Consider the following 85,615-nt stretch of genomic DNA (forward strand, 5'->3'; position numbering starts at 1 on the left):
GCACGGGAGCCCGCGCCGACGAGCGCGGCCGTGACCTCCGCGGCGGAGTCCTTGACCTTGGCGGAGTCGATCTTCGGGGTCTGCACCATGCGACCACTGTGCCACTCGTCGCGCCGGGTCGCACCGCTACACGCCCGGTGGCGTCCATCCGGGTCGCCGGTGAGAGGATGGGGCCATGTTCGCAACTCTCCACACCTCTGCCGGTGACATCCGCCTCGAGCTGTTCCCGAACCACGCGCCGAAGACGGTCGCGAACTTCGTCGGGCTGGCCCAGGGCACCAAGACCTGGACAGACCCGCGCACGGGCGCCGAGCGCAACGACCCGCTCTACGACGGCGTCATCTTCCACCGGGTGATCGACAACTTCATGATCCAGGGCGGCGACCCGCTGGGCACCGGCACCGGCGGCCCCGGCTACACGTTCGACGACGAGATCCACCCGGAGCTCGCGTTCGACGAGAAGTACCTCCTCGCCATGGCGAACGCCGGCAAGCGGCGCAACCCCGTGACCGGTGAGGCCGAGGGCACCAACGGCTCGCAGTTCTTCATCACCACGACGGCCACGTCCTGGCTGAACGGCAAGCACACGATCTTCGGCAAGGTCGCCGACGACGAGTCGCGCGCCGTCGTCGACGCCATCGGTTCGACCAAGGTGCGCCCCGGAGACCGCCCGGTCGAGGACATCGTCCTCGAGCGCGTCACGATCGAGGACTGAGGAGCCCCGCCATCAGCACCCCGCAGCAGCCGCCCGCGGGCCGGCCGGGCGAGGCTCCGCCGGTCTGCCCGCGGCACCCCGACCGGGTCGCGTACGTGCGCTGCCAGCGCTGCGGGCGACCGACGTGCCCGGAGTGCCAGCGCCCCGCGCCCGTCGGTGTGCAGTGCGTCGACTGCGTGGCGCAGGCGGCGAAGGCCTCCCGCAGCGCCCGGACCGTCTTCGGGGGGACGGTCCGCGGCGGGCGCCCGGTCGTCACGCTGACGATCATCGGCCTGTGCGTGGTGAGCTGGGTCCTCCAGCTCGCGACGGGGGGCGCCTGGACGCAGCAGTGGGCGTTCGCGCCCGTGGTCGGCGACGAGGAGCCGTGGCGCTTCCTCACGGCGGCGTTCCTGCACTCCACCAGCCCGCTGCACATCCTGTTCAACATGTACGCGCTGTGGCTGGTGGGACCGTTCCTCGAGCAGGCGTTCGGGCGAGGCCGGTTCATCGCTCTCTACCTGCTCGCAGCCGTCGGCGGGTCGGTCGGCGTGCTGCTGCTGGCCGACCCGCTGAGCATGAGCTGGCTCACCCCGGTGGTGGGCGCCTCGGGTGCCGTGTTCGGCCTCTTCGGCGCCATCATCCCCGTGCTGCGCCGTATGGGACGCAACGCCGGGCAGATCGTGGTGCTGATCGCCATCAACATGGCGCTGCCGTTCTTCATGGCCAACATCGCCTGGGAGGCGCACGTCGGCGGCCTCGTCGTCGGGCTCGTCATCGGCGCCGGCTACGCCGCCGCACCGCGGGAGCGTCAGAAGCTCGTGGGCTGGGCGCTGCCCACCGCCGTCGGCGTCGTCCTCGTCGCCCTCACGGTGTGGAAGTACTCGACCGCGGTGTCCCTGCCGATGCTCTGACGGCGGACGCCGTACGAGTTATCCCCAGAGATATGCACAGGTGTGGAATCACACCGGTGGGACTTGTACAGCCCAGGTCACTTCCAGCGTGTGGTCAGGGAGAACCCGGCGATGATGAGGACGAACCCGACCAGGAGGTTCCAGTTGCCGAGCTGCGGGACGGGCAGCCCGAGGTTCTGGCTCGTCAGGTAGTAGATGACGATCCACGCGAGCCCGGCGAGCATCAGTCCGAGCATCGTGGGCACGAGCCAGCGGGGGTTGGCCGACGACTTCGGGACCGCGGGGTCGGACTTCTTCTTCTCGGGCTTCGACTCGGCCACGGGGCTGACTCCTGTGAGGGTGTTTTGCGACGTTCGAGAGGGATTCTCGACCGCCGACGACGGGTTTTTCGTCTAGCGTAGTGGCCAGCCGCACCAGCACCAGAACCGGCACCATGAGAGAGGAGGCCCGCGATGTCACCACGGATCCGCTCCGCGATCTCCGTCGCGGGCGTGCTCGCCCTCTCCGGCGTGCTCTTCACCGCCAGCGCCCAGCTCGCCGGCGACCAGGACACCCGGCACCGCGACGACCTGGCCTCCGTGATCGCCGCGGAATCCGCGCGCGTCGAGGAGCTGAGCGAGCAGGCGAACCTCCTGGACGACGAGGTCGACCAGCTCGGCGACGCCGTCGACGTCGACGTCCCGCGGCGTGACCCCGCGCTGCGCGCCCAGGAGGCGGTCGTCTCCGGCGCCTGGCCGGTGGCGGGCGGCGGGCTGAGCGTCGCGCTCGAGGACGCGCCGATCTCCGCGCTCGACAACCCGCAGGTGCGGCCCGACGACCTGGTGGTGCACCAGCAGGACGTGCAGCACGTCATCAACGCCCTCTGGGCCGGGGGCGCCGAGGCGATGACGCTGCAGGGCGAGCGTGTCACGTCCACGAGCGCGTTCCGGTGCTCGGGCAACATCCTGCTGCTGCACGGCAAGGTCTTCTCCCCGCCGTACGTCATCGAGGCGATCGGCGACCCCGACCAGCTGCAGGCGGCGCTCGACGCATCCCCCGGGATCGGGGTGTACAAGCAGTACGTGGACTGGATCGGGCTCGGCTACGACGTCCAGCAGCACGACGGCCTGGAGATGCCCGCGTACACCGGGGGTGAGGGGCTGCAGCACGCCACGGTGCCCGAGGGCACGGACGTGTTCTCGTGAGGCATGCGCGGGGGCACCGGGGCGGTGCGCTCAGCGCGGCGGTCGGCGTCGTCGGTGAGCTGCTCATCACCGCCGGGGTGTTCCTCGGGCTGTTCGTGGTGTGGCAGCTGTGGTGGACGGACGTCCAGGCCGAACGGGTCCACACCCAGGTGCTCGCCGACCTCGACTGGCCCGAGCCTCCCCCGCTCGAGGTCGACGACGGACCGGCGATCGCGAGCGAGCACCGCGGCGAGCCGCCCGTCCTGGACGAGCCCGCGGACGAGACCGTGTTCGCCGAGCTCTACGTGCCCCGCTGGGGCGACGACTACGTGACCCCGGTCGCCCAGGGTGTGGACAAGGCGCGGGTGCTCGACCGGCTCGGTGCCGGCCACTACCCGGGGACGGCGATGCCCGGCGACCTCGGCAACTTCGCCACGGCCGGCCACCGCACCACCTACGGCAAGCCGTACCACCAGGTCGCGGACCTCCAGGAGGGCGACCCGCTCGTGTTCCGCACCGAGGACACCTGGTACGTGTACCGGAAGACGACGCACGAGATCGTGTGGCCGCACGAGGTGGACGTCATCGCGCCCGTGCCCGGCCTGCAGGCGGGCGACCCGGTGCCCGAGCTGACCGAGCGCTTGCTGACGCTGACCGCGTGCCACCCCATGTACTCCGCCGCCCAGCGGTACATCGTCCACGGCGAGCTGGACTACTGGGCCCCCGTCGAGGAGGGCACACCCATCGAGCTCATCGAGGCCGGCGTGCAGGTGCGCGGCGTCGAGGACGGGGAGGCGTGATGTACGGAGCGTTGTGGCGTATCCTCCCTGGACCCGCATGGTTCCGGGTGCTGGTGCTGCTCGTGGCGTTCGTGGCCCTCGTCTGGGTCTGCTTCGAGTGGGTCTTCCCCTGGCTCTCCACCTACGTCCCCATCAACGACAACACCGTCGAGGCACACCCATGACCTCCATCCTCGTCGTCGACAACTACGACTCCTTCGTCTACACGATCGTCGGCTACCTCGACCAGCTCGGGGCCCGCACCACCGTCGTGCGCAACGACGCCGTGCCGGAGCCCGATGCGGACGGTCGCTTCTGGCACGACGACGGCACGCCCTTCGACGGCGTCCTCGTCTCGCCGGGACCGGGCACGCCCAAGCACGCGGGCTCGTCGGAGGACGTCATCCGTGCCTGCGCCCGGTCGGAGACGCCGATGCTGGGCGTCTGCCTGGGGCACCAGGCCCTGGCCGAGGTGTACGGGGCGACGGTGTCGCACGCCGCCGAGCTCATGCACGGCAAGACGAGCGAGGTGGAGCACCAGGGCGTCGGCGTGCTGGACGGGCTGGGTTCACCCTTCACGGCGACGCGCTACCACTCCCTCGCCGTGGAGCCGCACACCGTGCCCGCCGAGCTCGAGGTCACCTGCACCACGGCCGGTGGCGTCATCATGGGCGTGCAGCACCGCGACCTGCCGCTGCACGGCGTGCAGTTCCACCCGGAGTCGGTGCTGACCGAGGGCGGTCACCGCCTGCTGGCCAACTGGCTCGCGGTGTGCGGCGACCCGGCGGCCGTGGAACGGTCCGCCGGGATGGCGCCGCTCGTCCACCAGGGCTGAGCGGCGCCGTCCGCGGCGTGCGGCAGGGCGTCAGCCCTCGTCGCCGGGCGTCTCCCCGTCGCCGCCCAGGCCGAGGCCGGGGCCGTCGTCCTCCGGCGGTGCCGGGGTCGCCTCACCGGCGCTGCAGTCCTGGCCCTCGGCACCCGTCGAGACGATGATCGTCACGTCGGACCCGATCTCCAGCTCGGTCCCGGCCGGCGGGTCCTGCCGCGCCACGAAGCCCGGGCAGTACTCCTCCGACGACTCGGTCCGCTGGACCGCGGTGAGGTTGGCCTGCCCGCCCAGCGCGGACTCGGCGTCCTCGGCGCTCATCCCCTCGACGTTCGGCACCTGCACCATCTCGGCCTCGGGCTCCTCGCCGATCGTGAGCTCGACGGTGGTGTCCTGGTCCACGGTGCCGCCCTCGGGCGACTGGTTGACGACCTTGCCGACGTCGTTGGTGTCCTGCACGGGCTCGCTGCTGATGCGGACGTTGAGGCCCAGGTCCTCGAGCGCGGCCTCGGCGTCCTCCTGGTCCTGCCCGATGAGGTCGGGCAGCTCGACCTGGCCGTTGGACCAGACGATGTCCACGGTGTCGCCCGGGTTGACGGCATTGCCGGGTGCGGGGTCGGTCGAGATGACGTCCCCCTCGTCCACGCTCGAGCTGGCCTGCTCCTCACGTTCGCCGACCTCCAGGCCGGCGTCCGTGATCTGCTGCTCGGCCTCCTCGAGGCTCCGGCCGGTGACATCGGGCATCGAGAAGGTCTCCGGCCCGCCGGAGAAGTAGACGAGCACGGTCGAGCCCTCCGCGACCTGCTCGCCGCTGGCCGGGTCGGAGCGGGTCAGGGTGTTCTCGGGCTCGTCGGACTCGTCGTCGACGCGCTCGGAGTACACGAGCCCTGCCCCCTCCACGAGCCGCTGCGCCTCCGTCGGGCTCATGTTGGCCGTCAGCTCGGGCACCGCGACGAGGTCCGGTTCGTCCTCACCGCTGGTGAGCCAGAAGAACAGGATCGCGGCGAGAGCCAGCACGCCGACGCCGATCAGCGTCCACATGAGCCACTTGCGGTTGCCCTCGTCCTCCTCCTCGCCGGGCGGGACGGCTGTGCCGACGGCGGTCTGGTCGGCCGGCAGGCCGGTCTGGCCCCAGGGCGACGGGTCGCCGGCGGGCGACATCACCTGCGTGCCCTGCGGGTCCCCGAGCACCTGGGTGGCACCGTAGGCGGCGGCCGCACCGGCCGCTGCGGCGCCGAGCGCCGGGGCCATGATGTTGCCGCCGCGCACGGCCGACTCGAGGTCGGAGCGGAACTCGCCGGCCGACGAGTAGCGGTCGTTGCGGTCCTTGGCCAGGGAGCTGAGGACGATGCGGTCCAGCACCTCGGGCACGTCGTTGGCGATCTCGCTGGGGCGCTGGGGCTGCTGGCCCACGTGCTGGTAGGCGAGCGCCACGGGCGAGTCCCCCACGAACGGCGGGCGCCCGGTGAGCAGCTCGAACAGGACGCACCCGGTGGAGTAGAGGTCGCTGCGGGCGTCGACCTGCTCGCCGCGCGCCTGCTCGGGCGACAGGTACTGGGCGGTGCCGATGACGGCCTGGCCCTGCGTCATGGTCGCGGCGGAGTCGGCCATCGCCCGCGCGATGCCGAAGTCCATCACCTTGACGGCACCCGTCGGCGTGATCATCACGTTGGCGGGCTTGATGTCGCGGTGCACGATCCCGGCGTGGTGCGAGTACTCGAGCGCGCTGAGGATCCCCACCGTGATCTCGACGGCCTCCTCGATGGGCACCGCGGCGCCGTCGGCGAGGATGTCGCGGACCGTGTGGCCCTCCACGTACTCCATGACGATGAACGGGATGTGGACCTGCTGCCCCGAGGCGTCGGTGGAGGTGTCCTCGCCCGTGTCGTACACCGCGACGATCGCCGGGTGGTTGAGCGCGGCGGCCGACTGCGCCTCACGGCGGAACCGGGCGAGGAACGAGGGGTCGCGTGCGAGGTCGGACCGCAGCACCTTGATCGCGACGGTGCGACCGAGGCGAGTGTCATGGCCGATGTGCACCTCGGCCATGCCACCGCGGCCGATGAGCTCACCGACCTCGTACCGGCCCGCGAGTACTCGGGGCGTGTTGTCCACCACTCAGACGTCCTTCTGGGTCGTTGTCGCACCGGCGGGGTGCGACGGGTCCGGGAGCATCATCCCAGAACCGGGATCGGTCATCGCCCGCAGACTCGCGGGTCGTGTCGCCAGCACGACGCCGGCGAGGAGCGGCAGGGCAGCAGCGTCGCCGTCGTCCCCGCCGAAGAGTCCGCTCATGAGCGTGGCCAGGAGCAGCACGCCGAGCAGCCCCAGCAGGGCCAGCAGCGGCCAGGAGAGCCGGCCCAGCGGCCCACCCAGCCGTTGGCCCGTGGTGGTCGAGCTGCGTTCCGGGCGCGCCGAGGACCGGTTCGAGGCCCGGGACGCCGGCGTGCGCGTCGGGTCGCTGCGCGTCGCGGCACGGCTGGGCGGCCCGCCACGCGGCGGCGTCGGGCGTGCAGGTGCGCTGGAGCGCAGGTCGCGGCGCGCCGGGTAGCTGCGGGGCACCACGGGTTCGGGCAGGTCCGGCGTGGACGACGACGGCGCGGCGGCGGGGCGCTCGGCGTGCGCCGCGGGGTCGAGCGGCCGGGCCGGCGGGGCGTCGTCGGGCCGCGCGTGGCGGACGGGTGCGGGCCGGCCGGTCCGGGCGGCACGGCGTGCGGCGCGGGAGCGTGCGCCGAGAGGGTCCTCGGCGATCTCCCGGGCGAGGACGTCGAGCTCGTCGGCCAGCGCGGCGCCAGAGGCGGGCCGCTTGTTCGGGTCCTTGGCGAGCATGCGCATGATGACGTCGTCGAGGCCCGGGTGGACGCTGGACGGCAAGGGCGGCACGGCGCTGTTGACGTGGGCGACGGCGATGTCGACCGGGGTGGACCCGGTGAAGGGCCGCTTGCCGGCGGTGGCCTCGTACGCCACGATGCCTAGCGCGTAGAGGTCGGAGGCCGCCGTCGCGGGCTGACCGACGGCCTGCTCGGGCGAGAGGTACTGGGCCGTGCCCATGACCATGCCCGTCGCGGTCATCGTCGCCTGGTTGGCGGCCAGCGAGACGCCGAAGTCGGTGATCTTGACGTTGCGGCTGTCGTGCTCGAGCAGGATGTTGCCCGGCTTGACGTCCCGGTGGACCACCTTGGCCCGGTGGGCGTGGTGCAGCCCCCGGGCGGTCGCCGCGAGGATGGGCAGGAGCTTGCGGGGTGCGACGACGGGTTCGCGCTCGAGCAGGTCGGCGAGCGGTTCGCCGAGCACGAGCTCCATGACGAGATAGCCGGCGCCGTCCTGCTCGCCGTAGTCGTACATCTGCGCGATGTTCGGGTGCGAGAGCGCCGCGCTGTTGCGCGCCTCGGTGCGCAGGCGCCGGAGGAAGTCCTCGTTGCCGGTGAACTCCTCGCGCAGCACCTTCACGGCGACGTCGCGGCCGAGGTAGCCGTCGTCGGCGACCCAGACCTCGCCCATGCCGCCGACGGCGATCTGTCGGGTCAGGTGGTAGCGCTCCCCGAGGGAGAGCCCGATGGAGGGCCTCATCCGTTCAGCACCGCCTCGATGACGGCCTTGGCGATGGGGGCGGCCACGCGCCCGCCGGTCGCCTCGCCCCCGAGTGCCCCGCCCTCGTCGACGATCACCGCGACCGCGACCTGCGGGTCGTCCGCGGGCGCGAACCCGGTGAACCACACGTGCGGGGGTGCGCTGTTGTCGCCGTGCTGGGCGGTGCCGGTCTTGCCGGCCACGGGCACGCCGGAGATCTGCGCGGAGGTCCCCGAGCCGCTCTCGACGACGCTGACCATCATGTCGGTGAGCGCGGAGGCCGTCTCGGTGGAGACGGCGCGCCCGAGGCTGTTGGTGCGCGTCTCCTCGACCACCTCCAGCTCGGCGTCGCGGACCCGGTCCACCGAGTACGGCTCCATGAGCTCGCCGCCGTTCGCGATGGCGGCGGACACCATGGCGACCTGCAGCGGGTGGGCGAGCACGCTGCCCTGACCGATGCCGGAGAGCTCGACCTGGTCGGTGGACATGGCGTCCACGTCCGGGTCGTACTGGCTGGCCGACGTCGTGAACGGGATGTCGTGGGTGCTGCCGAAGCCGAACTTCTCGGCCTGCTCGTTCATGGCCTCGGCGCCGAGCTCGCCCGCGAGCCCGAGGTAGGCGGTGTTGCAGGAGATCCGCAGCGCCTCGGCCAGGGTCATCTCGCCGGCCGACGCGCAGGACGTGCCGGCGAAGTTGCCGACGTCGGTGCTCGTACCGGTGAGCGTGTAGGTCGACGGCGCGTCGATGACGGAGTCCGCCGTGTACTCGCCGCTCTCCAGGGCGGCCGCCGTGGTGACGAGCTTGAAGGTCGACCCCGGCGGCTCCAGGGTGTTGCTCGCCCGGCTGAGGAGCGGGTCGTCCTCGTCGTTGAGCAGGTCGAGGTAGGCCTGGTTGGCCTCGGCCGTGTCGTGGCTCGCGAGGTCGTTGGGGTCGAACGTCGGCTTGGACACCAGCGCCAGGATCCGGCCGGTGGACGGTTCGAGGGCGACGACGGCGCCGCGCTGGTCGCCCAGGGCGTCCCAGGCCGCCTGCTGGGCCTCCGGGTCGATGGTCAGCTCCACGGAGGACCCCTGCGGGTCGGAGCCCGTGAGGATGTTCTGGACGCGCTCCACCCAGAGGGCGTCGGCCGACCCGGCGAGGAAGTCGTTCTCCGCCCGTTCGATGCCGGAGGTGCCGCTGACCAGCGAGTAGTAGCCCGTCAGCGGGGCGTAGAGGCGGCCCTGGGCGTACTCGCGCTGGTAGTTCCACTCGTCGTCCACCGGGACGGAGTCGACGATGGCCTCACCGCCCACCACGATCGGCCCGCGGTCGGTGCCGAACTGCGCGTAGAGGGCGCGGGCGTTGCGCGGGTCGTTGTTCAGCCGGTCCGCCGCGAAGAACTGGATCCACGTCGTGGAGACGAGGAGCGCGAGGAACATGACCATGACGATCCCGGCCAGACGGCGCGTGGTCGTGTTCACCTGCTCTCACCTCCTCGGTGCTCGGGCGGGACGTCGGTCCCGATGTGCTCGGTGGGGGCGGCGTCCCCCGGGGCGCCGTGCGGATCGCGGTCGACGACCCGGCGGCGCGGCAGGTTGCTGCCGGCCGCGGGTGTCCCGTCGGCCGGTGTGCCGCCGTCGGCCCCCGACGGGCCGACGAGGATCGGTTCCGGCTCGGGTGCCGGGGCGCCCGCCGAGACCTGCCCGCGGACCGGCAGGTCGGAGGGACGCCGGGCGCTGTCCGATATCCGCAGCAGCAGGGCGATGACGATCCAGTTCGCGAGCAGGGAGGAACCGCCCTGCGCCATGAAGGGCAGCGTCAGGCCCGTCAGCGGGATGATGCGGGTGATGCCCCCGATCACCACGAAGACCTGCAGCGCCATCGCGAAGGCGAGACCGCCCGCGAGCAGCTTGCCGAAGCCGTCGCGCACGCTGAGGGCCGACTTCAGGCCGCGCTGCACGATGAGCAGGTAGGTCAGCACGACGGCCGCCAGGCCGGTGAGACCGAGCTCCTCGCCCAGCGCCGCGTAGATGAAGTCGGAGAACGCGTACGGGATCTGGAAGGGGCGCCCCTCCCCCCAGCCCGTGCCGAACAGGCCGCCGTTCGCCATGGAGAACTGGCCCTGGACCAGCTGGTACGAGCCGCCGACCTCGCGGTCGTAGTACTCGGCGTCGAACGGGTGCAGCCAGACGTCGATGCGGGCTCCGACGTGCGGGAACAGCCGCGCCGCGGCGAGCGCGCCCGCCGCGAACAGCGTCAGGCCCAGGACGATCCAGCTCGAACGGGCCGTCGCCTGGTAGAGCATCGCGACGAAGAGGCCGAAGAACAGCAGCGACGTGCCGAGGTCACGCTGCAGGATCAGCACCGCGAGCGAGGCCGCCCAGATCAGCAGGATCGGGCCCAGGTCGCGCAGGCGAGGGAGCTGCAGGCCGAAGATCTTGGGCCCGGCGAGCGCGAGGGTGTCCCGGTTGGTCACCAGGTAGCCGGCGAAGAACACCGCGAAGGCGATCTTGGCGAACTCGGCGGGCTGCAGCGAGAAGCCGCCGACGCTGATCCAGATCCTCGCCCCGTTGATCTCCTGTCCCAGGCCGGGGATCAGGGGCAACGCGATGAGCACCAGACCGACGACCATCGCGGTGTACGTGTAGCGCCGCAGCCACCGGTGGTCCTTGAGGACCCACAGCAGGGCGAACGCGACGATGGCGCCGAGCAGCGTGGCCTGCATGTTGCCGGCCGCGTCCGCGGGGGCCATGCCCGTGGCGTCGGAGATCTCCAGACGCCAGATCATGGACAGGCCGATGCCGTTGAGCAGCACCACCGCGGGCAGGATCACCTGGTCGGCCCACGGGGCGCGCAGACGAAGGACGATGTGCGCGACCAGCGCCGTCGCCGCGAGCAGCATGCTGCGGAACCAGAACTGGTCGGGCAGCTCGCCGCGGATCGACAGCCCGACCATGGCGAAGCCACCGATGCCCCCGCCGAGGGCCAGGATCAGGAGGAAGACCTCGGCGATGCGCAGCGGCCGGCGCTGCCGGGGTTCAACGGTGGAGCTCGGGGACGTCACGCCTCGGCCCCCTCGTCCTGCGCCGCGGGGTCGGACCCGGACGCGGGGCTCGCCGACGGCGAGGGGCTCACGCTCGGCTCGGGGGTGGGGCTCGGGGTGGGGGTGGGCAGCGCCTCGTCGATGAGGCGCTCGGCGCGCTCGAGGGCCTCGGCCTCCGACGTCGCGCGGATCGTGCCGTCGAGGCGCTCGCTCCAGTAGGCCGGGAGCTCGTCGACGGGCGTGCCCGTCAGCCGCACCGGCTGGGAGAGGGTGAGCGGGCCTGCGTCCTGGGGGATGCCCTGGTAGACGGCGACCTGACCGTCGGCCACGCCGACGTAGAACTGCTCCTGGGTCCAGCCGTACGCCCACCAGGCGCCGTAGCCGAGACCGCCCAGGACCACGAGCACGACGAGGACGCCGATCCAGGGACGCCGCTTCGGCGCCGGCCGCGCGTCGTCGTCCTCGTCGTCCTCCTCCTCGTCGTCGTCACGACGGCGGGAGCCGTCCTCAGGCGCGTCCGGCGCGGGACGGGCGAGCTCGGGTGCCATCTCCGACGCCGCGGCGCCGACCACCTGGGTCGAGGTGGAGACCGGCGAGGCCTCGTCCGCGTCCGGGTCGACGACGTCGGCCACGACCACGGTGATGTTGTCGGTGCTGCCCGCGGTCATCGCGAGCGTGACGAGGAGGTCGGCGGCCTCGTCGGGCGACTCGCACTCCGCGAGCACCTGCGTGATCTGCTCGATGGGCACGAAACCGGACAGCCCGTCCGAGCAGAGCAGCCAGCGGTCGCCCGGCCGCGCCTCGCGCACCGACATGTCGGGCGTGAGGTCGACGTCGAAGTCGCCCAGGACCCGCATGACGACGTTGCGCTGGGGGTGGGTCTCCGCCTCGTCCGGGGAGATGCGCCCCGTGTCCACCAGGTGCTGGACGAACGTGTGGTCCACCGTCACCTGGTTGAGCGCGCCGTCGCGCAGCAGGTAGGCCCGCGAGTCGCCCAGGTGGGCCATCGCCAGCGTGTTGCCGGAGCGCAGGAGCGCGGTCACCGTGGTGCCCATGCCGGCGAGGTCCGGGTCGACCTCCGAGGCGTGCACCAGGTCCTGACGCGCCTGCTCGACCGTCCGCTCCAGGTCGGCCAGCGCCTCCTGAGGGCCGTGCTCCGACTCGTCGAGCGGCGCGAGGGCGGCGATCGCGAGGCTGGACGCGATGTCGCCGCCGGCGTGACCGCCCATGCCGTCGGCCACCACCAGCAGGTTCGGGCCCGCGTAGGCGGAGTCCTGGTTGTTCTGCCGCACGAGGCCGACGTCGGAGCGCGCTGCATACCTCAGGGCGAGGGTCACGAAGGCGTCACCCCTGCAGCTCGACGACGGAGCGGCCGATCTGCACGCCGACGCCGGGGGCGAGCGGGATCGGCGAGGTGACCTGCTGGTCGCCGATGAACGTGCCGTTCGTGGAGCCGAGGTCCTCGACGTACCACTGGTCCCCCTGCGGGAAGATGCGGGCGTGACGCGACGAAGAGTAGTCGTCGTCGAGCACCAGCGTGCAGCTCGGGGCGCGGCCGATGAGGATCGACGACGTCGACAGCGGCAGGGTGGTCCCGGTCAGCGGACCCGCGGTCACCACCAGCTTGTGGGGTCCGGAGCTACGCGCCGGGGCGGGGCTGCTCGCGGCCGGGGCCGGTGCAGCGACCGGTGCGCCGCCGTCGTCGGCCCGCTTGCGGGAGCGCGGGGAGCGCAGAGCGAGGTCGCGGCGCAGCACCGCGACGGCCGAGAGCACGAACACCCAGAGCAGCACCAGGTATCCCAGCCGCAGCAGGGTGAACGTCAGCTCGCTCATCCTCGGTCGATCACCAGTCCTCGTTCGATCGGCCGGCCGACGTACCCGTCCAGAACATGATCCTGGTCCGGCCGATGGTCATGGTGTTGCCGTCCAGCAGCGTGGCCGCCGGGACCTGGTGGCCCTCGACGAAGAGGCCGTTGGTGGACCCGAGGTCCGTCGCGACCACGCCCTCGGGCGCGACGCGGATCTCGAGGTGGCGGCGGGAGACGCCCGGGTCGTCGACGACGATGTCCGCCTCCGCGTCGCGGCCGATCACCGTCACGGGACCGGTCAGGAGGTAGCGCTGCCCGTCGATGTCGATGAGGGGGTGGCGGGTGCTCGGTGCCGGGTTGGTCGCCGGCGCGACGTTGCCGCGCACCGTGGCCGAGCGGAGCTGGAACCGACCGCCCGTCAGCTCCTCGTGGTTCTCGAAGGAGACGCTCACCGGACCGACGAACGCATAGTGCTGCGACGCCGCGTACTCGGTCAGGTTCGTCGCGAGCTCGTCGGCCAGGGTCTCCGCGCCCCACGACTGCACCTGCGCGAAGTCGTTGGGGCTCAGCTCGATGGTGAACTCGTTCGGCGCGACCGTGCGGTCGCGGCCGACGACGGCGGCACGGTCGTCGATCTCGCGCCGCAGCCGGCTTGCCAGCTCGACCGCCTTGACCTCACCGCCACGCCCGACCTTGGCGAACGCGTTGTTCATCAGCCGCTCGACGCTCTTCTCGAAGCGGTCCAGCGCTCCCATGCCACCTCCTCTCGTCCACCCGTGCTTGTCGCGGGCAGACTATCCAGATCGTAGGCAGGGGTGCACCACCCGCGCCCGTAAACCTGTGGATTTCGTGCGAATCCCTCGGGTAGACCCGTGCGCCGAGGTCACGAGCGTGTCACGACGTGCAGGTGGGGGCGCGTCGGGCCGGATCCGGGGGCTGACGGCGCGACGGCGGTGTGACGCAGGTCCCTCCCCCGCGGGCCGGAACGGGTTGGGATCCGAGGGCCGGCGCGTGCTAATCTCCTACGGCACGCGCGAGTGGCGGAATAGGCAGACGCGCACGGTTCAGGTCCGTGTGCCCGAAAGGGCGTGGGGGTTCAACTCCCCCCTCGCGCACGTGAGGAGGGTTTCGGCTTCAGAGCTGGAACACCTTCGGAAAGTCCCGGTCAGGTTCTCCTGGCCGGGACTTTTTGCGTTCCGAGGTCAGTGCGGAGTCCGTGGCCTCGCGCAGGCGATGCTGTCACGATGTCTTCCGTGACGAAGAAGTCGAGCGCCCGCCGACCCTGGACCCTGCTCATGATCTTCGGCGGGTGCCTGCTCGCCGCTGCGGCGGCTGCTGCGATCATCGAGGGGTACGCGTCAGACGCGCAGGAGCGCAGCGGCAACCCGGTCCTCGCGGTCACCCTCGCCGTCGTGGCTGTGCTCGTCACGACGATCGGGGCCAGGGGATATGTCCGGTGGACTCACTGAACTCCAGTGAGCATCACTGAGCTGCACTGACGACTGCCCGGTCCTCGCTCAGCTCTTCCGCGCACCCAGGACGCAGAACTCGTTGCCCTCCGGGTCGAGGAGGGTGACCCAGGTCTGCTCGTCCTGGACGGCGTCGGCGCGCCGGGCGCCGAGGGAGAGCAGCCGGGCGACCTCGGCCTCCTGGTCGTCGGGGCGGAAGTCGGGGTGGAGCCGGTTCTTCGACGTCTTGTCGTCCGGTACGGGGACGAAGAGCAGCCCCGGGATCTGGTCCGGCTGGGGCCGGATCTCGATGATCTCCTCGGTCTCGTCGACCACCACCCAGCCGAGAGCCTCGGCCCACCAGCGCCCGAGGGCGACGGGGTCGGACGAGTCGACGATGATCTGTTCCCACTCCAGTGCCATGGGCGTGAGCATAGGCGGGCCGGCTGGGCGCGAGGATCGGGTGCAGGCGGAGCCTCTGCCCGATCAGGCGTGGAGGGCTGTGGCCCTGCTCGGGCCGGTGGGGGCCTCCGCCGCCTCGGCGCCGTCGTACGGCGCCCAGGCCGGCTCGCGCAGGGCCGGGCAGTGCTCGGGGGTCGGGTGGTTCGCCATGTCGACCACGCGGTCGAGGGCGTCGCGTGCCGCCGCGAGGTCCTCCATGGCCGCGGTGATGCGGCGGCGCTCGGCCGCGAGCAGCTCGAAGATCTCGGGTGACCCGTGCCCGGTATCGACGCAGGGCAGGATCCGCAGGATGGTCCGGCTCGGCAGGCCCGCGGTGAAGAACTGCTGGATCATCCGCACTCGCTCGACGGCGGACTCGGGGTAGGTGCGCTGGCCGCTGGGGGAGCGCTCCGAGGTGAGCAGGCCCTGTTCCTCGTAGTACCGGAGAGCTCTGGTGCTGACTCCCGCGCGGCGCGCGACCTCGCCGATCCGCATCTGCGTCCTCCCTGTGATCTGTGCCTCGTGGCGTCCCCCTTGCCCTTGACGCCAACGTCAGGTTTTAGCGTAACCGATGCCGGGCCGGATGCGGCGCGGAAGACCTCATCGAAGACCTACGCAGGAAGCAAGGGACCCATGAACGTCACCGATCAGATCGCCCTCGTCACCGGAGCAAACCGCGGTATCGGCCGTCAGTTCGTGCTCGAGCTGCTCGAGCGTGGCGCGAGCAAGGTGTACGCGGCGGCACGCCGTCCCGAGAGCCTCGACTTCGACGACGCCCGGGTGGTGCCGCTGCGGATGGACCTGCTCGACCACGGGTCCGTCGTCGCGGCGGCGGCGACCGCGCGCGACGTGACCCTTCTCGTCAACAATGCCGGGATCTCGACCGGTGCCGCCCTCGTCACGGGCGACCTCGCCGAGGTGCGCCGCGAGATGGACACCCACTTCTGGGGCACGCTCGACGTCACCCGGGAGTTCGCCCCCGTGCTCTCGGCCAACGGAGGGGGCGCGATCGTGAACATCCTCTCGGCGCTCTCGTGGTTCGTCGCCCCGGGCACAGGCTCGTACTCGGCGGCCAAGGCCGCGGAGTGGAACATGACGAACGGTGTGCGCACGGAGCTCGCGGCGCAGGGCACCCTCGTCCAGGGAGTCCTCCTCGGCGCCGCCGACACGGACATCGCCGCCGGGTACGACGGGCCCAAGATCGACGCCCGCGAGGTGCCGCGCCGCTCGCTCGACGGCCTGGCGGTGGGCTCGATCGAGGTGATCGTCGACGACTGGACCGCGATGGTGAAGGCGTCGCTCGCCGGCGACCCGGCCGCCTTCTACGCCCAGATGAACGAGCTGCTGGGCGCGAGCTGAACGAACCGGCCGGAGCACGGTCGAGCCGGGCAGGTCCCGACCCGCGGCGATGTCGGGGTCCGTCAGGCGGCCCGGGCGAACCAGTCGGTCGCGAGGTCCGCGACCGCTGTCGGGGCGTCGTCCGTGATGAAGTGTGCCGCGTCGTCGACGTAGGCGAACTCGACACGGTCGGCGTAGCGCTCGGGTTCCGGGCAGATGCGGGCCATCAGCTCCTCGGTGGTCGGGTGGTCCCGCCGGCCGAACACGACGAGCGTCGGCACGGCGAGCCTCCGACGGCGGTACGCGCCTCGCATCATGCGCAGGGCCTCGGGCAGGATCATGCGTCGGCAGAGCGGACGGACCGCGCCGTCGATCTCGGGACGGGACAGGGGGGCCAGGTGTGCCTCGACGGTCGTCTCCGCCATCGGGCGAGCGACGTACCGCTCGGAGAACGTGCCGCGCAGCGACGACCCGGGCCGGTGCCAGATCAACCCGGGCAGGTGCTGGAAGGCCGGCGCCAGCCGCGGGCTGAACGTCAGGAACCCCGGCCACACGGAGAGCTGCACCGCCGTGCGGACACGCTCGGGGTGGTCGTAGGTGAGCTGCATGGCGGTGATCGCTCCCATGTCGTGGGAGACGAGGTGCACCCGCTCGACGTCGAGCTCGTCGAGCAGGGCGAGCAGATCGTGCAGCCGCGTCTCCCGTGAGATGCGCGGGTCGTCGGCCGTCGTCCAGCCGGCCCCGCGCAGGTCGGGGCAGAGGACGCGATAGCCCTGCGCGGCGATGATCGGCGCGACCGTGCGCCACTGCCACCAGTGCTGTGGAAAACCGTGCAGCAGCAGCGCCGCCTCACCGTCGCCGGTCTCGGCGAGGTGGGTGTGCAGGCCCGGTGTCTCGACGACTCGATGATCGAATCCGGGGGCCTCCGGTAACGGCGGGGACCAGGCCAGGGCGGGGTGGGACATGGCGACCTCCTCGGTGCGCCTCGTCTTACTATGTTCATAGTAGACCTGCCCTGAGGAGGTGTCGATGCCCCCCGCGACCCGTGACCGTGGACTTGAGGCAGCCGTGGAGCTGCTCGGCGCGGAGGGTGTCCGCGCGCTGACCCATGCGCGCGTCGACGAACGCGCCGGCCTCCCACCGGGATCGACCTCGAACTGGTTCCGGACCCGCCGGGCGCTGCTCGGTGGAGTGGTCGACTGGATCGCCGAGCGCGAGCGTGCCGACTTCGCCCCGGCGGCGCTCGCGGTCTCGGACGTCGCCGAGCTGGCCGAGGGCCTGTGCGCGATGACCGAGCAGCAGGCCGGGCCGTTCGCCGTGCGCACCCGTGCCCGCTACGCGCTCTTCCTCGAGCTCGCCGACGACCCCGAGCTCGGCGCCCCGTTGCGGCAGCAGCGGCGACAGTTCGAGCGGTGGACGGAGGAGATGGTGAGAGCGGTCGGCATCGCCGACCCGCAGCCCGCGACGAGGGCGCTCATGGCGCTCTGCGACGGCCTGCTCCTGCACCGACTGACCGTGGACCCGGAGCTCGACGTGCGTCCCGCCGTCGAACGCGCTGTGCGCGCCCTCGCGGAGTCCTGACGCCGTGGATCAGGCGTTGCGGTCACCGACGGGGGCCAGTACCCCCGAGATCAGCAGCTGCACCAGCTCGTCGGCGTCGTAGCGCGGGTCGGCCGCTGCGCCGATGCACAGGTTCCCGACGCCCTTGAGCACCGTGTACGCGTCGGCCGGCGAAGCGCTGGCGCCCAGCTCCGCACGGGCCGCGTCCAGGAGCGAGCCGCAGACCGGGACGAGGCGATCGACGAAGTACCGGTGCAACGCGTCCGGTCCGGCGTCGTCGGCGTGCAGGGCACCGGCGAGGCCGTGCTTGGTGACCAGGAAATCGACGAACAGGGCCACCCACGCGCGCAGCGCGACCTCGGGTGTCGGGCTCTCCGCGAGCAGCCGCGGCCCTGCCTCGGCGCAGGCCTCGACCTGGTGCCGGTAGACCGCGACGACGAGCTCCGCGCGGGTCGGGAAGTGTCGGTAGAGGGTTCCCACCCCGACGCCGGCCTTCGCTGCGATCTCCCGCACCGGGGCGTCGACACCGGAGGTGACGAAGACCGCGGCCGCCGCCTGGAGCAGGTCCTCCTGGCTGCGGCGGGGGCGTCCCGCCGGCCTGGCCCGCGCGGCAGGCTGCTGCTCGGGACCGGGGTGAGACATGGGCCCTCCTGGGGTCGACGACGCAGGCTTGCTTTTCGGAACAGCGTTCCGTATCGTGGTGGAACAGCGTTCCGATAACCAGTATCGCAGAGCGCCGCACCCTCAGGGAGGAACCTGCCATGACCACCTCGATCGTCGACACCCTGGACGGCATCGTCGGCACCGGCACCCCGGTCGTCTCCGTCGCTCCCCTCGAGCTGTCAGCCCCGCACCGACCCGTCCCGCTGGAGGTGCGCGTGTCCGCGCCGGCGTCGGGCACGAACCTCCCCGTCGTCCTCCTGTCCCACGGCAACGGGTGGAACCTCGACGGCTACGCGCCGCTCGCGGCGTTCTGGGCGTCCCGCGGCTTCGTCGTGGTCCAGCCCACGCACCTGGACTCGCGCCGCCACGGGTTCGGGTTCGACCACCCCGTGTTCCCGACCATCTGGACGGAGCGGATCGCGGACCTCACCCGCATCCTCGACCAGCTCGACACCCTCGAGGCCGCGGTCCCGGGCCTCGCCGGCCGGGTCGACCGCGACCGGGTCGCCGCCACCGGTCACTCCTGGGGCGGGCAGACCGCCCAGACGCTCCTCGGTGCACGGATCCTCGACGGGTCGGGTCGGGTCGGCGAGGACCGGTCCGACAGCCGCGTCACGGCGGGCGTCCTGCTGGCGGCGACAGGGCTGGGCGGCGACGAGCTGCACCCCTTCGCGCAGGAGAACTTCCCGTTCATGCGCCCCTCGTTCCAGGAGCTGACCACCCCGACGCTGGTCGTCGCCGGCGACCGGGACCAGTCCAAGATGTCGAGCCGTGGACCCGACTGGTTCACCGACGTCTACACGCACAGCCCCGGCGCCACCGACCTCCTCACCCTCCACGGTGCCGAGCACGGGCTCGGCGGGATCGCCGGGTACGAGGTGGCCGAGACCACCGACGAGAGCCCGGAGCGGGTCGCCGTCCTGCAGCGTCTGACCACCGCCTACCTCCGGACCGCGCTCGGCGTGGACGAGGGCGCCTGGCCCGCCGCGCGGGCCGCGTTCAGCGGCGCTCCCGAACCGATCGGTCGCGTCGACAGCAAGTGAGGCAGGAGGGCGCCGGCCTACGCCGCGTCCGCGACGAAGCGCTCCAGGGACCGCGCCGGGTGGCCGGTCAGCCGGGACACCGTGTCGGTGACGAGGGCGAAGTGCCCGGCGCGCACCCGCTCGTAGGTCAGCGCGGTGAGGTCCCGCTCGAAACCGCTCAGGCCCTCCAGCGACCCCTCGATCCCCGGGTCGGTGTAGCGGACGGTCCGGCCCAGGGCCGCCGAGAGGAGCGCCGCCGTCCGGGCCGGCGGCACGGCCTCGGGGCCGGACAGCTCGTAGGCCTGCCCGACGTGCCGCTCGTCCGTCAGCGCCAGCTCGGCCACCTCGGCGATGTCACGCGTGTCGATCCACGCCATGCGGGCGTCCGGGTGCGGGAACGCGAACCGGCCCTCGGCGATCTGCTCGCCGAAGAACCGGGGGTCCGTGAGGACCTGCATGAACCATCCGGGCCGCACCATGGTCCACGACCGCCCGCTCTCACGGACGGCGCGCTCCACCCTCGCCGACCAGCCCTCCGAGCCCGAATGCTCCGGGTCGCGCTCGGAGAGCAGCACGACGTGCGTGGACGCCGGGGTGGTGGCCAGGAAGGACGCGACGAGATCGGGTGCGTCCTCGCGGAGCGGGACGACGGCGAACACGGCGTCGACCCCGTCGGTCGCGCGAGCCCAGCCTTCCGGCCGGTCCCACGAGAGCTCGACCGGGACCACCCGGTCGTGGTCCACGAGCGCGGGGTCGCTGCTGCCGCCCCACAGCTCGACGTCGTCGCGCGGTGCCAGCCGGTCGGCCAGCGCCGAACCGGTCTTGCCGCGGACGCCGGTGATCAGGATGCGCATCGTGGGACCTCCGTGGGGGTGCGGGTCAGGAGTCGGTGGTGGGCGGTGCGATCGCGGTGACCCGGATCTCGACCCGCATGCCGACGGCGCCGAGCGCGGCGACGCCGATCTCGGTCCAGACCGGTGCACGCTCGCCCATCCGGAGCCGGAACTGCTCGGTCATGACGGACGTGTGCTCGTCGCCGATCTCGTCGGTCGCCGTGGGGACGTGGAAGCTGTCGACGGCGACGACGTCGCGCCACGTGGCGCCGGCCAGCGCCAGGGTCCGCTCGACGTTGTCGAAGGCCTGGACGATCTCCTCCCGCAGGTCCTCGGGGAAGTGGAACTCGTCGTCCCAGCCGCCCTGGCCGGAGAGGTGGACGGTGTCGCCGATCCGGACGGCCTGGTGGTAGTGGAGCTGCTCACGCAGCATGTCGCCGTAGCCGGGGGTGACGAAGAACTGAGGCTCGGTCATCGGTCGCTCGCTCTCATTGGTTCAAGCATGAACTGAAAGGACGATCCGAACGTAGCACGGTTCACTTCATGCCGAAAGTAATCTAGGGTGAGGGCATGCCCCAGCCGACCCAGGACGAACAGGTCGACGAGGCCGTCGACGGCGAGCAGCGCTGGCTCTCGCCGAGAGAGAAGGAGGCGTGGACCGGCGCGGCCTCGTTGATGCTGCTGCTGCCGGGCCGCCTCGACGCGGCGGTGCAGCGTGCGGCCGGCCTGAGTCTCTTCGAGTACCTCACGCTGAGCCACATGTCGGAGGCCGAGGACCGCCGCCTGGTCATGAGCGAGCTGGCCTACCTCACCAACGGCTCGCTCCCCCGGCTCTCCAACGTCATGAAGAGGTTCGAGGCGCGCGGCTGGGCGCACCGGTACCCGGACCCCGAGGACCGTCGCTGCACGATCGCGGCGCTCACGGACGAGGGCTACGCGAAGGTGGTCGAGGCGGCCCCCGCCCACCTGCGGTCCGTGCGCGAGCACGTGCTCGACCCGCTGACCGCCACCGACCAGCGGGCGCTGGCCCGGATCGCCGCCAAGCTGCGCACCCGACCGGAGGACTTCCCGGCCCCGTGAAGCGGTGAGCGTCACGCGGTCGCCCACAGGAGGTTGTGATGAGCGAGTCAGGCCCTCGGCAGGTCCACGCGCCGGACGGCGCACGGATCGCGGTGTGGAGCAGCGGCTCCGGCCCGCCGTTGCTGCTCGTGCACGGCACGATGTCGGACCATCGGCGGTGGCGCATCACCGACCTGCTCGCCGGCGACCGGACCGTCCACGCGATGGACCGGCGCGGTCGCGGCGGCAGCACCGACGGCCCGCGCTGGGCGCCCGAGCGCGAGGTCGAGGACGTCGTCGCGGTCGTGGACGACCTGGCCGCCGAGGCGGCGCAGCCGGTGGACGTGCTCGGGCACTCCCTCGGTGGGTACCTGGCGCTGCGTGCCGCTGCCCGCACGCCCCACGTCCGCCGTCTGGTGCTCTACGAGCCGGCGCTCGTCGAGCACCCCCCACCGGCCGACGTCGTCGCACGCCTGCAGGTGGCGTCCGACGAGGGCCGGTACGTGGACGTCGTCGAGCTCATGATGCGCGAGGTGCTGCACATGCCCGACGACGAGATCGCCGCGCTGCGCGACCAGCCGAGCTGGGCGGCCCGGGTGGCCAGCGCCCCGACCGTCCCCCGCGAGGAGAGCGTCCCGCTGGTGCTGGCACCGGGTGAGGCGGCCGCCGTCACGGCACCGACCCTGCTGATCCGTGGCGGGGACAGCCCCGCGTTCCTCCAGGATGCGGTGCGCACCGTGGCCGAGTCCGTCCCGGACTGCGAGGTCGTGACGCTGGAGGGCCACCGGCACGTCGCGGACCAGACGGACCCCGAGATGTTCGCGGCCGTCGTCCGCGAGTTCCTCCTGCGGTGACGTCCCCGGCCCGGCGACGTCCCGCACCGGCAGCCCCGATCAGTGGAACGTCGTCGCGTAGTACGTCTGCCGGTCGACCTCCTCGACGGTGACGTCCCGCGTCCGCTCCAGGTGCCGGCGCAGGTTGTCGGCGAACCGCAGCCCGTCGTCGTTGAACCGGGACACGTCGTAGGCGCAGACCACGCGGTGCTCGGCGAGGTGGGCGACGAGCGCGTCGATCATGTCCATGAACGTGCGCGTCGCCCGTCGTCCGGGGTGCGCGAGCGTGTAGCCGATGTACCAGACGGCGCCGCGCGCCGCGTGCTCCGGGTACCGGGCGGCGAAGAACTCGGGGCTGACCCACGGCACGGCGGCGAGGTCGGTCGCCAGGGTCGTCATCCCGGCGGGCTCCCCGGCGTCGTCGTGGGCGAGCAGCTTGAGCACGCGGGGGTCGGCCATCTCCTCGTCGAACTCCTCGCGGTGCAGCACGTGACGGGCGGCGGCCCGCGTGCGCAGCGGCTCGAAGGCGTCCAGGTACAGCTGCCAGAAGCTCTCGGCGACGTCGCCGCCGAGCGTCGGCTCGAACGTGACGTCAGTGACCATCGGCGATCGCCTCCCAGCCGGCCCGCCGGAAGGTCGCGACGACGACGGCGCACACGGGCAGCGAGTCGCACGTGATGCCGGTGATCAGGCGGCCGCTCGGGTGGTAGACGCCCCCGCGGGACGCGGAGAGGTCCTCCAGGCTGTGGATGAGGTCGGTGGCGACCTGCTCGTGCGAGGGGCCCTCGTGCTCGACGAAGAGCCCGGCACCGCTGCCGTCGTCACGGAGCGACCAGGCGACACCCGCCCAGGCCTCGTGCCCGGGCAGCGAGGCGTGCGCCTCCGCGTACACGCAGTACAGCGCGTCCCCGTGCTCGCCGAACAGGGCGTCCTCGGCGTCCACCTCGAGGATCGTGCTGCCGGGCGGGACGACGGAGCTCAGTCGGATGAGGTTGAAGTCACCGACCCCGGCGGCGACCAGGGCGGCGTCGAAGGCTGCCAGCGTCGTCCGGCCGGTGCCGGTCCCCTTGCTGATGCGGATGGTCAGGTTGGCGCTCATCGGTTCCTCGGTGGTCGGGATCAGTTCTGTCTGGCGCGCCGCGGCCGGCGACGGAGTCCAGGAGGTCCAGCACCGGGCCCAGGAGGGCTTGGGGTGCCGTGCGTTCCTTGGCGAGGAAGACGGTACGGCCCAGGCGGAGGTCCTCGCGCTCCTGCCTCCCGACGGAGGAGCCGGTGTAGACCACGAGCGGGACCTGCCGCAGGCGCCCGTCGCGCCGCAGGTCGCTGACCAGCGCGTTGCCGGTGCCGTCCGGCAGGGAGAGGTCGAGCAGCAGGAGGTCCGGCTCCACCCTGGCGAGCGCCTGCCGTGCCTCCTCGACGGAGCGGGCCTGGGTCACGGCGAGCCCGCCGCTCTCGAGCACCGTGGCCACGACGCGACGCAGGTCGTCGTCGTCCTCCACGACGAGGACCTGCTCGTGGTGCGGGTGCCGCCGGGCGACGTCGCGCACCGTGCCGGCGAGCTGTGCCGGGTCGACAGGCTTGACCAGCCAGCCGTCGGCCAGCGAGGCGGCCTCCCGGGCGTCGGCGGGCCGGGTCCCGGACACGACCACCACGGGCACCCGGGCCGTCGCGGCGGTGCGCCGCACCTGCGCCAGCACCTCGGCGCCGTCGGTGCCCGGCATCGCGAGGTCCAGGACGATCGCCGCCGGATGCTCCGCGGCGATCAGCTCGATCGCCGTCCGGCCGTCCGTGACCCCGAGGACGGTGAAGCCACGTTCCTCCAGGACCGTGCTCAGGACGTCGACCACGTAGGGGTCGTCGTCCACGACGACGACGCGCGGCGGGCCTGCGGCGTCGGCCTCCACGGCGGCCTCCTGAGCGGCGAGGGACGACGGCGGAGCGTGCGTCCGCGTCGCGGGTTCGCCGTCGGCGGTGCGCGGCCCGGACGGTGCGCGGTGCGGGTCGACGCGGCGCAGCGTGAAGCGCAGGCTCGCCCCGGTCCCCTCGCCGTCGCTCACGGCCCACATCCGGCCGCCGTGGCGTTCGACGATGCTGCGGGCGATGGGCAGCCCCAGGCCGGTGCCGCCGCGCTCGCGGGCGTCGGAGGCGTCGACCTGCTCGAACCGGCGGAAGACGGCCTCCAGCTTGTCGGGCGGGATCCCGCGGCCCTCGTCGTCGACGCGCACCTCGACCATGTCCCCGACGGGCACCACGCTGGTGCGCACCGTGCTCCCGGGCGGGGAGAACTTCACCGCGTTGGAGAGCACGTTGACCAGGGTCTGGACGATGCGGTCCGCGTCGGCGCTGACGACCTCGGCGGACGGGTCGTGGTCGAGCGTGACCCCGGCCTTCTCGGCGAGGATCGAGACCTGCTCCTCCGCGGAGTCCAGCAGCGTCTCCACCCGGTGGTCCGCCAGGTCCAGCTGCGTCGACCCGGCCGCCATGCGTTCGATGTCGAGGATGTCGTCCACGAGCCGGCCGAGGCGCTCGCTGCTGGTCAGCGCGATGTGCACCATCCGTTGCGCCCGCTCGGGGTCGTCGCCGAGGACGCCGCTGTCCAGCAGGCCGAGCGAACCGCGGATCGACGTGAGCGGGGTGCGCAGCTCGTGGCTCACCACGGAGACGAACTCGTCCTTGATGCGCTCCATCTCCCGGCGCTCGGTGACGTCGCGGAAGACGACGACCGCCCCGCGGATCGTCCCGTCGTCGCGCAGCGGGCTGGCGGTCACCTCGACCGGCACCTCCTTGCCGTCGAGCCGGAGGTAGACGTCCTGCTCGGCGGTGGTGGTGACGCCGTCGCGCACGGCCTCGGTGATGTAGCAGCCCTCCACGGGGTAGGGGGCGCCGTCGGCGTCCGTGGCGTGGAAGGTGGCGTGCACGTCGCACCCGACGAGGTCGGCCGGCGTCGCGCCGAGCGTGCGGGACGCCGCCGCGTTGATGAAGGTCAGCCGCCCCGCGGCGTCCACGCCGTAGATGCCGTCCGCGACGGACTCCAGCGTGCGCTCGCGCTCGCCGGCCAGGGCGCGCAGCTGCGCGGTACGGTCCTCGACCCGGCGCTCCAGGCCGTGCCGCAGCGACTCGTTGTCCACGACGACGAGGATCTGCCGGATCACCACCGCGGCCAGCACCGCCACCCACAGGGCGTCCGCCACCCACGGGACCCCCTCGCCCGACCGGACCACCCGGACCAGGGCCGCCGCGAGGAACAGGGAGAACGTCACCACGGTGCCGAGCACCGGCGAGCCGTCCCCCGGGCGCCGGCTGTCGATCGGGCTCCCGGACGCCGCGGGGTGGCGCGCGGCGACGGCGATGGCGGCGTACCCGCCGATCCAGCCGAGGTCGACGGGGCTGCCGAAGGTGAAGCCGCCGCTGGCGGAGAACAGCGCGAACGCGACGTCGGCGACGGCGTAGAGCACGAACCCGCTGCCCACGAGGACCAGGGGGACGCGTTCCTCGGCGCTCGACCGCGTCATCACGAGCACGGCGAGCGTGGCGAGCAGCGCGTCCACCACGGGCAGGGCGTAGGCGCTGACGGCGGGCTGGGCGGTCCAGTCGCGCCCGCCCAGCACGACGGCGAACACGGCGATGTACAGCACCGACCCGCCGACCACGACGCTGTCGAGCAGCATGCGCACGATCTCCTGGCCGCGCGGTCGCACGGTGGGGAACAGGGCGAGGCCCACGACGCCCAGCGAGAGGGCGGCGATGTAGGCGATGTCGCCCGTCGAGGGGTCGCCGACGGCGGTGGCGTAGACGTTGCCCAGCAGGCCCACGATCCCGCCGAGGGACAGCGCTCCCCAGGCGCGACGCCGTCGTCCGGTGGAGCGCACCGCGCGCCAGCCGCAGCTCACGGACGCGAAGACGGCGGCCGCGGCGAGGGCGGACTGGGACACCAGCTGCCGGGTCGCGGCGTCGAACGGACCCGCGAGCACGACGGCGAGCACGAGCATCACCGCCCCGGCTGCCCAGCACCAGCGGAGGAACAGTGCGTGCGCCCGTGCTGCCGCGCGTCGCGCCTCAACCATGGCCCGAGCGTAGGTGGCGGATGCCGATGGCGCCCGGGCGGGGTAGCGTCGGCCGGGTCCGGTCACGGGGGGACGGAGCAGATGGGAACGAGCCGACGCTGCGTGGTGGTGGTCGACGACGACCCGTCGATCCGCGAGGTCGCCGCCCTGTCGTTGTCCGCCGTCGGCGGGCACGACGTGCGCACGGCGGGCGACGGGGCCGACGGCGTCGAGCTCGCTCGTCAGGTGCGGCCGGACGTCATCCTGCTGGACGTCATGATGCCCACGCACGACGGCCCCACCGTCCTGGCCCGGATCCGGACGATCGACGTGCTGCGGGACGTCCCCGTCGTCTTCCTCACCGCGAAGGTGGGGGCCCAGGACATCCGCAAGCTCGACGGCCTGGGCGCGGTCGGGGTGATCACCAAGCCCTTCGACCCGCTCGCGCTGCCGCAGCGCCTCGCCGACGTGCTCGGGTGGGACGAGTGAGCGGGTCGGGGAGCGGTGTTCCCGAGGACGACGCGCTGGACGACGCCGTCGCGCGGCTCGCCCGCAGCGCTCGGCAGCGCAACCTCGGCCGGGCGGACCGGGTCCTGGAGCTGCTCGCGACCTCCGGCGCGACCTCCGGCGCGACGGCCGGCGGTGCGGCGCCCGACCCGGCGGACCGCGACGAGGCAGCGCTGCTGTGCCACTCGATAGCCGGCTCGGCGGGGACGTTCGGGGACGACGAGCTCGCCGATGCCGCCCGGCACGTCGAGTCCGCGCTCCAGGACGGTCACCGGGACGGGATGCCGGCGGCCCTCGACCGGCTGCGCGCGACCGCGAGCGCCCTGCGAGGGCTCTGACACGACGCGCCACCGGTCGGGATCTTGAGGTGATCTTGAGGTGATCCTGATCGGAACGGCAGCCCTCCACGAGGTCGGGTGCTCAGCATCGAGGTATCGATGCCTCACTAGCCCGCGGAGCCGGACATGCCCGTACTGCTCTCGCACGACGCCGAGCCGACGTCCGCCGACGTCGGAGCCACCGTGCTGCCGTGGTGCCGGCCATGACCGGCCTCGATCCGCTCGCCGCCGTCGCGCGGGCGTGGCAGGACCTGATCGACGGGCTCGAGGGCGACGCGCCGGCGGTCGACCGGTTCGCGACGATCTGGCTCGAGCTGCTGCCGCGGCGGCTGACGTCCTGCCGACGGGCCCTGGCCCGCGGGGACGGCGAGCTGGCACGGGTGCGGCTCCTCAGTCTCCACAGCTCGGCGGTCATGCTGGGTCTGGAGGACCTGGCCCGGTCCACGGCGCGTTGCCAGGCGGCCCTCGACGAGGACGACCCCGGGCTGGAGACGGCGCGCGCCCTGGCCCGCGACGTCATGGTGGACGCGCAGGAGGCCGCGGCCCTGGTGTCGGCCGCCCTCGGTCAGGGTCGGTGGTCGAAGCGGTAGCCGACGCCGCGGACCGTCCTGATCCACCGCGGTGAGGCCGGGTCGTCGCCGATCTTGCGCCGCAGGTTGGCCATGTGGACCTCGACGCTGCGGCGGTCGGCCGGGGTCACGGGAGTACCGGTGTCGTACTCGTCGCCCCACAGGACCCGCACGAGGGTGTCCTTGGAGAGCACCCGGCCGGGCGCGTTGACGAGCGCGGCGAGCAGGTCGAACTCGCTACGCGTCAGGTGGACCTCCACGTCGTCGACGTGGACGGTGCGGCCCGCCGGGTCCACCAGCAGCCCGTCGGCGTCCGCCGTCACCGTCAGCGCGGAGGCCGCACCGTCGGGCAGCGGCCGGGCACCGGCGTGCGGTGCGTGGGCGGCGGCCGGTGCCGCGGCCGGGGCGGCGGCGGGCGGGACGTCGCGGCGGTGCCGGCGCAGGATCGCCTCGATGCGTGCCCGCAGCTCCCGTGGCCGGAACGGTTTGGTCTGGTAGTCGTCGGCGCCCGCGTCCAGGCCCATCAGGGCGTCGATCTCGTCGGTGCGCGCGGTCAGCATCACGACGTAGGTGTTCGAGACGGTGCGGATCTGGCGGCACACCTCGATCCCGTCGATGTCGGGCAGGCTGATGTCGAGCGTGGTCAGCAGCGGGTCGATCCGCGTCACCAGGTCGACCCCGCTGCGTCCGTCGACGGCGGTGTAGGTCGTGAACCCGGCCTGGGTGAGGACCTCCTCGAGCAGCGCACGGATCTCGGCGTCGTCCTCGACCACGACCGCGGTGCGGTCGGAGGCGGCGGCCGGGTCACGGGGGCGGCCCGGGTGGGGTCCAGCGGTCATGCCGCCACGGTAGTGGCCGGTTGCCCGAAGCGCACGGGTGCCGTGCCCTAGCCGTCCTCCCGGACGTCCGGCGCGGCCTCGTCCAGCATGGTCCTGAGGGCGTCGAGATTCTGCCCGGCGAGCTCCTCGCCGAGCGTCGCGGCGCCGTCGTCGGAGCCGACGCCCCCCGGGGCGGCCGACGGCGAGACCAGGGTCCCGGCGACCTCCCCCGCGCCGATGACGCCGCCGTCGAAGGGCACGACGCTGTCGAGCCCGAGCGTGTTCCAGTGGGCCGGGACGGGCTCGGGCCCGTCGGGCACGGCGGGCTCCCAGAACAGCGCGAGGACGTAGCTGTGCCCGACCTCGAGCCGGGGGGTGCCCTCCGCGACGACCGGGACCTTCTCGCCCTCGTCGAGCGTCCATCCGCGGGCGACCAGCGGGAAGCGGCCCTCCGGGGCGCCGCGTGCCGGCTCTTCCGCCGACCAGACGACCTCGTCGAGGTGCAGGCTGACCTCGCGCGGCACGGTCGTCTCGCCGCTCTCCGCAGGGTCCTCGTCCTGCGGCACCTCCCGCTCGGCGACGACCGTCGCGACGACGACGTGGTCCGCGGACGCGACCCAGTCCGCCGCGGTGTCGTCGGGGTACCGCTCCGAGAGCCCTGCCGCGTCGGCGGGTGGGGTGGCCTCGTCGGCGCAGCCCGCCGTGAGCAGCGTCGCGGTGAGGGCGAGCGCGAGGGCCGTGACCGACCTGGTCATCACGCTCCCCTCCCGTGGCCGACCGGCTGGTGCCGGGCGCGCGCACGGTGACGCCGGACGGCGGCACGGTTGGCGCAGCGCACGGAGCAGTAGCGCTGACGCCCGTTCCGGGTGACGTCGACGACGACGGCGGCGCACGGGTCGCCCGGCTCCTCGCCCGCGGCGCACCGGTGCAGGCGGTGCATGCCGCGGGTGGTGAGGTGCAGGGCGGTGCCGACGCTGATGACGGCATGCAGCACCCGCGGGAGCGACTGGTCCTCGTCGCGGTAGTGCAGGTGCCAGCCCTCGTCGTCGTGGTCGGTGAGGCGGGGGTAGGCCGCGGCGGCGGCCATCTGCGCGTTGAGCCGGCGGGCACGCTCCTCCGGGTCGGTGGCGTCGACGACGGCGAGCCAGTCGTCGACGACGCGACGGGTGCGCGGGTGGTCGTCGGGCGCGACGGGGAACGTCATCGTCATGCCGAACTCGCGGGTCCGCGCCTCGATGCCGGCGCGGTCGCCGGGCCAGTCGTCCGCGAGGGAGGCGGCCAGGAGCACCGCGTACTCGCCGTAAGGGTTGAGGTGCACAAGACCATGACACCACGCTGGACCGCATGACGACACTCGAGGCGCACGGCCAGCCGCACGGACAGGCGCACGGCCACCGGACCACCGCGGCATCGCCGCACGAGCACGGGTGGGTCGTGGAGTCCGGTCACACCGTCTCCACCGGCCGCATCCTCTACGTGCGGTGCGCCGGGTGCGGCGTTCGGCGCGTCGACCAGCAGGAGGACCGCCGTCGTCCGCCGGTCGCGCTCAGCCGCGAGACGGCGCGGTAGGTTGCCTGCGCAAGCCTTGCTCGGACGCCGGTGTCACGACGAGAGGACCGCGATGACGGCACGGTACGACGTCGACCTTCCCGACGGACGCACGCTCGTGGTGCACGACACGGGCGCGCACACCGGCGCGCACCGCGACGCGCCCGCCGTCGTCTGGCACCACGGGTCGCCCCAGTCCGGGGCGCTGCTCGCGCCGGTGGTCGCCGCGGCGGCCGCCCGTGGCCTGCGCGTCCTCTCCCCCGCGCGCTCCGGCTACGGCGGCTCGACCCCGGCGCCCGGACGGTCCGTGGCCGACGCCGCGGCCGACGTCGGCCACGCCCTCGACGCGCTCGGCGTGCCCGCCTGCCACGCCGTCGGCGCCTCCGGCGGGGGGCCGCACGCCCTCGCGCTCGCGGCGCTGCGACCCGACCTGGTCCGCGGCGTCGTGACCCTCGCGGGCGTCGCCCCGTACGACGGCACCGACGCCTGGTTCGCCGGCATGGCCGACGACGGCGGTCTGCGGGCCGCGCTCGGCGGCCGGGCCGCGCGCGAGCGGTTCGGCGAGACGGCCGAGTTCGACGAGACGAGCTTCACGGAGGCCGACTACGCGATGCTCGCCGGCTCCTGGGCCGGGCTCGGGGACGACGCCGTACGCGCCGGCCAGGAGTGGCCGGGGGGCCTGGTGGACGACGACGTCGCCTTCGTCCGGCCGTGGGGTGCGGCGCTCGCGGACGTGACCGCGCCCGTGCTGGTGGTCCAGGGTGGCGCGGACCGGGTGATCCCGCGGCACCACGGCGAGCTGCTGGTGACGGGCCTGCCCGCGGGCGAGCTGTGGCTGCGCCCGCGCGACGGGCACGTCAGCGTCCTCGGTGCCCTGCCGGTCGCGTACGACTGGCTGCGCGCGGTCTGACCCGTCCGCGGGTGAAACAGCGGGTGAACTTGCGCCCTGGGAAACCGATCTCTAGCATGAGAAACCGGTTCCTGATGGAGCCGACCTCATCTGGGTGTCTCGCTCCAGCGTCGGAGCCAGGCACGACAGGGGCTTCTCGATGAGGCCACGCGTCACCCGGGCAGTGCTGCCCGACGGCGGACGGTCCGCCTGGCGCGTCGCACCACCCGCCATGCCCGATTCGATGACGAAGTGAGGCAACGATGAGAAGAACAGCCGCCAGACGGCTCACCGCGGCAGGAGCCACGATGGCCCTCGCCGGGACGATGGGCATCACCGCCCTGTGGATGGCCGACGCCCAGGCCGCCACCGGCAGCGCCACCGGGTTCGCCACCCAGAACGGCGGGACCACCGGCGGCGCCGGCGGGCAGACCGTCAGCGCCAGCACCGGCACCGAGATCCACCAGGCGCTCTGCTCCCGTGCCAGCAGCGACACCCCGATCATCATCGAGGTGGAGGGCACCATCAACCACGGCAACACCAGCAAGGTGTCCGGGGACAGCTGCAACACCGCCGACGACGTGATCGAGCTCAAGGAGATCAGCAACGTCACGCTGGTCGGCGTGGGCAGCGGCGCGCTCTTCGACGAGCTCGGCATCCACATCCGCTCGTCGGACAACATCATCCTGCAGAACCTGCACGTGCGGAACGTCAAGAAGTCGGGCTCCCCCACCTCCAACGGCGGCGACGCCATCGGCATGGAGAGCGACGTCAGCAACGTCTGGGCCGACCACCTCACCCTCGAGGCGTCCGGCGGCGAGTCCGAGGGCTACGACGCCCTCTTCGACATGAAGGCGGACACCACGCACGTCACGCTGTCGTACTCGATCCTGCGCAACTCGGGGCGCGGCGGGCTCGTCGGCTCCAGCGACGGCGACACCGGCAACGGTCCCGTCACGTACCACCACAACCTCTACGAGAACATCGACTCGCGGACGCCGCTGCTGCGGGCCGGGACGGCGCACACCTACAACAACCACTTCGTGGGGCTGACCAAGTCCGGGATCAACTCCCGCCTCGGCGCGGAGGCGCTGGTCGAGAACAACTACTTCGAGGACTCCAAGGACCCGCTCGGCACCTTCTACACGGACGACATGGGGTACTGGGAGGTCAGCGGCAACATCTGGGACAACATCACCTGGTCCTCGGACGGCTCGGACAACCACCCCGCCGGGCCGAACCCGACGTCGACCACCTCGGTGTCCGTGCCGTACTCCTACCAGCTCGACGACGCCCAGTGCGTCCCGAACCTGCTCGCGGCCACCGCCGGCGCGAACAAGGGCCTCCAGGTCTCCGACGGCTCCTGCTCGCCGCAGAACCCCGACCCCACGCCGGACCCGGACCCGACTCCCGACCCGGACCCCACGCCTGACCCGGACCCGACTCCGGACCCGGACCCGACGGACCCGACGGACCCGCCCAGCGGGGAGAACCTCAGCATCGGTGCGGGCTCGGACGGCTCCTCCAAGGGTGACGGCACGAGCTACGGCAACGTCCGCGACGGCGACATGAGCACCTACTGGTCCCCGTCGGGCTCGACCGGCCGGATCTCGGTCAAGTGGGGCACCGACACCACGGTGTCCTCGATCAACATCCGCGAGGCCGCGGGAGCCGAGGGCAACATCGGTGCGTGGCAGGTCGTCAACCACGACAACGACGACGTGCTGGCCACCGGCAGCGGTGCCGGCGTCATCGACGTCCCGACGACGTCGCTGAGCAAGATCGACTTCGTCATCACCTCCTCGAGCGGCACCCCCCGGGTCGGCGAGTTCGAGACCTACGCCGGCGACCCGGGCACCGACCCGGCACCGGACCCCGACCCGACCGAGGACCCGACGCCGGACCCGGACCCGACCGACGAGCCCCAGCCCGGCGCTGACACCCTCTACGTGGCACCGGGTGGGTCTTCCGGTGCCTCCGGGACGGAGTCCGACCCGACCACGCTGACGTCGGCGATCGACCGGGTCGACGCGGGTGGCGAGATCTTCCTGCGGGGTGGCACGTACGACCTGGCCGACACCGTGACCATCGAGCCCGGCAACGACGGCACCTCGGGCGACCGCACGCTGCTCTCCGCCTACCCGGGCGAGACGCCGGTGCTCGACTTCTCCGCGCAGGCGGAGGACTCCTCGAACCGCGGTCTCGCCATCGGCGGCGACTACTGGCACGTCTACGGGCTCGTCGTTCAGCACGCCGGGGACAACGGCATCTTGCTCGGCGGCAACCACAACATCATCGAGCGCGTCGTGACCCGCTACAACCACGACACCGGGCTGCAGCTCTCCCGCCTGATCGCGGGCGCGCCGTCGGACCAGTGGCCGTCGCACAACCTCATCGTCTCGAGCGAGTCGCACGACAACGCCGACTCGGACGGCGAGGACGCCGACGGGTTCGCGGCCAAGCTGACGTCCGGGCCCGGGAACGTCTTCCGCGACACGGTGGCGCACCACAACATCGACGACGGCTGGGACCTCTACACCAAGTCCGAGACCGGGCCGATCGGCGAGGTGACCATCGAGAGCTCGCTCGCCTTCTCCAACGGCACGCTGTCGGACGGTTCGCAGGCCGGCAACGGTGACCGCAACGGCTTCAAGCTCGGGGGCGAGGACATCGAGGTCGACCACGTCGTCCGGGACTCGTACGCGGTGGACAACGGCAAGCACGGGTTCACGTACAACAGCAACCCTGGCTCGATGACCATCACCGGCAACGTGAGCATCGGCAACGAGGAGCGGAACTTCAACTTCGACGAGGGTTCGCACACCTTCAGCGGCAACGTGTCCTGCGACAGCGGCTCCAGCGACCGCTACTCCGGCACGGACGCCGGCGGCAACTCCTTCTGGTCCGGTTCGAACGGGTCCGCGTGCGGTCAGTACGCGGGCGGCCTCTCCTGGTCGTTCTCGGCCGACGGCTCGCTCGACGTCACGTTCGGGTAGATCCAGGCGCAGTAGCGTGATTCGGGGGGCGGGGGCGCGAGGGGTCCAGCAGCGGGCTTCTCGGGCCCTCGCCCACCACGACGCGCAGCGTTCGTCCGTCAGTCGGGCAGCTCGGGCACCTGGCTGCCTGCTGCGCGCACGCGGGCGAGTCGCTCGTCGTCCTTGCGGGAACGTGCTTCGTCGCGCGACCGGTAGTCGGCGGAGCTGTTGACGTGCGGGAAGGGGCGGCCCGGTACGGCCATGCCGAGGGCGCGGCAGATCGGCTCCCAGCCGTCGCCCGGCTGCCACTCGACCAGTCGTTCGGGCGGGACCAGTGCTCGGACCTCCTGGAGCCGGCGGTGGTAGCCCTCCTTGACCGCGTGCGGATCGGTGATGTCGGTGAAGACATCACGGAAGAGAACCCTGAAGAGCGGGACCATCGGGTCGTCGGCGTCCCTGGCGAGCATCTCGCTGGTGCGGGGCAGGACGGTCGACGCCATGCTGCGGTACCAGACCTCCGGGTCGCCGCGGTGCGACAGCAGCACCGGAACGTCCGGGTTGGCAGCGGCGAGATCACGCCAGCAGTTCGAGAACGGCGCGTCCACTCCCGCGGCGTACCCGGCGAGAAGATCGTCCCAGTCGGGCATGTCGCCGTCGATGGCTCGGACCCAGGTGGCAGCGTGCTCGGGGTGGGTGAACACCTCGCTCATGTGGTAAATCGGCGCGTCCAGGAGAAACGCCAGCGCTTCCCGCAGCGAGGACGTCCCGGTGCGGGGCAGGCCCGCGCCGATCAGTCGTAGGGTCACGGCGGCAGTCTAGGCGCGGCTGCCCCTGTCCTCCGGGCGCGCCCCGGCTGATGGCTGTGGTGGCGTACCTGCTGGTGGTACCCGGCGGGTAGCAGCACGTCGGAGGACCTCGCCGTCTGGCGTGGCGACGCCATAGGCTCGGGACATGAACGCTGACAAGGCTTCGACCGGCTCCTCGTCCGCCCTGACCCGGAGCTTCCTGACGATCGCGCTGGTCGAGGGCGCGATTCTGGGCGCGGCGGTGATCCTCCTCGCACTGGACGTCATCCCGTTCAACGTCTTCCTCGGGGTGATCGCCGTGTGCGTGGCGGGCACGGGCATCGCGTTCCTGCGGGTGATCCGCGGGGCGCAGCGCACCGCCTCGTCCGACGCCGGACCGGACTCCGGCACGGGCGCACGCAGCACGAGCCCCGACTCGACGATCGACCGGTCGAACCCGTTCACGCGCTAATAATGCGCATCATCTCGTTGACCTGAGTCGCGGGGCCTCCGGAGACTGCCGGTGCCGGGCACGTCCCGGCGCCGGTGGCGACGGTGCCGCCGGTCTACCGACGGAGGTCATCGTGCACCCTCACCGCAGACGAAGCCGTCTGGCCGGCCGCCTGGCGGCCGTCACCACCTCGTTGACGATCGCGCTCGCCGGCGCTCTCGTGGCGCCGTCGTCCGCCGCAGCGGCCGACGGCGAGCCGGCGCTCCCCGAGTTCGCGTTCTCCGGCCGGGTCATCGACAAGGCCGAGATGGACTACAACCCGACGAACGAGTTCATCTTCCCGAGCATCTTCCACGCGGGTGAGCACCTCGCCGACCCGCTGGGCGAGTGGTACCTGTACTACGCCCCGCACGACTCCCCCGGCGGCATCTCGCTGCTCTACGCCGACTCGCTCGACGGCCCGTGGACGGAGTACGCCGAGAACCCGCTCATCGCCAACGAGTGGCCGCCGCACTACGACCGCGTCTCCCACGTCTCCTCCCCGGACGCGGTGTGGGACGACGCCACCGGTCAGGTGCTGCTGTACTTCCACGGCGAGAACTCCACGACCCGCTGGGCGAGCTCGGCCGACGGCGTCACGTTCGACGACTCCGGCGTCGCCGTGACGAACGCCGACGGCGGCCCCGGTACCACCGAGACGTCGTACGCCCGGGTGTTCCCCCACCCGGACCCGGACTCGGCGTACCGCTGGGGCATGTTCTACATGCAGAACCGCACCGACAACATCCGCCGCATCAAGATGGCGGAGTCGGTGGACGGCAAGAGCTGGGACGTGCGGGCGGAGCCGGTCGTCGTCCCCGACGCCGCGACGGGGCAGAACGTGTCGGGCGGCAACCTGCTGACCTGGGAGGGGCAGCACTACCTCACCTACCACGGCTCGTCGGGCGTCACCTATGCCCGTGCGGTCGACCCGACGGTGACCGAGATCGGCCCCCAGCGGGTGCTGCACCGCTCGTCGGGGGTCGGGGACGACGTCGGACGTGTCGCCGCCCCGGAGGTGGTCACCGAGGGTGAGGACACCTACCTGTTCTACGAGTCGGGCGACCGGCTCGGCGCCACGATCGCGTACGCGACCAGGGTGGAGCCGACGCCGCCCGACCCCGACCCGCTGCGGGAGCAGTGCAGCGGCGCGGCGTCCGACGAGTTCGACGGCGCGGCGCTCGACGGCGCGCTGTGGGACGTCGTGAACCCGGACGGTGCCCGGCACGCGGTGGCCGACGGCGCGCTGACCGTCCCCACGTACGGCACGGGCGTGGCGGGGGCGCCGTTCCCGGTGCAGGCCGTCCCCGACGGGCCCTGGGAGGTCACCACGGAGGTGGACGTCGACCCGCGCGAGCGCTACCAGCAGGCGGGCCTGATCCTGCACACCGCGGGCGACACGTACGCGAAGCTCGACCACGGGTTCGGGTCGAACGGCCTGCGGTTCTCGTACATCTGGCGCCAGGACGGCGCGGAGCGGAACGCATCGATCGACACCCCGCCCGTCCCGGTCGGGACGGGCACGACGGTGTGGCTGCGACTGACGAGCGACGGGACGAACGTCCTCGCCGCGGCCTCGACGGACGGGCAGGAGTTCGCGACCATCGGCCGTCCGGTCCCGCTGGCCGAGCTCGCCCCGACGGGCGTCGGGGTCTCGGCCCTGCGCGGGGCCACCGCGGCGCCCGAGATCGAGGCGACGTTCGACTGGTTCCGCTGGACGCCGACGGCGCAGGAGTCGGCCGCGTGCGACGCCCCGGACGCCACCTGGGACGCCACCGCGGTGTACGACGACGGCGCGACGGTCGCGTACGACGGCGCCACCTGGGAGGCGCTCTGGTGGAGCAGCGGCGACGTGCCCGGGGCGAGCGTGCACGGGCCCTGGGCCGAGCAGGGGGCCGCGTCGGGCTGCGGTACGGCGTGGACGGCGAGCGCCGTGCACCACTCCGGTGACGTCGTCGTGCATGCCGGGCACGAGTGGTCCGCTGCGTGGTGGACGCGTGGCCAGGAGCCGGGGGCGTCGCCGTGGGGTCCGTGGCAGGACGAGGGAGAGTGCGCCTGACCCGAGGGTGAGTCGGGCGCTCGGATAATGCGCAGGGAAGGGCCCTCAGCCGCAGCAGGACGCGGCTGAGGGCCCTTTCGTCGGCGCAATAATAATGCGCATAATCGTCTTGTTGCCGACTCCTCGGCCCGGGCAGACTCTCGATCACGTCATCGCCGGCGGATCGAGGAGGATCGGATGCCGAAGCGTCGCATCACCCAGGCCGACGTCGCCGCCATGGCCGGCGTCAGCCAGGCCACCGTGTCGTTCGTGCTGAACGACCGGCTCCCTGCCGGCGTCCGCCTGAGCGCCGAGACCCGCCAGCGGGTGCTCGACGCGATCCGCATCACCGGATACTCCGCCAACCCGGTGGCGCAGCGCCTGGCCGGTGGCCGCAACCAGATCATCGGCGTCTTCACCTACGAGGCCACCTTCCCCGGCGGCGGGCGGGACTTCTACGGCCCGTTCCTCGTCGGGATCGAGCACGCGGCCGAGCAGCTCGGCATCGACATCCTGCTGTTCACGAGCGCTCGCGTGGTCGAGGGTCGGCGCCGGCTGACCCGGGACGGCTGGCAGCGGCTCGGCATCGCCGACGGCTGCCTGCTGCTCGGTCAGCACGAGGACCGCAGCGAGCTGCAGCACCTGCTCGACACCAACTACCCGTTCGCGTTCATCGGCAAGCGGTCCAGCGAGGGCGGGCGGCTGCCCTACGTCGGCGCCGACTACACCGGGGCGACCCGCCGGGTGGTCGAGCGGCTCGTCGGCCTCGGGCACCGCCGGATCGGCTACGTCGGGGCGCTGGGCACCGACCAGCCCACCACCGACCGCTGGGAGGGTTACCGCGACGCGCTGCGCGATGCCGGGCTCGGCGCCCGCCTCGTCCCCGAGGAGGAGCCGGACGAGATCGTCACCGCCGTCGTCGAGCAGGGGCTCACCGCCGTCGTCCTCTCGCCCGAGCGCGACCCCGAGGAGCTGCACGACGCGCTCGGCCGGCGCGGGCTCGACGTCCCGCGCGACGTCTCCGTCCTGCTGCTCGGCCAGCCGCACCACCGGCTGCGCCGGCCGCAGGAGTGGTCGGGCTACGCGATCCCGCGCGAGGAGATGGGAGCCCGCGCGCTCCTGCTGCTCTCCCGGCTGGTCGCGGGCGACGACGTCGGCGACGAGGAGCTGCACCGGCTCCTGGAGTGCACCGAGGTCACCGGTGGCACCGTCGGCCCACCCGCGTCGCAGCGCGCGCCCGCCGGCACCGACGGCTCGCTCGTCCCCTGAACCACCGCACCACGACAGAACGGAAGCACCTGTGCCCACCACCCCGGACGTCACCACCGACGTCACCACGGACGTCCTCGTCGTCGGCGGCGGCCTCGGCGGCGTCGCCGCGGCGCTCGCCGCCGCCGACCGCGGCGCCCGCGTCGTCCTGACCGAGGAGCACCCGTGGATCGGCGGCCAGCTCACCTCCCAGGGCGTCCCGCCCGACGAGCACCCCTGGGTCGAGGACTTCGGCGTGACCCGGCGCTACCGGGCCGTGCGCGACGGCATCCGCGACGCGTACCGCCGCCGCTACCCCCTGACCGCGGCGGCGCGGACCCGGGCGGCCCTGAACCCGGGCGCCGGCTGGGTGTCGAAGCTGTGCCACGAGCCGCGGGTCGCCGTCGGCGTCCTGGAGGAGATGTTGCTGCCCGCCCGGGCCGCGGGCCGCCTCACGCTGCTGGAGCGCGTCCGGCCGGTCGCCGCCGAGACGGCGGACGACACGGTGCGCTCGGTGACGCTGGAGTCGGTGCTGGACGGCACGCGGACCACGGTGACCGCGGGCTACGTGCTCGACGCCACGGAGACGGGCGAGCTCCTGCCCCTGACGGGTACCGCGTACGTCACCGGGTTCGAGTCCCGGGAGACGACCGGCGAGCCCAGCGCCCCGGCCGAGGCGCAGCCCGGCAACGTCCAGGCCCTGAGCGTGTGCTTCGCCGTCGAGCACACCGACGGTGACCACACCATCGACAGGCCGGAGCGCTACGAGTTCTGGCGCAGCTACCGGCCCGGGCCGTGGAACGGCGAGCGCATGCTCTCGTGGCACGCACCGAACCCCCGCACGCTCGAGATGGACGTGCGCAGCTTCACGCCCAACCCCGGCGACGACGCCGGTGCGGTCGTCGCGGACCAGTCGCGCAACCCGGGCGACGGCAACCTGTGGACGTTCCGCCGGATCCTCGCGCGCGACCTGTTCGAGCCGGGCTTCCTCGCCAGCGACGTCTGCCTGGTCAACTGGCCCGCCATCGACTACTTCCTCGAGCCGGTGCTCGACGTCCCGCGCGAGGTGGAGCTCGCCCGGATCGAGGACGCCCGGCAGCTCAGCCTCTCGATGCTCTACTGGATGCAGACCGAGGCCCCGCGGCCCGACGGCGGCACCGGGTTCCCGGGACTGCGCCTGCGGCCCGACGTCATGGGTACGTCCGACGGGCTCGCCCAGGCCGCCTACCACCGCGAGGGTCGCCGGATCCGCGCCGTCACCACCGTGACGGAGAACGACGTGTCGTACGCGGTACGGGGCGACCGGGGCGCCACCCGCTACGAGGACAGCGTGGGCGTGGGTATGTACCGCATCGACCTGCACCCCTCCACCGGCGGGGACACCTACATCGACGTCCCGTCCACCCCGTTCGAGATCCCGCTCGGCGCGCTGCTGCCCGAGCGCACGACCAACCTGCTGGCCGCCGCGAAGAACATCGGCACCACGCACATCACCAACGGCTGCTACCGCCTGCACCCCGTGGAGTGGAACGTCGGCGAGGTCGCCGGCCACCTCGCGGCCTTCTGCACCGAGCGCGGCGTGCGGCCCCACGACGTGCACGCCAAGTCCGACCTGCTCGCCGAGCTGCAGGAGGAGCTCACGGCCGCCGGCGTCGAGATCCGCTGGGCCGACGGCGCACACCCGTACTGACGCCGTCCGCCCGACGGCGCACCCGTGCAGCACCCACCGCCCATCCAGTTCGAAGGAGCACTGATGCACACCATCCGACACCGCGGCCTCGCCGCGGGCATCGCCACCGCGGCGGTCCTCGGCCTGGCCGCCTGCGGGTCGTCCGACCCGCAGGCGGCGGGCGAGCCCGAGGCACCGGGCGAGCCCGTCCCGCTGACGATGACCGTCTGGACCGCCGACGAGGCGCAGCTCGCCCTGTTCCAGTCCATCGCCGACGCGTACGTCGCCGAGCACCCTGAGCTCGTCTCGGAGGTCACGTTCGAGGCCATCCCGTTCGACGACTACACGACGTCGCTCACCACCCGCCTCGCCGGCGGCAACGCCCCCGACCTGGCGTGGATCCTCGAGAGCTACGCACCCGAGTTCGTGCAGAGCGGCGCCCTCGTCGACGTCGGCCCGGTGCTCGAGGGGACCGACGGCTACGCCTACGACGACCTCCTCGAGAGCTCGCTGGCGCTCTGGCAGCAGGACGGCGGCCTCTTCGCCTACCCGTTCTCCAACAGCCCGTTCGCCATGTTCGTCAACACCGACCAGGTCGAGGCCGCCGGCCAGCCGTCCCCCGCGGAGCTCGTCGGGTCCGGGGAGTGGACCTACGACGCCGCCCGGGACATCGCTGCGGCAGCGGCCGAGGAGTCCGGCAAGCAGGGCCTGGTGGTCCGTGACTTCGACTACAAGGTGTGGGAGAACCTCTCGACGATCTGGGACGGCTGGGACGCCGCGCCCTGGAGCGCCGACGGCGCCACGTGCACCTTCACCGACCCCGCCATGGTCGACGCCATGACGTGGATCCACGACGCGACGTTCGACGACGGCGCGATGCCCGGCCCGGGCACGACCGCCGACTTCTTCGCGGGCGACGCCGCCATGACGATCACCCAGATCTCGCGCGCCTCCTCGCTCGACGACAGCTTCGCCTGGGACGTGGTGCCGCTGCCGGCCGGGCCCCAGGGCCGGCAGAACGTCATCGGTCAGGCGGGCATCGGCGTCTTCGCCCAGGGGGAGCACCCCGACGTGGCCGCCGACTTCCTGGCGTGGTTCACCAACCCCGAGAACGCCGAGCAGCTGGCCGCCTACTTCCCGCCGCCGCGGGAGTCGCTGCTCACCGCCGAGGTCCTCGGCGCGGCCAACCCGCTGCTCAGCGAGGACCAGCTCCAGGCGGTCGTCGTGGACGGGATCACCGACGCCGTCACCAAGCCCGCCCACCCGAGCTTCGCCAAGCTGCAGGACACGGTGCGCGCCGGTCTCGACCCGCTGTGGACGGCGGACGCGGACGTCGAGGCGGTGCTCGCGGACGTGTGCACGTCGATCGACCCCGTCCTGGCCGGCTCATGACCTCGACACCGGTGGCCGCGCGGCCGCGGGTGCGCTCCGCGCGCACCCGCGGCTCCGCGGCGCAGCGCGACCGCGCCGTCGGCTACCTGATGGTGGCGCCGCAGGTGCTGGGCACCGTCGCGTTCGTCATCGTGCCGCTGGTCACCGTCGCCTGGTACTCCCTGCACGAGTGGAACGTGCTCGCGGGCACGTTCGTGTTCAGCGGCGCGGACAACTACGAGCGGATGCTCGCCGACCCCGGGCTGCGGGACTCGCTCGTCGCGAGCCTGTGGTTCTCCGTGGGCCTGGTGGTCCTCAACGTCACGCTGGCACTGCTCCTGGCCGTGCTGCTCGACCAGAAGCTGCCGGGCACGACGACGTTCCGCACGTTCTTCTTCTCGCCCGTCGTCGTGTCCCTCGTCGCCTGGACGATCGTGTGGGGCTTCCTGCTCCAGGACGACGGCGGGATCAACGGGTTCCTCGCGTCGGTCGGCGTCGAGGGACCCAACTGGTTGCGCAGCGGACCGACGGCGATGCTCGCCGTCATCGTGGTCCAGGTCTTCAAGAACGTCGGCCTCAACATGATCCTGTTCCTGGCCGCGCTGCAGAGCGTCCCCGAGGAGGTCCAGGAGGCGGCCCGGATCGACGGCGCGGGTGCGTGGCGCCGGTTCCGCTCCATCACCCTGCCCCTCATCAGCCCGACCGTGCTGCTCGTGTCGATCCTCACCGTGGTGGGATCCCTCGAGGTGTTCGCGCAGATCGACGTGCTGACGGGCGGCGGGCCCGGGAACTCCACCACGGTGCTCGTCTACTACCTGTACCAGCAGGCCTTCCGGTTCAACGAGTTCGGCTACGCGAGCGCAATCTCCGTGCTCCTGTTCGTCATCGTCCTGGCCCTGACCCTGATCCAGTGGCGGACGCGAAAGAGGTGGGTCCACGATGAGGTCTGACGTCACGTCCGCACCGGTGGCCGGTCCGGCGACCGACCCGCCGGCCCTCGCCGGGCCGCCGCCCGCCGTCGGTGACGTGCCGGCCGCGCGCCGCCGTCGTCGGCCGCGCGCCGTCCGCGGGCTGCTGGTCGCCCTGCTGGTGGTGCTGAGCGTCCCGTTCGTGTTCCCCACGTGGTGGATGGCGACGTCGAGCCTCAAGCCGATGAGCGAGATCCTGCGGATCCCGCCCACGCTGTGGCCGCACGAGGTCTCCTGGGACGCCTACGCCGACGTGTTCGCGCTGCAGCCGTTCGCGCAGCAGTACTGGAACAGCCTGTACATCGCGGCGCTGGTCACGGCCGGGACGATCCTCGTGGCCTCGCTGGCCGGGTACGCGTTCGCGCGGATCTCGTTCCCCGGGGCGAACGCGCTGTTCGTGCTGGTGCTCGTCGGGATGCTGGTCCCGGCCGAGGTGACGATCGTGCCGCTGTTCCGCATGGTCAACGCCCTGGGCCTCATCGACACGCACTGGCCGCTGATCGTGGTCCCGATCTTCGGCGCACCGAGCGTGCTGGCGACGTTCATCATGCGGCAGTTCTTCCTCGGGCTGCCGCGGGAGCTGGAGGAGGCCGGGCGCATGGACGGGCTGGGCCGCTGGGGGATCTTCTGGCGCATCGCGTTCCCCCTCGCCCGGCCGGCGGTCGCCGCCGTCGCGATCTTCACGTTCCTCAAGTCCTGGAACCTCTACCTGGAGCCGATCGTGTACCTGTCGAGCCGGGAGAACTTCACGCTGCCGCAGGCCCTCACCCAGTACGTGGACGCCTACGGCGGGCCGATGTGGAACGTGCAGCTCGCGGCGACCACCCTGACGGTGATCCCCGTGCTCGCCGTGTTCCTCGTGGCACAGCGGCAGTTCGTCCAGGGCCTCGCGCACTCCGGTCTGAAGGGCTGAGCGGGTGACACGTGCCAATGATGCGGAATCGTTGCCGTTCTGCGACGGTTTCATCCTGTCGTGAAGCGCTTTCCGTCCGGTACGTTGCGGCTCGTGAGGCGCAACGGAGCGAGAACCAGGACGAACGGGCGACGGCTGGCGGCCGTCACCGCCGGCTGCACGGCACTGCTGCTGGCGGGCTGTGCGGGCGCGGACGACCCCGGAGCGGGCGAGGCGTCCCCCAGCGCCTCCGCCGACACGGCGCCGGCGGTCGAGAGCAGCTGCGGCGGCGGGGTGTCGGTCGAGTGGCTCGGCACGCCGGAGTCCGAGGACATCTACACGGCCGTCACCGTGGTGCGCGTGTCGGGCGACGGCGGCACCGCGGTGCAGAGCGAGTGGAGCCGGGGCGAGGACGCCGGTGCGCGCGCCGAGGGCGGCGCGACCGAGGACCAGGAGGCGATGGTGCGGGACGCCGTCGCGGGCGGGCTCCTCGAGGCGACCGAGGCCCCTGCGATCGTGGAGACCGACTCCCTGCTGGTGGACGTCGACAAGGGCACCTACGTGCTCTACGCGTACGCCGAGCGCACGACCGGCAGCGCGACCGTCAGCTGCGGCGACGGCAGCAACGCGGTGGACGCGGACGTGACGTCGTTCGAGGAGGTCGAGACCGGCGTCGCCGACTGCAGCACCTCGCCCGACCCGGTGACGGAGTACGTCGCCGCCGACGCCATCACCGACTACTGCGGGCGGGCGTAGCGTCCGCAGGCACGGAAGAACCCGCGGGGTGGAGTGGTCTCCTGCCGTGCTGGACGATGGCACGGCCCCCGCAGGTCCCGGTGGTCACGGGACTCAGCCCGTGACCACCTCGCTGGTCCGAAGAGTCTTCACTGCTCGGATCACCTCCTTTCCGTTCGTAGGCACGACGCTATGCCCGACGGCGCGGCACGCCAAGGGTTTTTCAGCGTGCAGAGCCGCTCGGGCCGCCGCCCGGGCCGCGCAGCAGGTGCTCCCACTCGAACGGGTAGTCGTCCAACCACTGCTCGAAGGAGCGTGCAGGGCGCCCGACCAGGCGGGAGACGTCCGGCGAGACGTGCGCCAGCTCGCCGGCCGCGATCGCCGTGTACGACGACACCCAGCCCGCCAGCTCGACGTCCGAGGCCCCCAGGCCTGCCCGGGACGCGTACGCCTCGTCCAGCGTCTCGTCGTGGTAGGTGATCTGGCGGCCGGTCGCGAGCGTCAGCAGCGCCGCCACCTGCGTGAGGCTCAGGGCGATCGGTCCCGTCACGTCGTACGTGACGCCGTCGTGCCGTCGCGGGTCCTCGTCGAGCAGGACGGCGGTCGCGACGTCCGCGACGTCGTCGTGCGCCACCGAGGCCACGCGACCGTCACCCGCCGGGCCGCGGATGACGTCGTCCGCACCGACGAAGCTCGCCAGCGACTGGTGGTACAGGTTGTCGCGCAGCACCGTCCACCGCAGACCGCTGCGGCGCAGGTGCTGCTCCGTCGCCCAGTGGTCGCGGGCGAACGTGAACGTGGCGTCCGGTGCAGCGCCGACGAACGAGATGTACACCAGCCGTTCCACCCCGGCGGCGACGGCGGCGTCGATCGTCGCGGTGTGCAGGGCCACCCGGTCGGCCGACTCCCGGGCGCTGACGAGGAAGACGGTCCGTGCGCCCTCGAACGCCGCGCGCATCCCGGCGGCGTCCTCGTAGCCGTCGGCGACCGCCACCTCGCACTCCGGCAGCGGGCGGCCGTCCCCGAGCCGGGGCGCCCGGGAGCGGTCGCGGAGCACCAGTCGCTGGTGCGCGCCCTCCGCGGCGAGCCGGAACGCGAGGCGCGAGCCCAAGCGTCCGGAGGCGCCGGTCACCGCGATCAAGCCGTCTGCGGACCACCTCATGCGGCAACGCTACGCGGACGAGCCGCGACCCGCCCGGTCGCGCCCGGTCTGCGACCATGTGCCCGTGAGCTCAGAGACCTTTCGTGTGATGACCGTCTGCACCGGCAACATCTGCCGGTCCCCGATGGCGCAGATCGTGCTGCGTGACCGGCTCGCGGCGGCAGGTCTGGAGGACCGGGTCGTGGTCGACTCGACCGGTGTCAGCGACGAGGAGCACGGCAACCCCGTCGACCCCCGCGCGCGTCGGGTCTTGGCGGCGCACGGCTACCCGACGGGCGACGGCCACCGCGCCCGTCAGGTCCGGGCGGACCAGCTCGGAGAGCGGGACCTGGTGCTGGCCATGACCGCTCGGCACGCCCGGGCGCTGCGGGCCCTCGCCGACGGTACAGACGCAGACATCCGGATGTACAGATCGTTCGACCCGAGCGCCCCGGCGGTCCCCGCGGGCGGGAGCGAGTCCGTGCTCGACGTCGACGACCCCTGGTACGGCGACCAGGACGGCTTCGAGACCTGCCTCACCGAGATCGAGGCGGCCGCCGACGGCATCGTCGACCACGTCCGCGCCGCGCTCCGCGAGAGCTAGCGGACCGCCGCGTCGAGCAGGCGGCTCCCCCGGCTCAGGCCGGCCGACGGCCGGCCTGCCGTCGCCCGGAGAACCAGCGACGCCAGCCCCGCGGCTCCGGCTCCGGCGCCGGGCCCGCCGCCGGCGGGACGTAGGCGCGGAACCAGCGCGCCACCTCGAACCAGACGACGTCGCGCACCGCGGGTGCCGACAGCGTGACGTCGTGCAGGGCTCCCTCGATCCGGGCCAGCGTCGTGAGCCGCCCCAGCTGGGGGACCCGGGCCGCGATGCCGACGACGTCGAGCACCGTGTCCGTGCGCATCATGTCCTCGCTCCAGCGCACCGGCGGCGTCGAGCGGGCCGAGAGCAGCACCAGGATCGGGATGTCGATGGTCAGGCCGCGGGCGACCCGGTCGTGGCCCGAGAAGATCGCGGCCAGCCAGGCCGGCGTCACCCGCCACCCCGCGTCGGGCCGCCACGCCGCGTCCAGCTCCCACGCGCCGTCGTGCCGGGCCGAGATGGACCGTGCGTAGAACCCCAGGTCGACGTTCACCAGGTGGCTGCGCGGTGCGATCGCCGCGTGCGCCCGGATGCTGGGCTCGAGGACCAGCCGGCCCACCTTGCGGGTCTGGAACTCCAGCCAGGGACTGTTCAGCACCAGCGCGTCGGCGCGGCCGGGACGGTGGTGCGCCCACAGGCTGAGGACGAGCCCGCCGGTGGAGTGACCCATGAGGACCAGCCGCCGGTCGCTGCCGGCGTCCGGTCCGTGACCGATCTCGGCGAGCGCCGCCTCGATGTCCTCGTCGTAGGTGCGCAGCCGCGTGATGAACCCCGGCGTGTGGTGCGGGCGCAGGCTCCGGCCGTACTTGCGCAGGTCCAGCGCGTGGAAGCGCACGCCGAGCCCTTCCCAGAAGTCCGCGAGGTGCGTCTGGAAGAAGTAGTCCGTCCAGCCGTGCACGTACAGCACGTCGACGCCCGCGTCGGCCGACGGCGGAGCGTCACGTCGCCGCCGGACCAGCGTCGCGACGACCTCGCCCTCGAAGTCGGGGGCGAGCGCGAGCGTGCGCTGCTCGAACCCGTCCAGCACGTCGGGCACCCAGCCCGCCTCCGGCGCCGGCCGGGGGCCGGGAGCGGGCGCCGGGAGCGGCGTGCTCATGCCGCGACCAACAGGTCAGGGGTCGACAGGAACGTCACCGGCACCTCCGGGACCGTGGCGTGCAGCCAGTCGGCGAAGAGGCTCATGCCGGCCTGCTCGCTCGGCACGTGGCCGGCGACGACCAGCCCCGTGCCGTCCAGGTGGGCGAGGTCCGCCGCGTACGACGCCGTCTCCCACTCGTGCGCCTCCCCCATCACGACCGCGTCGACGCCGGCCGTGCGCAGCAGGGAGCGGTGGCGGGCGAACCCGCGGAAGCCCAGGTCGAGACCCACCCGGCGCACCGTCCGGTGCGGGTCGCCCGCGAACCGCGTCTGGGTCGAGCCGAGCGCGGCGGCGACGTGGCGGGCCAGCTCGCGGACCGTCGTCGGGCGCACGTCGCACCACGCGACCCCGCGCGCGGCCGCCTCCGGGTCCAACGTCCAGCCGAGCGCGCGGGCGGTGCCGACGTCGATGCCGTCCGGGCGCCGGTCGTGCCACGCGTCGTGCATCCGCCAGACGGCGAGGCCGTGCTCGCGGACGAACGCGGCCTTGGCGGCGTGCACCGGGTCCCCCTCGTGGGCGAGCTGCGCCGTCGCGGCGCCCAGGTGGTCGTAGAAGAGCGGTTCGTGGGTCACGACGACGTTGGCGCCCACCGCCACCGCTCGCTCGAGGACCCCCAGCGTGGCGAGCGTCGTCACCGCGACGCCCCGCACGACGGCTTCCGGGTCGCCCGCGTCGAGGCCGTCCACGGTGGTGGGCCGCGCCGGCACGTCGAGCGCCGTCGCCGTGCGCGCCACGAGCTCGGCGACGGTCCAGGTCATGAGCGCGACACTACCGGCGCCGCTGACGCCATCGGGAGACCTCGCGCTCGACGTCGCGGGTCGGGGTCACGACGGGCGGGCCGCCCGTGAGCTGCCGGCGGGCGTCGATCACGCGGGCGTTGAAGTCGGCGACGATCTCGCGGACCCGATGCTCGTCGTGCTCGCGGTCCAGCGTCTCGTCCATGGCGGAGTGCTCGGCGCGGAGCTGCGCGGCGGGCAGGACGCCGCTGATCTGCTCGCGCTCGACGAGGCTCCGCAGCCACCAGTCCGGGTCGTGGGTCCCGCCGATGCCGGGCAGCGGCTTGCCCTGCAGCGGCAGGTCGTCGAACTCGCCGCGGCGGATCGCCTGGTCCACGACGGTGTCCACCCACCGGGCGCGGTCGTCCATCCGGGGGCGGGGCGGGGCCTCGTCGGCAGGCGGGTCGGCACGGCCGGCCCGCTGGTCGGCGTGCTCGGCGCGATGCCGCCCGCCGGCCGACCGCTGGGCCCGCTCGCGGTCGATCTCGCGGTCCACGCGGTACTGCGCGGCCCGGCGCGCGGGGTCCTGCGCCACGGCGGGGCGCTCGCGGGGAGCATCGTCAGGCTCTCTGCGGTGGGCGACCATGCGGTCACGTTACCCAGCCGGTGGACGACGGACATCCCGGGACGGCGGCCGCCGACGCCGACGCCGGGCATGATGGGCGCCATGAAGGTCTCGCGCCGCAGCCAGGTCCCGCCGTTCGCCGTCATGGAGGTGCTCGCCGCCGCCAACGCACGCCGGGCCGCGGGCCACGACGTCCTCAACCTCTGCGCCGGCGAGCCCTCCACGGGCGCCGCCGACGTCGTGCGCGAGCGTGCGGCGGACCTGCTGCGCCGCGCCGACCTCGGCTACACCGAGGCGCTGGGCGTACCCGCCCTGCGCGCGGAGATCGCCGCGCACTACCGGCGCTGGTACGACGTGGAGGTGGACCCGGCCCGCATCGCCGTGACCACCGGCTCCAGCGGCGGGTTCGTGCTCGCGTTCCTCGCGGCGTTCGACGTCGGCGACCGCGTCGCGCTCGCCCGTCCCGGCTACCCGGCGTACAAGAACATCCTGGCCGCGCTGGGCTGCGAGGTCGTCGAGCTGGACTGCGGCCCCGAGACCCGCTACCAGCCCACCGTGTCGCAGCTCATGGAGGCGTACTACGGCGGCGGCCTCGACGGGGTGGTCGTCGCCTCCCCCGCCAACCCGACCGGGACGATGATCGCCCCGGCCGAGCTCGACGCCGTCGCGCGCTGGTGCGCCGAGCACGAGGTGCGGCTGATCAGCGACGAGATCTATCACGGCATCGCCTACAGCCAGGACGTGCAGCAGGCGACCGCGGCCACCCACACGGACCGGGGCGCCGTCGTCGTGAACTCGTTCTCGAAGTACTGGGCGATGACCGGCTGGCGCCTCGGGTGGCTGGTGCTGCCCGAGGAGCTCGTCGGTCCGGTCGACGCGTTGGCCGGCAACGTCGCCCTGTCTCCCCCGGCCCTCGCCCAGCACGCCGGGATCGCGGCGTTCTCCGCCGAGGGGTACGCGGCCGCGGCGGAGAACGTGGCGCGCTACGCGGCGTCGCGCACCGCGCTGCTCGACCGGGTGGACGAGCTCGGGTGGCGACCGGTGGCTCCGGCCGACGGCGCCTTCTACCTGTACGGGAACGTCTCCCGCTTCGGTCTGGACGCCGTGACGTACTGCTCACGCCTGCTGGCGGAGGCCGACGTCGCGATCACGCCGGGGACGGACTTCGACGGCGAGCGGGGCCGCGACTGGGTGCGGTTGTCCTTCGCCGCGGCCCCCGACGTCGTCGCGCGCGCCGTCGACCGGATCGTGGCCTGGCAGGCCACGCTCTGAGGCGGACGCCTCAGCGCACGGCCAGCGGCGTCCGGACCTCGAGGTGGTCGACGACGAGCTCCGGCGTGACGGTGGTGCTGGTCGTCTCGCTGAAGCCGGTCTCCGTGAAGGTGCTGCTCTCGGCGTACGCCGGCTCGGCGTAGGCCTGCTCCGCGTACTTCGCGCCGCGGCGGGCGTCGCGGCGGGCGCGGACGATCATGAGGACGGCCTGCGCCCCGATGACCATCCAGGCGACGTTCGCGGCGACCGACGGCCACACGCCGTGGACGGCGGCGACGAGGAACAGCATCGAGGTCGCGCAGAGGTTGGCGGCCTGGAACTGGATCGAGTTGGGTGCCCAACGACCTCGGGACACCTGGAAGTAGGCGACGAGGCCGACGATGGCGCCGACCCAACCGAGAGCGGTGACCACGGACAACAGGTACGGCAACATACGAGCCTCCTCACGGGGGTTTCAGGTGGGATGACACCGGCCTCGGACCACTGACTCCGGCGGGCGCCGAGAGCAATGTTGCGGCACGAAACACGTTCAGCACAATTGAATGTTTCTGCAGATGCCGCTTAGCATCGCTACATGGCCACCGACCCACGAAGGCTTGCCTTCCTCCTTGCCGTGCACCGCGCCGGCGGCGTCCTCGCCGCGGCAGATCTTTTGCATGTGACCCCCTCTGCCGTGTCCCAGCAAATCGCTCGTCTGGAGGCCGAGGAAGGCTTCCCGGTGCTGGACAGAGGGCCGCGCGGCGTCACGCTGACACCCGCGGGCCGGGTGCTCGCCGACGTCGCCGAACGCATCGAGGCCGAGCTCCTCGAGGCGCGCCAGGAGATCGCGAACCTCGGCGAGGGCGTCACCGGGACGGTCAAGGTCGGCGCCTTCCAGTCGGCGATCCGCGCGGTCGTCGCTCCCCTGCTCGCGCCGCTCGCCGAGGAGCACCCCGGCGTCACCATCGACGTCCGCGAGCACGAGCCCGCCGACTCCGTGCGGATGCTGCGCGCCGGCGACCTCGACGTCGTCCTCCTCGAGCACGACGGCGACGTCGACGCCCCCGCCCCCCGCGGCGCCCACGACGTCCCGCTGCTCGACGAACCCTGGCGGCTCGTGGTGCCGGTCTCCCTGCCCACGCCGGAACGTCTCGACGACCTGCGCGACCTGCCCTGGGTCGGGGCGCTCGGCGGGACCGCGGCCGACCGTGCGCTGCGGCGCCTCGGCCGCACCCTGGGGACCACCATCGAGGCACGGCACGCCTACTTCGACTTCGACACCGCGCTCGCGCTCGTCGCCGCCGGTCAGGGCATCGCCATGCTCCCGGCGCTCGCCGTCGAGAGCGGCGAGGTGCCCGACGGCGTCGACGTGGTGGCGATGCCCGGTCTCGGTTCGCGCCGGGTCATCGTGCGGCACCGGGCCACCCGGCACGAGCCGGGCCCGGCGGTGCGGGCGGTCGTGGACGCGATGGTCGACGTCGCCCGCGGCCTCGAGCTCACCTGACGTAGCACCCCGCCCGCCGAGGTAGTGCGGTTCCCGCCGAGGTAGTGCCCCGTTCGCCGAGGTAGTGCGGTTCCCGCCGAGGTAGTGCCCCGTTCGCCGAAGTAGTGCTCGCTGGCCTGGAGTGCGGGTGTGGCGGTTAGCATGCCGGGATGAACCCGACGGTGCCGTTCATGCCTGCTTGGTACGACGTCGCGTGGACGGTGATAGCGCTCGGCGTGCTCGCGATGACGTTGGTCGCCCTCCACGCCTGGTGGCGCTCGCCCCGGATGGTCGGCGGCCCCGCCGTCGGGTGGGCGATCGTGATCCTTGCGCTCCCGGTGATCGGGCCGGCGCTGTACCTCGCCACGGACACCGATCGACGGTGGGCCGACGACGACGCCTCGTCGCACTGAAGGAACTACCTCGGCGAACGGGGCACTACCTCGGCGAACGGGGCACTACCTCGGCGGGAGGTGCACTACCTCGGCCCGCCGGGCACTACCTCGGCGGGAACCGCACTACCTCGGCGGTAGACTGCGCGGACAACCGCACAGCCGCTCGAACCGTGACGGGAGAGTCCGGCCCCCCGGGGCCGGCGCCGAAGGAGCAAACCCTCCCCGGGAATCTCTCAGGCCCCTGTACCGTCACGGCGAGGCAACTCTGAAAAGTGGCCCCCGCCTCGGCGGAGGCCCACCGACGGTGCAAGCCGGCGCGCCCCGTACAGGCGGACCGGCAAAACTCTCAGGTCCCATGACAGAGCGGGGAGGGTCCCAGTCCACCGACCCTCGGAGCGCTCCTCGTGACCCACTCCCCCTTCGACCCGGACGTCTTCGCCGACCGGCACATCGGCCCGCGCGGGCACGAGACGGCGGCGATGCTGGACCAGCTCGGGTACGCCGACCTCGACGCGCTCGTCGACGCGGCCGTGCCGGCGACGATCCGTGAGCGCGAGCCGCTCGACCTGCCGGCGGCGCGCAGCGAGGCGGAGGTCCTCGACGACCTGCGGGCGATCGCCGCGAAGAACCAGGTCAAGCGCCAGATGATCGGCCTCGGGTACTACCCGACCGTCACTCCCCCGGTCATCCGGCGCAACGTGCTCGAGTCGCCGGCCTGGTACACGGCGTACACGCCGTACCAGCCCGAGATCTCGCAGGGCCGGCTCGAGGCGCTCCTCAACTTCCAGCAGGTCGTCGAGGACCTCACCGGTCTGGAGATCGCCGGGGCGTCGCTGCTCGACGAGGCCACCGCCGTCGCGGAGGCCGTCGCGCTGATGTGGCGGGCGTCCCGGGCCAAGCAGGGCTACGTGGTGCTCGACGCCGAGCTGTTCGGCCAGTCGATCGCCGTGACGCGGGGCCGCGCCGAGGCGGTCGGCCTGCCCGTCGTCGTCGTGTCGCTCGAGGAGGGCCTCGACGCCGGGCTCGCCGCCTTCGAGGCGGACGGCGGCACCCTCCCCGAGGGCAACCTCGTCGGGGTGGTGGTCCAGCAGACCGGTGCCTCCGGACGCGTGCTCGACGTCCGTTCGGTCGTCGTGGAGGCCAAGGACCGCGGCGCCCTGGTCACGATGGCCACCGACCTCCTCGCGCTGACCATGCTGGTCTCCCCCGGCGAGCTGGGCGCCGACGTCGCGGTCGGCTCGGCGCAGCGGTTCGGCGTCCCGCTGTTCTACGGCGGTCCGCACGCGGCGTACATGTCGGTGCGCAAGGGATTGGAGCGTCAGCTTCCCGGCCGCCTCGTCGGGGTGTCCGTCGACGCCGACGGCGCGATCGGGTACCGCCTGGCCCTCGCCACGCGGGAGCAGCACATCCGGCGCGAGCGCGCGACGTCGAACATCTGCACCGCGCAGGCGCTGCTCGCCGTGGTCGCCTCGATGTACGCGGTCTACCACGGGCCCGAGGGCGTCCGGGCGATCGGCGAGCGGGTGCACGGCCGGGCCGTGGCGCTCGCGGGCGGGCTCCGTGCCGCCGGCGTCGAGGTGGTGCACGGTGCGTTCTTCGACACCGTCCGCGTGGCGGTGCCGGGCCGAGCCGCCGCGGTCGGCGCCGCGGCCGCCGAGGCGGGATACAACCTGTACGTCGCGGACGCGAACCATGTACAGATTGCCTGCGACGAGACGACCACCGAGGCCGACGTCGAGACGTTGCTCGGGCTGTTCGACGCAGCGCCCGCCGACGCGGCCGAGGGCGTCGGGCTCGACGACGTGCTGCTGCGGGACACCGACTACCTTCAGCACCCCGTCTTCCACCGCCACCGGTCCGAGACCGCGATGCTGCGCTACCTGCGCCTCCTGAGCGACAAGGACCTCGCGCTGGACCGGACGATGATCCCGCTCGGCTCGTGCACGATGAAGCTCAACGCCACCGCGGAGATGGAGCCGATCAGCTGGCCGGGCTTCGCGGACCTGCACCCCTACGTCCCGGCCGACCAGGCGCTGGGGTACGCCGAGCTGATCGCCGACCTCGAGGAGCGGCTGGCCCGGATCACGGGGTACGCCGCGGTGTCGGTGCAGCCCAACGCCGGTTCGCAGGGCGAGCTGGCCGGGCTGCTGGCCATCCGCGCCTACCACGAGTCCCGCGGCGAGCAGCACCGTGACATCGTGCTGATCCCGGCGTCGGCGCACGGCACCAACGCGGCGTCGGCGGCGCTGGCGGGCCTGCGGGTCGCCGTGGTGGCCACGGCCGACGACGGCGAGATCCAGCTCGACGACCTGCACGCCAAGCTCGCGCAGCACGGCGACCAGGTGGCGGGGATCATGATCACCTACCCCTCCACGCACGGCGTCTACGAGGAGCACGTCCGCGAGGTGTGCGGTGCCGTACACGATGCTGGTGGTCAGGTGTACATCGACGGCGCGAACCTCAATGCGCTCGTCGGGCTCGCGCGCCCGGGCCGGTTCGGCGGCGACGTGTCGCACCTGAACCTGCACAAGACGTTCTGCATCCCGCACGGCGGCGGCGGCCCCGGCGTCGGCCCGGTCGCCGTGGCCGAGCACCTGGTGCCGTTCCTGCCCGGCGACCCGACGCCGTCGGCCCACGCGGACGACGACGGGGGAGTGCCGCCCGTCTCCGCGGCCCCGCACGGGTCGGCCGGGATCCTGCCGATCTCCTACGCGTACCTCGCGCTGATGGGCCCGGACGGGCTCACGGCGGCCACCCAGAACGCCGTGCTCACGGCCAACTACGTGGCCTCGCGCCTCGCGGGCCACTACCCGGTGCTGTACACCGGCGCCCACGGCCTCGTGGCGCACGAGTGCATCCTGGACCTGCGCCAGATCACCCAGGAGACCGGCGTGACCGTGGACGACGTCGCCAAGCGGCTCGTGGACTTCGGCTTCCACGCGCCCACGATGGCGTTCCCCGTGCCGGGCACCCTCATGGTGGAGCCGACGGAGTCCGAGGACCTCGGCGAGCTCGACCGGTTCGTGGAGGCGATGATCGCCATCCGCGGCGAGATCGACGCCGTCGCCGCCGGCCGCTGGGCCGTGGCGGACTCCCCGCTGCGCCACGCGCCGCACACGGCGGCCAGCCTCCTGGGCACCGACTGGGACCGCCCGTACACGCGCGACGAGGCGGCGTTCCCCGTCGCCGGGCTGCGCTCCGCCAAGTACTGGCCGCCGGTGCGCCGGATCGACCAGGCCCACGGCGACCGCAACCTGCAGTGCTCGTGCCCGCCGATCGACGCCTACGCCGAGCCCCTCGGCGAGAACTGAGGACGCCATGACGGAGAAGAAGACGCCGCTGCACGCCGAGCACGAGGCGCTCGGCGCGACGATGACGGACTTCGGCGGCTGGATGATGCCGTTGCGGTACACCTCGGACCTCGCGGAGCACCGCGCCGTGCGGGAGGCCGCCGGCCTGTTCGACCTGTCCCACATGGGCGGCATCGCGGTGACCGGCCCGGACGCGGGAGCGGCCCTCGACCACGCCCTGGTCGGCAACCTGTCGAAGCTCCGCCGCGCGGGCGCCCGGTACACGATGATCTGCGCCGACGACGGGGGAGTGCTGGACGACCTGATCGTCTACCGCACCGGCGAGGACGAGTACTTCGTCGTGGCCAACGCGGCGAACGCCGAGACCGTGCTCGTCGCGCTCCTGGAGCGGGCGGCCGGGTTCGACGCCCAGGTGCGCGACGTCTCCGCGCGCGACGCGCTGATCGCCGTGCAGGGCCCGCGGGCCGCGCAGATCGTGCGGGAGGTCCTCGCCGAGGACTCCGAGATCTCCGGCGGCACCGCGTTCGACGAGCTGAGGTACTACGCCAGCCTCGGCATGCGGTTCGGCGAGGAGGCCGTGCTCGTGGCCCGCACGGGGTACACGGGCGAGGACGGGTTCGAGATCTGGGTCGCCGCGCCGCACGCCGTGGCACTGTGGCGCGCGCTGCTCGCGGCGGGGGAGCCGCACGGGCTCGTGCCCGCCGGGCTCTCCGCCCGCGACTCGCTCCGCCTCGAGGCCGGCATGCCGCTGTACGGCCACGAGCTCGACACGACGACCACGCCGTACGACGCCGGCGTCGGCCGCATCGTCAAGCTGGACAAGGTGTCCGACGACGGCACCCCGGTCGAGTTCGTGGGCCGCGCCGCGCTGGCCGCCCGTGCCGAGCGCGCGCCGGAGCGGGTGCTGGTGGGACTGCGCGGGACGGGACGGCGGCCCGCCCGCGCGGGCTACCCCGTCGTGCAGCCGGAGGCCGTGCCGTCGCCCGACGGGTCCCTCGGGCCTCGGGTCGGCGCCGTGACGTCGGGCGCGCCGTCGCCCACGCTCGGTCACCCGGTGGCGATGGCGTACGTGAGCCCGGAGGTCTCCGCCGAGGGGACCGAGCTGGCCGTGGACGTGCGGGGGAGGGCGGAACCCTTCGTCGTCGTCCCGCTGCCGTTCTACCGGCGCGAGCGCGGCTGAGACCCGGCGCACCGCGCCGTCGTCCGACACAATCGAGCCAGCCCTACCCCACGACAGGAGAACTTCTCATGGCCGACTTCCCCACCCACCTGCGCTACTCCGTCGAGCACGAGTGGGTCGACGACGCGACCCCCGCCACGGTGGGCGTGACGTCCGTCGCCGCCGACGCGCTCGGTGACGTGGTCTATCTCGAGCTCCCCGAGGTGGGCGCCACGATCGAGGCCGGCACGGTCATCGGCGAGATCGAGTCCACCAAGTCCGTGTCCGAGCTCTACTCGCCGGTGTCCGGCACGGTCGTGGAGGTCAACCAGGCCGCGATCGACGACCCGGCGGTGGTGAACTCGGAGCCTTTCGGGGCGGGGTGGCTGTTCAAGGTCGAGGTGACGGGTGCCGGCCAGCTCCTGTCCGCGGAGGAGTACGCGCAGCACGCAGGGTGAGTCAACCGTGATCCAATCGTGATAATCGGGTTTCGGTTGCTTGACGCAACACCCTGGCAGGGCGCTGGCCTGCGGAGATACCGCCTCGCGGGCGCCCTGACGCGGGCCGTGGGAGCGCTCCGACTCCGGTTGCACCCCCGGCTCGCGTGTGGCCTGCGTCATGAACCGTCACCCGCACTCTCTCCACTCATGACGGATATCCCCGAGCCGGTCATGGCGACTGGCGGCCGTCATGGAGGAAGAACGATGAGTGCAATCGAGATGGACCGTCTGACCCTCGACCCTGGCCTGACGGTTCGTGAGCAGGTCGTGCTGTCCAACCTGTCCGAGGAAGTCACGCTCGAGCAGATCGCCAGCAAGCTTTTCGTCACGCGAAACACCGTGAAGTCTCAGGTGCGGAGCGTCTACCGCAAGCTCGGGGTCTCGACCCGGGCCGATGCTGTCGCCTGGGCCCGCAGCACGGGCATGCGCACGACCTGACCGGTTGATGACGTCTGGCCCCGCCACCACTCGGGGGATGTTGGTGGCGGGGCACACGTCTCTTCGGGGCCGGATGGCAGACTCACCGCCATGATCCGTCGCCTCGTCGTCGCCGCCGCCATCGTCGACTCGCTCGACCGGCCGGCGCGTCTCCTCGCCGCCCGCCGGTCCCAGCCCGCGGAGCTCGCCCGGAGGTGGGAGTTCCCCGGTGGCAAGGCCGAACCGGGGGAGCGTCCCGACGAGGCGTTGCACCGTGAGCTCCACGAGGAGCTCGGCGTCACCGTCACGCTCGGGCCGGAGGTCCCGGGGCCCGACGACGGCGCCTGGTTCATCACGGAGCGCCACGTGCTGCGCCTGTGGATGGCCACGCTCGCCGGCGGCGAGCCGGCACCGCTCGTCGAGCACGACGAGCTGCGCTGGCTGGACGCGGACACCCTGTGGGACGTCGACTGGCTCGACGGTGACGTGCGGATCGTGAAGCTGCTCGCCGACCGGCTCGTGTCCTGAGGTAGCGCGTCCCCTGAGGTCGCGTCTACCGAGGGCGTACGCCGACGGCGGGAGCCGACGTCGGCACGGGACGCCCGGTGCGGGCGGCGGCCCGCTCGAGCCACCGCTCGGCCTCCACGTGGCTGCGCAGGCGCACGACCTCCAGGTGAGGCGCCTGGACGGCCAGCCGCTCGTCGAGACCGTCGAGCGTGCGCCGCGTCCGCCACGCCCAGCGCACGATGTGGTCGCGGTCGGTGCAGAAGGTCCGCAACGGCGGCTCGATGTTGCCGTTCCACAGCACCGTGCGGTGGCGCCGCCGGTCCAGGGTGCGCCGGACCACCTGGCGCATCCGCAGGTGGACCGGCAGGTCCAGCCACACCAGGAGCTGGGCCCGCTCGAGCAGGAGCGGCCGCACGGCGCGGTACTGCCACTCGGTGACCCAGGCGTCGGTCGCGACCAGCGCGCGGACGTCGTCGAGGAACGTGGGCCGCGGCGTCCAGCCCGGACCGTGGAACAGCCCGTCCAGCTCCGTGTGCGGGACGTCGAGGATCTCGCCCAGCCGGGCCGCCAGCGTCGTCTTGCCGGCCCCGGAGGTGCCGGCGACCAGCACGCGGCGGGGGATCGCGGGCTCGGACATCCCGTGATCGTAGCGGGCGGTGCGCGACCCGGGCCGGTGCGAGACTCGGGGCGGTGCGAGACTCAGGGCGTGGCACCCCTGGCACCCTTCGAGTACCCGGTCGAGATCGCGCACCTGCTCGTGTCCCCCGAGCACGCCTACTTCGGGCGGCCGCGTGACGGCGCGGCGGACGTGCCGACGTCGTACCCCGAGGCCGCCGAGGTCGTGGCCGGCAAGGGTCTGGTGGGGGACAGGTTCTTCGGCAAGGCCGCCCACATGGACGCCGCGGTCACGCTCTTCGCGGCCGAGGCGCTGGAGGAGATCGCCCGCGAGCTCGGCACCGGTCCGCTCGACCCCACGCTCACGCGACGCAACGTGGTGCTGCGCGGAGCCGAGCTGGCACCCCTGGTCGGGGAGGAGTTCACGATCCGCTCTGCCGACGGCGACGGCGGTGACGAGGACGCCGTGACGCTGCGTGGTGGACGCCCGGCGCACCCGTGCGCCTGGATGGACCGCGTCCTGGCGACCGGTGTCCATGCCGCGATGCGGGGTCGCGGCGGCGTGCGCTGCATGCCGCTGAGCGACGGGGTGCTGCGGCGCGGCCCGGCCGTGCTGGTGAGCCCGGTCCGGCTCGACCCCGCGCGCGCCGGCGTCGCGGTCCGGCGCCCGCGGCTGCCCTGAGCGGCGCGGGCTAGGCTGGGCCCATGAGCGACTTCAAGGTGAACCCGGCCCCGCAGAACGACACCCCGGGCGCGATGCTCGGGCGCGTGATCGTCTCGTTCGTGCTGTTCCTCGCCGGCCTGGTCCTCATCGGTGTCGGCGCCACGGCCGACCCCGCGATCGCGCCGTACGTGTTCGGCGGGGGCATCGTGGCCGCGTCGCTCGCGTTCGGCCTGCCGATGATCGGCGCCAGCAAGGGCTGAGGCCCTCACCGACGCCGATCGCCGGCCTCGCCGCGAGGAGATCGCCGCTGGTCAGCCGTTGCCGGCCTCGATGGCCTCGGGGCGGGAGTCGTGGCTGACCTCGATCCGGCGCGGCTTCGCGTCCTCCGCCACCGGGATGGTCAGCGTCAGCACCCCGTCGGCGTACGACGCCGTGATCCGGTCGAGCGCCAGCCCCCGGCCCAGCGTGAGCTGCCGGGCGACGGTGCCGGACGTGCGCTCCCGCAGGAGCCACTGACCCTCGCCGGAACGTGGCGTGCGCTCGGCACGGATGGTCAGCGTGCGGTCCTCGCACGAGACGTCGATGCTGCCGGGGTCGATCCCGGGCAGGTCGACGGCGAGGACGTAGTGGTCGCCCTCGCGGAACAGGTCCATCGGCATGGCCGGGGCGTTCCTCGACGTGGCGAGCGACCCGAAGAGTCGGTCCATCTCCTGGAACGGGTCCCAGTAGGTAGCCATCGCGCATCACCTCCTCGACGAGGGCCGCGCGGTGCGGCCCCGACCGCGATCAGCGCGCCGGTCCGTCCGGCGTCGCCTGGCTACACCTCATGATTTAGCACTCTCGACTGCAGAGTGCCAAGAGGGGCCGTTTCGCTCTCGGCGAACATGCTGCTCCGCCCGCCATCACAGGTCCCAGCGCTGGTTGGCGGCACCCCAGCAGCCGTACTGCTGCAGCCGGGTGCCGTTCGCCGTCGACCCGCTCGGCAGGTCGAGGCACTTCCCGGAGTGCCGGGCCACGAGCTCGTAGCCGCCGCCCGCCTCGCGGAGCTCCCACTGCTGATTGGTGCCGCTGCCGCACGTGTACTGGATGATCGCCGCGCCGTCGGCCGTGGAGGCACCGTTGACGTCGAGGCACTTGCCGGAGTGCTGCGCCACGAGGCGGTGGTAGCCGTTGCCCAGGTCTCGCAGCTCGAACCGTTGGTTCGAGCCGCTGCCGCAGGTGTACTGCACCACCTCGGCGGCGTTCGCCGTGGAGGCGGAGACCACGTCCACGCACTTGCCGGACACCTCGCTGACGATCTGGGTCACCGTGCCGCCCGGCCCGCCGCCGGAGACGTCGTCGCCCCACCCGTACCGCAGCCGGTCCGCGCCGGTCTGGTTGCGCAGCGTGAGGTCGAGACCGGTACCGGTGCCGCTCTTCGAGTACATCGAGTACCAGTCGTAGCCGATGGTGCCCGGCTTGCCGCCGAGGGCCGGCCAGTAGGTCGCCCCCATCCCTTCGTCCCGCATGACCTGGGTCACCGCGCGGACGTGGCGCACGAAGTTGTCCGTGCTGCCGGCGTCGGCGTAGTCGCGGCCGTCGTTCATCGGTGCGCCGAACTCGGTCACCACGGCCCGCGAGGCACAGTCGCCGAGCCGGTACCGGACGTGATCCATCCAGCCGTCGTAGGTGTTGCTGCCGTACATGAACGCGTAGTGGTGGAACGAGAACAACGTGTCCGCGAACCGGGAGTCGGCGCACAGGTCACGCAGGTCCTGGCTGTACCCGGTCCCGCCGATCAGGACCCGGCTCGGCACGGCGGAGTAGTGGTAGTCGAGCCAGTCGGCAGCGACGTCTCGCCACGCGGTCGAGCTGTATCCGTGCGGCTCGTTCATCGGCTCGAAGTACACGAGGCCGTTCGAGCCGTACTGCGACGTCACGGTGGACCACATGGTGTTCCACGCGGCGTAGTCGGTGATGCGGCCGTCCGACGCGGCGCCGTCCTCCCAGTACGCCAGGACGACCTTCCAGCCGCGGGCGGTCGCTGCGTCGATGGTGGCGCGGTAGCTGTTCCACCAGGCCGTGCCGACCGTGTGGGTGTTGACCGGCAGGCGGACGGTGTCGACACCGAGCGTGCTCTCCATGTCGTCGTACAGGGCGTCGGCCTTGGCCTCGACGGTCGCGTAGCTGTCGGAGCTGCTCAGACCGTCCAGGACGAGCGGACCGGTGACGAAGTTGTCGCCCAGCACCGCCCAGTTCATCCCTCGGAACTGGCTGGTGGCGGCGGCAGCGGGTGCGGAGGACACGGTCACCGCGGCGATCGGCAGCAGCACCAGCGCGGCCAGCGCTGCCAGTAGTCGGGTCAGGAACGTGTTCATCATCAGGACCTCTCGTGCGTCGTTGCATGGGAGCTGGTCAGGTCGACCGGGTGGCGTCCAGATGGCGCCGACCGCGTCGATTGATGACGCACGCTAGTGCACGACCGATCGCGTCGGCATGCTTCCAGGGCACGCTCAATCCGAAACGAGCACTATCGATCAGCCGCCTGGCCCGGGCCGCGGTCCGGGCCAGGGCGGCTGCCGTCCCCTCGTGGCACCGGTCAGGCGGTGCTGCGGACCTCCTCGAGGAAACGCCGGGTGCGTTCGCGCAGGCCGTCGATACGCCGCTCGACGACGGCGGCGCGCGCCACGTCGTCGTCGAACCCGGCCTCTGCGAGAGTGGGGCGCCGGCGCACGTTGCGCGAGCAGCGGAAGTCCGTGCAGATCAGGGTGCCGATGGTGTTGCCCTTGCGGCCGGGCGCCCCGGCCCGGCGCGCCACGTAGAGGGACGTGTCGTTGCCGTCGGCGACGTCCTCGCACCAGGCGCACATCGCCGCCCGGCGGCTGCTGGTCTCGGGGGCGCGCAGGATGATGCCGACGGGCTCGCCGTCGACCTCGGTGACCGCGTACGCGGCCAGCGGCTGCTTGCGGTCGCGCCAGCCGAGGTAGTCGAGGCGGTCCCAGCGGACCTCGGCGAGCTCGGGAAGGATCATCCGCTGCCGCTCGCTGCGCGTGGCGTTGACGAGGCTGGCGCGGATCTGCTGTTCGTCCAGGGGGTTCATGGGTCGGCTTTCGGGAGCAGGGCACCACCCAGGGCCGACCTCGGCGGGCGCCTGAGCGCGTCGGCCGTGGGTCGGTGGATCGGGTGGAGGAGGGCAGGGCGGAGCCAGGTGCCCTCCGCGCACGACCCGTGTGGGGTCAGCGGCAGGCGGCCTGGGTCGACGGGTTGCCTGAGCAGGCCCTGAGGGCCACCCCGCTCCCCGCGACGACGCGCTGCATCTCTCGCTCCTCGTACCGATCCGTCGGTCCGCCCGTGCGGCGGCCCTGCCCACCATGGTGGCACAGGGCCGCCGCCCCGAGCGATGAGATTGCTCACCCCCTCGGGGCAACGCTCGGGGCGACGGCGGTGCCGGGGCTCAGAGGCCGGCGCGGACCGCCTGCGCCGCCGCGACCAGGTGACGCAGCGACGGCTCCACCTCGGCGTACCCGCGGGTCTTCAGCCCGCAGTCCGGGTTGACCCACACCACGTCCGGGTCGATCGAGCCCACCGCGAGCCGCAGGAGCTCGGTGACCTCGTCCACGGACGGGACCCGGGGGGAGTGGATGTCGTAGACGCCCGGTCCGACGCCGCGCGCGTACCCCGCGGCGTGCAGCTCCGGCACGACCTCCATGCGCGAGCGCGCCGCCTCGATGGACGTCACGTCCGCGTCCAGCCCGTCGATCGCGCCGATGACCTCGCCGAACTCCGAGTAGCACAGGTGCGTGTGCACCTGCGTGGAGGCGCCGGCCCCGGCCGTCGCCAGCCGGAACGCCCCGACGGACCAGCGCAGGTAGTCCGGCTGGTCCGCGCGGCGCAGCGGCAGCAGCTCGCGCAGGGCGGGCTCGTCCACCTGCACGACGGCGGTGCCGGCGGCCTCGAGGTCGCGCACCTCGTCGCGCAGGGCGAGCGCCACCTGGTTGGCCGTGTCCGCCAGCGGCTGGTCGTCGCGCACGAACGACCACGCGAGGATCGTCACCGGCCCGGTCAGCATGCCCTTGACCGGGCGCGCCGTGAGCGACTGGGCGTAGCGGGTCCACTCGACCGTCATCGGCGCCGGCCGCGTCACGTCGCCCCAGAGGATCGGCGGGCGCACGCAGCGCGAACCGTAGGACTGCACCCAGCCGAGGTCCGTCGTCGCGAACCCCTCCAGCAGCTCGGCGAAGTACTGCACCATGTCGTTGCGCTCCGGCTCGCCGTGCACCAGCACGTCGAGGCCGATCTCCTCCTGGAGCGCGACCACGCGGGCGATCTCCGCCCGCATCGCGGCGGTGTACGCCTCGTCGTCGAGCTCGCCCTTCGCCCAGGCGGACCGCGCCGTGCGGATCTGTGACGTCTGCGGGAACGAGCCGATCGTCGTGGTGGGCAGCGGCGGGAGCCCGAGCCGCTCGCGCTGGGCGGCGACCCGGTCGTCGTGCGCACCGCGGGCGAAGTCGCCCTCGGTCAGCGCGGTCAGCCGCTCGCGGACCGCGGGGACGACGACGCCCGCCGCGGCAGCGCGCTCGGCCACGGCCGCGCTCGCCGCGTCCAGCTCCGCGCGCACCGCGTCCGGCCCCTCGGCCACGGCGCGGGCCAGCACGGTGACCTCGCGGACCTTCTGGTCGGCGAAGGCCAGCCAGCGACGCAGCGCGGGGGAGCGCCCGGCGCGGTCGGCGGCCGGCCCCTCCCACGTCTCGTCGTCGGCGTCGTGCGGCACGTGCAGCAGCGACGTCGAGGTGCCGACGGCCAGGGCACCGGCACCCAGCGGGCGGAGCGCGACGAGCCGGTCGAACCGGGCCGCGAGGTCGGCGCGCCACACGTTGTGCCCGTCGACGACGCCCGCCACGAGGGTCTTCGTCGCCAGGCCGGGGACGGTCCCGTCCGGTCCGGACCCCGTCGGGACGGCGCCCTTGACCAGGTCGATCGCGATGGCGTCCACGTCCGTGGCGGCGAGCAGGGCCAGGCCGTCCCGGCGCGCCGCACCGTCGGCGGAGCCTTCAGGAGCGCCGGTCGTCAGCCCGCCGAACGGGGTGGCCACGAGGATGGCCGGACGCTCGGCCTCGGCGTCGAGGCCGTCGTCGTCGGACCGGGCGGCGAGCTCGGTCGCCAGCGCGCGGTACGCGGTGGTGATCGCGGCGTCGACCCGCTCGGCGGGGGCGTCGACCGTGTCCGAGACGAGGACCGGCTCGTCGAGCTGCACCCACGGCGCTCCGACCGCGGCCAGCGCTCGCAGCAGGTCGGCGTAGGCGGCGACGACGTCGTCCAGCCGGTCGAGGGGGTGGAAGCCCTCGCCCGCGTCGTCGGCCGCCTTGGACAGGGCGAGGAAGGTCACCGGCCCCACGAGGACCGGGCGCGTGGTGATGCCGGCCTCCTGGGCCTCGGCGAACTCCCGCACGATGCGGTGGTCGGCGAAGGAGATCGGGGTGGTCTCGCTGATCTCCGGGACCAGGTAGTGGTAGTTCGTGTCGAACCACTTGGTCATCTCGAGCGGCGCGTCCTCGCCGCGCCCGCGGGCGACGGTGAAGTAGCCGTCCAGGTCGAGCGAGCCGTCCTCGTCGTCGATCAGGTCCCGGAACCGGGCGGGGACGGCGCCGAGCAGCGCCACGACGTCGAGCACCTGGTCGTAGAACGAGAAGGAGCCCGGGACGGATCCGTCCTCGGGGTCGAGGCCGAGCGCGACGAGGCGCTGCAGCGTCTCGCGGCGCAGCGCGCCGGCCGTGACCTCGAGGGCGACGGCGTCGGTGCGGCCCGCCCAGAACGCCTCGACGGCGCGCTTGAGCTCGCGGCGCCGGCCGATGCGGGGGTAGCCGAGGATCGTGCCGCCAGGGAACGCGGCGCGCGATGCCGGGGTGGTGGGGGTGTCGGTCGTGGTGGTCATGAGCACTCCTGGTGTCGGTCGTCCCGCGTCGTGCCTCCTGCGGTGCAGGCGTCAGACGGCGGGAGCCTCGGTCGGGATGCCCGGTACCAGCGGCCTTCTGGCCAGGTCAGGGACGCCGTGCGGCGTCCGACCGCCGAGGTGGACACCCTCGAGCAGGTCCAGAGCGGGTCGGTACTTGTTGAACGTGTATACGTGCAGGCCGGGCGCGCCGGCGTCGAGCACGCGCTGGGCGAGCTCGACGGAGTACGCGGTCCCGTAGGCGTGCTGCGCCTCCGGGTCCGGCAGGGCGTCCAGCGCGTCCAGCAGGTGCTGGGGCGCGGGGACGCCGGTGAGCTCCTCGACACGACGGAGCCGGCGTGGCTCGGTCGTGGGCATCAGCCCGGCGAGGATCGGGATCGTCACGCCGGCCGCACGGGCCTCGGCGACGAAGTCGGTGTAGCTGTCCGCGGCGTAGAACAGCTGGGTGATCGCGAAGGACGCGCCCGCCTGCTGCTTCTCCAGGAGGCGCTGCACCTCCTGGGCGCGGGTGGTCCCCGCCTGGCGGTTGCCGTCGGGGAACGTGGCGACGGCGACGGTCAGGGGTCGTGCCGCGCCGCGGACGGCGGCGGCCGGGTCGGCGGCGCACCGCCGCGCCTCGACCTCGCGCAGCAGGGCGACGAGCTCGATCGAGGAGTGCACCCCGTCCGCCGGCGGGCGCCAGTCGGGCTGGTCGCGCGGCGGGTCGCCCCGCAGCGCGAGGAAGCTGCGGACGCCGGCCTCCAGGAACTCGTCGACGACGTCGGAGACGTCCTCGCGCGAGGCGCCCACGCAGGTCAGGTGCGCGATGGGCAGGACGGGCGTGCCCTCGAGGAGGGTCGCCACGACCTGGCGGGCGGTCGCGCGGTCGCCGCCCCCGGCGCCGTAGGTCACCGAGACGAAGTCGGGGTCCGCCGCGACCAGGCGGCGTGCCGTCTCCCAGAACTTGGGGGCGGCCTCGGGCCGCCGCGGCGGCATGAGCTCGAAGCTCACCGTCGGGCGGTGCCGTGGCGTCAGGGATGCCTCTGCGACCATGCGTCACTCCATCGGGCCTGGTGTTGAGCACCTTCGTCCTCGGGAGGCTTCCGTCGGAGAACGGGTTGCTGCGGCGTCGTCGAGCCAGGACTCTCGGCCGCTCTGGATGGTGAGACTCGATCGTAAGCCGTGACCGCGATGCGGTCGAGCCTGACCACGAAGTGAGACACCAGGTCGAACGCAGCGGGCCGCGCCCCCCGGGGGAGCGCGGCCCGCTGCGTTCGACGGTCGGTGACCGGGTCAGCGACCGATGCTGGACAGCTCCGCCGCCATGATGATCCGCCGGCGCTCGACCGGCTTGAGGACCTTGTCCTGCACGAGGTCCCTCGTCACCTGCTTGACGTGCCGCAGGAACGCCCGGTGGGTGCGGTAGTCGTCGTCCTCGGCGATCACGTCGTTGACGGTGCACCCGTCGCCGGTGTCCACGTTGGCCACGGTGCTGTCGTTGCCGTCGATCACCACCGTGGGCCGCACGTCGGAACCGACGCACCGGTCACCGTCCCGCGCGACCACCGTGAAGACGACGCCACCGGTCCGCGACGCGTTGCCCGCGCCGTCGGTCGCCCGGTAGCGCACGACGTGGTCGCCGTCGGACCCGACGACGAACGGAGCCGCGTAGCGCTGCCACGTGCCGCCGTCGACCTGGAACTCGGTGCGGTCCACGCCCGAGCCCTCGTCGGACGCCGCGAGCGTCACCGTCGCACGCCCGACGAAGCTCCCGCGGGCGTCGCGCTCCCCGCTGACGGACGCCGTCACCTCGGGGGCGACGGTGTCCTCCGGCACGTCGGACGCCACCGTGAAGGTGACGGTCCCGGGCGCAGAGACGTTGCCCGCGACGTCGGTCGCCCGGTAGGAGAGCGTGTGCTCGCCCGGGGTCGGCACGGTGAGCCGGGACGCGTAGCGGTACCAGGTCCCGCCGTCGAGCTGGTACTCGACGGACGCGACGCCGGAGTCGTCGTCCGTGGCGTCGAGGGTGATCGACGCGCTGCCCACGTACTCGCCGGCGTCGTTGCGCGCGCCGTAGACGGCGTGCTCTACCGTGGGCGCCTCGGTGTCGCCCGGCTCGGCGGCCACGACCGTGACCGTCACGGACCCGACCTCGGACACGTTGCCGGCGGCGTCCGTGGCCCGGTAGGAGACCGTGTGCTCGCCCGGCTCGTCGAGCACCAGCGCCTCGGTGTACCCGGTCCAGCCCGCCCCGTCGAGGTCGTACTCGACGGACTCGACGCCCGAACCGTCGTCGGACGCCGTGAGAGCCACCGCGGCCGAGCCCAGGTAGGCGCCGTCCGCGTCCTGCTCGCCGCTGACCTCGGGCTCGACCACCGGGGCGACCGTGTCGCCCCCACCGTCACCCGCGACCACGGTGAACGTCGTGACGCTCTCCGGCGAGACGTTGCCGGCGGCGTCGGTCGCCCGCGCCACGAGCTCGTGCTCACCGGGCTCGTCGACCACCACGGCCTCGGTGTACTCGGTCCAGCCCGCGCCGTCGAGGTCGTACTCGACGGTCTCGACGCCCGAACCGGCATCGGTGGCCGTCAGGACCGCGCTCGCGGACCCGACGTACGCGCCGTCGTCGTCCTGCTCGCCCGAGAGCTCGGTGGCCACGGTCGGCGCGGTGGTGTCGTCGCCGCCGCCGTCGCCCTCGACGACCGTGAACGACGTCGTCCCGACCTCCGAGACGTTGCCGGCCTCGTCCGTCGCGCGGTACGAGACGGTCTGCTCGCCGGGCTCGGTGAACTCCACCGGCGTGGTGTACGGCATCCAGTGACCGTGCGCGTCGTACTCGATCGAGGCGACGCCCGAGCCGGCCTCGTCGTCCGTGGCGGCGAGCGAGAGCGTCGCGGACCCGACGTACGCGCCGTCGTCGTCCTGCTCGCCCGCGACCTCGGCGGTCACGGTCGGCGCGGTGACGTCGCCGCCGCCGTCGCCCTCGACGACCGTGAAGTCGATCGACTGCGGCTCGGACGTGTTGCCGGCCTCGTCCGTCGCGCGGAACTCCACCGTGTGCGTCCCGACGGCGTCGACGACGAACGGCTCGTCGTACCCCTGCCAGCCCGCACCGTCCAGGTCGTACTCGACACCGGCGACGCCGGAGCCGTCGTCGGTCGCGGCGAGCGTCACGGTGGCCCCGTCGACGTACGCGCCGTCGTCGTCCTGGTCGCCCGTGACCTCCGCGGACACGGCGGGCGCCGTGGTGTCGTCACCACCTCCGCCACCGTCCTCGGTGACGACGAGCTCGCCGGCCATCGCGCCGTGGCCCGGGATCGCGCAGAAGTAGCGGTAGGTCCCGGGCTGGAGGTCGACCTCGACCTCGTAGAGCCCGCCGTTGGCGTCGAACGGGCTCGCGAGGATGTCGAGGTCGAGGTCGTGGTTGTACCCCTCCGTCGTCGTGTCGAACGTGAGCGTGTGGCTCATGCCGATCGTGTTGCCGGTGTCCTGGCTGTTCTCGAACACGATCGTCGCCGGTCCGGCGGTGGCCGTCGTCGGGAACGTCAGGTAGTCGCTGATGCTGTTGCCCGCCGTCCAGGTGAGCGTCTGCTCGGCGGCCGCCTCGGCCGAGGGCGCGTCGGCGGCAGCGGCAAGGGCGCTCGGCGGTACGGGACTCGTCGGTGGTGGGGCGGCCGCCGCCGGGGCGGCGACGACGGTGGCTGCGGTGAGCGCGGTGACCACGGCGGCTGCGAGCCGCCCGGCCCCGCGCGGTCGCGCGGTACGTCGATCCATGGATCTGCACTCCTCGTGCGTCGGGACTCCGGAAGATGAGGTGGCCGCCCGTGGCGGCCGGTCGGCCGGGCCGGCCGGTCGGTGACGTCCCGCACCGACCGGCCCGGCTGCGGCCTACAGGTCCGCCACGCGGACGTCGCGGAACTCGATCAGGTCGCTGGCGCCGTGGTTCTGGAGCCCGATGAACCCGCTGTCGAACTGGCGCAGGTCCGTCGGGGGGTCGCCCTCCCGGGAGGACTCCTGGCCGGGCGTGTTCTCGAACTCGTTGATGACCACGCCGTTGCGGATGATCGTGTACTCCTGGCCGACCACCCGGATCTCGTACTCGTTCCACTCGCCCTTCGGCTTCTCGCCGCCGGCGTCGAGACCGACCGGGTCGAAGTTGTAGACCGAGCCGGTCTTCTGCGGCTCGCCCGTCGGGCCGTCGTAGATCTGGATCTCGTGGCCGCAGGAGATCGCGACCCACGCCGCGTCCTGCCCGTCGGCGCACTCGGCGTCGCCGGGGTCCGTCGGGTCCGGGAACCGGGTGAACACGCCGGTGTTGGCGAAGTGGTCACCCTCCGACACGTCGCGGTAGAGGAGCTTCACGGAGAAGTCCTCGAGCTCCTCGGCCTCGTACCAGAGCATCCCGAGACCGCCGCTGGAACGCAGCGACCCGTCGGGCTGCAGGTCGAACCTGCCCCCGGGCGCCTGCTCCCAGTCGAACAGCGAGTCCCGCGTCCCGTCGAAGATCGTGCGGTAGCCGCCCGGCTCCACGCCGATCTGGGAGCGTGCCGCCCAGTCCACCAGGTCTCGGCGCTCGCGCCGCGAGATCTCGCCGTCGTCGAACAGGCCCCTCGACACGGACTTCACGTGCCGCAGGAACTGCTGGTGGGTACGCCACTCCTTCTCGTCCTGGATCAGGTCGTTGATCGTGCAGCCGCCCAGGTCGACGTTCTCGACCCCGGAGTCCGTGTCGCCGAAGAAGACCGTGTCCCGGTCGTCGGGCAGCGTGCACGTCGTGGCCGCGTCCGCCGTCGTCCTCGACTTCGTCCCGTCGGCGTAGGTGACCGTCAGCGTGGCCTCGTAGTCGCCGACCCGCGGGTACGTGTGCTCCGGGTTCGCCCGGGTCGAGGTCGTCCCGTCACCGAAGTCCCAGTGGTAGGACACGCCGCCGGACCGCTCTCCCTCGAAGGCCACCGTCAGCGGGTCGCCCTGGATGCTCGCACCGGTCGCGGTCGCGGCCGGGGTGGGTGCCCCACCCGTGTACGAGATCCGGAGGAGCTTCTGGTTCGGGTCGAGGCTGAAGAACCCGCTCGCGTAGTCGAGCATGTACAGGGCGCCGTCCGGACCGAACTTCGCGTCCATCCAGCTCTGCAGCAGCTCGTCGCCGCGGCCACCCGGGATGATGTGCCGCAGGTCCTCGGCGAAGGCGGGCGCACCCTGGTCGGGCACCTGCTCCGGGTCGATCGTCACCGCGACGCGGTTGTTCGAGTTCGACTGGTCGCCGAGGAACCACTTGCCCTCCCAGTACGACGGCCAGGCGACGTCGCTGTCCGGGTCGACCTGCGACGAACGGTACGTGGGGCCCGTCATCACGGCCTGCCCACCACCGCTCAACCACGGGAACGTGTAGGTGGCCTCGTCGTCCTCGTACGACGGGATGCCGTCCTCGCCCTCGGGAAAGACAGGGCCACCACCGCTGGGGGAGTACCAGATCATGTTGTCGCGCACCGGTGGCACGTCGACCAGACCGGTGTTGTGCGGCGAGGTGTTCTTCGGGGCGTCGCAGTCGTACCAATCGGTCAGGACGCTCGCGTCCTCGTCGCTGCGGTCGCGGTAGGGCTGCTTGTCGCCCATGCAGTACGGCCAGCCCTGGTTGCCGGCCGAGGTGATGATGGTCGCCGTCTCGTACTTCGCCGGTCCCAGCTCCGGGTCCGGCGATCCGGCGTCTGGACCGACCCACGCGGCGGTCAGCCAGTCGGTGTCCGGGTCGATCTGCAGGCGCGAGATGTTGCGTACGCCCATCACGTAGATCTCGGGCCTGGTCTTGTCCGCGGGGTACTCACCCACGGGGAACAGGTTGTCGTCCGGGATCGTGTACGTCCCGTCGTCCTCCGGGTGGATCCGCAGGATCTTGCCGTTGAGGCTGTTGGTGTTGCCCGAGGTCCGGCGCGCGTCCTGGAACCCGAACCCGGCGTACTCCTGCGTCCAGTTGTTGGCGGAGTACCCGTCGGACCCGCCGGACGAGGTGTTGTCGCCCGAGCCGACGTAGAGGTTCCCCGCGTCGTCGAACGCCATGCCGCCGCCGGCGTGGCAGCAGCTGTGGATCTGCGCCTCCCACTCGAGCAGGTCGACCCGGCTGTTCGGGTCGATGCGCGGACCGTCGGGGTCGTAGGTGAAGCGGGAGATCGTGCGCATGCCCACGCGGCGCTCGGTGTCGATCGACTCGTGGGGCATCCAGTAGACGTAGAGCCAGCTGTTGTCGGCGAAGTCGGGGTCGGGCACGATCCCGAGCAGCCCTTCCTCGTTCTTCACGAGCTCGCCGCCGCTGCCACGGTTACCCATGACGTCGAGCGTCGTCAGCAGCGACGCCTGCCCGGTGTCCGGGTCCCACTGGTGGATGGTGCCGCATCCCAGCCCGACGTCGGGGTCGTCCCACGACGGGACCGGCCCGGAGGGGCACGCCCCCCGGCCGACGTAGAACGCGGTGCCGTCGGCCGCCACGGTGAGCCCGTGCGGCTCGCCGACCTGGTCCAGCTCGCCCTCGGAGTTCTCCGCGGTGAGCCGGTCGATGCGGTAGTTCGAGGCGATCGTCGCCTGGCAGTCGCCGCGGACCACGCCGGTGGTCCACTGCAGGGCACCGAGCAGGTGGTCGCGGAACGCGTCGTCGGACCAGCTGTCGGCGGTGCCGCCCATGCCGGTGTAGAAGGACCGGCCGCCGTCGTAGTCGTGGCACCAGGACTGCGGCTGGAAGGGGGACGTCCCCGGGCCGGAGTCGGCACCCGGCTCGAGCTGGGCGACCGTGTGCACCTCGCCGGACGGGTCGTCCGCCCAGCTCAGCCACCGGTCCTCGCGGTCCCAGGTCAGGGGGAGGTCCTTCGTTGCGGGGTGCTGGCGGTCGACGAGGTCGACGGTGCGTTCCTCGACGGGCAGCTCCGGTGCGGGCTGGTCCACCGACTCGGCGTCGAGCAGCGCGATCTCGGCGAGCTGGAGGAGGTCGTCCCCCGCGGTCTCGCTGAACTCGAAGCGGTACCACCCGTAGGCGGTCCCGGACTCGGCGTCGAAGTCGCGGGCCTGGAAGCGCTGGGGGAAGTCCTGGTCGGTGCGCGAGTCCACGTCCTCCCACACCTCCCCGTCCTCGGAGCCCTGCAGCGTCCACGACTGCGGGTCACGGCCGTCGAAGTCGTTGGCCGACGTCAGGGTGTAGCGAGCGATCTCGGTGGGCTCCTCGAGCTCCAGCGTGACCGTCGCGCTCGGTTCGAACGCGAGCCACTTCGAGCCCGGGTCCCCGTCGACGAGGTTGCTCGCGCTCTCGTCCGGTGGGTTCTCCGCGGTCGCGGTCACTTCGGCGACATCCGCGGGGTCCGGCTGCGCACCCGCGATCCGGGCACCGACGAGGCCCGTGAACCACTGCGACGCCTCCTGCGCCCGGGCGGCGTCGCGCACACCCAGGTATCCGCCGCCGTCGCTCACGAAGCCCTGCAGCGCCGCCTCCTGCGCGGCGTCGAGCTCGACACCCTGCGAGGAGAGCTGGACGACGCCGCGGTACTCGGCGAGCGACGCGTCGGTGAAGACACCGGGGTCGGAGGACGTCTCCACGGTGAACCCGTTCGCGGCGCCGATCTCCGCCAGCGCGGCCGTCGCCGCGGTGACGGGGTCGTCCTGCGCGTCCGGCGCACCGTGGAAGACGAGGACGCGGGCGCCACCGGCGCCCGCCACCGCGGTGCGCGGCGCGCCGTGCGGCCCGGCGGTGACGTCGGGGGTCGCGGTGGCCGGCTGGGCCGCGGCGGGGACCGTGGTCATGCTGACGACGAGCGCTGCGCCCGCCAGGCCGACGGCCATGGTCGTGGGCGCTCCCGGCCGGGCCCGCCCTCTCGTTCTCGTTGCTCGTGCTGCTAGCACTCTCCAACTCCTTCGTCATCGGTGCGGTGCGTGCGCCCGGGGTGGACCCGGGTGTCGAGCGCCTCTCGGTACCCCCGGGTCAGGGGGCGGTGTCGGGCATGGCGTGCTCCTCGTGCGAGCCGTGGTCCTGGAAGCGGTCGATCGACGCCTGCGCACCGGGCGGCATGCTTCCGTCCGCGTTGCGCACGAGGAAGATGCCCGCCATGCCGCCGTCGGCGTGGAACTGGACGTGGCAGTGGTACATCCACGCCCCGGGTCCGACGCCGAGCCCGGCGACGACCTGGAAGCCGAACGAGTCCCCGGGATTGAGGTCACGGTTGTCGACGACCTGGCTCGGGTCGTCGCGGTTGGCCAGGAGGCCGGTGCGGTTGTTCACCCAGCGGTGGGCGTGCAGGTGGAAGGTGTGGAACGTGTTGCCGTGGCCGATGCAGATGAACTCGACCCGCTCGCCGAGGTTCGCCTCGAACATGGGGGTGTCCGGAGCCATCCGGTTGTTGATGAGCATGTCGTTGAAGACCACGGTGAACTGCCGCTCGGGGAGCACGTCACCGACGCGGCGGACGACGAGCGCGCCGTAGAGCCCGGCCGCGATCCCGGGGGTGCCGTGCGGGCCCCAGGCGTGGTCGTGGTAGTGCCAGTAGCCGGCGCTCCCGGGCATCCAGATGCCCCGGTCCCGCCGCGGGGCGACGGTCGACCAGACGTAGGTGCGCGTCTCGCCCGGTTCGTTGAAGGAGTCGTTGAAGGGGCTGCCGTCGCTGTCGACGTCGTAGTTGACACCGTGCGGGTGGATGGACAGCCGCTGGTCGGTGGTGTTGACGAGCGTGATCTCCAGCGTCTCGCCCTCCCACATCTCGAGGATCGGGCCGGGGACGGTGGCCTTGCCGGGCTCGAACCCGTAGCCCACGGTCTTCGCGTCGATCCGCTCGGCGTACAGGGTGATGCGCCGGACCTGGTCGGTCGTCGCGTCAGCGGCGGCTGCCGGGGCGGCGGTGACGAGCCCGTCCGCACCGAGCGCCACCGCGGTCACCGCGCCCGTGGCGACGGTGCCCGCCGCCCCGGTGAGCAGTGCCCGTCGTGACAGCGCCGTCAGACGTGGCTGGGTGGTCGGCTCACTCATCGGTCTCCCTCTCGACGGCAGGCCGTCGAGCCGGTCACGACGTCATCGCGTCGGGGCCGACCCGCGCTCCGTCACGCGATCGTCGGTCCAGGCGCCTGCCCACCGTGGCCGGCGCCCGTGGCCCCGCAGGTTTCCAGGGGCAATGAAAGACAGCACAACCCACCGGCGTCGAACTGTCAAGCGTTACGCAGAAGTATTATCAAACGCGGCAGAAGTAGCGTTGGATGAAGCACCTTTTGTCTTCGATGCGCCAGATGGACGAGCGCGAGAGGGCTGACCGGTTCGCCGGGGCCTAGGCTGCGGGCATGGACACCGAAGAGCGCCTTGCCGTCTTCCTCGACTACGAGAACCTCGCGCTCGGCGCCCGGGAGCACCTGGGCGGGATGCAGTTCGACTTCCAGCCGATCGCCGACGCCCTCGCGGTGCGCGGCCGGGTGGTCACGCGGCGCGCGTACGCGGACTGGTCGTACTTCGACGAGGACCGGCGGATGCTGACCCGGCACCAGGTCGAGCTCATCGAGATGCCCCAGCGCATGGGCGCGTCCCGCAAGAACGCCGCCGACATCAAGATGGTCGTCGACGCCATCGAGATGGCCTTCGAGCGGGAGTACATCTCGACGTTCGTCATGTGTACAGGCGACTCCGACTTCTCCCCGCTCGTGCACAAGCTCCGCGAGCTCGACAAGCGCGTCATCGGTGTCGGGGTCGAGAAGTCCACCTCGCGCCTGCTGCCGTCCGCCTGCGACGAGTTCCTCTTCTACGACCGGCTCGAGGGCGTCGAGGTGCCCGACGAGTCCGAGGCCCCGCAGAAGAAGAGCCCCGCCCGTCGCTCCGGCTCCGGCCGCTCGAGCAGCGCCCGCTCCACGACCGGGCGAGCCAAGGCCGGGGCAGTCGCGGAGGAGCTCCCGCCCGCCGAGGAGGCCACGCCGACCGCGACCTCGGCCACGGCGTCCGGGACGACGTCGGGCGGCAGGACCCGCCGCAAGAAGCCCGAGATCACGCTGCCCGAACCGGTCGACGTCCCGGACCGGGCCCCGGAGCCCGCCAACGACGAGGACGACGATGCCCCCACCGGCGAGCCGCCCACGATGGAGGTCAAGGTCGCCCAGACCCTCGCCGGGCTGCAGGGCTCGGCGTCCGGCTCGGTGACCGCCTCGCAGCTCAAGCGCACGCTGGTACGCAAGGAGCCCACGTTCAGCGAGTCCGACTACGGCTTCCGCACGTTCGGTGAGTTCCTGCGCTACCTCGCCGACCGGGACGTCATCGTGCTGAGCGACGGCCCGTCGTCCGGCGACCCGGTGGTCGAGCTCCCCGAGCAGCCCGACAGCGCCAAGGCGTTCGACCTGCTGCGCGCCGTCGTCCAGGAGGCGGGCGGCACCGCCGCGCTGTCCGGTCTCAAGAACCACGTGCGCAAGCGCCGCCCCGACTTCTCGGAGAAGGCGCTCGGCTACGGCGGCTTCCTCCAGTTCTGCAAGGCCGCCGCCGCGGCCGACGCCGTCCGCCTCGCGTGGGACGACGACGCCGAGGACTATCTCGTCAGCCTCGGCTGAGGGGACAATGGGCCGGTGACGTACCGCATCCTCAAGCTCGTGCTGTCGCTCCTGGTGTACGTGTTCCTGCGTCCCCAGGTCACCGGCCTGCACAACGTGCCCCGCCGCGGGCCCGTGATCATCGCGAGCAACCACCTGTCGTTCATCGACTCGATCATCCTGCCCCTGGTGGTCCCGCGGCACGTGACGTTCATCGCCAAGGCGGAGTATTGGACCGGGCGCGGGCTCAAGGGCCGGGTGTCCCGATGGTTCTTCACCACGATGGGGCACATCCCCGTCGACCGGGAGGACCCGCGCGCCGGACAGCGGTCCCTCGAGGACGCGCTGCAGGTGCTCCAGCGCGGCGACGCGTTCGGGATCTACCCGGAGGGGACGCGCTCGCGTGACGGCCGGCTGCAGAAGGGCCACACCGGCGTGGCGTGGCTCGCGCTCACCGGGGCGGCGCCCGTGGTGCCCGTCGCGCTGCGCGGCACGGACAAGGTCCAGCCCGTCGGTGCGCGCCTGCCGCGGCCGGTCCGCGGCATCCGCGTCGAGTTCGGCGTGCCGATCGACCCGTCGCGGCAGATCGCGGCGGGTACCAGGCCCGCCCAGGCGCGACGCCGGCTCACCGACCAGGTCATGAGCTCGATCCACGAGATGAGCGGTCAGGAGCTCGTCGCCTGACGGCACGCCGGGTCGGAGTGCCGGCCGTTCCCCCGGGCGGGGGAGGCGCCGCGACCTCCCGCTGGGCAGACTGGCGGGCATGGTGGTGAGCACGGCGAGCGGCCGACGGCGGCACACCGGCGTGCGGCGCGCCGTCGCGCCGCTCGTGGCCGGGTCCACGGTGCGTGCCGGGATCTACCTGGTCATCGGCGGCGTCCTCGCCGGGGCGTACCTGACGCTCGGCGCCGGGTTCGTGCAGATGTTCGCCTCCGCCGACGTCCCGCGGGCGGCCGCGGTGGTGCTGGCGCTCGTGACCCTGGCGATCGTCGCCGCCCCGCCGTTCCTCGCGCCGGTGCGCACCCTCCAGGTGCTCGCCGTGCGGACGTTCCTCGACGTGGACCCCCGTGACCTGCCCGAACCGTCCGGCTCGCCGAACGCTGCGACCCGGTGGCGCGGCGCCGCCTGGTTCGCGCTGCACCTCGCGCTCGGCGCCGCGGTCACGGTGGGCCTGCTGGTCGCGGTGCCGGTGGCCACCCAGCTCGTGCTGTCCGTCGGTGGCGTCGACCGCTCGTTCCTGCGGGGTGTCACGCCGCTGATCAGCGACAGCCCTGCCGCCTGGCTGACGCTCGCCGTCGTCCTGCTGCTCGCGCTGCCGTACCTCGTGGCGCTCGCCCGCCGGGTGCTGCGGCAGGCCGCCGTCCCCCTGCTCGGCCCGGACCAGTCGGCCCGCATCGCGGAGCTCGAGGCCGCCGCCCGCCGGTCCGCCGAGCGCGGCCGGCTCGCCCGCGAGCTGCACGACTCGGTGGGGCACGCCCTGACGATCACCACGCTGCAGGCTGCCGCGGCCGCGCGGCAGATCGACACCGACCCCGACGCCGCCCGCCGGGCGCTCGCCGCCGTGGAGGAGACCGGGCGCGCGGCGATGGCGGACCTCGACCACGTGCTCGGCCTGCTGCGTGGCACCTCGGGGGCGCCGGACGCTCCGGCCCGGGGCGGGACGCCGTCGCCACCGGCCGGCCCCGTGCGCGACCTGCGTCACGTGGGCGACCTGGTGGCGGACACCCGGCAGGCGGGCACGGAGGTCGCGTCGTCGGCCGACCCGGACGCGCTCGGGTCGCTCGTGCCGCCCGCCGTGTCGCGCGAGGCGTACCGCATCGTCCAGGAGGCCCTCACCAACGCCGTCCGGCACGCGCCCGGCGCCCCGGTGGACGTCCGCCTCGAGGTGCGGGGCCGCACGCTGGAGGTCGAGGTCACGAGCCCGCTGCCGGCGTCCGAGGGCTCGGCCGAGCCACGGCCTCCCGCGGGGACCGGCACTGTCCCGGACCGGGCGGCGGGCGGGCACGGCCTGGCCGGTATGGCCGACCGGGTGCGCCTCCTCGACGGCGAGCTGGTGGCCGGGCCCGACCCGGACGGTACGGCCCGGTGGGTCGTCCGGGCACGGCTGCCCCTGCGTGCGCGAGGATCGGGCGCATGAGCACCCCCGGCGGAGACACGCCCGTCCGCGTCGCGATCGTCGACGACGAACCGCTCGTGCGGGCGGGCCTCCGGGTCGTCCTCGACGCCGAGCCCGGTGTGACGGTGGTCGGCGAGGCGGAGGACGGCGCCGGTGTCCCGCAGCTCGTCGCCGACGCACGGCCCGACGTGCTCCTGATGGACGTCCGCATGCCGCGCGTCGACGGGATCGCCGCCACCCGCGCCGTCGTCGCCCGGGCGTCCCACGGACCTGCGCCCCGCGTGGTGATGCTCACGACGTTCGAGAACGACGACCACGTGCTCGACGCCCTGCAGGCCGGGGCCCAGGGGTTCCTGCTCAAGCGGGCCCGGCCGGCGGAGATCGCGCAGGCGGTCCGGCTCGTCGCGCGCGGCGACTCGCTGCTGTTCCCGGACGCCGTGCGCCGCCTCGCCGCCGGACGCCCGCCGTCGGGCGACGCCCTGGCGTCCGCGCGGCTCACCGACCGCGAGGGGCAGGTGCTGCGGCTCATGGCGGACGGGATGTCGAACGCGGAGATCGCCGGCGAGCTGTACCTCGGCGTCGAGACGGTGCGCACCCACGTGGGCAACGTGCTGGGCAAGCTCGGGGTCCGCGACCGGACGCAGGCCGTGGTGCGCGCCTACACGTCCGGGTTCGTCAGCGCCGGCTGACGTTCCCCCGCACGGGTGAGGGCGCTGGTCGCGGCGGGTGATCCGGCCGGCGTCGTCGGCGGCGAGGCTCGAGGCATGACCACACACCACACGACACAGCACTCGTCGTCGCCGACCGGTGGGACGCACCGCCGCCGGCCGTCCCACCGCGTGGAGAGCCTCGCCGTCCTCTGGTGGGTCGCCGGGCTCGTCGTCGCGCTCGTCCACCGGTGGGCCGTGGGCTCAGCCGCGGGGGCGACCGAGCCGCTCAACCACGGCCTGCTCCGCGACGTCCCGGTCGACACGCTGGCCACCGGCGTCGCGGTGTTCGCGGCCGTCGGTGCCGCGCTCGCGGCCTGGATGCGCTGGAGCCGGTCCACCGCGCGAGGACCGCGCGTCGTCGTCGCCGTCGGCACCGGCGTCGTGCTGCTCGCCGCCGTCCTGCTCGTCGACGCCACCGTCCTGGCCGGGCTCGGCTACCTGCCCGCGCTCCTCGTGACGTCGCTCTTCAGCGCCGAGGTGCGCGCCTCTCTCGACCACTACGTGGCACCGGACTTCCTGTTCCAGACGGCGGTGCTGTGCGGTGCGGTGCTCCTCGCCGTCGCCGCGGTGCGCTCCACCCGCCGCAGCAGGGGAGCGTGCGTGCGCTGCGGGCGTCGGCACGACGGCGTCGACGCGGCCTGGACGACTCCTGCCGCGGCGGCGCGCTGGGGCAGGGTGGCGGCGCTCGTGGCCGCGGCGGTCCCGGCCTTCTACGGCCTGACCCGCATCGCGTGGGCGCTGGGGATCCCGCTGGGCTACTCCCGCGACTCCGTCGAGTCGATGCGCGGGCTGGACTTCCTCGGCCCCGTCGGCCTCGGGACGTTCGCCCTGCTCGGCGCGGTGCTCACCCTCGGCCTCTACCAGCGGTGGGGCGACGTGTTCCCGCGCTGGATGCTCGGCCTCGCCGGCAAGCGGGTCCCGGTGGGCCTCGCGGTCGTCCCCGCGACCGTCGTCGCCGTCACCGTGCTGCCCGCCGGGACCTCGATGATCGCCCTCGGTCTCACCCAGGGGGTGCTCGGCCTCGGTGCCGAGACGTGGGGGGCCGTCGGACCGGCCTTCCTGTGGCCGCTGTGGTCGCTCGCGCTCGGTGCGGCGACCTACGCCTACTGGTTGCGCCGCCGCGGCATCTGCCCGGCGTGCGGGCGAGGGTGAGTCCTACCGACCTACGATGAGCCGGCAGGAGGGTGAGGAGGCCGCCGTTGGACGCGACGCCGGGCGAGATCTGGACGATCGGGCACTGGAGCTGCCCGCGTGAGGCCTTCCTCGAGACCTTGCGGGCCGCGCACGTCGAGCTGGTGGCCGACGTGCGACGGATGCCCGGGTCGCGCCGGAGCCCTCAGTTCGACGCCGAGGAGATGACCGGCTGGCTCGCGGACGCGGGCATCGGGTACCAGCACCTCACCGAGCTCGCCGGACGCCGGCCGAAGCAGCGCGACGTGGATCCGGACCTCAACGCCGGGTGGCAGAACGCGAGCTTCAAGAACTACGCGGACTACACGCTCACCGCGCCGTTCGAGACCGGCCTCGAACGGCTCGCCGCACAGGCCCGGGAACGGCCCGTCGCCGTCCTGTGCGGCGAGCCGATGCCCTGGCGCTGCCACCGGCTGCTCGTCGCGAACACGCTGGCGGCGCGCGGTTGGCGGGTGGTCCACCTCCTGCACGGTGGTCGCCCGCAGGCCCACGAGCTCGGGCGCTGGGGCGCGACGCCGGCTGTGGGCCCGGACGGCGTGGTGACCTACCCGCGGGAAGCGCAAGGACCCGCCTGACCGACGGTGCTCGCGGACCATGCGGCTGCGGCGGAGCACGTTTTCACCCGGCCCTCCCGGTCACGACGAGCACGTGGGGGCGCACCCTCAAGAGATGGAGACCACACCACCCCTGGCGGACCGCGTGTTCGAGACCGGGGTCGCGATGATGGAGGGCCTGGCCGTCTACCTCGGCGACCGGCTCGGCTGGTACCGCGAGCTGGCGGCGTCCGGCCCGCTCGTCCCGGCCGAGCTCGCGGCGAGGACGCACACGCACCACCGCTACGCCCTGGAGTGGTGCGAGCAGCAGGCCGCGGCCGGCTTCCTGACGGCGAACGACGCCACCGGGGACGGCGGGGAGCGACGCTACGGGCTCGACGCCGAGGGCGTCGCCGTCTTCACCGACATCCGGTCCACGGACTTCCTGGCGCCGTTCGTCCGGCTGGTGGCGGCGTCGGCGATCCAGCTGCCGGCGCTGCTGGAGGCATACCGCGAGGGGGGCGGCGTCTCCTGGCAGCAGCTCGGCGACGACGCACGCACCGGCCAGGCGGACATGAACCGGCCGTGGTTCGAGCAGGTGCTGCCCGGTGAGCTGGCCGGTGCACCGCACCTGCACGCGGCGCTCGGCCGCCCGGGTGCCGCCGTCGCGGACGTCGGCTGCGGGTTCGGCTGGTCGACGATCGCGCTGGCCCGCGCCTATCCCGAGGCGAGGGTGGTAGGCATCGACATCGACGGCCCGTCGGTGGAGCGCGCCCGCGCCCACGCCGCCGACGCGGGGATCGAGAACGTCGAGATGGTGCACAGCGCCGGCGAGGAGATCGAGGGCGGCCCGTACGACGTCGTGTTCCTCTTCGAGTGCCTGCACGACATGCCGTACCCCGTCGAGGTGCTCACCGCGGTGCGGCGGTCGCTCGCCGACGGCGGGACCGTCGTCGTCATGGACGAGGCCGCAGCCGACGAGCTCACCGCCCCCGCCGACCTCGTCCAGCGAGCGTTGTACGGGTTCAGCGTGCTGTGCTGCCTGCCGGACAGCCTCAGCCATCCCGACAGCGTCGGCACCGGCACCGTGATCCGGCGCGACGTCGTGGAGCGGTACGCCCGCGAGGCCGGGTTCGGGCGCGTCGACGAGCTGCCGATCGAGGACTTCGGGTTCTGGCGCTTCTACGAGCTGCGCTGAGCCGGGGCTGCGGGCCCGCGAAGCCCTATCGTGGCCAGATGCTCCCTGCGCCCACCGCACGCCTGCGCTTCCGTGAGATGACCGGCGACGACGTCGACGTGATGGCCGCGCTGCTCGGTGACCCGGTGGTGATGGCCTACTACCCGGCGCCGAAGTCGCGCGCCGACGCCCTGGCCTGGATCGCCTGGAACGAGGAGGGCTATGCCCGGCACGGGCACGGCCTCTGGATCGTGGAGACGGCGGACGGGGAGTTCGTGGGCGACTGCGGGCTGACGTGGCAGCAGGTGGGCGGCGAGGCGAGGCTCGAGGTCGGGTACCACGTGCGTGCCGACCTCCAGGGGCAGGGCTACGCCACCGAGGCGGCCGCGGCGTGCCGGGGCCTGGCCCGCGACTCCCTCCGTGCGGCCGAGCTCGTGGCGATCGTCCACCCGCACAACGCCGCGTCCCGGCGGGTGGCCGAGAAGATCGGCATGCGTCACCTCGCCGACGACCGCACCGGACCCCTCCCGGTGCGCACGGTGATGGGCATGGCGCTCTGAGCTTCGCGACTACTGCGGCCGGGTGCCCTCGGGTGCGCTCTGGTCGACGTCCGCCCACACCTCGGTCAGCTCCGCGACGAGGCCGTCGCGCACGGAGACGAAGCCGGCCACCTCGAAGTGCTGCCGCTCGCCCGCTGTGGTCCCGGTGACATGGGCACGCGAGGCCACGCGGCTGCCGTCGGCGACGACGTCGAGCAGCTCGAACCGCTCGAAGCCCGGGTACTCGGCGTTGAGGCGCACCCAGGTGTCCCGGTCGAAGGTCTCCCCGGTGTGGACGAGCCGGCAGGAGAAGTCCGGGTGGAGCAAGGCGGGCAGGTCCTCCCAGCGGTGACCGTCGATGGTGGCGGCGAGCTGTTCGACCAGTGCTCTCGGAGTCATGTGCCGAGGGTGCCAGGCACCCCCGACACCTCGGCACGGGCGCCGGGCGCCGCGCCAGGGCGTCAGGAGCCCGGTACCCCCAGCACCCCCGGCACCTCCGCCAGCCGCTCGGCCAGCTCGTGGCCGTCCACGCCCGAGACGGTCGGCACCGCGGCTCGTCCGCCGGCGCCCTCCAGCTGCGAGCCCTCCGGCCCTGCCGCCGCACCGCCGTCGGGCGGGTTGCCCGCGAGAACCTGCTCGGCCGGGCGGAGCCGACGGATCGCGACCGCCGCCACCTGGTCGGGCCGGCGCTCGACGGCGCGGGCATAGATGCCGCTGTCGTGCTGGCCGTCGTCGCCGACGAGCAGCCAGCGCACGTGGGGGAACCAGGACATGAGGAGCTCGAGACTGGCGTCCTTGTGCGCCTGCCCGCTGCGGAACCACCCGGTCATCGTGGGGCCCCAGTCGGTGAGGAGCAGCGGGCCCGGGGGATAGGCGTTACGGGCGAGGAAGGCCCGCAGCGTCGCCGCCGTGTTCCACGCGCCGGTCGAGAGGTAGACGAACGGGCTCTCCGGGTGCGCCTTGCCGAGCCGCCGGTAGAGCTCGGGCATCCCCGGCACCGCGCGGCGTTTGCTGGAGTGCCGCACGAACGTGTTCCACGCCGCGAGCAGCGGGCGGGGCACCGACGTGACCATCGTGGTGTCGTCGATGTCGCTGATCACGCCGAACCGCGTGTCCGCGTCGATGATCAGCAACGGGGCGTCGGCGCTGTCCTCCGGGGTCGGCGCGACCACCGGCTCGGCGGCGCGCTCCGCCGCCGTCGGCGCCCCCGCGTCGCTCAGCCGGGCGCGCTGCCAGCCCGGCGGCAGCGGAGGGTCTTCCGGCACGTCCACCTGGACGTCGACGTAGCCCGCCCGGTCGCTGTGCACGACCTGTTGCGCACCCCCGACCTGCACCAGGACGCGTCGGTGCGGGGCGGGCACCGTCAGGTAGTGCCGGAACCCCCGGCGCCCGGCACGGTAGGCGTTGTCCGCGGCCACCCGGCCGGGCGGCGCCAGCAGCACCCGCGCGAGGACCCGGACCCGACGCGGCGAGCCGTACCCGGAGTACGTCTCCATCCGTGGCCGCCAGCCGACGCGGCGCAGCAGCCAGCCCGCTGCCTCGTAGAAGCGGTCCTCGATCACGGCGGCCAGGTGCGGCCGCTGCGACGGGTGCGGGGTCTCGGTCATCATGCGCTTCATCCTCCGATCGCTGACAGGCCGAACGCGCTCGCGAACCCGAGCACCGTCACCAGCCCGGTGACGGGACCACCGAACTGGGACGCCTCGGGGATCATCGTGTCGACGAGCATCGTGAGCAGGGCACCCGCGGCGAAGGCCTGGACGACGGCGAGGATCTCCGGGGGAGCACCGGCCAGGGCCGCGTACCCGATCCCGGCGGCGACGGCCGAGACCAGCGTGGTGCTGCCCCACAGGGAGAGCAAACGGATGGTGGACATGCCGGCCTGGCGCAGGCCGACCGTCGCGGCCATCGCCTCGGGCAGGTTGGAGACGAACACCGCGACGAGCACCGCGATGCTGACGCCACCACCCCCGACCAGCGTGGAACCCAGCACCACCGACTCCGGGACGCCGTCGAGCACCGTGCCGAGCGCGATCGCCCCGCCCGCCCCGCCGCTCTGGGCACCGGTCGAGCGTTTGCGGTGGTCTCCCCCCGAGCGGTCGATCAGCAGGTCGCCCACGAAGAAGGTCAGGGCCCCCGCGGCGAGTCCCGCGAGCAGCAGCCAGCCGCCGGCGGACTCCGAGGCGTCCTCGACCAGGTCGTAGGCGACCGCGCTGATGAGCACGCCGGCGCCGAACGCCATGATCAGGCCCGTCAGCCGCCGGCTCGGCGTGCGCCAGAGGACCAGCAGCGCGCCCAGGACCAGCGACGAGCTGCCCACGAGTCCCCACCAGAAGCCTTCCACGCCGCTATCAGACCAGGTCGCGAGGCTGGGCGCACGGTGCGACGATCTCCGGCATGGATCTCTCCGCGCTCACCCGGCCCTCGCCGCGCACGTCCCTGCCGCGCACGCTGACGCGGATCGCCCTCGGTCTGGCGCTCGCGGGTGCGGGCATCACGCACCTCACGGTGGCGCGCGAGGAGTTCCAGGCGCAGGTGCCGGGCTGGTTCCCGGTCGACGAGGACGTGACGGTGCTGGCGTCCGGCGTGGTCGAGATCGTCATCGGCGGCTCGCTGGTGGCCCTGCCACGGTGGAAGGTGGCCGTCGGGTTGATCGCCGCGGCGTTCTTCGTGGTGATCTTCCCGGGCAACGTCGCCCAGTGGCTCGAGGGCAAGGACGGGTTCGGTCTCGACACCGATGCCAAGCGGCTCGCGCGGCTGCCCTTCCAGGCGGTCCTCGTCGCGCTCGCGCTGTGGTCGACGGGCGCGTGGTCGGCGCTGCGTGGCACCGACCGCGGAGACTCCCGCTCCGCCGGGTGAGTGGGGCGCGCCCTGCTTAGCATGCGGCGATGAGCCACAAGGACCTGCCCGACGGCGAACACCAGACTCCTGCGGGGGTCTCCGACACGACGGTCGAGGCGCTCGGCATGCTCAGCGAGGCGCTGGAGACGGTCGAGCGTGCCCGGGGCCACCTGTACACGTTCCACCAGCTCACGGGCGAGGCGGACCTGGCCCTCGGCGATGCCGTAGACAAGCTGCGCGAGGCCGGTCACGAGGACGTCGCGCGCCGGATCTCCGAGGACCTCGTCGGCCGCAACGTCATCGCCGGCCGGTGGACCTTCCAGATCGTCGAGGACTACGACGACGGCTACTGGCAGGCGTTCCGCGAGCACGAGCGCAGCGCCCGCGAGGAGCTCGCCGGCGGCGTGCGGCACCTCGCCGAGGCGCGCATGAAGCAGGACCGACGGACCCATGGGCGCCCCGGGCACGAGGCGGGCCCGGCGGACGCCGGGACCACGACGAAGGAGTCGACGCGATGACCAAGTACCTGATCTCGTTCCCCAGCGGCGAGATGGACCTGTCCGACGGCGGCCTGCAGGCCGCCGCGGACGCCGCGCACGCGGTGGTGGCCGAGGCGAAGGCCGCCGGCGTGTGGGTGTTCGGCGGAGGGATCGACGAGTCCGTGCCGCCGGTGAGGGTGGCCGCCGACGGGACCGTCACGAAGGGCACCTACCCCCAGACGCGGCACCTCGAGGGCGGCTACACGGTGCTGGAGCTGCCCACGTACGAGGCGGCGCTGGAGTGGGCCGCCAAGATCGCGGAGGCCTGCCGCTGCGCCCAGGAGGTGCGGGCGTTCGGCGACGACCCCGCCAGCTGACGGCTAGGCCTGGGGAGATCGACGACGGTTGCGGAACCACCGCCAGGCGGCGGCGGCGAACGGGAGGTAGCGCAGGATTCGTGCCATGACCTCACCCTCGGGCGGAGTCCGTCTCGTCGCCACCCGGTGCCGAGCGGCCGGTGCTACGCGGCCGAGGGCCGGGCGACCACGGGGCACGTGGCGAGGTGGTCGTCGACCAGCCCGCACGCCTGCATGGCCGCGTACGCCGTCGTCGGGCCGAAGAACCGGAAGCCCTCCTTCTTGAGGGCCTTGGCGAGCGCCTTCGACTCGTCGGTGGCCGCCGGCACGTCCTGCCAGGTGGCCACGCGCTCGGCGCGCGGCGGGGGAGCGAAGGACCAGAACAGCTCGTCGAGGGTGCGTCCGGAGTCGTGCAGGGCCAGGACCGCGCGCCCGTTCCCGATCGTGGCCTCGATCTTGGCGCGGTTGCGCACGATCCGGGCGTCGCCCAGGAGCCGCTCGACGTCGTCGGGCGTCATGGCCGCCACGTGCTCGGGCTCGAACCCGCCGAAGACCTCGCGGAACGCGTCGCGCTTGCGCAGGATCGTCAGCCAGGACAGGCCGGACTGGAACCCCTCGAGGGCGATCCGTTCGAGCAGCTCGGCCTCGCCGTGCACCGGGTGGCCCCACTCCGTGTCGTGGTACGCGGCGTAGAGCTCGTCGCCGTCGCCGAAGCAGCGCGCGGCGGGGGCCGGTGTCGTCTCCTGGGTCATGTCCACAGCCTGACGGAAGGGACCGACACCCGGCGCGAGCCGTCCACAGGCCGACAACACCCCCCTCCCGC

At 72.9% G+C, this 85,615-nt stretch carries 88 protein-coding genes, 1 tRNA gene and 2 riboswitches (1 of these 91 running past the window's edge); of the genes, 49 read left to right on the plus strand and 40 right to left on the minus strand.

Translation table 11 applies throughout. The features are described 5' to 3' along the window. Positions 1-89, minus strand: the 5' end (the start) of a protein-coding gene (locus MWU57_RS03240; protein ID WP_246907222.1) for a hypothetical protein. The gene continues 793 nt to the left of window position 1, outside the view; the window shows 89 of its 882 coding nt (coding positions 1-89); its start codon is at positions 87-89; the stop codon falls past the left edge of the window. An 86-nt stretch (positions 90-175) separates the two neighbouring features. Here MWU57_RS03240 and MWU57_RS03245 point away from each other — a divergent pair, with 86 nt between their 5' ends. After that, on the plus strand, positions 176-715 hold the full coding sequence (locus MWU57_RS03245; RefSeq protein WP_246907223.1) for a peptidylprolyl isomerase: 540 nt from the start codon (positions 176-178) through the stop codon (positions 713-715). A 176-nt stretch (positions 716-891) separates the two neighbouring features. Next, positions 892-1,605 (plus strand): rhomboid family intramembrane serine protease, encoded by a 714-nt coding sequence (locus MWU57_RS03250; protein ID WP_308221131.1) that lies wholly within the window; start codon positions 892-894, stop codon positions 1,603-1,605. A 77-nt stretch (positions 1,606-1,682) separates the two neighbouring features. Here MWU57_RS03250 and MWU57_RS03255 read toward each other — a convergent pair whose 3' ends face one another. Continuing rightward, entirely contained in the window at positions 1,683-1,925 is a 243-nt protein-coding gene (locus MWU57_RS03255; RefSeq protein ID WP_106265762.1) for a cell division protein CrgA, read from the minus strand. 132 nt (positions 1,926-2,057) lie between these two features. On the opposite strand from MWU57_RS03255, the gene MWU57_RS03260 reads away from it, so the two are divergent. The 4 genes from MWU57_RS03260 to MWU57_RS03275 are packed head-to-tail and all read left to right on the plus strand — an operon-like array spanning position 2,058 to position 4,382. Beyond that, positions 2,058-2,789, plus strand: a complete 732-nt coding sequence (locus MWU57_RS03260; RefSeq protein ID WP_106265760.1) for a DUF881 domain-containing protein — start codon at positions 2,058-2,060, stop codon at positions 2,787-2,789. Further along, positions 2,786-3,568: a class E sortase gene (locus tag MWU57_RS03265; RefSeq protein ID WP_246907225.1), complete on the plus strand. Its 783-nt coding sequence runs from the start codon at positions 2,786-2,788 to the stop codon at positions 3,566-3,568. The genes MWU57_RS03260 and MWU57_RS03265 overlap by 4 nt, the downstream gene beginning before the upstream one ends. Continuing rightward, positions 3,568-3,732, plus strand: a complete 165-nt coding sequence (locus MWU57_RS03270; protein WP_165799904.1) for a hypothetical protein — start codon at positions 3,568-3,570, stop codon at positions 3,730-3,732. Before MWU57_RS03265 ends, MWU57_RS03270 begins: the two co-directional genes overlap by 1 nt. Beyond that, the gene (locus MWU57_RS03275) at positions 3,729-4,382 is read left to right on the plus strand and encodes an aminodeoxychorismate/anthranilate synthase component II (protein WP_106265756.1); all 654 of its coding nucleotides are present in this window, start codon (positions 3,729-3,731) and stop codon (positions 4,380-4,382) included. Before MWU57_RS03270 ends, MWU57_RS03275 begins: the two co-directional genes overlap by 4 nt. 30 nt (positions 4,383-4,412) lie before the next feature. Here the strand turns inward: MWU57_RS03275 and pknB are convergent, their stop codons facing one another. The 7 genes from pknB to MWU57_RS03310 are packed head-to-tail and all read right to left on the minus strand — an operon-like array spanning position 4,413 to position 13,528. Continuing rightward, positions 4,413-6,488, minus strand: a complete 2,076-nt coding sequence (pknB, locus tag MWU57_RS03280; protein ID WP_246907226.1) for a Stk1 family PASTA domain-containing Ser/Thr kinase — start codon at positions 6,486-6,488, stop codon at positions 4,413-4,415. A 3-nt stretch (positions 6,489-6,491) separates the two neighbouring features. Further along, positions 6,492-7,943, minus strand: a complete 1,452-nt coding sequence (locus tag MWU57_RS03285; RefSeq protein ID WP_106265752.1) for a serine/threonine-protein kinase — start codon at positions 7,941-7,943, stop codon at positions 6,492-6,494. Then, positions 7,940-9,403, minus strand: a complete 1,464-nt coding sequence (locus MWU57_RS03290; protein WP_106265750.1) for a penicillin-binding protein 2 — start codon at positions 9,401-9,403, stop codon at positions 7,940-7,942. Before MWU57_RS03290 ends, MWU57_RS03285 begins: the two co-directional genes overlap by 4 nt. After that, positions 9,400-10,986 carry an FtsW/RodA/SpoVE family cell cycle protein gene (locus tag MWU57_RS03295; RefSeq protein ID WP_246907227.1) on the minus strand — a complete coding sequence of 529 codons (1,587 nt, stop codon included), beginning with the start codon at positions 10,984-10,986 and terminating at the stop codon, positions 9,400-9,402. The genes MWU57_RS03290 and MWU57_RS03295 overlap by 4 nt, the downstream gene beginning before the upstream one ends. Continuing rightward, complete coding sequence (locus MWU57_RS03300) at positions 10,983-12,302, minus strand: PP2C family serine/threonine-protein phosphatase (protein WP_106265746.1); 1,320 nt, start codon at positions 12,300-12,302, stop codon at positions 10,983-10,985. The genes MWU57_RS03295 and MWU57_RS03300 overlap by 4 nt, the downstream gene beginning before the upstream one ends. Positions 12,303-12,309: 7 nt before the next feature. Beyond that, the gene (locus MWU57_RS03305) at positions 12,310-12,798 is read right to left on the minus strand and encodes an FHA domain-containing protein (RefSeq protein ID WP_106265744.1); all 489 of its coding nucleotides are present in this window, start codon (positions 12,796-12,798) and stop codon (positions 12,310-12,312) included. A 10-nt stretch (positions 12,799-12,808) separates the two neighbouring features. Next, on the minus strand, positions 12,809-13,528 hold the full coding sequence (locus MWU57_RS03310; RefSeq protein WP_106265742.1) for a DUF3662 and FHA domain-containing protein: 720 nt from the start codon (positions 13,526-13,528) through the stop codon (positions 12,809-12,811). A 276-nt stretch (positions 13,529-13,804) separates the two neighbouring features. Here MWU57_RS03310 and MWU57_RS03315 point away from each other — a divergent pair. Next, positions 13,805-13,888 (plus strand) — tRNA-Leu (locus tag MWU57_RS03315). Between the two features lie 129 nt (positions 13,889-14,017). Next, entirely contained in the window at positions 14,018-14,242 is a 225-nt protein-coding gene (locus tag MWU57_RS03320; RefSeq protein WP_246907228.1) for a hypothetical protein, read from the plus strand. Positions 14,243-14,290: 48 nt separating this feature from the next. Here the strand turns inward: MWU57_RS03320 and MWU57_RS03325 are convergent, their stop codons facing one another. Then, entirely contained in the window at positions 14,291-14,644 is a 354-nt protein-coding gene (locus tag MWU57_RS03325) for a VOC family protein (RefSeq protein WP_246907229.1), read from the minus strand. A 63-nt stretch (positions 14,645-14,707) separates the two neighbouring features. Further along, positions 14,708-15,157 (minus strand): MerR family transcriptional regulator, encoded by a 450-nt coding sequence (locus MWU57_RS03330; RefSeq protein ID WP_246907230.1) that lies wholly within the window; start codon positions 15,155-15,157, stop codon positions 14,708-14,710. 138 nt (positions 15,158-15,295) lie between these two features. On the opposite strand from MWU57_RS03330, the gene MWU57_RS03335 reads away from it, so the two are divergent. Next, positions 15,296-16,021, plus strand: a complete 726-nt coding sequence (locus MWU57_RS03335) for an SDR family oxidoreductase (protein WP_106265734.1) — start codon at positions 15,296-15,298, stop codon at positions 16,019-16,021. Positions 16,022-16,083: 62 nt separating this feature from the next. On the opposite strand, the gene MWU57_RS03340 is transcribed toward MWU57_RS03335, so the two are convergent. Beyond that, a complete protein-coding gene (locus tag MWU57_RS03340; protein ID WP_246907231.1) occupies positions 16,084-16,965 on the minus strand; it encodes an alpha/beta fold hydrolase in 882 nt (293 codons plus the stop codon). A 64-nt stretch (positions 16,966-17,029) separates the two neighbouring features. Between MWU57_RS03340 and MWU57_RS03345 the strand changes: the two genes are divergently transcribed. Then, complete coding sequence (locus MWU57_RS03345; RefSeq protein ID WP_106265730.1) at positions 17,030-17,581, plus strand: TetR/AcrR family transcriptional regulator; 552 nt, start codon at positions 17,030-17,032, stop codon at positions 17,579-17,581. Between the two features lie 9 nt (positions 17,582-17,590). Here MWU57_RS03345 and MWU57_RS03350 read toward each other — a convergent pair whose 3' ends face one another. Beyond that, positions 17,591-18,202, minus strand: coding sequence for a TetR/AcrR family transcriptional regulator (locus MWU57_RS03350; RefSeq protein ID WP_246907233.1), 612 nt, complete (start codon positions 18,200-18,202; stop codon positions 17,591-17,593). Between the two features lie 119 nt (positions 18,203-18,321). On the opposite strand from MWU57_RS03350, the gene MWU57_RS03355 reads away from it, so the two are divergent. Then, positions 18,322-19,266 (plus strand): alpha/beta fold hydrolase, encoded by a 945-nt coding sequence (locus MWU57_RS03355; protein WP_246907234.1) that lies wholly within the window; start codon positions 18,322-18,324, stop codon positions 19,264-19,266. A 17-nt stretch (positions 19,267-19,283) separates the two neighbouring features. On the opposite strand, the gene MWU57_RS03360 is transcribed toward MWU57_RS03355, so the two are convergent. Then, positions 19,284-20,099: an NmrA family NAD(P)-binding protein gene (locus MWU57_RS03360; protein ID WP_246907235.1), complete on the minus strand. Its 816-nt coding sequence runs from the start codon at positions 20,097-20,099 to the stop codon at positions 19,284-19,286. Between the two features lie 25 nt (positions 20,100-20,124). Further along, complete coding sequence (locus MWU57_RS03365) at positions 20,125-20,553, minus strand: Rid family hydrolase (protein WP_246907236.1); 429 nt, start codon at positions 20,551-20,553, stop codon at positions 20,125-20,127. A 95-nt stretch (positions 20,554-20,648) separates the two neighbouring features. Here MWU57_RS03365 and MWU57_RS03370 point away from each other — a divergent pair, with 95 nt between their 5' ends. Both MWU57_RS03370 and MWU57_RS03375 read left to right on the plus strand, forming a co-directional pair. Beyond that, on the plus strand, positions 20,649-21,158 hold the full coding sequence (locus tag MWU57_RS03370; protein WP_246907237.1) for a MarR family winged helix-turn-helix transcriptional regulator: 510 nt from the start codon (positions 20,649-20,651) through the stop codon (positions 21,156-21,158). A 38-nt stretch (positions 21,159-21,196) separates the two neighbouring features. Next, on the plus strand, positions 21,197-21,991 hold the full coding sequence (locus MWU57_RS03375; RefSeq protein WP_246907240.1) for an alpha/beta fold hydrolase: 795 nt from the start codon (positions 21,197-21,199) through the stop codon (positions 21,989-21,991). Between the two features lie 39 nt (positions 21,992-22,030). On the opposite strand, the gene MWU57_RS03380 is transcribed toward MWU57_RS03375, so the two are convergent. The 3 genes from MWU57_RS03380 to MWU57_RS03390 are packed head-to-tail and all read right to left on the minus strand — an operon-like array spanning position 22,031 to position 26,034. Beyond that, entirely contained in the window at positions 22,031-22,573 is a 543-nt protein-coding gene (locus tag MWU57_RS03380) for a hypothetical protein (RefSeq protein ID WP_246907241.1), read from the minus strand. Continuing rightward, positions 22,563-23,069, minus strand: coding sequence for a pyruvoyl-dependent arginine decarboxylase (locus MWU57_RS03385; RefSeq protein WP_246907243.1), 507 nt, complete (start codon positions 23,067-23,069; stop codon positions 22,563-22,565). Before MWU57_RS03385 ends, MWU57_RS03380 begins: the two co-directional genes overlap by 11 nt. Next, positions 22,969-26,034 carry a response regulator gene (locus tag MWU57_RS03390; RefSeq protein WP_246907244.1) on the minus strand — a complete coding sequence of 1,022 codons (3,066 nt, stop codon included), beginning with the start codon at positions 26,032-26,034 and terminating at the stop codon, positions 22,969-22,971. Before MWU57_RS03390 ends, MWU57_RS03385 begins: the two co-directional genes overlap by 101 nt. 81 nt (positions 26,035-26,115) lie before the next feature. Here MWU57_RS03390 and MWU57_RS03395 point away from each other — a divergent pair, with 81 nt between their 5' ends. The 3 genes from MWU57_RS03395 to MWU57_RS03405 all read left to right on the plus strand — a co-directional run bounded on the left by MWU57_RS03395 (position 26,116) and on the right by MWU57_RS03405 (position 27,448). Next, positions 26,116-26,502 (plus strand): response regulator, encoded by a 387-nt coding sequence (locus MWU57_RS03395; protein ID WP_106265711.1) that lies wholly within the window; start codon positions 26,116-26,118, stop codon positions 26,500-26,502. After that, positions 26,499-26,858: an Hpt domain-containing protein gene (locus tag MWU57_RS03400; protein ID WP_246907245.1), complete on the plus strand. Its 360-nt coding sequence runs from the start codon at positions 26,499-26,501 to the stop codon at positions 26,856-26,858. The genes MWU57_RS03395 and MWU57_RS03400 overlap by 4 nt, the downstream gene beginning before the upstream one ends. Positions 26,859-27,061: 203 nt before the next feature. After that, the gene (locus tag MWU57_RS03405; protein ID WP_106265707.1) at positions 27,062-27,448 is read left to right on the plus strand and encodes a hypothetical protein; all 387 of its coding nucleotides are present in this window, start codon (positions 27,062-27,064) and stop codon (positions 27,446-27,448) included. Here the strand turns inward: MWU57_RS03405 and MWU57_RS03410 are convergent. The 3 genes from MWU57_RS03410 to MWU57_RS03420 are packed head-to-tail and all read right to left on the minus strand — an operon-like array spanning position 27,424 to position 29,563. Beyond that, positions 27,424-28,266, minus strand: coding sequence for a response regulator transcription factor (locus MWU57_RS03410; RefSeq protein WP_106265706.1), 843 nt, complete (start codon positions 28,264-28,266; stop codon positions 27,424-27,426). The two genes, MWU57_RS03405 and MWU57_RS03410, sit on opposite strands and share 25 nt — an antisense overlap. 47 nt (positions 28,267-28,313) lie before the next feature. Then, positions 28,314-29,000: a hypothetical protein gene (locus MWU57_RS03415; protein ID WP_246907246.1), complete on the minus strand. Its 687-nt coding sequence runs from the start codon at positions 28,998-29,000 to the stop codon at positions 28,314-28,316. Further along, positions 29,000-29,563: a CGNR zinc finger domain-containing protein gene (locus MWU57_RS03420; RefSeq protein WP_106265703.1), complete on the minus strand. Its 564-nt coding sequence runs from the start codon at positions 29,561-29,563 to the stop codon at positions 29,000-29,002. Before MWU57_RS03420 ends, MWU57_RS03415 begins: the two co-directional genes overlap by 1 nt. A gap of 26 nt (positions 29,564-29,589) precedes the next feature. Here MWU57_RS03420 and MWU57_RS03425 point away from each other — a divergent pair, with 26 nt between their 5' ends. From MWU57_RS03425 to MWU57_RS03435, 3 genes are all read left to right on the plus strand, one after another. Then, positions 29,590-29,814: a hypothetical protein gene (locus MWU57_RS03425; protein ID WP_246907248.1), complete on the plus strand. Its 225-nt coding sequence runs from the start codon at positions 29,590-29,592 to the stop codon at positions 29,812-29,814. Positions 29,815-29,866: 52 nt separating this feature from the next. Continuing rightward, positions 29,867-30,703, plus strand: a complete 837-nt coding sequence (locus tag MWU57_RS03430; protein ID WP_246907250.1) for an alpha/beta fold hydrolase — start codon at positions 29,867-29,869, stop codon at positions 30,701-30,703. Positions 30,704-30,990: 287 nt separating this feature from the next. Further along, positions 30,991-33,678 (plus strand): polysaccharide lyase family 1 protein, encoded by a 2,688-nt coding sequence (locus MWU57_RS03435; protein ID WP_246907251.1) that lies wholly within the window; start codon positions 30,991-30,993, stop codon positions 33,676-33,678. 98 nt (positions 33,679-33,776) lie between these two features. Here MWU57_RS03435 and MWU57_RS03440 read toward each other — a convergent pair whose 3' ends face one another. Beyond that, positions 33,777-34,463, minus strand: a complete 687-nt coding sequence (locus MWU57_RS03440; protein ID WP_246907252.1) for a sulfotransferase family protein — start codon at positions 34,461-34,463, stop codon at positions 33,777-33,779. A gap of 145 nt (positions 34,464-34,608) precedes the next feature. Here MWU57_RS03440 and MWU57_RS03445 point away from each other — a divergent pair, with 145 nt between their 5' ends. The 8 genes from MWU57_RS03445 (at position 34,609) to MWU57_RS03480 (ending at position 43,874) form a co-directional block, all read left to right on the plus strand. After that, positions 34,609-34,914, plus strand: a complete 306-nt coding sequence (locus MWU57_RS03445; RefSeq protein WP_246907253.1) for a hypothetical protein — start codon at positions 34,609-34,611, stop codon at positions 34,912-34,914. 112 nt (positions 34,915-35,026) lie between these two features. Continuing rightward, positions 35,027-36,991 (plus strand): DUF1349 domain-containing protein, encoded by a 1,965-nt coding sequence (locus MWU57_RS03450; RefSeq protein WP_246907254.1) that lies wholly within the window; start codon positions 35,027-35,029, stop codon positions 36,989-36,991. Between the two features lie 177 nt (positions 36,992-37,168). After that, entirely contained in the window at positions 37,169-38,239 is a 1,071-nt protein-coding gene (locus MWU57_RS03455; RefSeq protein ID WP_246907255.1) for a LacI family DNA-binding transcriptional regulator, read from the plus strand. Positions 38,240-38,270: 31 nt separating this feature from the next. Continuing rightward, positions 38,271-39,908, plus strand: a complete 1,638-nt coding sequence (locus MWU57_RS03460; RefSeq protein WP_106265689.1) for an FAD-dependent oxidoreductase — start codon at positions 38,271-38,273, stop codon at positions 39,906-39,908. Between the two features lie 63 nt (positions 39,909-39,971). Next, on the plus strand, positions 39,972-41,279 hold the full coding sequence (locus MWU57_RS03465) for an ABC transporter substrate-binding protein (RefSeq protein ID WP_246907256.1): 1,308 nt from the start codon (positions 39,972-39,974) through the stop codon (positions 41,277-41,279). After that, the gene (locus MWU57_RS03470) at positions 41,276-42,208 is read left to right on the plus strand and encodes a carbohydrate ABC transporter permease (RefSeq protein WP_246907258.1); all 933 of its coding nucleotides are present in this window, start codon (positions 41,276-41,278) and stop codon (positions 42,206-42,208) included. Before MWU57_RS03465 ends, MWU57_RS03470 begins: the two co-directional genes overlap by 4 nt. After that, the gene (locus tag MWU57_RS03475; protein WP_246907260.1) at positions 42,198-43,139 is read left to right on the plus strand and encodes a carbohydrate ABC transporter permease; all 942 of its coding nucleotides are present in this window, start codon (positions 42,198-42,200) and stop codon (positions 43,137-43,139) included. Before MWU57_RS03470 ends, MWU57_RS03475 begins: the two co-directional genes overlap by 11 nt. A 93-nt stretch (positions 43,140-43,232) precedes the next feature. Beyond that, positions 43,233-43,874, plus strand: a complete 642-nt coding sequence (locus MWU57_RS03480; RefSeq protein WP_246907262.1) for a hypothetical protein — start codon at positions 43,233-43,235, stop codon at positions 43,872-43,874. 202 nt (positions 43,875-44,076) lie between these two features. On the opposite strand, the gene MWU57_RS03485 is transcribed toward MWU57_RS03480, so the two are convergent. Further along, positions 44,077-45,015 (minus strand): SDR family oxidoreductase, encoded by a 939-nt coding sequence (locus tag MWU57_RS03485; RefSeq protein ID WP_246907264.1) that lies wholly within the window; start codon positions 45,013-45,015, stop codon positions 44,077-44,079. Positions 45,016-45,103: 88 nt separating this feature from the next. Between MWU57_RS03485 and MWU57_RS03490 the strand changes: the two genes are divergently transcribed. Next, positions 45,104-45,598 carry a low molecular weight protein-tyrosine-phosphatase gene (locus tag MWU57_RS03490; RefSeq protein ID WP_246907266.1) on the plus strand — a complete coding sequence of 165 codons (495 nt, stop codon included), beginning with the start codon at positions 45,104-45,106 and terminating at the stop codon, positions 45,596-45,598. Positions 45,599-45,632: 34 nt separating this feature from the next. Here MWU57_RS03490 and MWU57_RS03495 read toward each other — a convergent pair whose 3' ends face one another. The 3 genes from MWU57_RS03495 to MWU57_RS03505 are packed head-to-tail and all read right to left on the minus strand — an operon-like array spanning position 45,633 to position 48,137. Continuing rightward, positions 45,633-46,733: an alpha/beta hydrolase gene (locus MWU57_RS03495; RefSeq protein ID WP_246907268.1), complete on the minus strand. Its 1,101-nt coding sequence runs from the start codon at positions 46,731-46,733 to the stop codon at positions 45,633-45,635. Continuing rightward, entirely contained in the window at positions 46,730-47,533 is an 804-nt protein-coding gene (locus MWU57_RS03500) for a Nif3-like dinuclear metal center hexameric protein (RefSeq protein WP_246907270.1), read from the minus strand. The genes MWU57_RS03495 and MWU57_RS03500 overlap by 4 nt, the downstream gene beginning before the upstream one ends. 10 nt (positions 47,534-47,543) lie before the next feature. After that, positions 47,544-48,137: a DUF1992 domain-containing protein gene (locus MWU57_RS03505; protein ID WP_246907272.1), complete on the minus strand. Its 594-nt coding sequence runs from the start codon at positions 48,135-48,137 to the stop codon at positions 47,544-47,546. Positions 48,138-48,218: 81 nt separating this feature from the next. On the opposite strand from MWU57_RS03505, the gene MWU57_RS03510 reads away from it, so the two are divergent. Beyond that, on the plus strand, positions 48,219-49,388 hold the full coding sequence (locus MWU57_RS03510; RefSeq protein ID WP_106265955.1) for a pyridoxal phosphate-dependent aminotransferase: 1,170 nt from the start codon (positions 48,219-48,221) through the stop codon (positions 49,386-49,388). A gap of 10 nt (positions 49,389-49,398) precedes the next feature. Here the strand turns inward: MWU57_RS03510 and MWU57_RS03515 are convergent, their stop codons facing one another. Next, positions 49,399-49,821, minus strand: coding sequence for a hypothetical protein (locus MWU57_RS03515; RefSeq protein ID WP_181340712.1), 423 nt, complete (start codon positions 49,819-49,821; stop codon positions 49,399-49,401). Between the two features lie 141 nt (positions 49,822-49,962). Between MWU57_RS03515 and MWU57_RS03520 the strand changes: the two genes are divergently transcribed. From MWU57_RS03520 to MWU57_RS03550, 7 genes are all read left to right on the plus strand, one after another. Beyond that, positions 49,963-50,871 carry a LysR family transcriptional regulator gene (locus MWU57_RS03520; protein ID WP_246907274.1) on the plus strand — a complete coding sequence of 303 codons (909 nt, stop codon included), beginning with the start codon at positions 49,963-49,965 and terminating at the stop codon, positions 50,869-50,871. A 149-nt stretch (positions 50,872-51,020) separates the two neighbouring features. Beyond that, positions 51,021-51,263, plus strand: a complete 243-nt coding sequence (locus MWU57_RS03525; RefSeq protein ID WP_246907276.1) for a hypothetical protein — start codon at positions 51,021-51,023, stop codon at positions 51,261-51,263. 146 nt (positions 51,264-51,409) lie between these two features. Beyond that, positions 51,410-51,504: riboswitch (glycine riboswitch) on the plus strand. Positions 51,505-51,649: 145 nt separating this feature from the next. Continuing rightward, positions 51,650-54,556, plus strand: coding sequence for an aminomethyl-transferring glycine dehydrogenase (gene gcvP, locus MWU57_RS03530; RefSeq protein ID WP_246907277.1), 2,907 nt, complete (start codon positions 51,650-51,652; stop codon positions 54,554-54,556). Between the two features lie 7 nt (positions 54,557-54,563). Continuing rightward, positions 54,564-55,736, plus strand: coding sequence for a glycine cleavage system aminomethyltransferase GcvT (gene gcvT, locus MWU57_RS03535; RefSeq protein ID WP_246907278.1), 1,173 nt, complete (start codon positions 54,564-54,566; stop codon positions 55,734-55,736). A gap of 68 nt (positions 55,737-55,804) precedes the next feature. Further along, positions 55,805-56,173, plus strand: a complete 369-nt coding sequence (gene gcvH / locus MWU57_RS03540) for a glycine cleavage system protein GcvH (RefSeq protein WP_246907279.1) — start codon at positions 55,805-55,807, stop codon at positions 56,171-56,173. A 246-nt stretch (positions 56,174-56,419) separates the two neighbouring features. Then, on the plus strand, positions 56,420-56,653 hold the full coding sequence (locus MWU57_RS03545) for a helix-turn-helix transcriptional regulator (protein ID WP_106265665.1): 234 nt from the start codon (positions 56,420-56,422) through the stop codon (positions 56,651-56,653). A 90-nt stretch (positions 56,654-56,743) separates the two neighbouring features. After that, entirely contained in the window at positions 56,744-57,160 is a 417-nt protein-coding gene (locus MWU57_RS03550) for a (deoxy)nucleoside triphosphate pyrophosphohydrolase (protein ID WP_106265663.1), read from the plus strand. 25 nt (positions 57,161-57,185) lie between these two features. Here the strand turns inward: MWU57_RS03550 and MWU57_RS03555 are convergent, their stop codons facing one another. Continuing rightward, positions 57,186-57,776 carry an AAA family ATPase gene (locus tag MWU57_RS03555; protein ID WP_246907280.1) on the minus strand — a complete coding sequence of 197 codons (591 nt, stop codon included), beginning with the start codon at positions 57,774-57,776 and terminating at the stop codon, positions 57,186-57,188. Positions 57,777-57,854: 78 nt separating this feature from the next. Between MWU57_RS03555 and MWU57_RS03560 the strand changes: the two genes are divergently transcribed. Together MWU57_RS03560 and MWU57_RS03565 are read left to right on the plus strand one after the other, a co-directional pair. Next, positions 57,855-58,436 (plus strand): MOSC domain-containing protein, encoded by a 582-nt coding sequence (locus MWU57_RS03560; protein WP_246907320.1) that lies wholly within the window; start codon positions 57,855-57,857, stop codon positions 58,434-58,436. A 23-nt stretch (positions 58,437-58,459) separates the two neighbouring features. After that, positions 58,460-58,678, plus strand: coding sequence for a hypothetical protein (locus MWU57_RS03565; protein WP_106265659.1), 219 nt, complete (start codon positions 58,460-58,462; stop codon positions 58,676-58,678). Between the two features lie 51 nt (positions 58,679-58,729). Here MWU57_RS03565 and MWU57_RS03570 read toward each other — a convergent pair whose 3' ends face one another. From MWU57_RS03570 to MWU57_RS03605, 8 genes are all read right to left on the minus strand, one after another. Further along, the gene (locus MWU57_RS03570; RefSeq protein ID WP_106265658.1) at positions 58,730-59,155 is read right to left on the minus strand and encodes an Hsp20/alpha crystallin family protein; all 426 of its coding nucleotides are present in this window, start codon (positions 59,153-59,155) and stop codon (positions 58,730-58,732) included. A gap of 165 nt (positions 59,156-59,320) precedes the next feature. Continuing rightward, positions 59,321-60,775 carry an RICIN domain-containing protein gene (locus MWU57_RS03575; protein WP_246907281.1) on the minus strand — a complete coding sequence of 485 codons (1,455 nt, stop codon included), beginning with the start codon at positions 60,773-60,775 and terminating at the stop codon, positions 59,321-59,323. 221 nt (positions 60,776-60,996) lie between these two features. Then, complete coding sequence (locus MWU57_RS03580; protein ID WP_106265655.1) at positions 60,997-61,497, minus strand: FBP domain-containing protein; 501 nt, start codon at positions 61,495-61,497, stop codon at positions 60,997-60,999. A gap of 354 nt (positions 61,498-61,851) precedes the next feature. Then, positions 61,852-64,329 carry a 5-methyltetrahydropteroyltriglutamate--homocysteine S-methyltransferase gene (gene metE / locus MWU57_RS03585; protein WP_246907282.1) on the minus strand — a complete coding sequence of 826 codons (2,478 nt, stop codon included), beginning with the start codon at positions 64,327-64,329 and terminating at the stop codon, positions 61,852-61,854. Between the two features lie 51 nt (positions 64,330-64,380). Continuing rightward, positions 64,381-65,379, minus strand: a complete 999-nt coding sequence (locus MWU57_RS03590; protein ID WP_246907283.1) for a methylenetetrahydrofolate reductase — start codon at positions 65,377-65,379, stop codon at positions 64,381-64,383. Positions 65,380-65,384: 5 nt separating this feature from the next. Beyond that, positions 65,385-65,492, minus strand: a riboswitch (SAM riboswitch). Positions 65,493-65,619: 127 nt separating this feature from the next. Further along, positions 65,620-68,100 carry an OmpL47-type beta-barrel domain-containing protein gene (locus MWU57_RS03595; RefSeq protein ID WP_246907284.1) on the minus strand — a complete coding sequence of 827 codons (2,481 nt, stop codon included), beginning with the start codon at positions 68,098-68,100 and terminating at the stop codon, positions 65,620-65,622. Positions 68,101-68,214: 114 nt separating this feature from the next. Beyond that, on the minus strand, positions 68,215-72,144 hold the full coding sequence (locus MWU57_RS03600; protein WP_246907285.1) for a ThuA domain-containing protein: 3,930 nt from the start codon (positions 72,142-72,144) through the stop codon (positions 68,215-68,217). A 139-nt stretch (positions 72,145-72,283) separates the two neighbouring features. Then, positions 72,284-73,321, minus strand: coding sequence for a multicopper oxidase domain-containing protein (locus tag MWU57_RS03605; protein WP_246907286.1), 1,038 nt, complete (start codon positions 73,319-73,321; stop codon positions 72,284-72,286). 305 nt (positions 73,322-73,626) lie between these two features. On the opposite strand from MWU57_RS03605, the gene MWU57_RS03610 reads away from it, so the two are divergent. From MWU57_RS03610 to MWU57_RS03645, 8 genes are all read left to right on the plus strand, one after another. Then, positions 73,627-74,871 carry an NYN domain-containing protein gene (locus MWU57_RS03610; protein WP_246907287.1) on the plus strand — a complete coding sequence of 415 codons (1,245 nt, stop codon included), beginning with the start codon at positions 73,627-73,629 and terminating at the stop codon, positions 74,869-74,871. A 15-nt stretch (positions 74,872-74,886) separates the two neighbouring features. Then, entirely contained in the window at positions 74,887-75,534 is a 648-nt protein-coding gene (locus tag MWU57_RS03615; protein WP_106265646.1) for a 1-acyl-sn-glycerol-3-phosphate acyltransferase, read from the plus strand. Between the two features lie 79 nt (positions 75,535-75,613). Next, positions 75,614-76,987, plus strand: a complete 1,374-nt coding sequence (locus MWU57_RS03620) for a sensor histidine kinase (RefSeq protein ID WP_246907289.1) — start codon at positions 75,614-75,616, stop codon at positions 76,985-76,987. Next, positions 76,984-77,655, plus strand: coding sequence for a response regulator (locus MWU57_RS03625; protein ID WP_246907291.1), 672 nt, complete (start codon positions 76,984-76,986; stop codon positions 77,653-77,655). The genes MWU57_RS03620 and MWU57_RS03625 overlap by 4 nt, the downstream gene beginning before the upstream one ends. A 75-nt stretch (positions 77,656-77,730) precedes the next feature. Then, positions 77,731-78,828 carry a hypothetical protein gene (locus tag MWU57_RS03630; RefSeq protein WP_246907293.1) on the plus strand — a complete coding sequence of 366 codons (1,098 nt, stop codon included), beginning with the start codon at positions 77,731-77,733 and terminating at the stop codon, positions 78,826-78,828. Positions 78,829-78,875: 47 nt separating this feature from the next. Next, positions 78,876-79,442 carry a DUF488 family protein gene (locus tag MWU57_RS03635; protein WP_246907295.1) on the plus strand — a complete coding sequence of 189 codons (567 nt, stop codon included), beginning with the start codon at positions 78,876-78,878 and terminating at the stop codon, positions 79,440-79,442. A gap of 94 nt (positions 79,443-79,536) precedes the next feature. Then, a complete protein-coding gene (locus MWU57_RS03640; protein WP_246907297.1) occupies positions 79,537-80,598 on the plus strand; it encodes a bifunctional 2-polyprenyl-6-hydroxyphenol methylase/3-demethylubiquinol 3-O-methyltransferase UbiG in 1,062 nt (353 codons plus the stop codon). A 38-nt stretch (positions 80,599-80,636) separates the two neighbouring features. Then, a complete protein-coding gene (locus tag MWU57_RS03645) occupies positions 80,637-81,137 on the plus strand; it encodes a GNAT family N-acetyltransferase (protein ID WP_246907299.1) in 501 nt (166 codons plus the stop codon). A gap of 9 nt (positions 81,138-81,146) precedes the next feature. Here the strand turns inward: MWU57_RS03645 and MWU57_RS03650 are convergent, their stop codons facing one another. From MWU57_RS03650 to MWU57_RS03660, 3 genes are all read right to left on the minus strand, one after another. Next, entirely contained in the window at positions 81,147-81,515 is a 369-nt protein-coding gene (locus MWU57_RS03650) for a nuclear transport factor 2 family protein (RefSeq protein WP_246907301.1), read from the minus strand. Positions 81,516-81,577: 62 nt separating this feature from the next. After that, positions 81,578-82,726 carry an App1 family protein gene (locus tag MWU57_RS03655; RefSeq protein WP_246907303.1) on the minus strand — a complete coding sequence of 383 codons (1,149 nt, stop codon included), beginning with the start codon at positions 82,724-82,726 and terminating at the stop codon, positions 81,578-81,580. 5 nt (positions 82,727-82,731) lie between these two features. Next, a complete protein-coding gene (locus MWU57_RS03660; protein WP_246907305.1) occupies positions 82,732-83,460 on the minus strand; it encodes a ZIP family metal transporter in 729 nt (242 codons plus the stop codon). Between the two features lie 53 nt (positions 83,461-83,513). Here MWU57_RS03660 and MWU57_RS03665 point away from each other — a divergent pair, with 53 nt between their 5' ends. Genes MWU57_RS03665 through MWU57_RS03675 form a run of 3 tightly spaced genes read left to right on the plus strand, consistent with a single transcriptional unit; the run spans position 83,514 to position 84,813 of the window. Further along, complete coding sequence (locus MWU57_RS03665; RefSeq protein ID WP_246907307.1) at positions 83,514-83,975, plus strand: hypothetical protein; 462 nt, start codon at positions 83,514-83,516, stop codon at positions 83,973-83,975. Between the two features lie 29 nt (positions 83,976-84,004). Beyond that, positions 84,005-84,475: a hypothetical protein gene (locus tag MWU57_RS03670; RefSeq protein ID WP_246907309.1), complete on the plus strand. Its 471-nt coding sequence runs from the start codon at positions 84,005-84,007 to the stop codon at positions 84,473-84,475. After that, complete coding sequence (locus MWU57_RS03675) at positions 84,472-84,813, plus strand: YciI family protein (RefSeq protein ID WP_246907311.1); 342 nt, start codon at positions 84,472-84,474, stop codon at positions 84,811-84,813. Before MWU57_RS03670 ends, MWU57_RS03675 begins: the two co-directional genes overlap by 4 nt. Positions 84,814-84,956: 143 nt before the next feature. Here the strand turns inward: MWU57_RS03675 and MWU57_RS03680 are convergent, their stop codons facing one another. After that, positions 84,957-85,544 (minus strand): DNA-3-methyladenine glycosylase I, encoded by a 588-nt coding sequence (locus MWU57_RS03680; protein WP_246907313.1) that lies wholly within the window; start codon positions 85,542-85,544, stop codon positions 84,957-84,959. Positions 85,545-85,615: the final 71 nt, after the last annotated feature.

The sequence above is a fragment of the Isoptericola sp. S6320L genome, assembly GCF_023015685.1.
GTDB classification, from domain to species: Bacteria; Actinomycetota; Actinomycetes; order Actinomycetales; family Cellulomonadaceae; genus Isoptericola; species Isoptericola halotolerans_A.

Excerpts from the sequence above, each read along its gene's own strand:
- MWU57_RS03245 (WP_246907223.1), top strand. The coding sequence starts at position 176 with ATGTTCGCAACTCTCCACACCTCTGCCGGTGACATCCGCCTCGAGCTG.
- MWU57_RS03260 (WP_106265760.1), top strand. The coding sequence starts at position 2,058 with ATGTCACCACGGATCCGCTCCGCGATCTCCGTCGCGGGCGTGCTCGCC.
- MWU57_RS03270 (WP_165799904.1), top strand. The coding sequence starts at position 3,568 with ATGTACGGAGCGTTGTGGCGTATCCTCCCTGGACCCGCATGGTTCCGG.
- MWU57_RS03275 (WP_106265756.1), top strand. The coding sequence starts at position 3,729 with ATGACCTCCATCCTCGTCGTCGACAACTACGACTCCTTCGTCTACACG.
- MWU57_RS03285 (WP_106265752.1), bottom strand. The coding sequence starts at position 7,943 with ATGAGGCCCTCCATCGGGCTCTCCCTCGGGGAGCGCTACCACCTGACC.
- MWU57_RS03305 (WP_106265744.1), bottom strand. The coding sequence starts at position 12,798 with ATGAGCGAGCTGACGTTCACCCTGCTGCGGCTGGGATACCTGGTGCTG.
- MWU57_RS03310 (WP_106265742.1), bottom strand. The coding sequence starts at position 13,528 with ATGGGAGCGCTGGACCGCTTCGAGAAGAGCGTCGAGCGGCTGATGAAC.
- MWU57_RS03320 (WP_246907228.1), top strand. The coding sequence starts at position 14,018 with ATGTCTTCCGTGACGAAGAAGTCGAGCGCCCGCCGACCCTGGACCCTG.
- MWU57_RS03325 (WP_246907229.1), bottom strand. The coding sequence starts at position 14,644 with ATGGCACTGGAGTGGGAACAGATCATCGTCGACTCGTCCGACCCCGTC.
- MWU57_RS03330 (WP_246907230.1), bottom strand. The coding sequence starts at position 15,157 with ATGCGGATCGGCGAGGTCGCGCGCCGCGCGGGAGTCAGCACCAGAGCT.
- MWU57_RS03335 (WP_106265734.1), top strand. The coding sequence starts at position 15,296 with ATGAACGTCACCGATCAGATCGCCCTCGTCACCGGAGCAAACCGCGGT.
- MWU57_RS03340 (WP_246907231.1), bottom strand. The coding sequence starts at position 16,965 with ATGTCCCACCCCGCCCTGGCCTGGTCCCCGCCGTTACCGGAGGCCCCC.
- MWU57_RS03345 (WP_106265730.1), top strand. The coding sequence starts at position 17,030 with ATGCCCCCCGCGACCCGTGACCGTGGACTTGAGGCAGCCGTGGAGCTG.
- MWU57_RS03350 (WP_246907233.1), bottom strand. The coding sequence starts at position 18,202 with ATGTCTCACCCCGGTCCCGAGCAGCAGCCTGCCGCGCGGGCCAGGCCG.
- MWU57_RS03355 (WP_246907234.1), top strand. The coding sequence starts at position 18,322 with ATGACCACCTCGATCGTCGACACCCTGGACGGCATCGTCGGCACCGGC.
- MWU57_RS03360 (WP_246907235.1), bottom strand. The coding sequence starts at position 20,099 with ATGCGCATCCTGATCACCGGCGTCCGCGGCAAGACCGGTTCGGCGCTG.
- MWU57_RS03365 (WP_246907236.1), bottom strand. The coding sequence starts at position 20,553 with ATGACCGAGCCTCAGTTCTTCGTCACCCCCGGCTACGGCGACATGCTG.
- MWU57_RS03370 (WP_246907237.1), top strand. The coding sequence starts at position 20,649 with ATGCCCCAGCCGACCCAGGACGAACAGGTCGACGAGGCCGTCGACGGC.
- MWU57_RS03375 (WP_246907240.1), top strand. The coding sequence starts at position 21,197 with ATGAGCGAGTCAGGCCCTCGGCAGGTCCACGCGCCGGACGGCGCACGG.
- MWU57_RS03380 (WP_246907241.1), bottom strand. The coding sequence starts at position 22,573 with ATGGTCACTGACGTCACGTTCGAGCCGACGCTCGGCGGCGACGTCGCC.
- MWU57_RS03385 (WP_246907243.1), bottom strand. The coding sequence starts at position 23,069 with ATGAGCGCCAACCTGACCATCCGCATCAGCAAGGGGACCGGCACCGGC.
- MWU57_RS03390 (WP_246907244.1), bottom strand. The coding sequence starts at position 26,034 with ATGGTTGAGGCGCGACGCGCGGCAGCACGGGCGCACGCACTGTTCCTC.
- MWU57_RS03395 (WP_106265711.1), top strand. The coding sequence starts at position 26,116 with ATGGGAACGAGCCGACGCTGCGTGGTGGTGGTCGACGACGACCCGTCG.
- MWU57_RS03405 (WP_106265707.1), top strand. The coding sequence starts at position 27,062 with ATGACCGGCCTCGATCCGCTCGCCGCCGTCGCGCGGGCGTGGCAGGAC.
- MWU57_RS03410 (WP_106265706.1), bottom strand. The coding sequence starts at position 28,266 with ATGACCGCTGGACCCCACCCGGGCCGCCCCCGTGACCCGGCCGCCGCC.
- MWU57_RS03415 (WP_246907246.1), bottom strand. The coding sequence starts at position 29,000 with ATGACCAGGTCGGTCACGGCCCTCGCGCTCGCCCTCACCGCGACGCTG.
- MWU57_RS03425 (WP_246907248.1), top strand. The coding sequence starts at position 29,590 with ATGACGACACTCGAGGCGCACGGCCAGCCGCACGGACAGGCGCACGGC.
- MWU57_RS03430 (WP_246907250.1), top strand. The coding sequence starts at position 29,867 with ATGACGGCACGGTACGACGTCGACCTTCCCGACGGACGCACGCTCGTG.
- MWU57_RS03435 (WP_246907251.1), top strand. The coding sequence starts at position 30,991 with ATGGCCCTCGCCGGGACGATGGGCATCACCGCCCTGTGGATGGCCGAC.
- MWU57_RS03445 (WP_246907253.1), top strand. The coding sequence starts at position 34,609 with ATGAACGCTGACAAGGCTTCGACCGGCTCCTCGTCCGCCCTGACCCGG.
- MWU57_RS03455 (WP_246907255.1), top strand. The coding sequence starts at position 37,169 with ATGCCGAAGCGTCGCATCACCCAGGCCGACGTCGCCGCCATGGCCGGC.
- MWU57_RS03465 (WP_246907256.1), top strand. The coding sequence starts at position 39,972 with ATGCACACCATCCGACACCGCGGCCTCGCCGCGGGCATCGCCACCGCG.
- MWU57_RS03470 (WP_246907258.1), top strand. The coding sequence starts at position 41,276 with ATGACCTCGACACCGGTGGCCGCGCGGCCGCGGGTGCGCTCCGCGCGC.
- MWU57_RS03475 (WP_246907260.1), top strand. The coding sequence starts at position 42,198 with ATGAGGTCTGACGTCACGTCCGCACCGGTGGCCGGTCCGGCGACCGAC.
- MWU57_RS03485 (WP_246907264.1), bottom strand. The coding sequence starts at position 45,015 with ATGAGGTGGTCCGCAGACGGCTTGATCGCGGTGACCGGCGCCTCCGGA.
- MWU57_RS03490 (WP_246907266.1), top strand. The coding sequence starts at position 45,104 with ATGACCGTCTGCACCGGCAACATCTGCCGGTCCCCGATGGCGCAGATC.
- MWU57_RS03495 (WP_246907268.1), bottom strand. The coding sequence starts at position 46,733 with ATGAGCACGCCGCTCCCGGCGCCCGCTCCCGGCCCCCGGCCGGCGCCG.
- MWU57_RS03500 (WP_246907270.1), bottom strand. The coding sequence starts at position 47,533 with ATGACCTGGACCGTCGCCGAGCTCGTGGCGCGCACGGCGACGGCGCTC.
- MWU57_RS03505 (WP_246907272.1), bottom strand. The coding sequence starts at position 48,137 with ATGGTCGCCCACCGCAGAGAGCCTGACGATGCTCCCCGCGAGCGCCCC.
- MWU57_RS03510 (WP_106265955.1), top strand. The coding sequence starts at position 48,219 with ATGAAGGTCTCGCGCCGCAGCCAGGTCCCGCCGTTCGCCGTCATGGAG.
- MWU57_RS03515 (WP_181340712.1), bottom strand. The coding sequence starts at position 49,821 with ATGTTGCCGTACCTGTTGTCCGTGGTCACCGCTCTCGGTTGGGTCGGC.
- MWU57_RS03520 (WP_246907274.1), top strand. The coding sequence starts at position 49,963 with ATGGCCACCGACCCACGAAGGCTTGCCTTCCTCCTTGCCGTGCACCGC.
- MWU57_RS03525 (WP_246907276.1), top strand. The coding sequence starts at position 51,021 with ATGAACCCGACGGTGCCGTTCATGCCTGCTTGGTACGACGTCGCGTGG.
- gcvT (WP_246907278.1), top strand. The coding sequence starts at position 54,564 with ATGACGGAGAAGAAGACGCCGCTGCACGCCGAGCACGAGGCGCTCGGC.
- gcvH (WP_246907279.1), top strand. The coding sequence starts at position 55,805 with ATGGCCGACTTCCCCACCCACCTGCGCTACTCCGTCGAGCACGAGTGG.
- MWU57_RS03545 (WP_106265665.1), top strand. The coding sequence starts at position 56,420 with ATGAGTGCAATCGAGATGGACCGTCTGACCCTCGACCCTGGCCTGACG.
- MWU57_RS03550 (WP_106265663.1), top strand. The coding sequence starts at position 56,744 with ATGATCCGTCGCCTCGTCGTCGCCGCCGCCATCGTCGACTCGCTCGAC.
- MWU57_RS03555 (WP_246907280.1), bottom strand. The coding sequence starts at position 57,776 with ATGTCCGAGCCCGCGATCCCCCGCCGCGTGCTGGTCGCCGGCACCTCC.
- MWU57_RS03565 (WP_106265659.1), top strand. The coding sequence starts at position 58,460 with ATGAGCGACTTCAAGGTGAACCCGGCCCCGCAGAACGACACCCCGGGC.
- MWU57_RS03570 (WP_106265658.1), bottom strand. The coding sequence starts at position 59,155 with ATGGCTACCTACTGGGACCCGTTCCAGGAGATGGACCGACTCTTCGGG.
- MWU57_RS03575 (WP_246907281.1), bottom strand. The coding sequence starts at position 60,775 with ATGAACACGTTCCTGACCCGACTACTGGCAGCGCTGGCCGCGCTGGTG.
- MWU57_RS03580 (WP_106265655.1), bottom strand. The coding sequence starts at position 61,497 with ATGAACCCCCTGGACGAACAGCAGATCCGCGCCAGCCTCGTCAACGCC.
- metE (WP_246907282.1), bottom strand. The coding sequence starts at position 64,329 with ATGACCACCACGACCGACACCCCCACCACCCCGGCATCGCGCGCCGCG.
- MWU57_RS03590 (WP_246907283.1), bottom strand. The coding sequence starts at position 65,379 with ATGGTCGCAGAGGCATCCCTGACGCCACGGCACCGCCCGACGGTGAGC.
- MWU57_RS03595 (WP_246907284.1), bottom strand. The coding sequence starts at position 68,100 with ATGGATCGACGTACCGCGCGACCGCGCGGGGCCGGGCGGCTCGCAGCC.
- MWU57_RS03600 (WP_246907285.1), bottom strand. The coding sequence starts at position 72,144 with ATGGCCGTCGGCCTGGCGGGCGCAGCGCTCGTCGTCAGCATGACCACG.
- MWU57_RS03605 (WP_246907286.1), bottom strand. The coding sequence starts at position 73,321 with ATGAGTGAGCCGACCACCCAGCCACGTCTGACGGCGCTGTCACGACGG.
- MWU57_RS03610 (WP_246907287.1), top strand. The coding sequence starts at position 73,627 with ATGGACACCGAAGAGCGCCTTGCCGTCTTCCTCGACTACGAGAACCTC.
- MWU57_RS03620 (WP_246907289.1), top strand. The coding sequence starts at position 75,614 with ATGGTGGTGAGCACGGCGAGCGGCCGACGGCGGCACACCGGCGTGCGG.
- MWU57_RS03625 (WP_246907291.1), top strand. The coding sequence starts at position 76,984 with ATGAGCACCCCCGGCGGAGACACGCCCGTCCGCGTCGCGATCGTCGAC.
- MWU57_RS03630 (WP_246907293.1), top strand. The coding sequence starts at position 77,731 with ATGACCACACACCACACGACACAGCACTCGTCGTCGCCGACCGGTGGG.
- MWU57_RS03640 (WP_246907297.1), top strand. The coding sequence starts at position 79,537 with ATGGAGACCACACCACCCCTGGCGGACCGCGTGTTCGAGACCGGGGTC.
- MWU57_RS03645 (WP_246907299.1), top strand. The coding sequence starts at position 80,637 with ATGCTCCCTGCGCCCACCGCACGCCTGCGCTTCCGTGAGATGACCGGC.
- MWU57_RS03650 (WP_246907301.1), bottom strand. The coding sequence starts at position 81,515 with ATGACTCCGAGAGCACTGGTCGAACAGCTCGCCGCCACCATCGACGGT.
- MWU57_RS03655 (WP_246907303.1), bottom strand. The coding sequence starts at position 82,726 with ATGATGACCGAGACCCCGCACCCGTCGCAGCGGCCGCACCTGGCCGCC.
- MWU57_RS03665 (WP_246907307.1), top strand. The coding sequence starts at position 83,514 with ATGGATCTCTCCGCGCTCACCCGGCCCTCGCCGCGCACGTCCCTGCCG.
- MWU57_RS03670 (WP_246907309.1), top strand. The coding sequence starts at position 84,005 with ATGAGCCACAAGGACCTGCCCGACGGCGAACACCAGACTCCTGCGGGG.
- MWU57_RS03675 (WP_246907311.1), top strand. The coding sequence starts at position 84,472 with ATGACCAAGTACCTGATCTCGTTCCCCAGCGGCGAGATGGACCTGTCC.
- MWU57_RS03680 (WP_246907313.1), bottom strand. The coding sequence starts at position 85,544 with ATGACCCAGGAGACGACACCGGCCCCCGCCGCGCGCTGCTTCGGCGAC.